Source organism: Hyphomicrobium sp., from assembly GCF_051860585.1.
Lineage (GTDB): Bacteria > Pseudomonadota > Alphaproteobacteria > Rhizobiales > Hyphomicrobiaceae > Hyphomicrobium_C.
Window position 1 is genome coordinate 113,138 of sequence record NZ_JBHYDS010000004.1, and the last position, 115,343, is coordinate 228,480.

At 61.1% G+C, this 115,343-nt stretch carries 78 protein-coding genes and 3 pseudogenes (1 of these 81 cut by a window edge); 37 read left to right on the forward strand and 44 right to left on the reverse strand.

Annotation, left to right across the window (positions count from 1 at the left end; translation table 11 throughout):
- Positions 1-352 carry the final stretch of a LysR substrate-binding domain-containing protein gene (locus tag ACTIFK_RS08120; protein WP_439542556.1) on the forward strand. It extends 533 nt beyond the left edge of the window, so 352 of the gene's 885 nt are visible here — the last part of the coding sequence; the start codon falls outside the window, past its left edge; the stop codon is at positions 350-352.
- Positions 353-439: 87 nt separating this feature from the next.
- Positions 440-2,935, forward strand: a complete 2,496-nt coding sequence (locus tag ACTIFK_RS08125; RefSeq protein WP_439542557.1) for an EAL domain-containing protein — start codon at positions 440-442, stop codon at positions 2,933-2,935.
- Positions 2,936-3,008: 73 nt separating this feature from the next.
- Here ACTIFK_RS08125 and ACTIFK_RS08130 read toward each other — a convergent pair whose 3' ends face one another.
- Complete coding sequence (locus tag ACTIFK_RS08130) at positions 3,009-3,791, reverse strand: NAD kinase (RefSeq protein ID WP_439542558.1); 783 nt, start codon at positions 3,789-3,791, stop codon at positions 3,009-3,011.
- Positions 3,792-3,966: 175 nt separating this feature from the next.
- Between ACTIFK_RS08130 and cutA the strand changes: the two genes are divergently transcribed.
- Positions 3,967-4,344, forward strand: a complete 378-nt coding sequence (cutA, locus tag ACTIFK_RS08135) for a divalent-cation tolerance protein CutA (RefSeq protein ID WP_439542559.1) — start codon at positions 3,967-3,969, stop codon at positions 4,342-4,344.
- A gap of 62 nt (positions 4,345-4,406) precedes the next feature.
- On the opposite strand, the gene ACTIFK_RS08140 is transcribed toward cutA, so the two are convergent.
- The gene (locus ACTIFK_RS08140; RefSeq protein ID WP_439542560.1) at positions 4,407-5,606 is read right to left on the reverse strand and encodes a hypothetical protein; all 1,200 of its coding nucleotides are present in this window, start codon (positions 5,604-5,606) and stop codon (positions 4,407-4,409) included.
- A 414-nt stretch (positions 5,607-6,020) separates the two neighbouring features.
- Positions 6,021-6,179, reverse strand: a complete 159-nt coding sequence (locus ACTIFK_RS08145) for a hypothetical protein (protein WP_439542561.1) — start codon at positions 6,177-6,179, stop codon at positions 6,021-6,023.
- Between the two features lie 45 nt (positions 6,180-6,224).
- Here ACTIFK_RS08145 and ACTIFK_RS08150 point away from each other — a divergent pair, with 45 nt between their 5' ends.
- The 5 genes from ACTIFK_RS08150 to ACTIFK_RS08170 all read left to right on the forward strand — a co-directional run bounded on the left by ACTIFK_RS08150 (position 6,225) and on the right by ACTIFK_RS08170 (position 11,685).
- Positions 6,225-7,514, forward strand: a complete 1,290-nt coding sequence (locus ACTIFK_RS08150) for a primase-like DNA-binding domain-containing protein (RefSeq protein ID WP_439542562.1) — start codon at positions 6,225-6,227, stop codon at positions 7,512-7,514.
- Between the two features lie 178 nt (positions 7,515-7,692).
- Entirely contained in the window at positions 7,693-8,949 is a 1,257-nt protein-coding gene (locus tag ACTIFK_RS08155; RefSeq protein ID WP_439542563.1) for a patatin-like phospholipase family protein, read from the forward strand.
- Between the two features lie 139 nt (positions 8,950-9,088).
- Positions 9,089-10,066 carry a catalase family peroxidase gene (locus ACTIFK_RS08160; protein WP_439542564.1) on the forward strand — a complete coding sequence of 326 codons (978 nt, stop codon included), beginning with the start codon at positions 9,089-9,091 and terminating at the stop codon, positions 10,064-10,066.
- 269 nt (positions 10,067-10,335) lie between these two features.
- Positions 10,336-10,842, forward strand: a complete 507-nt coding sequence (locus tag ACTIFK_RS08165) for a hypothetical protein (protein ID WP_439542565.1) — start codon at positions 10,336-10,338, stop codon at positions 10,840-10,842.
- A gap of 135 nt (positions 10,843-10,977) precedes the next feature.
- A complete protein-coding gene (locus ACTIFK_RS08170) occupies positions 10,978-11,685 on the forward strand; it encodes an NAD-dependent deacylase (protein ID WP_439542566.1) in 708 nt (235 codons plus the stop codon).
- Here the strand turns inward: ACTIFK_RS08170 and ACTIFK_RS08175 are convergent.
- The gene (locus ACTIFK_RS08175; protein ID WP_439542567.1) at positions 11,682-12,962 is read right to left on the reverse strand and encodes a pentapeptide repeat-containing protein; all 1,281 of its coding nucleotides are present in this window, start codon (positions 12,960-12,962) and stop codon (positions 11,682-11,684) included. The genes ACTIFK_RS08170 and ACTIFK_RS08175 overlap by 4 nt on opposite strands.
- A 54-nt stretch (positions 12,963-13,016) precedes the next feature.
- Positions 13,017-15,146, reverse strand: a complete 2,130-nt coding sequence (locus ACTIFK_RS08180) for a S9 family peptidase (RefSeq protein ID WP_439542568.1) — start codon at positions 15,144-15,146, stop codon at positions 13,017-13,019.
- A 566-nt stretch (positions 15,147-15,712) separates the two neighbouring features.
- Here ACTIFK_RS08180 and ACTIFK_RS08185 point away from each other — a divergent pair.
- Entirely contained in the window at positions 15,713-16,120 is a 408-nt protein-coding gene (locus ACTIFK_RS08185; RefSeq protein WP_439542761.1) for a MucR family transcriptional regulator, read from the forward strand.
- Between the two features lie 34 nt (positions 16,121-16,154).
- On the opposite strand, the gene ACTIFK_RS08190 is transcribed toward ACTIFK_RS08185, so the two are convergent.
- A complete protein-coding gene (locus ACTIFK_RS08190) occupies positions 16,155-16,505 on the reverse strand; it encodes a hypothetical protein (RefSeq protein ID WP_439542569.1) in 351 nt (116 codons plus the stop codon).
- A 283-nt stretch (positions 16,506-16,788) separates the two neighbouring features.
- Between ACTIFK_RS08190 and ACTIFK_RS08195 the strand changes: the two genes are divergently transcribed.
- Both ACTIFK_RS08195 and ACTIFK_RS08200 read left to right on the forward strand, forming a co-directional pair.
- A complete protein-coding gene (locus tag ACTIFK_RS08195) occupies positions 16,789-17,202 on the forward strand; it encodes a helix-turn-helix domain-containing protein (RefSeq protein WP_439542570.1) in 414 nt (137 codons plus the stop codon).
- Between the two features lie 18 nt (positions 17,203-17,220).
- Complete coding sequence (locus ACTIFK_RS08200) at positions 17,221-17,856, forward strand: DUF6456 domain-containing protein (RefSeq protein ID WP_439542571.1); 636 nt, start codon at positions 17,221-17,223, stop codon at positions 17,854-17,856.
- Positions 17,857-17,865: 9 nt separating this feature from the next.
- On the opposite strand, the gene ACTIFK_RS08205 is transcribed toward ACTIFK_RS08200, so the two are convergent.
- Both ACTIFK_RS08205 and ACTIFK_RS08210 read right to left on the reverse strand, forming a co-directional pair.
- Positions 17,866-18,306, reverse strand: a complete 441-nt coding sequence (locus tag ACTIFK_RS08205; protein WP_439542572.1) for a SufE family protein — start codon at positions 18,304-18,306, stop codon at positions 17,866-17,868.
- Between the two features lie 164 nt (positions 18,307-18,470).
- Positions 18,471-18,821: a DUF5330 domain-containing protein gene (locus ACTIFK_RS08210; RefSeq protein ID WP_439542573.1), complete on the reverse strand. Its 351-nt coding sequence runs from the start codon at positions 18,819-18,821 to the stop codon at positions 18,471-18,473.
- Positions 18,822-19,404: 583 nt separating this feature from the next.
- On the opposite strand from ACTIFK_RS08210, the gene ACTIFK_RS08215 reads away from it, so the two are divergent.
- The 4 genes from ACTIFK_RS08215 to ACTIFK_RS08230 all read left to right on the forward strand — a co-directional run bounded on the left by ACTIFK_RS08215 (position 19,405) and on the right by ACTIFK_RS08230 (position 31,768).
- Entirely contained in the window at positions 19,405-27,054 is a 7,650-nt protein-coding gene (locus ACTIFK_RS08215; RefSeq protein ID WP_439542574.1) for a beta strand repeat-containing protein, read from the forward strand.
- A gap of 259 nt (positions 27,055-27,313) precedes the next feature.
- Complete coding sequence (locus tag ACTIFK_RS08220; RefSeq protein WP_439542575.1) at positions 27,314-28,333, forward strand: hypothetical protein; 1,020 nt, start codon at positions 27,314-27,316, stop codon at positions 28,331-28,333.
- Positions 28,334-28,598: 265 nt separating this feature from the next.
- Entirely contained in the window at positions 28,599-30,398 is a 1,800-nt protein-coding gene (locus ACTIFK_RS08225) for a type I secretion system permease/ATPase (protein WP_439542576.1), read from the forward strand.
- Positions 30,399-30,409: 11 nt separating this feature from the next.
- Positions 30,410-31,768, forward strand: coding sequence for an HlyD family type I secretion periplasmic adaptor subunit (locus ACTIFK_RS08230; protein WP_439542577.1), 1,359 nt, complete (start codon positions 30,410-30,412; stop codon positions 31,766-31,768).
- 210 nt (positions 31,769-31,978) lie between these two features.
- Here ACTIFK_RS08230 and ACTIFK_RS08235 read toward each other — a convergent pair whose 3' ends face one another.
- Complete coding sequence (locus ACTIFK_RS08235; protein WP_439542578.1) at positions 31,979-34,000, reverse strand: O-linked N-acetylglucosamine transferase family protein; 2,022 nt, start codon at positions 33,998-34,000, stop codon at positions 31,979-31,981.
- A gap of 46 nt (positions 34,001-34,046) precedes the next feature.
- A complete protein-coding gene (locus tag ACTIFK_RS08240; protein WP_439542579.1) occupies positions 34,047-39,740 on the reverse strand; it encodes a beta strand repeat-containing protein in 5,694 nt (1,897 codons plus the stop codon).
- A gap of 582 nt (positions 39,741-40,322) precedes the next feature.
- Between ACTIFK_RS08240 and ACTIFK_RS08245 the strand changes: the two genes are divergently transcribed.
- Positions 40,323-41,195 carry a hypothetical protein gene (locus tag ACTIFK_RS08245; protein WP_439542580.1) on the forward strand — a complete coding sequence of 291 codons (873 nt, stop codon included), beginning with the start codon at positions 40,323-40,325 and terminating at the stop codon, positions 41,193-41,195.
- Positions 41,196-41,484: 289 nt separating this feature from the next.
- On the opposite strand, the gene ACTIFK_RS08250 is transcribed toward ACTIFK_RS08245, so the two are convergent.
- From ACTIFK_RS08250 to ACTIFK_RS08270, 5 genes are all read right to left on the reverse strand, one after another.
- Positions 41,485-44,640 (reverse strand): efflux RND transporter permease subunit, encoded by a 3,156-nt coding sequence (locus ACTIFK_RS08250; protein WP_439542581.1) that lies wholly within the window; start codon positions 44,638-44,640, stop codon positions 41,485-41,487.
- Positions 44,637-46,091 carry an efflux RND transporter periplasmic adaptor subunit gene (locus ACTIFK_RS08255; RefSeq protein WP_439542582.1) on the reverse strand — a complete coding sequence of 485 codons (1,455 nt, stop codon included), beginning with the start codon at positions 46,089-46,091 and terminating at the stop codon, positions 44,637-44,639. Before ACTIFK_RS08255 ends, ACTIFK_RS08250 begins: the two co-directional genes overlap by 4 nt.
- Complete coding sequence (locus ACTIFK_RS08260) at positions 46,088-46,483, reverse strand: FixH family protein (protein ID WP_439542583.1); 396 nt, start codon at positions 46,481-46,483, stop codon at positions 46,088-46,090. The genes ACTIFK_RS08255 and ACTIFK_RS08260 overlap by 4 nt, the downstream gene beginning before the upstream one ends.
- Before the next feature lie 106 nt (positions 46,484-46,589).
- A complete protein-coding gene (locus ACTIFK_RS08265) occupies positions 46,590-46,955 on the reverse strand; it encodes a hypothetical protein (RefSeq protein ID WP_439542584.1) in 366 nt (121 codons plus the stop codon).
- A 252-nt stretch (positions 46,956-47,207) separates the two neighbouring features.
- On the reverse strand, positions 47,208-47,360 hold the full coding sequence (locus ACTIFK_RS08270) for a hypothetical protein (protein ID WP_439542585.1): 153 nt from the start codon (positions 47,358-47,360) through the stop codon (positions 47,208-47,210).
- Positions 47,361-47,938: 578 nt separating this feature from the next.
- On the opposite strand from ACTIFK_RS08270, the gene ACTIFK_RS08275 reads away from it, so the two are divergent.
- Complete coding sequence (locus ACTIFK_RS08275) at positions 47,939-49,258, forward strand: tyrosine-type recombinase/integrase (RefSeq protein WP_439542586.1); 1,320 nt, start codon at positions 47,939-47,941, stop codon at positions 49,256-49,258.
- Here ACTIFK_RS08275 and ACTIFK_RS08280 read toward each other — a convergent pair.
- The 9 genes from ACTIFK_RS08280 to ACTIFK_RS08320 all read right to left on the reverse strand — a co-directional run bounded on the left by ACTIFK_RS08280 (position 49,210) and on the right by ACTIFK_RS08320 (position 63,803).
- The gene (locus tag ACTIFK_RS08280; RefSeq protein ID WP_439542587.1) at positions 49,210-49,419 is read right to left on the reverse strand and encodes a hypothetical protein; all 210 of its coding nucleotides are present in this window, start codon (positions 49,417-49,419) and stop codon (positions 49,210-49,212) included. The two genes, ACTIFK_RS08275 and ACTIFK_RS08280, sit on opposite strands and share 49 nt — an antisense overlap.
- Positions 49,406-49,885 (reverse strand): hypothetical protein, encoded by a 480-nt coding sequence (locus ACTIFK_RS08285; RefSeq protein ID WP_439542588.1) that lies wholly within the window; start codon positions 49,883-49,885, stop codon positions 49,406-49,408. The genes ACTIFK_RS08280 and ACTIFK_RS08285 overlap by 14 nt, the downstream gene beginning before the upstream one ends.
- Positions 49,886-50,031: 146 nt before the next feature.
- Positions 50,032-50,223 carry a hypothetical protein gene (locus ACTIFK_RS08290; protein ID WP_439542589.1) on the reverse strand — a complete coding sequence of 64 codons (192 nt, stop codon included), beginning with the start codon at positions 50,221-50,223 and terminating at the stop codon, positions 50,032-50,034.
- Positions 50,224-50,945: 722 nt separating this feature from the next.
- Positions 50,946-51,632, reverse strand: coding sequence for a helix-turn-helix domain-containing protein (locus tag ACTIFK_RS08295; RefSeq protein ID WP_439542590.1), 687 nt, complete (start codon positions 51,630-51,632; stop codon positions 50,946-50,948).
- Positions 51,633-52,371: 739 nt separating this feature from the next.
- Positions 52,372-53,232: a phospholipase D-like domain-containing protein gene (locus ACTIFK_RS08300; protein WP_439542591.1), complete on the reverse strand. Its 861-nt coding sequence runs from the start codon at positions 53,230-53,232 to the stop codon at positions 52,372-52,374.
- 4 nt (positions 53,233-53,236) lie between these two features.
- On the reverse strand, positions 53,237-55,282 hold the full coding sequence (locus tag ACTIFK_RS08305) for a hypothetical protein (RefSeq protein WP_439542592.1): 2,046 nt from the start codon (positions 55,280-55,282) through the stop codon (positions 53,237-53,239).
- Between the two features lie 72 nt (positions 55,283-55,354).
- Positions 55,355-59,572, reverse strand: a complete 4,218-nt coding sequence (locus tag ACTIFK_RS08310) for a DEAD/DEAH box helicase family protein (protein ID WP_439542593.1) — start codon at positions 59,570-59,572, stop codon at positions 55,355-55,357.
- Positions 59,569-62,205 (reverse strand): hypothetical protein, encoded by a 2,637-nt coding sequence (locus ACTIFK_RS08315; protein WP_439542594.1) that lies wholly within the window; start codon positions 62,203-62,205, stop codon positions 59,569-59,571. The genes ACTIFK_RS08310 and ACTIFK_RS08315 overlap by 4 nt, the downstream gene beginning before the upstream one ends.
- Positions 62,202-63,803 carry an Eco57I restriction-modification methylase domain-containing protein gene (locus ACTIFK_RS08320; protein WP_439542595.1) on the reverse strand — a complete coding sequence of 534 codons (1,602 nt, stop codon included), beginning with the start codon at positions 63,801-63,803 and terminating at the stop codon, positions 62,202-62,204. Before ACTIFK_RS08320 ends, ACTIFK_RS08315 begins: the two co-directional genes overlap by 4 nt.
- Positions 63,804-65,157: 1,354 nt before the next feature.
- Between ACTIFK_RS08320 and ACTIFK_RS08325 the strand changes: the two genes are divergently transcribed.
- Together ACTIFK_RS08325 and ACTIFK_RS08330 are read left to right on the forward strand one after the other, a co-directional pair.
- Positions 65,158-70,143 carry a hypothetical protein gene (locus tag ACTIFK_RS08325; RefSeq protein ID WP_439542596.1) on the forward strand — a complete coding sequence of 1,662 codons (4,986 nt, stop codon included), beginning with the start codon at positions 65,158-65,160 and terminating at the stop codon, positions 70,141-70,143.
- 37 nt (positions 70,144-70,180) lie between these two features.
- Positions 70,181-71,554, forward strand: a complete 1,374-nt coding sequence (locus tag ACTIFK_RS08330) for a hypothetical protein (RefSeq protein WP_439542597.1) — start codon at positions 70,181-70,183, stop codon at positions 71,552-71,554.
- On the opposite strand, the gene ACTIFK_RS08335 is transcribed toward ACTIFK_RS08330, so the two are convergent.
- Positions 71,551-72,540: a hypothetical protein gene (locus ACTIFK_RS08335; RefSeq protein WP_439542598.1), complete on the reverse strand. Its 990-nt coding sequence runs from the start codon at positions 72,538-72,540 to the stop codon at positions 71,551-71,553. The two genes, ACTIFK_RS08330 and ACTIFK_RS08335, sit on opposite strands and share 4 nt — an antisense overlap.
- Positions 72,527-72,769, reverse strand: a complete 243-nt coding sequence (locus ACTIFK_RS08340; protein WP_439542599.1) for an HNH endonuclease — start codon at positions 72,767-72,769, stop codon at positions 72,527-72,529. The genes ACTIFK_RS08335 and ACTIFK_RS08340 overlap by 14 nt, the downstream gene beginning before the upstream one ends.
- Before the next feature lie 466 nt (positions 72,770-73,235).
- Here ACTIFK_RS08340 and ACTIFK_RS08345 point away from each other — a divergent pair, with 466 nt between their 5' ends.
- The 5 genes from ACTIFK_RS08345 (at position 73,236) to ACTIFK_RS08365 (ending at position 77,239) form a co-directional block, all read left to right on the forward strand.
- A complete protein-coding gene (locus ACTIFK_RS08345) occupies positions 73,236-73,376 on the forward strand; it encodes a hypothetical protein (protein WP_439542600.1) in 141 nt (46 codons plus the stop codon).
- A 14-nt stretch (positions 73,377-73,390) separates the two neighbouring features.
- Entirely contained in the window at positions 73,391-73,534 is a 144-nt protein-coding gene (locus tag ACTIFK_RS08350) for a hypothetical protein (RefSeq protein WP_439542601.1), read from the forward strand.
- Between the two features lie 444 nt (positions 73,535-73,978).
- On the forward strand, positions 73,979-74,119 hold the full coding sequence (locus ACTIFK_RS08355; protein ID WP_439542602.1) for a hypothetical protein: 141 nt from the start codon (positions 73,979-73,981) through the stop codon (positions 74,117-74,119).
- A 196-nt stretch (positions 74,120-74,315) separates the two neighbouring features.
- Entirely contained in the window at positions 74,316-74,588 is a 273-nt protein-coding gene (locus ACTIFK_RS08360; RefSeq protein ID WP_439542603.1) for a hypothetical protein, read from the forward strand.
- Positions 74,589-75,565: 977 nt separating this feature from the next.
- Positions 75,566-77,239, forward strand: a complete 1,674-nt coding sequence (locus ACTIFK_RS08365; RefSeq protein WP_439542604.1) for a hypothetical protein — start codon at positions 75,566-75,568, stop codon at positions 77,237-77,239.
- A 374-nt stretch (positions 77,240-77,613) separates the two neighbouring features.
- On the opposite strand, the gene ACTIFK_RS08370 is transcribed toward ACTIFK_RS08365, so the two are convergent.
- The gene (locus ACTIFK_RS08370; protein ID WP_439542605.1) at positions 77,614-78,018 is read right to left on the reverse strand and encodes a hypothetical protein; all 405 of its coding nucleotides are present in this window, start codon (positions 78,016-78,018) and stop codon (positions 77,614-77,616) included.
- A 158-nt stretch (positions 78,019-78,176) separates the two neighbouring features.
- Positions 78,177-78,392 (reverse strand): hypothetical protein, encoded by a 216-nt coding sequence (locus ACTIFK_RS08375; protein WP_439542606.1) that lies wholly within the window; start codon positions 78,390-78,392, stop codon positions 78,177-78,179.
- A gap of 227 nt (positions 78,393-78,619) precedes the next feature.
- Here ACTIFK_RS08375 and ACTIFK_RS08380 point away from each other — a divergent pair, with 227 nt between their 5' ends.
- Positions 78,620-79,237, forward strand: coding sequence for a recombinase family protein (locus tag ACTIFK_RS08380; RefSeq protein WP_439542607.1), 618 nt, complete (start codon positions 78,620-78,622; stop codon positions 79,235-79,237).
- Between the two features lie 1,308 nt (positions 79,238-80,545).
- Here ACTIFK_RS08380 and ACTIFK_RS08385 read toward each other — a convergent pair.
- The 6 genes from ACTIFK_RS08385 to ACTIFK_RS08410 all read right to left on the reverse strand — a co-directional run bounded on the left by ACTIFK_RS08385 (position 80,546) and on the right by ACTIFK_RS08410 (position 86,925).
- Positions 80,546-81,370, reverse strand: a complete 825-nt coding sequence (locus ACTIFK_RS08385; RefSeq protein ID WP_439542608.1) for a general secretion pathway protein GspK — start codon at positions 81,368-81,370, stop codon at positions 80,546-80,548.
- A gap of 48 nt (positions 81,371-81,418) precedes the next feature.
- Positions 81,419-82,090 carry a prepilin-type N-terminal cleavage/methylation domain-containing protein gene (locus ACTIFK_RS08390; protein ID WP_439542609.1) on the reverse strand — a complete coding sequence of 224 codons (672 nt, stop codon included), beginning with the start codon at positions 82,088-82,090 and terminating at the stop codon, positions 81,419-81,421.
- On the reverse strand, positions 82,087-82,593 hold the full coding sequence (locus ACTIFK_RS08395; RefSeq protein WP_439542610.1) for a PulJ/GspJ family protein: 507 nt from the start codon (positions 82,591-82,593) through the stop codon (positions 82,087-82,089). The genes ACTIFK_RS08390 and ACTIFK_RS08395 overlap by 4 nt, the downstream gene beginning before the upstream one ends.
- Positions 82,556-84,469, reverse strand: coding sequence for a type II secretion system secretin GspD (gspD, locus tag ACTIFK_RS08400; protein ID WP_439542762.1), 1,914 nt, complete (start codon positions 84,467-84,469; stop codon positions 82,556-82,558). Before gspD ends, ACTIFK_RS08395 begins: the two co-directional genes overlap by 38 nt.
- 880 nt (positions 84,470-85,349) lie before the next feature.
- Entirely contained in the window at positions 85,350-86,012 is a 663-nt protein-coding gene (gene gspM, locus ACTIFK_RS08405; RefSeq protein ID WP_439542611.1) for a type II secretion system protein GspM, read from the reverse strand.
- Positions 86,002-86,925: a PilN domain-containing protein gene (locus ACTIFK_RS08410; RefSeq protein ID WP_439542612.1), complete on the reverse strand. Its 924-nt coding sequence runs from the start codon at positions 86,923-86,925 to the stop codon at positions 86,002-86,004. The genes gspM and ACTIFK_RS08410 overlap by 11 nt, the downstream gene beginning before the upstream one ends.
- 355 nt (positions 86,926-87,280) lie before the next feature.
- Here ACTIFK_RS08410 and ACTIFK_RS08415 point away from each other — a divergent pair, with 355 nt between their 5' ends.
- From ACTIFK_RS08415 to ACTIFK_RS08425, 3 genes are read left to right on the forward strand one after another with little or no spacing between them, the layout of a single operon-like run.
- The gene (locus ACTIFK_RS08415) at positions 87,281-89,044 is read left to right on the forward strand and encodes a GspE/PulE family protein (RefSeq protein WP_439542613.1); all 1,764 of its coding nucleotides are present in this window, start codon (positions 87,281-87,283) and stop codon (positions 89,042-89,044) included.
- A 3-nt stretch (positions 89,045-89,047) separates the two neighbouring features.
- Entirely contained in the window at positions 89,048-90,265 is a 1,218-nt protein-coding gene (locus tag ACTIFK_RS08420) for a type II secretion system F family protein (RefSeq protein WP_439542614.1), read from the forward strand.
- Positions 90,266-90,742, forward strand: coding sequence for a GspH/FimT family pseudopilin (locus ACTIFK_RS08425; RefSeq protein WP_439542615.1), 477 nt, complete (start codon positions 90,266-90,268; stop codon positions 90,740-90,742). It begins immediately after the preceding gene.
- 22 nt (positions 90,743-90,764) lie between these two features.
- Here the strand turns inward: ACTIFK_RS08425 and gspG are convergent, their stop codons facing one another.
- Positions 90,765-91,271 (reverse strand): type II secretion system major pseudopilin GspG, encoded by a 507-nt coding sequence (gene gspG, locus ACTIFK_RS08430; RefSeq protein ID WP_439542616.1) that lies wholly within the window; start codon positions 91,269-91,271, stop codon positions 90,765-90,767.
- Between the two features lie 143 nt (positions 91,272-91,414).
- Between gspG and ACTIFK_RS08435 the strand changes: the two genes are divergently transcribed.
- The 3 genes from ACTIFK_RS08435 to ACTIFK_RS08445 all read left to right on the forward strand — a co-directional run bounded on the left by ACTIFK_RS08435 (position 91,415) and on the right by ACTIFK_RS08445 (position 98,610).
- Positions 91,415-91,891 (forward strand): prepilin peptidase, encoded by a 477-nt coding sequence (locus tag ACTIFK_RS08435; RefSeq protein WP_439542617.1) that lies wholly within the window; start codon positions 91,415-91,417, stop codon positions 91,889-91,891.
- 264 nt (positions 91,892-92,155) lie between these two features.
- Positions 92,156-98,314: a toxin TcdB middle/N-terminal domain-containing protein gene (locus ACTIFK_RS08440; RefSeq protein WP_439542618.1), complete on the forward strand. Its 6,159-nt coding sequence runs from the start codon at positions 92,156-92,158 to the stop codon at positions 98,312-98,314.
- Positions 98,314-98,610 carry a hypothetical protein gene (locus ACTIFK_RS08445; RefSeq protein ID WP_439542619.1) on the forward strand — a complete coding sequence of 99 codons (297 nt, stop codon included), beginning with the start codon at positions 98,314-98,316 and terminating at the stop codon, positions 98,608-98,610. Before ACTIFK_RS08440 ends, ACTIFK_RS08445 begins: the two co-directional genes overlap by 1 nt.
- 353 nt (positions 98,611-98,963) lie before the next feature.
- Here the strand turns inward: ACTIFK_RS08445 and ACTIFK_RS08450 are convergent, their stop codons facing one another.
- Both ACTIFK_RS08450 and ACTIFK_RS08455 read right to left on the reverse strand, forming a co-directional pair.
- Positions 98,964-99,239 (reverse strand): hypothetical protein, encoded by a 276-nt coding sequence (locus tag ACTIFK_RS08450; RefSeq protein ID WP_439542620.1) that lies wholly within the window; start codon positions 99,237-99,239, stop codon positions 98,964-98,966.
- Positions 99,240-99,243: 4 nt separating this feature from the next.
- Positions 99,244-99,534 carry a transposase gene (locus ACTIFK_RS08455; RefSeq protein ID WP_439542621.1) on the reverse strand — a complete coding sequence of 97 codons (291 nt, stop codon included), beginning with the start codon at positions 99,532-99,534 and terminating at the stop codon, positions 99,244-99,246.
- Between the two features lie 504 nt (positions 99,535-100,038).
- Between ACTIFK_RS08455 and ACTIFK_RS08460 the strand changes: the two are divergent.
- Positions 100,039-102,351 (forward strand): annotated as a pseudogene (locus ACTIFK_RS08460) (SpvB/TcaC N-terminal domain-containing protein); the annotation flags it as partial.
- A 980-nt stretch (positions 102,352-103,331) separates the two neighbouring features.
- Here the strand turns inward: ACTIFK_RS08460 and ACTIFK_RS08465 are convergent.
- Positions 103,332-103,502, reverse strand: coding sequence for a hypothetical protein (locus ACTIFK_RS08465; protein ID WP_439542767.1), 171 nt, complete (start codon positions 103,500-103,502; stop codon positions 103,332-103,334).
- Between the two features lie 249 nt (positions 103,503-103,751).
- Between ACTIFK_RS08465 and ACTIFK_RS08470 the strand changes: the two genes are divergently transcribed.
- Both ACTIFK_RS08470 and ACTIFK_RS08475 read left to right on the forward strand, forming a co-directional pair.
- A complete protein-coding gene (locus tag ACTIFK_RS08470) occupies positions 103,752-107,057 on the forward strand; it encodes an HYD1 signature containing ADP-ribosyltransferase family protein (RefSeq protein WP_439542622.1) in 3,306 nt (1,101 codons plus the stop codon).
- Entirely contained in the window at positions 107,057-107,353 is a 297-nt protein-coding gene (locus ACTIFK_RS08475; RefSeq protein WP_439542623.1) for a DUF6881 domain-containing protein, read from the forward strand. The genes ACTIFK_RS08470 and ACTIFK_RS08475 overlap by 1 nt, the downstream gene beginning before the upstream one ends.
- A 204-nt stretch (positions 107,354-107,557) precedes the next feature.
- Here the strand turns inward: ACTIFK_RS08475 and ACTIFK_RS08480 are convergent.
- The 3 genes and pseudogenes from ACTIFK_RS08480 to ACTIFK_RS08490 all read right to left on the reverse strand — a co-directional run bounded on the left by ACTIFK_RS08480 (position 107,558) and on the right by ACTIFK_RS08490 (position 109,577).
- Positions 107,558-108,686: pseudogene (locus ACTIFK_RS08480) on the reverse strand (IS3 family transposase).
- A gap of 332 nt (positions 108,687-109,018) precedes the next feature.
- Positions 109,019-109,318, reverse strand: a complete 300-nt coding sequence (locus ACTIFK_RS08485) for a HigA family addiction module antitoxin (RefSeq protein WP_439542624.1) — start codon at positions 109,316-109,318, stop codon at positions 109,019-109,021.
- An 11-nt stretch (positions 109,319-109,329) separates the two neighbouring features.
- Positions 109,330-109,577, reverse strand: a pseudogene (locus tag ACTIFK_RS08490) (type II toxin-antitoxin system RelE/ParE family toxin).
- Positions 109,578-109,911: 334 nt separating this feature from the next.
- On the opposite strand from ACTIFK_RS08490, the gene ACTIFK_RS08495 reads away from it, so the two are divergent.
- The 3 genes from ACTIFK_RS08495 to ACTIFK_RS08505 all read left to right on the forward strand — a co-directional run bounded on the left by ACTIFK_RS08495 (position 109,912) and on the right by ACTIFK_RS08505 (position 111,475).
- Positions 109,912-110,610 carry a peptidoglycan-binding domain-containing protein gene (locus ACTIFK_RS08495; RefSeq protein ID WP_439542625.1) on the forward strand — a complete coding sequence of 233 codons (699 nt, stop codon included), beginning with the start codon at positions 109,912-109,914 and terminating at the stop codon, positions 110,608-110,610.
- 112 nt (positions 110,611-110,722) lie between these two features.
- A complete protein-coding gene (locus ACTIFK_RS08500; protein WP_439542626.1) occupies positions 110,723-111,070 on the forward strand; it encodes a DUF1491 family protein in 348 nt (115 codons plus the stop codon).
- 219 nt (positions 111,071-111,289) lie between these two features.
- Positions 111,290-111,475 (forward strand): hypothetical protein, encoded by a 186-nt coding sequence (locus ACTIFK_RS08505; RefSeq protein WP_439542627.1) that lies wholly within the window; start codon positions 111,290-111,292, stop codon positions 111,473-111,475.
- Here ACTIFK_RS08505 and ACTIFK_RS08510 read toward each other — a convergent pair whose 3' ends face one another.
- The 3 genes from ACTIFK_RS08510 to ACTIFK_RS08520 all read right to left on the reverse strand — a co-directional run bounded on the left by ACTIFK_RS08510 (position 111,476) and on the right by ACTIFK_RS08520 (position 115,183).
- A complete protein-coding gene (locus ACTIFK_RS08510; protein ID WP_439542628.1) occupies positions 111,476-112,057 on the reverse strand; it encodes a hypothetical protein in 582 nt (193 codons plus the stop codon).
- Positions 112,058-112,222: 165 nt separating this feature from the next.
- A complete protein-coding gene (locus tag ACTIFK_RS08515; protein ID WP_439542629.1) occupies positions 112,223-112,888 on the reverse strand; it encodes a DUF1214 domain-containing protein in 666 nt (221 codons plus the stop codon).
- Between the two features lie 3 nt (positions 112,889-112,891).
- A complete protein-coding gene (locus tag ACTIFK_RS08520; protein WP_439542630.1) occupies positions 112,892-115,183 on the reverse strand; it encodes a transglycosylase domain-containing protein in 2,292 nt (763 codons plus the stop codon).
- Positions 115,184-115,343 lie beyond the last annotated feature (160 nt).

Below are 115,343 nucleotides of genomic sequence, written 5' to 3' on the forward strand. Positions count from 1 at the left end.
AAAGCTTTCGGACATCGACGCGCATTCCTGCCTCACGCTGCACGCCATGGACGGATGGACATTTCGCACCGGCGAGCGGGTCGTCACGAAGCGCATTAGTGGTCGCCTGGCCGCCAACAGTGTCGATGCCGTCCGGGCGGCCTGCCTCGCGGGCGCCGGCATCGCGATGCTGACCTACTGGGATGTGGCGGAGGATCTCGCTGACAAGACCCTCATGAGCATCGCGTTATCTGACGCTGAGCCGGAAGCCCTCGCCATCTGGGCGATCCTACCGACACGGCTTTACATGCCGCCGCGTGCCCGCGCCTTCATCGACGCCATGAAAGCCGCGCTGGTCGCATCAGGCCCGTGAGGGCGAAAGGTCTGCCGCCTGAGCACTTAATGGTTCTTTGGGAAAATACGCGTACTTTTATCTTTGTCCGGTATAGGAACGAGAGAAATGTATCGCGTTTTCTCCTGCCTCGCGACGGAACACGACTATTGGCTCGTCGCTCTCGCTGCGGTGGTCTGCGTTAGCACTACGCTAACCACGTTCATGACGCATTCGTTCGCGGTCGACAGCCGCGACTTTCGGCAGTTTGGCTGGTCAATCCTTACCGGCGTGTGCGCGGGAACGGGTATCTGGGCGACACATTTTGTAGCCATGCTGGCTTATGACGGCGGCTTTCCCACGGCCTACGATCCCGTCCGCACCCTTGCTTCGCTTCTGATCGCCGTTCTGCTGTCTACGGCGGGATTTGCGCTGGCTGCGCGCGGGAGCCGGTGGCTGGTTGGACTCGGCGGAGCCGTGATTGGCGCCGCTATCGGCTGCATGCACTACGTCGGCATGACGGCCCTGATGGTTCCCGGGGCGCTCGAATGGGATGCGTCACTCGTCGGCGCGTCATGGGTGTTTGGAGTGGCCGTTGCATACGCAGCGCTCCACACATTCCATCGCAAACAAGACCGGGGCGTCACGGCGGTAATTTATGCCTCCGCAGTGCTGACCCTGGCCATCTGCGGCCTGCATTTCACGTCCATGGGTGCGGTCAGCATCTTGCCCGATCCAACAGTGGCTTTTCAGGCCTCCGAATTGAACCGGCCGCTGCTCGCTATGGCGACGGCGGGCATCACGTCTATCGTCTTGCTGTCCGCAATCGCGGCGGGCGTGATCCACCGGGTGAACGTTCGCTGCGAAAGCGCCCTGCGTGAACAGAACAGCCGTTTTGACGCCGCTGTACGGTATCTGCCCGTGGGTCTCTCCATGTTCGACGCCGAGCACCGCCTCATCATGTGCAACGCCTCCTACAGGGACATGTACGGCTTGACGGCCGAGGCCACGCAGCCGGGCACCGCGTTCGACGATATCATGCGCTCTCATGCGGCGAACGACCCCAGCAAGATCGCTGAGGACGCCCAGGAAGACGCCGGCAATTGGATCGCCGGGCTCAGGGAGCGCCTGAGCAGTGGCAAGGCATTTACCGATCCGATTCAGCTGAGTGACGGGCGGACTATTTTCGTGCGCGTCGGCCCGATCGCAGGCGGCGGCTGGGTCGACGTCCATGAAGACATCACCGAGCGCAGCCGGCAGGATGCGAAGATCGCGCATATGGCGCGGCACGACATGCTGACCGGCTTGCCCAACCGAACGCTTCTCCAAGAGCGTCTCGGGCAGGCTCTTCAAAGCCAGAGCGAGACGGAAAAAACCGCACTTCTGTTCCTGGATCTCGACCGCTTCAAGGAAGTGAACGACACGCTCGGGCACAGCGTCGGCGACGCATTGCTCAAAGAGGTCGCGCAGCGGTTGCGTGACGCCGTCCGGAAATCGGATACCGTCGCGCGTGTCGGCGGCGACGAATTCGTCGTGATGCTGAGCACGACCGATCCGAACACGGAGCCGGCAAACTTTGCAGCGCGCATCATCGACGTCGTGAGCGAGCCCTATGAAATCGAAGGGCAGGAGTGTTCCATCGGCACGAGCGTCGGGATCGCAATTTCCAACGGTGACATCGACCAGGACGCGCTCGTCGTGCAGGCGGATCTGGCATTGTATCGCTCGAAGAGCGACGGACGTGGAACATACCGCTTCTTCGAAGAGGAAATGAACACAAGCGCCCGGCTCCGGCGCGGGATCGAGCATGACTTGCGATCGGCACTGGCCAACGGCGAGTTCGAACTCAACTATCAGCCGCTCGTGAATCTCGAACGGAATGAAATATCGGGCTTCGAAGCGCTCCTGCGTTGGCGCCACCGTGAGCGCGGCTTGGTCTCTCCGGCGGATTTCATCCCGATCGCAGAAGAGAGCGGCCTCATCATCCCAATCGGCGAGTGGGTGTTGAGACAAGCCTGTTCCGATGCTGCGACCTGGCCGGATCACGTCAAGGTGGCCGTCAACCTTTCGCCGGTGCAGTTCAAAGGCCGGGCCCTCGTGCAAACCGTTTTCAGTGCGGTTGCGGCGGCGGCAATCGCGCCCAGTCGGCTGGAGCTGGAAATCACCGAGTCCGCGCTGTTGAGCGATAGCGAGGAGACGCTTGCGATCTTGCGCAAGCTCAGCGCCTTCGGCGTCAAGATCGCCATGGACGATTTCGGTACGGGTTATTCCTCGCTGCGCTATCTCCGCAGCTTCCCGTTCGATAAAATCAAGATCGACAAGAGCTTCATCTCGGGCTTGTTTGACGGCGAGAGCAGCTTGGCCATTGTGCGTGCCATCAGCGGCCTGGGCCGCGCGCTCGATCTCTCGATCACTGCGGAAGGCGTTGAAACTCAGGAACAGCTCGACGTCGTCCGCAAAGAGGGGTGCACCGAGATGCAGGGCTTCCTTTTCAGCAAACCCAAACCGGCTTCCGAATTGCAGCAATATTTTTCGAGCTACTCGGTGCAAGCGCCGGGAGACGTGCCAGCGCCGGCAGAAGAGCGGGTCGAGATCGCGACGCCGGCTCAGGCCATGTCTGCTTAGGCCAAGTCGGCTTAGGCTCCAATCCGGTGAACGGACAACCGCGCCGATATCGCATCAGCTCCTGTCGCCCGCCTCAAAACCGGAACTGCTCCGCCAAAATCCGCTCGTCGAGATTGTGGCCGGGATCGAACATCATGAAGAGATCGATCGTGCGCGCCTGCTCGATCTCGACCTTGACGATATTGCGCATTTCCGCCGCGTCCGCGACCGCGCTCACCGGGCGCTTCTCGACCTCGAGCGCCGAGACCGTGATGCGCGCCTTGTTGGGCAGCAGCGCGCCACGCCAGCGGCGCGGGCGAAACGGGCTGATCGGCGTCAGCGCGAGCAGCGGCGCATTGATCGGCAGAATGGGCCCGTGCGCCGAAAGATTATAGGCCGTCGAGCCCGCCGGGGTGGCGACGAGCACGCCGTCGCAGATCAACTCCTCCATGCGCACCGTGCCGTCGATGGAGATCTTGAGCTTCGCCGCCTGGAACGTCTCGCGGAACAGCGACACCTCATTGATGGCGAGCGCCTTGCTCGCCTTGCCCTGCGAGTCGTAGGCCACCATCGACAGCGGATGTACGCGGCTGATCTCGGCCTCCTGCAGCCGCTCCAGCAGCCCGTCCTCGCGGTATTCGTTCATCAGGAAGCCGACCGACCCGCGGTTCATGCCGTAGATCGGGATGCGATCGTTCATGAACCGGTGCAGCGTCTGCAGCATCAGGCCGTCGCCACCAAGCGCGACGATGGCTTCCGCGCGCCCCGGCTCGACGGACCCGTAGCGCGCCGTGAGGCGCTGAAGCGCGTCCTGCGCCTCCGCCACGTCACTCGCCACGAACGCGATATTGTCGAATTTGTTTTTTGATTTGGCCATGATGCCCGAAGTGAAGGGTATGCTGAGAGTGCAGGGAAGCCGTGAGGCGCCAGGTTGTGATCGGGAATTCCGACGGCCGCAGACCGGCGAGCGCCGCACGGAACCCCGATCTTCAGGAGCGGCCCCGAGGCCGGCCCTGAGACTCGTGAGGCCCAGAACCGGGAGGCTCGCCTACTTGCAACAAAACGACAAGGCCGTTCTCGTTTACGTTACTTACCCCAACGTCGAGGCCGCCGAGCGGAGCGGCGCCGCGCTGGTCGATTGCGGCCTCGCGGCGTGCGTCAACATCCTGCCGGGTATGGTGTCGATCTATGTTTGGGATGGCGCGCGCCAGCGGGACGCCGAGGCCGTCATGATCGTCAAGACGCGCCGAAGCTTGGCGGATCGCGTCGTTGCAGAAACGCTGCGAGGGCACCCCTACGAGACGCCCGCCGTCCTGATCCTGCCGGTCGAGGGCGGCTCGCAACGCTATCTCGACTGGATCCTCGGCCAGACTGCCGATCCAGTGACGGCCAATCCAACGGCTCCGCCCACAGACGGCGCGTCGTCATAACCGTCCAGATGCGACGGGCAATCATCCCATCCCGACGGATCTCAGCGTCTAGAACCCAAGCGTCACAAACTGCCGAGCGGATGCTGGAACAGCCGCTGCACGTGACGATAGGTGCTGGTGCCGCGGCGCTGCTGCACGGCGCGCGCAGGGGCCTTGGGTCGCGCCCCCGTCACCCGCGCCGGGCGATCGACGACGGCACTGCTGTCGAACGACGTCGGGCGAACCGCGGCAGTCGGCGCCTCAGGCGGAAGATCGACGAGTGGTGAATCCTGCGGCGGCGTATCCTGCGGCTCAAGCGCTGCCGTTCGTTGCAGCGAGCCGGTCTGAATTGCGGCTGCGGCGTCGGTCGGTGGCACCGGCCCGCCGATGGCCATACGCCCTTCGAGCGGGACGCGCCGTGCGGAGCCAGCCTTCACGGCCGATGCCTTCACGGACGGCGCCTTGGCGGCCGCAGGCTTCACCACCGGATCCCACGTCGCGCTCGTCGGCTCGAATGAGCGATCCGGCTCTTCGTCGGCGGTGGCTGGGGCAAGAGCGGCATGCGCGACGCGCTGCAGCCGTTGGCCGCCGCGCTCGTTTTGCACCATCAGCGTGCTCGGCACGCAGCGGCCGCTGCCGGTCAGGCTCTGTCCCGAGGGGCAGGACGTGCCGCAGACGGCGGTGTTTTCGGCGCGCAGCAGCGACAGCATGAACACGTCCGGCTCTTGCGTCGGCAGCGAGGCGTTGACGCGGTCCATGAACAGAACGATGGCTTGCTTGGAGCCGCCACCCCACACGCCGTCGATGTCGCCCACATAGCAGCCGACACGCTTCAACTCGCGCTGGATGTCGCGCGTGAGCGAGACGCGCGGCGAGAGGACCGTTCGTGGCTGCGTCGGCGCGATTGTTTCGTCGTCACGCACGTCGAGAACCACCGCGCTCTTCCATTCCGGCGCGGTGACGGGCTGCTGGGGAGCCGTGGGCGTGAACACCGCGGGCGCGAACGAACCCGTGGATAGGGTGCGGGCGAGATAATCGAGAACGGAGGTCGCCGGGGCGTCATCGGTGCTCTCGGCAACGGCGAACAGCCGCGCATCGGGCGCAAACGAGGCAAGGCGGGAAGGGTCTGCGATCTCGACGGAGGCGAGGTCGATGGCTTCTACAGGCGGCGGCGCGGGAACCGCCTCGACGCGCCGAACGCGGGCGTGGTCCTGCGGAAGATAGGTGTGCACCCCGAACGCGAGACCGGCGGCGAGAACGGGATAGCTGAAATACCACCGCATGAAAGAGCACTCCTGGAACACGTCGTAGAAAAAGGCCAGTCCCCGCAATGTCCCGACCATACCAAATTCTGGTGTCCGCGGCCATGTGGAACGCAGGTCGATCAACGCAAAAAGTGGTCCATGAGATCCACGCCCCGGCCGGCGGCGAAGCTGCGCCGCGACGGGAAAGTTTGGTGAAGGACAGGCCGCGCGGAGAGCCTGTGGATAGACACATCGGCCTGAGGACAACGGGTGCATAACCTGGGCACGCCGTGTGGATGACCGGTGCGTGCAAATCGGCAACAGATGATGCAATTTGGCGCGTTATCGCAGCTCGGAAAGCCTACCAAACTGATTCTCTTTAACAAACGGTAGCGGGCTTTCACTCGAATCGCATTAGCTTTGGACCCGAGGGATGTGTTCCGCGTACTTCGCTCACGACATCGACTTGTTGTGCACATCGGGATCGAGCGGCGATGCCGCCTGTGCAAAACCAGCATCGATCGTGAGCGGGTTCAGCTCTGTGTGACCGCCGGGGGGCGGCGCCAATTGTCCGATGATCCGCCTTGGGGGGCGGGTCTGCTCAACGGCCATTCGGGTGCGCTTCCAATCGGAAACAAGTGTCGGAGCTGACCGGTCTTGACCTCCAAGACCCAAAAGGAACGGGCCTGTTTCGGCTGCCAATCGGGCAGTGCGCGCGGGCCGACAATGGAGAGGGCAATGAAGATACGACATGCTCTAGGCGTGTTCGGGATCCTGGCAGCCGGCGTCTTGATCGCCGTTTCGGCGGCCATGAACTGGCGTTTCGGGTACAGCTTGGGAAGAACCGAATTCGATGGCTTCATCTACGGTTCCGCAAGCGTTGCAGCGGACTGTTTGAAGGCGCTGATCCCGTTTTTCTTTTTCGCCGCGATTAAAAGCAGAATGTGGTCGCAGGCAGCGGCATCCGCCGTCGTCGGCATTGTTGTCACCGCTTACTCGCTGACTTCGGCACTCGGCCATGCAGCGCTCAATCGGTATGACACCACCGGCCACCGCGCCGTCGAAGCCCAGGTCTACAAGGATCTGCGCGGCGACCTCAAGCGGGCACAGGATCAACTGTCCTGGATCCCGCAGCACCGTCCTGCCGCAACCGTGCAGGGCGAAATCGAAGGCCTGAAGAACCAGAAGGCTTGGTCGTACACGAGCGCATGCTCGAGCGTGACCGGCAAGCAGGGCCGCGATTTCTGTCAGAAGTATCATGGACTGACCGCCGAGATGGCCTCTGGCCAGCAGGCGGAAACGCTCGAAGCCCGTATCGCTGAGATTCAGGGCAAGCTGGGCAAGACCGACGCCATGACGGTCATGGGTGAGGCAGATCCGCAGGCAGCGGTACTGTCGAAGCTTTCGGGACTCGATATCGACAAGGTCCAGATGGCGATGACGATTTTCATCGCTCTTCTCCTTGAGGTCGGCTCCGGCTTCGGCATGTACGTCGCGTTCAGCCAGTGGCGCCTTTACGAACGTGATGCCCCTGCCGCACCGAAAATGGTGTCGGTCCAGAGCACCGCTGCGGCAGCGGTGGCGGCCCCTCAACAGGCCGTGGCAGTCAAGAAGCCGCGTTTCGGAGCCAACGACAATCGTTCGGTGGCACCGACCAAACTGCTGGTCCCGGAAACGGACGTACAGCGGTTCTATAAGGAGAGCGTCGACAGCCAGGATGGCCACACCGTCTCCGCAACATCACTCTACGAAGCCTATTGTGTCTGGTGTGAAGAACGACAGAAGGAGCCTCTTGCACTACCGACCTTTGGTCGGGAAATCGCAGAATTTGGCATCCAGAAAGTCAAAAAGAAGGATGGTGTTCGGTACGTAGGAATTGCACTCAAGTCCGATCTCGACGTCGAGGAGGATAAGAAGTTGCCGGCCTTCCACGCCGAAGCCGCATAGGCAAACAAATTTGAGGGGCCCCCTAGCGGGGCCCTTCGCTTTTTTGAGGCCGCCCGGAAACGGGCGGCCTTTTTTTGTGCGTCGGAGCACACACGCCTGGGTTTCGCCAGCGCATCCGAAGCCGGGATGCGATAGGCTGACGGCGGAGCATTGCGTGGGGCAAGCGTCGGGGGCAGGGATGTCGACAAAGCGTTTCGGACCGGCTTCGTCTGTCTTGTGGCTCCTCACAAAGCTGTTTTCGGTGCTTCTGGTCTTGTTTGTGAGTGGCACGGCGTTGTGGCTCATCGCCCTCGGCCAAGCCCCGCCAGCGCCGCCGAACGTGCCGCAAGCCGAGCTACCGCACAAAACGGAGCTGGGTGTGGCCTGGGTTCCAAGGCTCGGTCCGAGAACCTATGGCGACTGCACCCGCATCCTGTCGATCGACGGCGGGGGCGTGCGGGGTTTGGTGCCGGCACTCATTCTCGCGGAGATCGAGCGGCGGACGGGGCGTCCCATCTACCAGCACTTCGACCTCATCGTCGGCACGTCGACCGGCTCAATTCTTGCGCTCGGCTTGACGAGGCCGAGCAATGCGGATGCGCGCAAGCCTGCCTATTCCGCCCAGGACCTCGTGCAACTGTACCGCGATCACGCGCAGCGTATTTTTCCGAGTTCATTTGGACCACTGAGATACTTGAGACGCATTTTTCGCCCCAAGTTCAGTCCGCACGAGGTGGAATCCATCTACGAGACGTATTTCGAGGATGTACGCCTCATAGAGGCCCTCACGAACGTCGCCGTACCGGCGTATGATATCGAGAACAGCCGGCGTCTCTGGTTCCTGAGCTACACCTCATCGCAAAACAACCTGCTCATGCGCGACCTGGTGCGCGGGGCCACGGCGGCGCCCACCTACTTCGCGCCCGCACGTCTTTCGCTTCGCAGTCCCATGTCGCCCGCCGGCAGCGTTGCCCTCGTCGATGGAGCGCTTTTCGCCAACAATCCGTCGCAGGACGCGCTCCTGCTCGGCCAGAAGCTTCGCGACGAGGAAGGCAACAGCGTGTTGCTGCTCTCCATCGGCACCGGTCGGTCCGCGCGCAAGCATACATTTGAGCAGGCCTGGGGCTGGGGCGTCTTGGGCTGGATGGACCCGCTGCTTGAGATCGCATTTTCGGATCCCGCCATCGACGAGATCATGAGCCGTGCCCTGGAGGGGACCGGCAGTTATTTTCGCCTTCAGGTCGACCTTGGAGCGACCTCCGTCGAACTCGACGATTCCTCGCCCGAGGCGGCGCAGCGGCTCGTTACGAGCACCGATCTTTATATGAAGTCGCACGAGGACGAGATCGCCCGGGTCGTGGCCGAACTGGCGCTGCCGCGCGCTCCGCAATGCGGTCTGCCGCGGGGAGCCGACTATGAGCGCCCCGAAGGCCCGCGGCTCCGGCAATCCCAATGAGGGACCACGCCCGATGTTGGGGGCGTCATCATGCGCCGCGCGGGAACATCGCCCCGCAGACTGGCCATTCATTGTCATCGGAAGGGATGTATGATCCGGACACGTTGAATGGAGTTGGCGCGAGCTTGGGGAACGTTTCATGACAGCCAGACGGTACCGGTCGATCGCAATACTTTCTGTCCTGCTGGGTCTCGCGGCCCAGTCATCCGCCCGCGCAGACACCGACCCGGAAGCGCTCGTCGATGCTCTGACGGCCGTCTTCGGAAAACACGAAGGGAAGCGGGTCGGTCATGCGAACGGCTTCTGCGTCAAAGGCTCGTTTGCCCCGACGGCCGAGGCGGCCGGGCTTTCGAAGGCGCCGCATCTTTCAGGCAAAGGCCCCTGGCCGGTCATCGGGCGCTTCTCGATGGGCGGCGGCAATCCGGCGGCACCGAACACCGATAAGGGCAACGCCCGCGGCCTCGCGCTCCACTTCGATCTCGGCGGCGGCAACGTGACCGACATGGTGATGATCTCGAGCCCGGTCTTCGTCGCCAAGACCCCAGAAAAGTTCCTCGATTTCCTGCAGCGCGTGGCCAGCAAGGACCAGGCGAAGATCGATGGCTTCTTCGAGGAGAACCCGGAATCGAAGACCCAGGGCGCCTGGCTCAAGGCGCGTCCCGTCCCCGCGAGCTACGCGACCGTGAGCTACTTCGGCGTGCACACCTTCACGCTGACGAACGCCGCCGGCAAACGCCAGATCGTCAAGTGGCGGTTCGTGCCCAAGGGCGGCGAGGTGGGCTTGACGGATGACGAAGCCAAGGCGAAGGACCCGGACTTCTACAGGCCCGAGCTGGCCGAGCGGCTGGCCAAGGGACCGGCGGAGTTCGAGCTGACGGCGATCCTGGGTGAGCCCGGCGACGCCACCGATGACCCGACGGCCTTGTGGCCGGAGGAACGCAAGTCCGTCAAAGTCGGCGACCTCTCCATTGCGGCGCTCGAAAACGACGCCACGTGCGACGCGGGCATCTTCGACCCGACCAATGTCGTGGACGGAATCGCGGGCCCCGAGAAGGACGGCATCTTCCAGTTGCGCTCACCGGCCTACGCCATCTCATTCTCGCGCCGCGCCCAATAGGCGCCTGAACGCCGCCGGAAGCGGCTTGATTTCATGACGATAAGCGCTGCGGCGGAGGTATTCGGTTCGTCGCCGCAGCCATGTCACAGTTCGGCAACGCCCTCACAATGATCACTTTCCGCCGGAAGACCCTCCGACGACACGCGGCCCTCTTTGCTGCTAGCATCCCGCGACTGACGCTGCCGAAGGGCCTTTACCGATGGCGCGCGGCTCAGAATTTCAAAGCCTGCGGCAATTCTTAGGGGAGTGACATCATGTTTGGAGTGGGATTGAAGACAGCGGTCCGGGGGCTTTCGATGGCCGGCACTGGTCTCGCCGTCATCGGCGCCGTGCTGACGTGGGCGCCAAGCGAGGCTGCCGCGCAGAAGACGCACGAGGTTACGGTAACCGTCACTCGGTTCAAGGCGCTCGACCGTGCCGACGAGCTCTCGCAAGGCGATTACTTTGCTCGCGTCACCATCAACGGCAAATCCAAGTCGACCGACGTCATCAGCGACAAGAAAGAAGTGTCCCCGAAGAACTGGGAGCTTTCGACCTCGGTGCCGCCCGGCGTGCACAACGTCAAGCTCGAGTTGATCGACAAGGATTTGTCGGTCGACGACCCGATCGACATCAACCGCGTTGCCAAGAAGCGCGACATCGATTTCACCATCGACACCAACAGCTGCCGCATCGAAGGCTTCTCGCAGGAATACAAGTGCGGCGCCACGATCACGCGCAGCGGCACCGAGAACAAGAAGGCCGATATTTCGTTCAAGGTGACCGTGAAGAAATAACGGGAAGGGCCCGGATGGCGAAACGGCCATTCAGAAATGGCTCGGGAGATGAGCGGCCGCCGTCATGGGCGGCCGCTCGTTTTTTGGCGGGACCGCGCGAGCCCCCGGAGTACGCTAGCGTGAGAGGGCGCGGTCATGAGCAAGAGACGGATCGTCGTTCTGACGGGCGCCGGGCTTTCAGCCGAAAGCGGCGTGCCGACCTTTCGCGACAAGACCGGCATCTGGGCGCAGTACGACTATCGCGAGGTCGCGACCCCGGAAGGCTTCGCCCGCAATCCCGCACGCGTGCATGAGTTCTACAACATGCGCCGCCGCGCGCACGCGTCCGTCCATCCCAATGCCGCCCACGCGGCGCTCGCGAAACTCGAGCGGGAGCACGCCGGCGACGTGTGGATCGTGACGCAGAATGTCGACGCGCTGCAGGAGCAGGCCGGCAGCCGCCATCTCATTCATATGCACGGCGAGATCTTCAGCGCGCTCTGCGCCGGTTGCGGCGCGCGCCGCGCCTGGGATCGGGACCTCTCGCTCGAAACCGTCTGTGACGCCTGCGGCGAGGCCGGTGGCATGCGCCCGGACGTCGTCTGGTTCGGCGAGATGCCCTATCAGATGGACCGCATTCGCGACCTCTTGAGCACGGCCGATCTCTTCCTGTCGATCGGCACCAGCGGAAACGTCTATCCGGCGGCCGGTTTTGTGGAGGAGGCGCGCAGCCACGGCGCGCACACCGTCGAACTCAACCTTGAGCCGTCGGAGGGCCGGCCGATGTTCTCTGAGGCGATCCACGGGCCCGCGACTGTCGTCGTCCCGGCTTACGTCGAACGCTTGCTCGCGAGCGGGCGCTAGCGACGACCGGCGCACGGGATGCGCTCGATCCCCGAACTGGTGTCGAGCGGCAGTGGCGTATCGCCCGCACACAGCCGCGCCCCGTCCAGAAGCACGGCCTGCGCAATAACGCCCGCGAGGCGCGCGAGCGAGAGGTCCGCCCCCTGCATGCGTACGCGCACGAGCTTGCTGTTCTCGAGATTGGTCTCGACCAGGCTCGCTCCCTTGAGCGACGTGTCGGTCAGGTCCGCGCGATGCATGTCCGAGCGGTCGAACGTCGCGAAGTTGAGATCGCGTCCGCGCAAGGAGAAGCTTGTCTCGCCACTTTCTTCGCGGTCGGGCACGAGATCCTCGTCCATGACGATCAGGTTGCGCGAAAAAAGGCTGGTCGGACGCTGCGTCCAGTCGTCGACCTCGCCCTCGAACAGGAAGCCGGTCGGCGCGAACGCCGTTCGTCCGCGTGCGCCTGGCGGCAGGCTTCGCGTCACGTTGCCGAGCCCTTGATAGGGCACCGGCGCGGCCACCGCCTCGACCGATCCGAGCAGGCGGTCGATCCATTCGCCTGGAATGGTCGCGATCGCAACCGAGAAGACCATCACGGCCGTGGCCGCGAACCCGGCCACGAACTTGCGGAGAATGGAGTCTCGCGTCAGCGTCTCGTTCCCCGGATAGACCTTTTCGAGGCCGGAAAGGTATGATGACGCGCCGGCGACGATCAAGAGGTCGATCAGCACGTAGACGCGGTGCCACCCGGTGATTTCAAGGTCGTGCGACGGCAGGTAGGTGATCTGGAACGCGAGCAGCAGGCCCACCGGCAGCAGCCGCAGGAACAGCCAGTCCATGGCGCGGAAGCACGCGCGCAACACCCAGTTCGACTCAGGCCCAGCCTCATATTGCGAGAAGTAGTAGCTGTTAACGCGCAGGCGGCCCGGGTGCGAAAGGGGCGGATACTCGCCCGCCGCAAACAGGGCGTCGAGCGCCTTGAGCTTGCGCGCCAGGATGATGTGCTGCTGTAGCACGCCGGCATGCATCGCCAGCAGCACCACCGGCCCGAACAGGATGAACGAGCGGAGAGGGATCGAGACCTGAAGGATCGGCTGGGCGACCGGCGTGTTGAGAAGCAGATCGCGGTGGCTGATGCCGGCCAGCGCGATGAGGAAATAGGCCTCCAGCGCGATCAGCAGGATCCAGGCGCTGCGGGTCGACGCGCTCGCCGAATTGACCTCGCCGAGCAGCAGCTCGATGTCGAGTTCGCGCTTCTGGATCGCGGCTTCCGTCAGCGACTTGCTTCCGAACATCTTAGCTCCTGTATGCGACCAGCCCGTCACTGTGTCACCGAATGCCGGTTCGCCTCAAGCCTTGGGTGGCGCAACAGCTGTGCCCGCCAGCCCCGCGACCTCGAGCGCAAACGCATAATCCAGCGCCACCTCGCGCAGGCGCTCGAACCGGCCCGAGGCGCCCCCGTGTCCGGCTTCCATATTGGTCTTCAGCAGCACGAGGTTGTCGCTGGTGTTGAGCGCGCGCATCTTGGCGATCCACTTCGCGGGCTCCCAATAGGTGACCCGCGGATCGGTCAGCCCGCCGTACGCGAAGATGTGCGGATAGCGTTTCGCCTCAACATTGTCGTAGGGGCTGTAGGACCGGATGATCGCAAAATCGCGCTCGCTCTCGATCGGGTTTCCCCACTCCGGCCATTCCGGCGGCGTGAGGGGAAGGTCCTTGTCGAGCATCGTGTTCAGAACGTCCACGAATGGCACGTCCGCGATGATGCCGAGAAACAGCTCGGGCGCGAGGTTGGCGACCACGCCCATCAGCATGCCGCCCGCCGAGCCGCCATTGGCGACGATGCGGCCGCGCTGCGTGAGGCCCTGTTGCGCGAGGTGCTCACCCGCCGCAATGAAGTCGGTGAACGTGTTGAGCTTTTTCTCGTGCTTGCCGTCCTTGTACCAGCGGTAGCCCTTGTCCTTGCCGCCGCGGATGTGCGCGATCGCGAAAATGAACCCGCGATCGACCAGCGACAGCCGCGCAGACGAGAACGATGCGGGGATGGAAATGCCGTACGACCCGTAGCCGTAGAGGAACAGCGGCGCGGACCCGTCGAGCGGCGTATCGCGGCGATAGAGAAGAGAGACGGGAACCGTCTCTCCGTCGGCGGCCGGCGCGAACAGCCGTCGCGTGACGTAGTCGCCGGGAGAATGGCCGGAGGGGATCTCCTGGCGCTTCCGCAGCACGCGCTCGCGTGTCACGAGATTGTAGTCGAACGTCTCGGCCGGCGTCGTCATCGACGAGTAGGTGAAGCGCAGCGTCGTCGTATCGAACTCGTAGCCGTCGGTCATGCCGAGCGCATAGGCGTCCTCGTCGAACGCGATGGCATGTTCGGCGCCGTCGGCAAACGTGCGCACGATGATGCGCGGCAGGCTGTCCTCGCGCTCGAGGCGCACGAGATGATTGGCGAACACGGCTGTGTCGATGATCAGGCGGCCGGGCTTGTGCGCCACGAGCTCCGTCCAGTGGCTGACGCCGCGCTGCTTCACCGGCGTCGTGCAGATGCGGAAATCCTCCGCCCCGCCGGAGTTCGTGGTGAGGATCAGCCGGTCGCCGTGGTGGCTCACCTGGTATTCGTGGCCGGTGGTGCGCGCCGCGACGAGCAAGGCGTCGTCGAGCGGCGCATCGGCGTCGATCAGGCGGACCTCGCTCGTCTGGTGATCGTGCACGTCGATCAGGATGAACTTCGACGACAGCGTCTTGTTGAGCGAAACGTAAAACCCGGTGTCGTCTTCCGCATAGACGAGCGCGTCGTCCGCGGCGGGCGAGCCGAGCCGGTGGCGATGGACGAACAGGGGACGGTGGTTGTCGTCGAGGCGGATATAGAAAAGCGTCTGGCTGTCGTTGGCCCACACGACCTCGCCGCGCGTGTCCGCAATAGCGTCCGGAAGGTCTTGACCGGTCGCGAGGTCGCGAACGCGGATCGTGTAGAGCTCCGACCCCTTCTCGTCGACGGAATAGGCCAGCAGCCGGTGGTCCGGGCTGTGCGCCTTCGCACCGAGATCCCAGTAGGCTTTCCCGCTCGCTTCCACGTTGCCGTCGAGCAGGACTTCGATCTCGCCGCCGCCGCGCGGCTGGCGGCAGAGCCGCGGGTATTGCCCGCCAGCGACGAAATCCGAGAAATAGTCGAACGGGCCGTCGGGCGTGGGCACGCCACTGTCATCCGGCTTGAGCCGCGCTTTCATCTCGGCGAACAGCGCCTCCTGCAGCGGCTTCGTGGGCGCAAGCGCCGCCTCCGTGTAGGCGTTCTCCGCCTCGAGATAGCCTCGGATCTCCGGATCGAGCAGGGACGGATCGCGCATCACGTCCTGCCAGTTTTCCGCCCTCAGCCACCCATAATTGTCGACCAGTTTGACGTGGTGGTGCGTGGAGACAACCGGCCGGCGGGCCGCGATTGGCGGCGCGGAGAGCGGCGCACGCGGAGTGGTGTCATCCATGTCGGAACCTTCCAAGTGCGAGGGGCGGCAAAACGGGCGCCTTGTTTCCGCAAACGCCGAGAACTTTGTCAAATGCTCCCGCAGCTTAACGCCGGCCGCGTGAGGGCCGCACCGGTGAATCGCCCGCCACTCGGACGCCTCCGCCGCCGGCGGAAGCGTCGCAGCACTACTGTAAATCTTAACTGCGGAATCCTCGTCCACGGATGAACTGACGCACCCCACTACTCGGGTGAACAAATCGAGCTAAGAATTAAACGTAGTTCTGTTTTGTGCGCGTGTAACAGCTCAGTTCTGAGGTGCCGTGGTTGGTGCGCAAACCCATCAATTGCAATTAGGCATTAGCAGAAGAACTGAAGGACCGCCGTTGACATCTAGAGTGTTATGCTGTCCAAAGACCTCGACGGAGTAGTTTCCGGCAACGGGATCACGTCTTGGTGTCTTGGCCTGGGCGATATTGATCTCAGCTTGCCGCACGGCAGTAGAAACTCGTGTAGCCTTGGGTTTGACTTGCCCAATGGATCGCACTGTTTGGGAGCGCTTCAGAGGTGTCTGAAAGGGTTGCAATGATGGACGACGGTTCCCAGCCGGAACTGGTCGAGCTCACCGCGAGGATCGTGTCTGCGTTCGTAAGCAACAACACGATCGGCGCTGAAAACCTTCCGCAGCTGATTAACGAGACCCACGCCGCGCTGAGCCGCGCCACGGGATCGGCTCCACTGCCTGAGCGCGAGGAGCTGAAGCCGAAAGTTCCGGTCAAGAAATCCGTGATGCCGGATCACATCGTTTGCCTGGAAGACGGCAAGAAGTTCAAGTCGCTCAAGCGCCATTTGCGCACGCACTACAATCTCTCGCCGGAAGAATACCGCGAGAAGTGGGGCCTCCCGCACGACTACCCGATGGTCGCGCCGAACTACGCCCGCGCGCGTTCGGATCTGGCCAAGAAGATGGGCCTCGGCACGCGCCGGGAAAAGTAAGAGGCACGCGCCGCGATTGAGGTTGCGGTTGAGATCATTGAGGGTGCTGGCCGTGCGGCCGGCACCCTTTTTCGTGCGAGGCAGGCGATCCCGCGCGCTTGAGGTCTTCGAGTGCCGCGCTCTCCCGCCGCCATGTTGCGAGCAGCGCGCCGTGCCGCGCGAGATCGTAGGCCCAATGCCCCGCCCGCCCGCGCCGCCGCTCGGCCATCAGCGCCCGTTCGAGCAGGCTGACGAGGCGTTGGCGGCCTTGTAGGGAAACGTCATCGATCTCGGCGGGCCACAAGGGCACGAGGCGCACGAGTGCCCGCCGGCGCTCGTCCGCGGGGTGGGCCGGCAGCTCGGCGACGGACGGCTGACACGCGGACTTGCGCGGCGCATGCGGCATGGATCGAGACCCCTCGCTGTGAAGGATCCAGTGTCCTGCAGCTCCACGCCGCGGGGATTGGCGCGCGCCAAGCAGCGGCCGCCGGCGATCCACCAAGTCACGACCCGCCATTCGACTTATCCTCGCCGTTCACTGCTCCGGTAGTTTCGAAGCGAGCTTCACCGCATCTCGGCCTATCCTCCCTGGCGAGCAGATGACGTGGTCATGATCGAGGGGCAGTTCGATGAGGATGACGAGGGATCTTGAGCGCAGCCCGCTGCCCGGCCCTGGCGGCCACGTCGCCATGCTGTTCGATCTGTCGTTCGCGGGCGCCGATCAGGCGGACGAAGGGACCGCCGGGAAGCGGCACCGCGTGCTGCCGGACCGCGAGGCGCGGCGGATCCGGATCGTCATCGAAGCCGCCGTTGCCGAAGTCTTCGGCGTGCCGCGCAACGATCTCGGCCGCCCCTCCCGCGGCAAAGCCCCCATCGCGCTGGCGCGGCAGGCGGCGATGTATCTCGCGCATGTGTCGTGCCGTTTGAACCTGACCGATGTGGGACAGATCTTCGCGCGCGACCGCACCACCGTCGCCCACGCCTGCGCCGTGATCGAGGATCGCCGCGACGACGCCGTCTTCGACCGCGCGCTCGAACTGATGGAATGGATCGTCCCGTCACTCGTCGCCTGGAACGGCATCCACGCGGCCTCGGCCGACTGAAAACCGGAGAGCACCGACATGACCAAAGCGTCCTCCTCGCGAGGCGGCGCGCCGTCGCGCGCGCCGGCCCGCAGCGCGCGCACGGTGAAGCAGCGCAGAGCCCGCGCCACGCCCGGACAGCCGACGCGAAATCCCGCTGAAAGTCCGATCGCCTGGCTGTACAGCCGTCGCGATAGCGCAGGAAATCCGTTGATCACCGAAGCGCAATTCAACGCCGGAGAACGGCTGCGGCAAGACTTCTCGTTCGCGCAGATGTCGCCGAGCATTACGCAGAGTTGGAGCGTGGCCGGCGGCGGCGGAACCGGGCGGCGCGGCGCGCCGGGCGCGGGCGTCGAGCTGGCGGACCGTGTGATCGCGGCGGGAGACCGCGTCCGCCGCGCGCTCGACGCCGTCGGTCCCGAGCTGTCGGGCATCCTGCTCGACGTCTGCTGCTTCCTGAAGGGCCTTGAAGACGCGGAGCGGAAAGCCCGTTGGCCGCAGCGCTCCGGCAAGATCGTGCTCGGCATGGCGCTCTCCGCCCTGGCCCGCCATTACGGGTTCTCGCGCCCCCCCGATACGCCGGGACGCGCCGCGCGTGTCCGCCATTGGGGTGCAGACGGCTACCGCCCCGGCATCGACGCCGACGATGCGAACGAGGAAACAAACAACGATTGAGGAGCGCGTCTAGGTGGCGAGCGCGGCGCGCGCGTCAGCGCGGATCCGTTCGACCATCGACGCGAGCCCGTTCGAGCGTTGCGGCGAGAGATGATCCTTGAGGCCGAGCGCCGAAAAGACGGTCTCGGGCTCGATTGCCAGGATCTCCCTGGCGGTCTTGCCGTCGTAGAGCGCGAAGATGATGGCGACCAGGCCGCGCACGATATGTGCGTCGCTGTCGCCTTGGAAATGCAACACCGGCCCGTTGCCGTTGGAGACCACGCCGTCGGAGCCCGCGCCAACCTCGCTGGCGAGCCAGACCTGGCTGGTGCAGCCGCGCACTTTCGTCGCCTCGGTCCGAAGGGCGTCCGGGAGCGGCTTCAGCGTCCGGCCAAGCTCGATGATGTAACGATACCGGTCTTCCCAGTCGTCCAGGAGCTCGAAATCGGACTGAAGACTAGCGATCGTCATAAGGTGTCCTCACACCGTGGCGGCCGGAACGGCGCCCACGTCGGACATATAGGTTGGCGGAACGGGATTGTCGCGCCGCGATGCAACGCGAAGGGCGGCGAAACCGCGCGTTTCGCCGCCAGGTCGGGTCGAAAGGGGTGCCGAATAGGGCGGCGCGCAGAGGCTCAGATGCCGTTTTCGCGCTCGAGCCCGCGCCAGCCCGGCGCGAGATCGGTCGGCTGCAGCGTTCCACGCGCCTTGTCCGAGATCGTCAGCGCGCGCGGTTCCTGGCCGTTTTCCAGGGTCGAGCGCAGCGCCACGTCATAGGCGAGCTTCCCGGCGAACTGGGCCTTGCGCATGAACGCATCCCACAGCCCGCCCGCGGTCTCGCACTGTTGTGCGTTGCGATCGCAGTAGGTGATGGTCCAGTGCGCGGCGGTTGCCGCGCGCTCGTAGAGGGCATCCTGCTGCTCCTGATCGGATGGCATCACGGCGACGCCAAGCGATAGAACGACAGCGATCCTGAACAAGGACATGATGGTGCAACTCCAGTCGAAGCGAAATGGCCGAAAAGGGCCTCGATAGGTCCGACGCTACTGGAGAAGTTTTGAGGAAGGGCGGCCCGCCGCGTGACAATTTAAGACATGATTGAAGTGAGTTAGCCGAAAAAACGCGTAAAATTTTACGCAATCGAACACCGCGTTTTCGCCGTATCTGGCCGCGTTCGGCCCGCGCTTAGCGCGGCCTCCGGATCCGAGTTCGGCACCCGGTTCGAGCGCGGACCTCTGGGCAGCCAATCGCACGCGCAAAAAATTGCCGCCACGTAGATCTATAAAAATGAATTCAATTTGTAAGCTTGGCTTTTACTGGTCCGTTTGGCGCCGGACATTGAATTGCGAATACGCGGGAAATCAAAGCGCTAGGCTAGCGGCCCGGTCGGAAGACGCGGCGTCATCGAATAGTCGCGTTTAATAGTAAATCCGCCGAAAAGTTTCCCACCCTGTTGATCAGTGTAAATCAGTTCCAATAAGGAGCGACGTTTTACGTGTCGTTAAGATCCTGCGTTGCTTGGGCTCCGCTCCAGACCCGAGGCACGCAGATCTAAGGGTGGAGTTCAGCGTGTCTAAGAAAAAAGTCGTTGGCGTAAAGATTCTGACGTTTGCTCAGATGTGCGCGAAAATCGTTCCGCAGTTTGTGACAAAGCCGCAATGCGCGTCGGTCACCGAACTCAAGGACAAGGACGTCAACGAGCTCAAATTCGAGCACACGAGAAGCGGAACGCTGAAATTCTCGGACACCACCGGCGATACGCACACGGCCACCGTCATTCCGAAGGCGGGAAGCTATCTCGGAACCTTCAACGCGACCGTGAATCAAAACACGGATGCCGTGACCTGGACGTTCAAGGTCAAGGACGGCGCCATCGATCATCTCGCGGTCGGCCAGACGCTCACGCAGACCTACACGATCAAGCTCAAGGATTTCGCGGGCAACACGACGACCACGACGGTCACGATCAAGATCGTCGGCACCAACGATGCGCCTGAAATTACGTCGAAGGCGCAGGTCGGCACCGTCACCGAAGTCGCCGATGGCGCGCCGGGCGAGAACGCGATCAACCACTCCCAGTCGGGCACCATCACGTTCAAGGACGTCGACAAGATCGATACGCATAAGGCGACGGTCGCGCCGCTCGGCAACAATTACCTCGGCACGCTGACCCTTGGCACGCTCAACCAGACGACGGATTCGATCGGCTGGAATTTCACGGTCAACGACTCGGTCCTGGATTCACTCGGTCCGAACGACACGCTGACCCAGAAGTACCTGGTGACGATCGACGACAAGAATGGCGGCACGACAACCACGATCATCACGATAACGATCAAGGGCACCGACGACGGCGTCACGATCACCGATCTCACGCCTGCCATCAACGGCGGCGATGTCGTCCTCAATGAGGATGACCTTCCGGCGGGCACCGACACATCGAAGGAATCCCTGACGGCAACCGGAACCTTCAAGATCGCAGCGCCTGATGGTCTCGACGACCTGAAGGTCGACGGCGTCTTTGTGATCAAGGACGGCGTGTTCACGCCGGTGACGATCACATCGCCGCTTGGAAACACGTTGAATTTTGTCAGCTTCAATTCAGCCACCGGCGTCGTGACGTATACCTACACGCTGAATGGAGCCGAACAACACGCCGTTGGTTCCAATGAGCTCTTCGAAAAATTCCCGGTCGTGCTCACGGACACCGATGGAAGCACGGCGACCTCGTCGCTCGATGTCAAGATTATCGACGACGCGCCGCTTGCCGTTAAGGGCGTCTCGGCCGGAACGGTCGACGAAGATGCGCTGGCAAACGGCATCGAAGGTGGCATCGGCGATGTCGCCGGCATCGGCGCGTCCGCGTTCGGTTCGGTCGCGGGCCTGTTCCAGTCTGGCGCGGATGCGCCGCTGACCTATCAGCTTCTCACCAACACGGGCGCACTTCCCGCACTCACCGCGGGCGGCGTCCCGATCACGTACGTGGTGTTCGGCAATACTCTCACGGCATCGGCTGGCGCGACGATCTTTACGTTCTTTCTCAATCCCACCACGGGTACGTGGACGTTCTCACTTATCAACCCTCTTGATCACGCGGCGGGCGGCGACGAGAACGATCTCTCGATCGACTTCGGCTCGCTGATCCAGGCGACCGACAACGACGGCGACAGCGTAACCGCGACCGGCTCGGTCACGGTCACGATCGACGACGACACGCCGATCGCCAACAACGACACCGACTCCGTAACCGCGGCGGCAATCCAGGTCCTGAGCTTCGACGATGTTGTCCTCGCCAATGGCGGTGAACAGCCGATTCCGGCCAATTACGGCGGGTTCGTCTGGACGCAAACCGGCATCCACAATCCGCAGCCCGGCTCGAACTACGTCCCGACGACCGGCGACAACCTGGCCTTCTTCGCGGAAGCGCTTCCGCCGGAGCATCCGGATTATCCGGGCCCCCAGGGCTCGCCGATCAGCGTTTCCGGCGGCGTGTTCAGCTTCCTTGGCGCCTCGTTCGTTGCGCGCAATGGCGTGACCAACGTCACAGCCACCGGCTATCCCGCCAACGGTGGAGTACCAACCGCGTACACGTTCGCCGTCCTCCAGGGCGTCGCGCAATTTGTCGACTTCTCGACAATGTTCGGTTTCTCCAATCTCGCGAAAATCGAATTCCACGCAACGGACTATTTCGGCTTCGACGACTTCACGACGCGGGGCGTCAGTCCTGCAGCAACCGGCAACGTCGTCACCGCTGTTGACGGCGGACTGGGCACCGATACGAACGGCACCGATGGCGTCGCAGACACGCTCGGCGCGGACGGCTTCGGATCGATCGCCTGGGCTAGTCAGGTCGGCAGCCAGGTTGCGGGCGCATACGGCGTTCTCACCGTCGATGCTAATGGCAACTACTCCTACGTGCTCAACAGCAACAACGCAGCCGTCGCGGCGCTCAACAAGAACCAGTCGCTGACCGAGACGTTCACCTACACGATTTACGACAAGGACGGCGATCCGGCGACCGCAACCCTTGAGATTAAAGTCAACGGCGCCGACGATCCGGTCGTGATCTCCTATCTCAACGTCGAGCGCGGGGAACTGAGCTTCGATGAAAGCAACCTCGCGGACGGGTCCAACCCGAATGCCGGCCTGCTGGAGAAGTCGGGCGAATTCCACATCGATGCCGCCGATGGCGTCGCCACCCTCACGGTCGGCGGCACGCCCGTTCCGTTGAACGGAACCGTTGTCACCATCGCGACGCCGCTGGGCAACACCTTGAAGGTGAGCTACGACGCGGTGACGGGTAAAGTGTCTTACACCTACACCCTGCTCGACAACGAAGCGCACGGACCGGCAGGCGGAAAGAACAGCCTTCCGGAGCAGTTCGCAGTCGTCGTCGTCGACACCGACGGCACGACCGCAAACGGCTCGCTCGACATCACCATCGTCGACGACATCCCTGCGGCGAGCGACGAAGCATCCCAGAACGTCGCCGAAGGCGCGACCGTCACCGGCACGCTCGATTTCGTGCAAGGTGCAGACGGCGCAACCGTGACGCACATCAATGGCATCGCATTGGTCTTCAACCCTGTCGACGCCAACTACTCGCAGCCGATCGATATCGGTGCCGGCAGCATCAAGGTGAAGGCGGACGGCAGCTACTCCTTTACCGCCGATAATCCCACCATCAGCCCGGTTGCTCCGATCCAGGCGACCTACACGGTCACCGACGGCGACGGCGACGCGGCGACGGCGAATATCAGCTTCCAGGTGACGGACGCCAACGTGCCGGACAGCGGAGCAGCTTGGGCGTATATGGATGACGACGGTCTCGCAGGCGGCAACCCGGCGAGCACGATCGGCGATTTCGTTGATATTAATCTCGATGGCGACAACAACGAAGCGACGTTCTCGTACTTCCTCGGCGGCGGCGTCGGCCAAGATCAGCCCGGCACGTACAGCTTTGCGGCCTTGGATGGAACGTCGGGTACTGTTGGCACGGAGACCGTCAACTACACCTGGAACGCCGGCAACAATACTCTGACGGCGACAGGCCCGCGCGGCCCGCTGTTCTCGGTCCAGATCACCAATGCCGCGACCGGCGCCTACACTGTCACGCTGCTCGACAACGTTCTCCATACTGCAGGGGCGAACGAGAACGATGCAACGGTCAACCTCGGCTATGTCATCACGGACTCGGACGGCTCGACCGCGCCCGGCACGCTCATCATCAACTTCGACGACGATGCGCCGACAGCGAATGCCGGTCCCGCACTGACTGTTTCGGAAAACGATGGCGCGACGGCAGGCACCAACCTCCTTGCCAATGACGCTCAAGGCGCCGACGGCGCGACGGTTACGCACGTCATTTTCGGTGTAACGACCTATGTCGTCGACCCGGTGAATGGCGTCACAGTTCCGACTGTTAATGGCAGCTACACATTTGCCGCCAACGGCACCTGGACCTTCGATCCGACCCCGAACGCCAGCAACGCAAACCAAAACGAGAGCTTCACCTACCGCATCACGGACGGCGACGGCGACACGTCTGAGGCCGTTCAGAACATCGTCATCACCAACGCCAACACTCTTCCAACGGCAGGATCTGCCTCTGCCACGGTCGACGATGAAGGTCTCGCAAACGGCATCGCTGGAGGAACCGGCGACGTCGCTGGTCAGGCGACGACGGCAATCGGACTACTGCCACATGACTTTGGCGGCGACGGCAAAGCGACTGTCGATCCGATCAGCTTCTCCACCATGCACGGGACGAATGGCACTGTTGGGACTGAAACGGTCACCTACGGCTGGAACGCGGCGAACAACACCCTGACCGCCACCTCGGCGCGCGGCCCTGTCTTCACCGTCCAGGTAGATACCGGCGCCGATACCGGCGTGGGCAACTACGTCTTCACGTTGCTTAAGCCGGTTCTGCACGCAACGGGCAACGCCGAGAACGATGCCGTCGTCGATCTCACCTACACGGTCAAGGATTCCAACGGCGATCCTGCAAATGGATCGCTGTCCATCACAATCGACGACGATACCCCGGTCGCCCAGAACGACACGGCCTCTGTTGACGAAGGCTCGAAGCCGACCCTCAATGCCGTGCTGGTCATCGATCTCTCGACCAGCATGAACGGCGCGTCGGGCGTGCCTGGGCTCAGCCGCCTGCAGCTGTTGCAGCAATCCGTCACGAACTACCTCAACAGCTCCGACGTGACGTTCAAGGATATCGTGATCTACACGTTCAACGACGGGGCGATCCTTCGCGGCACGTTCACCGACGTTGCCTCCGCCATTGCAAACGTCAACAGCTACAACAACGGCAGTCTCGTTTCCGCCACCGAGTACGACTCCGCGCTTGCAACGATCCAGAGCACGCTGCCGGCGCTTCAGAGCGCCGATCAGACGCATGTGCTCTTCCTGTCCGATGGCGATCCGCAGGGCGGCTCGGACGTAAACAATGCGGAGCAAACCGCGTGGTCGAACTTCCTCAATGTGCGGAACGTCGACAAAGTGATCGCCGTCGGCTTCGGCGGTATCGTCAACACCGGCTTCCTTGACCCGGTCGCGCCGCGTGCCGAGGATGATGCGATCGCCGTGACCGACGCCAGCCAGCTCGAGGCTGTGCTGGCGGGTACGCTTCCCGGCCAGGTTTCCGGCAATGTGCTCGACAACGACGGCTTTGGCGCCGATGGCGGCCACATCAATTCCATCCAGGTCGATGGAATGACCTATGGCTTCAACGGCACGAGCGTTGCCCTTCCGGGCGGAAACCCGGCCGGAGCAACGGTAGTTGGTACCCAGCTTACCGTCGAGACGACGCTCGGCGGAACGTTCACGTTCAACTTCGCGACCGGCGCGTGGTCATACAATGCCCCGTCCGCTGGCGTGCCCGCGACCACCAACGAGACGTTCAGCTATGTGCTGATCGACAATGACGGCGATACGTCGCCCGCGACCTTGACGGTCACGGTCGTGGACAAGCCGAACGTGGCGCCGAGCATCTCGGGCCTGAATGCGCTGTCCTACACCGAGAACCAGGCGGCAACGATCATCGATACCGCGGTGATCGTGGCGGATCCGGATTCGGCGAACTTCGCCGGCGGCAGCCTGACGGTCTCCTTCACGGCCAACGGCACCGCGGCAGACCAGCTGGCGATCAGCTCCCAGGGGACAAGTGACGGCCAGATCGGCGTCAGCGGATCCAATATCACCTTCAATCCGCCCGGCGCCGCCGCCAACGCCGTGATCGGGACGTTCTCCGGCGGCACGAACGGCACGCCCCTCATCATCACGCTCAACGCCAACGCCACGCCCGCGGCCGTCGATGCACTCATCGAGCGCATCACGTTCGCGAACACATCGGACGATCCGAGCACGTCGCCGCGCACCGTGACCTTCTCCATCAACGACGGTGACGGAGGAGTGGGGACGGCCTCGACAACCATCAACGTGACCAGCGTCAATGACGCGCCCGTGCTGCTCACCGCGGCCACGCCGGTCCTCAACACGATTGCCGAAGATGCCGGAAATCCGGTGGGAGCGGTCGGAACGCTCGTATCGGGGCTCGTGGATCTCAGCGGCGGCGGCGGACTGGACAACGTCACGGATCCGGACGGAAGCGGCCTCGGCATTGCGCTTACAGGCGTGAACGTGACCAACGGCACCTGGTTCTATTCGCTCGACGACGGTGCGAACTGGATCGCTGTCGGTACGATCTCGAACACGAGCGCCCTGTTGCTCACGGAAACAGCACGTCTCTACTTCCGGCCCAACGCCGATTTCAACGGGACCGTGACGGGCGCCATCACGTTCCGCGCCTATGACCAGACCACCGGCACCGCTGGAACCAAGGTCAACACGAACTCGAACGGTGGCAGCACGGCGTTCTCGTCGGCGACGGATACGGCGAATATCGTCGTCTCGGCCGTCAACGATCCGCCGACCATCACCGGCCTCAACAACCTCAATTACACCGAGAACGCGGGCGCCGTCATCATCGACAGCAGCGTCGTGGTGGCTGATATCGACTCCGCCGATTTCGCGGGCGGCTCGTTGACGGTGTCGTTCGCGGCCAACGGCACCGTGGCGGATCAACTCGCCATCAGCTCGCAAGGCATCGGCAACGGCCAGATCAGCGTCAGCGGCTCAAACGTGAGTTTCAACCCGAACGGCGGTGCGCCAAACGCAGTGATCGGCACCTTTTCGGGTGGCACGAACGGAGCGCCGTTGGTCATCACCTTTAACGCCAACGCGACGAGCGAGGCGGTGGATGAGCTGATCCAGCGCATTACCTTCGCGAACACCTCCGAGAATCCCAGCACTTTGCCCCGGACGGTCACGTTTATACTGGTAGACGGCGACGGGGGCGCGGACACGGGATCCGCCACCGCCACGATCAACGTCGCCGCAGTCAACGACGCGCCGGACGCCGTGAACGACAGTGTCATCGTCAACCTGCAGGCCGCCAACGGCACGACGTTCCTGATCCCGCACTGGGCATTGACCTACAACGACAGCGATGTGGACAGCTCGACGCTCACGATCACGAATACCGGCTCGTTGAGCGATCTTGCCTCTGCGAGCCTGACGACGAATCCGGGCTCGGTCACCGTCGTCAACAACTCGTCGGGCGGCGGTGGCGATACGGACTGGGGCTCGTTCCAGTATACGCTGTCCGACGGCGCGGCGACCGACAACGCTACGGTCACCATCGGTTTCGACAGCGGCAATATCACCGGTACGGGCAACGCCGACATCCTGTTGGATCTGGATGCGGGCGCAACCACCCTCGACGGCGGCGCCGGCAATGACGTTCTGATTGGCGGCGCCGGCAATGACAGGCTCATCGGCGGTACCGGCAACGATCTCCTGCACGGCGGTGCCGGCTTCGACACGTTCGTCTTCAACACCGCACTCAACGCGGCGACGAACGTCGACATCATCAGGGACTTCGATGCCGGCGGCCAGGACAAGATCGAACTCAGCGCGGCGATCTTCACGGGCATCGGCGCGACGTTGGATGTGGCGGAGTTCGCAATCACCGCGGACGGGTTGGCTACCCTTGCCTCTCAGCGCATCATCTTCAACAGCACCACCGGCGCGCTGTCGTACGACGCGGACGGATCGGGCGCAGGGGCCAGCGTGCAGTTTGCCGTCGTGACGCTGTCGAGCGGCCCTGGCACGTTCGATGCCGGCGACTTCGTGATGAACTGACGAACCCGCAAGAATAGCGGACCAACGCGTGGGGCCTTCGGGCCCCACGTTCGTTTCGGCCTGGCTCACGCGTCAATAGCGTGCGCACGCGAACCATCTTTTCCTTGCCTGTGGCGAATCGGCCGTAGGCCATTCGCGAAATTTTACCGAATCACGCATTGCTGGGGATGAATGGTGATCCGGGTGCGCCGTATCGGGGGATAGAGCGTATAAAACGCATGCGCTCGGCGCACCGGCTGGGTCGGGTTTAGGGGGCTACATGACGACGTTCCGCGCGGCTACGGCGATCATCGCGGCAGCAGGGCTTTCCCTGTTTCCCCAGGCTTCGCACGCCGATATGGGCAAGTCACCCGCTGGCCCCCAGGGAATTGTTCTTTCTTTTGAGGGCGGTTATCTCTACCAGGACGGCCCATCCGTGACGGGCCACGGCATCAGCAACGTCGTCGTCACGGGGCCTGGCGATCCCGTAACCGACATCCTGGTGTCTCCGGATAGCGGCTATTTCGTGGGTGGCCTCATCGGCTACGACGCCGGCAAGCCCTTCATCTTCGGCTTCCATCGCGTCGAGCTCAATCTGCTGTACGGCAGGACGGACGACAGCGCGCACAACGTCTTATCGCCGGGCGGCGACATCGTTTTGAGCACCGTTGACGGCAGCGTGCTCGGCACGGGCGGTGCGACCGGCACAACGAACATCGAGCGGAAGACGTGGGAAGGCGCCCTCCGGTTCGAGGATGACGACGTGATCAACGCCACGACCACGGTAACGTGGGTCCTTGCGCCGTTCATCCGCGGCTTTGACGAAGACACGCGCACGGCCATTACAACCTCGGTGCCGTGCTGCGAGTTCGGCCGGACCGCGAGTGTGGACGCGACGTTGTACGGCATTTTCTTCGCCGCTGAGCCCGAGACGTGGCTCACGTCCAACCTGGCCCTCGTAGGGCGCGTCGGCGCTGGCGTGTACGGCTACGACGCCGACGGTAGCTTCAGGTCGGGCGGCACGGCCGTCACCACTGGCGATTTCGACGCCTCCGTTTCCGACGGAGATTCGGGCGCTGGTTTCCGCGGCTTGCTCGGGATCGGTCTCAAGCTGAAGGTCGCGCCGTCGACGCTGCTGGAAGGTTTCGCAGAAGCCGACTACTTCTCCAAGGTGCCGACCGCGCATCTGACGAGCAACGACCCGTCAGGCGGCTTTGTCTCCCACGTGCAGGATGACGATTTGTGGGAGCTTCGCACGGGCGTCCGTCTTACCATCGGCTTCGGGCCCGGCGCGAACTGACGCCACTCCTCTAGAGGACTTGCGCCACAATAGCCTCGTGCCGGACGGCGCGGGGCGATAGCTGCATGCGGCTCCGCTCGCGGGTAACAACGTGCTCCGCACGCGGGTAACCACCTTTCTTTACACATCCTTTACGCTGTTCTTGCTCCGCAAGCGGAGCGACCGAAAGTGAAGGGGCATGGCCCGGGTCGTGCAAGCGACCCCTCAGCGCGAGCTTCGATCGACGAAGCCGCAATGATGATGTCACCGGTGGCGAGGAACGAGCGTGTCTGTCTCCAGCGTTAAAGCAGCGATTGGCAAATCGCGTCTCGCATTTCTTGGGGTGGGGCTTTTCTCCGGCATCATCAACGTTCTGGTTTTGACCGGCTCCATGTACATGCTGCAGGTCTACGACCGGGTGCTGCCGTCGCGGAGCGTGGCGACGCTGATCGGCATCACCATCGTGCTGGTGTTGCTCTATGCGGCCTTTGGCGCGCTCGATTTCGCCCGCACCCGCACCCTCAGCCGCATCGGCATTGGCATCGACCGCCAGTTGCGCGCGCGCGTCATGGAGGCTGTCCTGCTTGTGCCAATTCGGGGCAAGCAAAGCATGGATGCCCTGCAGCCGGTTCGCGATCTCGACCAGATCCGCTCGTTCCTATCCGGGCTCGGGCCGACCGCCCTGTTCGATATGCCCTGGCTCCCGGTTTACATCGCCCTGATCTATCTCCTTCACCCTGTGCTGGGTCTGTTTGCGATCGCCGCCGCAATCCTCCTCGTGGCGCTGACGATCCTCACCGAAATGAAGACGAAAGCTCCCGCAAAGGAGGCGACCAAGAGCATCTCGCAGCGTCACGCGTTTACGGAAGCGGCCCGGCGCAATGCCGAGGTCGTCCAGGCGATGGGCCTGGGCAACCGCCTGATCGGGCGCTGGGAGAAGGTCAACGAACGTTATCTCATCGACCAGGTCGCGATGGCGGATGCGGCCGGCGGGATCGGCGCGATCTCGAAAGTTTTGCGCCTGCTGTTTCAGTCCGGAATTCTGGGCCTCGGCGCCTATCTCGCCATCAAGGGCGAACTGTCGTCCGGCTCCCTCATCGCCGGCTCCATCATCCTGTCGCGCGCGCTCGCGCCCATCGAGATTGCGATTGCCAACTGGAAGGGCTTCGTCGGCATGCGCCAGAGCATCGGCCGGCTCGATGCCTTGCTTTCGGCGCTGCCGAACCGCGAAATTACGACGGTGCTTCCTCGGCCGTCCCGCACGCTCGAGGTTAAGGATCTCTCGGTGGCGCCTCCCGGCGAAACCCTTCCCGTCGTCACCAACGTCTCGTTCGCGCTCGAGGCCGGCGAGGGTGTCGGCGTCATCGGTCCGAGCGCTGCTGGAAAATCGACTTTGATCCGGGCACTCGTCGGCGCCTGGACACCGCTCCCGCGCGGCGGCAGCGTGCGCCTCGATGGCGCGACGCTCGACCAGTGGGCGCCGGAAGCCATCGGGCGCGACATCGGCTATCTGCCCCAGGCCGTCGATTTGTTCGACGGCACGGTGGCCGAGAATATCTCGCGCCTTGATCCGCAGGCATCGAGCGATATGGTCGTTGCGGCCGCCAAGCTTGCCGGCATCCATGACATGATCGTCCACCTGCCGCAGGGCTACGAGACCCGTATCGGCGATGCCGGCGCCAAGCTTTCGGCCGGACAAAGGCAGCGTGTGGGTCTGGCGCGGGCGCTCTATGGCGAGCCGTTCCTGGTCGTGCTGGACGAGCCGAATTCCAACCTCGACACGCAGGGCGACCTCGCACTGACCGCCGCAATCCGCTCCGTGCGGGACCGCGGTGGCATCGTCGTGGTGGTTGCGCATCGGCCATCGGCGCTCGCCGGGCTCGACAAGGTGTTGGCGCTTGGCAAGGGACAAGTCCAGGCATTCGGTCCACGCGATGACGTTCTGAAAGCCGTCTTGCAAGGCGTGCCGGGCGCTCCCCCACTCGCCGTGCCGCCACCCCCTGCGGCCGCCCCGGCGGCAGCGGCCATTCGGGCGTTGACGTCCGGATTCAAGGTTGTGGGCGACAACAACGTTTCGGCGGTCTGAGGAACACCACAATGCAAATGAGCCTTCCGCCTCCCTCCGTGCCGGCCAAACAGTCGTCGCCGTTTACGGAGGCACGCGCCTACATCATGTTCGGCATCGTCGTCATCGTGACCCTGCTCGGAGGCCTCGGCGTCTGGGCGGCGACCGTCGATCTCGCGGGCGCCGTCATGGCGGCCGGCAGTGTCGTCGTCGACAGCAGCGTCAAGAAGGTCCAGCACCCGACGGGCGGTGTTGTCGGCGCGATCTATGTCAAGGAGGGCCAGCATGTCGAAGCCGGCGACGTCGTGGTCCGCCTCGACGAGACCGTGACGCGCGCCAACCTGCAGATGGTATCGAAGCAGCTCGACGAGATCGCCGTGCGCCAGGCGCGCCTGACGGCAGAGCAGGAAGATCGTTCGGAGATCGCATTTCCCGCCGACATTCTCGCCCGCCACGGCGACCCGGTCCTGGCGCAGATCATGGCCAGCGAAACGGCTTTGTTCAAAAACCGCCGCACGGCCCGGCAGGGTCTGAGGTCTCAGCTTCGCGAACGGATTTCCCAGTTGCGCGAGGAAATCGACGGGCTGACGGCCCAGCACGCGGCGCGCGCGCAGGAAATCGTTTATGCGAAAGCCGAACTCAAAGGGCTCGAAGAGCTGGAGGGCAAGAGCCTCGTCAGCACGCCGCGCATGACGGCCGCGCGGCGCACAGTTTCTCAGCTCGAAGGTGACTTGGCTCAGGTGTCCTCGGCAATTGCCCAGGCGAAGGGCAAGATCTCGGAAACCGATCTGCAAATCCTGCAGCTGGACCAGGACCTCAAGACGGAAGTCGGCAAGGAGCTGCGCGACCAGCAGGGCCGCGAAGCGGAGTTGACCGAGCGCCGTGTTGCCGCTGACGATCAGTTGAAGCGCATCGAGCTGCGGGCGCCGCAGAGCGGCACCGTCCATCAGCTGAATGTCCACACCGTGGGAGGCGTCATCACGCCGAGCGAACCGGTGATGATGATCGTGCCCGATCAAGATCTCCTGATGATCGACGCGAAGGTGGCGCCGCAGGATATCGACCAGGTTCGCGTGGGGCAGCTAGCCCACATCCGCTTCTCGGCCTTCAACCAGCGCACCACGCCCGACATGACGGCGACGGTCACGCGAGTGTCGGCCGATCTGATGATGGAGCAGCCGCGCGCGGGCGACCCGGCAACGGCGGGCGGTGTTCCGTACTACAGCATCCGCCTCGCGCTGACTGAGGACGGACGGGCCAAGCTTGGGGTGCTGAGGCTCGTGGCTGGCATGCCGGCGGAGGTCCACGTCACGACCGGCGAGCGCACCGCGTTCACCTACTTCACCAAGCCGCTCACCGACCAATTCGCCCGCTCTTTCCGCGAACGCTAGGCGGCGCGCGGACCGAAGGCACCCGTGGTCGGAATTTGAATCCGAGCTTTGCGCTGCCAGCGTGGCTGGTCGTATCCTCGCCGAAGCCGCCCTCCTAGACGAAGCGCGTCTCCATGACGCAATGAGCGCAATTGGGATTTGCGGACCGGGCACGTCGCCGTGTCCGCACCGAGCGGGACCTCGCGGGACCGTATTCGACAGACAACCTTCTTATGCTTGCCAAAGGCGGTTGTCGGGCGGGATGTGCTCCGATGCGGCCCATTCCTCGAGCCGTTCGCGATAGGCGCGGCAGATCGTTTCGCGCGTCGCGGGAACGCGGTCTGTCGCGGCGAGATCGAGGCCGATCTCGAAATAGGCGTTCATGTTCGTAAAATTCGGCTTGGGCAGGCGCCCTTCGATCGCGTCCGTCCACATGTGACGGAAGAGATCTTCGAGCCCACGCACGAGGCCGGGCGTATCGAATAACGTCGACGTCGTGCGGTTTTCCTCGAGGCGTGCCTTGAGGCGCTCGGTCTCGGCGCGGCTCCGCCCGAGGTCGATCGCGCGCGCCGTGTAGCTCTCGATAGTATCGCAGACCGCATCCCCGAGCCCCGCGGCCGTCACAACGCTGGCGCACACGCGCGCGGCGAATGTCGCGCCAGGAAAGGTCAGGACCGGAACGCCCATCCACATGGCGTCCGATGCGGTCGTGTGTGCCCCATACGGAGTGTTGTCGAGGAAGAGGTCGGCCAGCCGGTAGCGCGCCAGATGCTGCGGGTTGGCTTGCCGGTCGGCGAAGACGAGGCGCTCCGGCGCAAGTCCCGCGTTGGCCGCAATCTGCCGCAGGCGCTCATCCGCGGCGTTGCCCCCGCTCAAAAGCCAGAGCACGCTGTCCGGAACCTCGCGAAGAATCGAAAGCCATGCGTTGAGCACGTCCGGCGTCAGCTTCTGCAATCCGTTGAAGCAGCAGTAGACGTAGGCGTCGGCCGGTAGCCCAGCCTCCTCGCGCGACGGCGGCTCGTCCGCAACCACCCGCTTGCGATCGTTGGGCTGATAGCATGGCAGGCGCAGAACCTTCTCCGAAAAGAAGATCTCGTCGGCCTCGGGGATCACAACCGGATCGGCGATGATGTAGTGATGATGCGTGCTGCCCATCGTGCCCGGAAATCCGAACCAATTCACGGCGACCGGCGCTGGGCGATAGGCGAAGATGCGCGATCGCGCGTCCTTGGTGTAGCCGTTGAGGTCGATCAGGATGTCGATGCCGTCGGCGTGGATACGTTGCGCCGCGTCGACATCGGAGAGGCGCGTGATGTCGACCCAATGATCCACGGCCCGCTCCGCCCGTTGCCGCGTCGGATCTTGCCGGTCGATGCCGCAATAGTAGGCCGTCAGTTCGAACGCGTCCTTGTCGTGGGTTTCCAGCACGTCCGCCATCGCGAAGCCGACTGCGTGCTCGCGCAGATCCGATGAAACATACCCGATGCGGAGTTTGCGGCCCTTGCCCGTGCGCTCTTTAGCGGCGCTCTCGCGCACCAGCGGCGCGCGCGGTGGTCCGGTGAGCTCGCGGCTGTATTTAAAGGCGCGGGCGAGGCCGAACATCGGATCGTGGCTGAGCGCCGCCAGGGACAGCGGCGAGATCGCGGAATAGAGGGTGCGAAGATCGACATGCTCGCTGCCGGCGATAGCGGGCCACTTGCATTGCCGCTGACGCAGCGCGATCCAATGCTGCACCACTTCGGGCTGATGCGCGTTGATGTCGAGCGATTGCCGAAGGGCGTCCTCGGCCGGCTCGTCCTGCTGGAACGCCTCGAGCACGCGCCCGAGCTGCTGAAGCGCGATGAGCTTGTGCTTCACCGCGTTGCCGTCGATCTGCGCCGTCTGCGTGACGAGCTGAAGCCATTGCGTCACCGCGGCTCCCGCCTGTCCATCGTCCTCGAGCAGGCGGCCGAGATTGATGTGGGATGGCAAGAAGTCGGGCTTGATGCCGAGGCCTGCCCTGAGCGCGTTCATGGCGCCATAGCGGTCGCCGGATTTGTTGAGTGCGACGCCGTAGTTGAAGTAGACGGCGTGCAGCAGGGGATGGGCGGGATTGCGTGCAATCCAATTGCGATAGGTGACGACGGTTTGGCCCATGTCGCCCTGCGCCTCGTGCGCCTCGGCAAGCGTGAACAGGTCGCCCACGCTCAGATCGATCGGAGAGGTGTGCGGCGCGCCGGTTGCAGGCGTGGGGATCGGGGAGACGTAGGTCATGCTTGAAAGTCCCTGGAGATAGAAAAAATCATCATCAGGTGCGCGCTTACGAGACCGCGGCCTCGAGCGCCGCGATCTGCGCGGGCGTCATGCTGGCGATCTGCGTTTCCGTGAAGGCGGAGGCCTGCACGCCGTTGAGGGCCTCGATCGTCGTGGTGGTCAAGCCGCTGATGGCCGTTGCCGTGAGCGCAGAGATCTGCGTGGTCGTAAAGCCGGCCACCTGGTTGGTGGAAAGCGAGGCGATGACGCTCGGCGCCATGCTGTTGAGCTGCTGCGTCGACAGCGCGCCGATTTGGGCGGACGACAGTGCGCCGAGCTGAGATGCGCTCAGCGTAGCCAGCATCGAGGTCGTCATGTTGACGATCTGCGAGGCATCGAATGAGGCGATTTGCGTCTGAGTGAGCGCGGCGATCTGCGTCGGTGTCAGCGCGCGGATTTGGACGCGCAGGAGCCCTTCGAGCTGAGCAGGGCTTAGCGAGGAGATCTCGGTCGCGGTCATGGCGCGGATCTGGGTCGAATCCATTGCCGCGATCTGCGTGGCTCTCAGCCCGGCGAACTGCGTTTCGGTCAAGGCGCCGAGTCGCGTCTCGTTCAGCCCCGCAAGTGCCGACGTTGCGATCGCGCCGATTTGCGTCGAAGAGAACGCGCCAAGCTGCGTGGTGGTCAGGCTGGCGAGCTGCGTCGCCGTCAGGCCGCCAATTCCGGTCCTGGACAAAAGGCCGACCTGGGTGGTCGTCAGGCTCTCGATCTGGACTGGCGTGAGTGCGGCGATCCCCGTCGCGGAGAGACCTGAGAACTGCGTGGTCGTGAGCGCAGCCAATTGCGCGCTGGTGAGACCTGCGATCGCCGTGCTGGAGAGCGCGGCGATCTGCGTCGCGCGCACGCTTGCCATTTGATCGCTGGTGAGCGCCGAGATCTGTGCGTTGCTGAGACCGGCGATGGCGCTGGTCGAGAGCGCGCCGATCTGCGCCATGCTAAGCGCGCGCAGTTGTACGGTGCCGAGGGAGGAGATGGCGGTCGCGGTGAGCCCGTAGAGCGATTCCGGCGCAAGCGCCTGAAGTTGCCGCGTCGTGAGTGCGCCGATCTGGGGCGAGCTGAGCGCGCCGATTTGTGCCGCGCTGAGGCCGCTGAGCTGCGTGGTTGTCAGCGCGGTAAAGCGCGCGCTGGAGAGAGCGTTGATCGTCGTCGTGGACAGGCCGCCGATCTGAGCCGGATCGAGAGCGGCGAACTGGGACGTCGTGAGCGCTTCGACCTGCGCGGCGCTGAGGCCGGCAAGCCCCGAGGGAGAGAGCGCCTTGACCTGGCTCGTCGCCAATGCGCCGAGCTGCGTCGTCGTCAAGCTCGCGAGCTGCGTTGAGGTCAGTCGGTTGAGGGCGGCTGGCGTCAGAACGCGGATCTGGTCCGTGGTTAGGCTGGCGAGCTGACTGATGGAGAGCGCGCCGATGCCTGTCGTCGAAATTGCGCTGAATTGCGTGGTCGTGAGCGCGGCGAGCTCGCTCGCCGAAAGGCCGGCGAGCGCGGTCGGCGAGAGCGCGCCGATTTGCGACGGCGTCAGGCTTGTGAGTTGGGCCGTCGAAAGTGCGCCGATCTGCGTTGCGCTCAAGCCTCCGATCGCGGCCATCGAGAGAGAACGGAGGCCGGTCGTCGACAGGGCCGCGAGTTGGTCCGCGGTCAGGTCTGCCGCATGCTCGGCGGTCAGGCCCGCGAGTTGCGAAATGGTGAGCTGGGCGATCTGCGCCGGCGTGAGGCTCTTCACCTGGTCCACGGTGAGACCCTGGATCTGCGCGGCGGTGAGCGCACCGAACTGGGCCGTGCTCAGGCCCGACAATTGCTCGGTCGAAAGGCCGGCGATGGCGCTCGGCTTCAAGGCCGCGAGTTGCGTCGGTGTGAGCGCGGCGAGCTGCGTCGACGTCAGGGTGCCGCTTTGCACGTCCGTGAGGCCGCCAAGCGCGGCGGCCGAGAGCGAAGCCAGACGATCCGGCGACTGGCTTGCGAGCTGCGCCGTGGTGAGAGCCGCAACCTGCCGCGCGGTCAGGCCGCGCAATTGCCCGGTGGACAAGGCTGACAGTTGATCGGTGGTGAGTGCCGACACAGCGGCGGAAGACAGGCCGGCAATCTGCGTCGATGAAAGCGTTGCGAGTTGACCGGTCGTGACGGCGGCGATCTGCAGTTCGCCGAGGCTGCCGAGCTGCGCAGCCGTCAGACCGCGAAGCTGGTTGGTGGTCAAAGCGGCGAGGGTCGTGGTCGAAAGGCCGGCGATGGCGGAGGTCGATAGGCCGCCGATCTGCCGTGAGCTCAAGGCCGCGAGTTCGTTTGAGGTGAAGTTCGAAACCTGGGCGGCGGTCAGTCCCGCCAACTGCTCCGTCGAGAGCAGCGTCAGCCGGTCCGGGCCGAAGGCGCTGAGCTGCGCGTTGGACAGTGCCCCAAGTTGCGTCGCGGTCAGGCCGCGAAAATGCTTGTCGTCGAGCACGGCGAGGCTGGCCGTGTCGAGGGCTGCCAACGCGCTCGGGGTGATGCCGGCGAGCTGTGTCGACGTGAGGCTTGCGAGCAGCGTGGTGGAGAGCCGGGAGATCCGTGTCTCGTCGAGTGCGCCAAGCTGGACGGCCGTGAGCCCGTCCGCCTGACGGGTGGTGAGCATATCCAGCTGCGACTCGGTCAGACCGGCGATTGCGGACGTCGATAGCGCGCCGATCTGGACGGGTTCGAGTGCAGAGAAATGGCTGGCCGGGAGGCTTGCGATTTGCGTCGCGGTGAGGCCGCGCAACTGCGTCGTCGTGAGGCTGGCGAACTGCGAGGTCGAGAGCGCCTCGATCTGCGTCGGATCGAGCGCCGCCACCTGCGCGGCCCTCAGCGCGCGCAACTGGACGCTCGTAAGCGAGGTGATCTGTTCGGAGCCGAGCGCCCCGATGACGCTGGGCGAGATGCCCACGATCTGCAGCGTCGTCCAGCGCGCCATCTGCTCGGGCGAGAACGCGCCGATCTGCGCGGCATCGAGCGCGCCGAGCTGGGCGGCGGTGAGGCCGGCGAGTTGTGTCGACGAGAGCGACTGCAGCGCCGTGGCGGAAAGCCCGGCGACGGCGACCGAGGAAAGCGCGGAGATCTGCGTTGCCGACAGCGCCGCAAGCTGCCCGGCGCTGAGCGAGACGACCTGATACTCGGAAAGCACGCGGATCTGGGTCGTCGTCAGGCCGGAGAAGAAGTTCTGCGAGAGCTGCATCATCTCGTCGATACCGAGGCCGCTGAGCCCGTCGGCCGAGAGCGCGCCGATCTGGGTCACGGACATGGCCGCGAGCTGGGTCGGCGTCAGCGCTGAGATTTGCGTATTGCCGAGCCCGGCAATGGCGCGCGTGGACAGGGCCGCGATCTGCGTTTCGGAAAGGGCCTCGATCTGAGTGTCGTGCAGCGCTGCGGCATGAACGGCGGAGAGGCCCGCGATCTGGGTCGTCGTGAGTTGCGCGATGTTCTGGACGGAAAGTCCCGCGATGGCGGTTCTCGACAGCGCGCCGAGCTGGGTCGCCGACAAAGCGTTGACTTGCGACGCCGCCAGCGCCTCCACATGCTCCTCGGTCAGCACGCGCATCTGCGTCACGGTCAGCGCGCCGATCTGCTCAGGCGAAAGCGAGGCGACGGTTTCGGGCGAGAGGCCGAGTATGCCGTTGGCGGACAACGCCGCGATCTGGCTCGGGGACAGGCTGGCGACCTGCGTTTGTGAAAGCGCCGCCACTTGGGTGGCGTTGAGCCCCGCCAAGCCGCTGGTCGACAGCGCGGCGATCTGCGTTGCGTCGAGCGCCTGGATCTGCGTCTCGCTGAGACCGCGCACCTGGGCCGCCTTGAGGGCGTTGATTTGGCTGGCCGACAGCGCAGCGATATTATTGGCTTCGAGCCCGGCGACGGCCGTACCCGAAAGGCTCGCCAGCTGCGCCTCCGTCAGGGCGCCGAGCTGGCTTGCCGAAAGAGCTGCGAGCTGCGTGTCGCGCAGGCCCACAAGCGTCTTGGCGCCAAGCGCGCCGATCTGCGCGGTCGTGAGCGCCGCGATCTGGCCTGTCGAGAGCAGTCCGATCTTCGCCGCGGTGAAACCGCTGATCTGCGTTGGCGTCAGCGCCGAGATCTCGGCCGGCGACAGGGCGTTGATAAGCGTCGCGCTCAGGCTTGCGATTTGGGCGGGTGACAGTGCCCCGATCTGCGACGCGCCGAGATTTTGGAACGTCGTGACCGTCAAGCGCCCGATCTGCGCGACCGAAAGGTCCTGCGCCCTGAGCCCGGCATTTCCATTGGCAACGAGCGCCTCGACCTGGGTCGCCGTCAGCGATCTCACCTGCAGCGTGCTGAAGCTCTCGAGCTGCGCGGGCGTAAGCGCTGTGATCAGGCTCGTCGTTACGGCGGCGATCTGGCCCGGCTTCAATCCGCGGAGCTGCGCCGTCGTAAGGGCCGTGATCTCGGATTGCGACAGGCGGTTGAGCGATGTCGACGTCAGGGAGCCGAGCTGCGTGGCGCTCAAGCCCAGGAGCTGCGCCGTGCTGAGGTTGTCGAATGCCGTGGTCGTGAGCCCGGCGAGCTGCGAGGCCGAGAAGCTCGACGGCGACAAGGCCTGGAGCGCCGTGGTCGTCATGGCCGAGAGCTGGGGCGCCTTGAGCCCCGAGATCTGCGTCGCCGTGAGGGAGGCGAGCTGCGATGGGTTGAAGTTGGCGAGCGTCGTCTCAGTCGCGCCGGAGATCTGGCGCCCGGTGAGCCCGCCCATCTGCGTCGTGGTGAGCGCGCGCAGAACGGAGGCCGGCAGATTGTTGATCGTCGTCGTCGAGAGCGCGGAGATCTGCGTCGGCTGCAACTGCGCGAATTGCGTCGCGGTCAGGGTGTCGATGGCGGTGGCGGAGAGGCGGGCAAGCTGCGTTGTCGTAAAGTTGGAAGCCTGCAACGCGCGGATGGACGCCGCCGGCAGAGCATCGATCTGGGTTGCGGTCAGCCCGCGCATCTGCGTGCCCGTGAGGGCTCCGAGTTGGGTCGCGGTGAGGTTGCCCAGCAACACGGGCGAGACGCCTGAGAGCTGCCGCGCGCTGAGGCCGCCGATCTGGGTGACCGTCAAACCTCTCACCTCGTCCGGAGACAGAAGGTTGAGCGCGGTCACGGACAGGGCTGCAATCTGCGCCGGCGACAGCGACGAGATTTGCGTCGAGGTAAGGGTGTCGAACGCTGTCGTGGTGAGGCGCGAGATCTGCGTGGACGTAAAATCCGATGCGTCCAGCGCCTGCAGCAGACTGGGCGGCATGGCGTTGAGGCGCGCAGGCGTGAAGCTTTGCACTTGCGTCGACGTCAGGCTCGCGATCTGGGTCGCCGTGAACTTCTCGATCGTCTCGCTTGAAAGCCCTGCGATCTGCGTCGCGGAAATGGCGCGAAGCTGCTCAGGCGAAAGCCGCTGGATGTCCGCGGCGGAGAGGGAATTGAGCTGCGTAATGGAGAGCGCCAGCATTTGGCGCGCTGTGATCGCGTCGAGGTCGTCGGCGACGAGCACTTCGAACAGGGCGAGACTGAGCTTGTTGAGGCTGACCGGCGAAATTGCCGACACGGAGGTCGCGGTCAAGGCTTCGATGTTGGTCGTGGAGAGGCTGTTGAGCTGTGTCGCCTTGATCGCCCCGGCTTGCGTGGACGTCAGCGCCTCCATGTCGGAGGTGTTCGCGTCGCGGAATGCAGACTGCGAAAGGCGCGCAATGAGCGCAGCCGGAAGGCCCGAGAAAATTGATGTCATAGCCTCGCTACCACCGGTCTCGTCTCAGAAGCGAACGATGCGCCAAAGCCGCCCCAGGCGGGTCCAGATCGCCACAGCCAGTCCTTTGAACCTCAAGTGGAATCAGGCGCAGTGTCAAACCCGAGCGGCCTGCGGCGTTCTCAGGCCAAGAGATAGCTGGGGATAAGGCGCAGATGCCGCGTTCGGCGCGCCTTCGATATCGGCAGTGTAAATACCATTTGGCGCGTCACGCGCGACGCGGAAGCGCGTGACGCATTCGCTGCAGCCGGCAACGGAAGCTGCGGCTCGATCTTCGCCGAGAATGTACGATCAGCCGCGAACAGCGCAAATCGCTCTCGCGCCGCCGCGTCCGCTAAGAGCCAGAAACTGACATTGATCCGGTAAACATCCGACCAGACGCGATGACGGGTCCGTCACAGAAGCGGCCATTTAAAGGTGCTCGAATTGAAGTTCTCGATGTGCTGTTGTGTGACGGTCGGTATCGCAGGTTGAGCGGTCGTCGGTCGTCGGTCGACGAGGAGCACGCGGACAAACTTCGGTCTTCACCTAAGCTGTAACCACACCGCCCGAGGAGCCGATCAGATGCCGTTGCACAGGCTGTCCGAGGACGAGCTGCGCTCACACTGCAAGCGCATCGTCGAGGCGCTCGAGCTCTGGCTGCGACGGCTGATCCACGTAAACCTGTCAGAAACGTACGGCAGCGACTACTTGCACGCCATCAAGTCGAACGGCGTAGACCGCGTCATCCGAACCGACATCGCGAAAAGACTGGAGGACGCCGTTGCCCGCGAGCCCGCGCGCTACTCACGGCCGATAGATGCTGCCCTGCTCGACGATGAGATCGATATCGTCTGCAACCCCGAACTCTACAGGGCGCATTTCGCGCAGGCTCTCGGCGTCACCTACCCGTCCAGCCAGGAGTTGCGCGCTGTACTCTCTCGCCTCGTCACGCCAAGGAACTCGCTCTACCACGCAAACCCGATTTCCCACCACGACGCTTACCGTATCTTCTGCTACGCCCACGACGTAATCGGCGAGGTCCAGAAGTACTTTGCGAGGAGAAACATGGACCGTCAGTTCAACGCGCCGTCCATCATCCGCATCTCCGATTCCCGCGGCGACGCGCGGCACTTTCCGGTCGACGACAAGATGGGTTCAGCGATGATGGACCTCTCTCAGGACCCTGCCGCGATCCTGTATAGTGGCGACACGATCTCCGTCGAGGTCGAGGTCGACGCCGCCTTCGACCCGGAGGAGTACAGCATCCGTTGGATGCTTTCTAACATTGGCGGCGAGATCGGCACGGGATCGAAATTCACGCTCGAGTTGACGGACCGCCACGTATCGACCCGGCTATGCATCGTCTGTCGGATCGACTCCAAGTCGCCCTGGCACCGGTTTGGGACGCACGACGACCAGGGGGAGATCGCGTATCGAGTTCTCCCGCGGCCTTAACACGCGCCGACGCGAGAGGCTGCCGAATCTTTAATCGAGCGTCCCCAAGTGGAAATGTCCGCTTCCTTGGCTAACAGAAGAAGCCATTGATCTGATCGCTGCGCTGAGTCCGCCCAACGTGACGTCGCCTTTACTCGGAAATGCGGATGCTGATAGCCGTCGCCACGAGATTTCAAAGAGGTCTGCGTTGGGTAGTTTCGGACCGCGCGGGCTCGACTTCGTCTGCTAAGGGTCACAAGCGGACGGGATCCCCGCCTGGCCGAGCTTCGTTATCGGCAACCTGCAGACATTAAGACGCCGCCGGAACCGTCTGGTTCGCCTGCGCCGCCTCCTTTCGATCGAGCTGCCACCCCTTCGCCACGGCATAGATCGCCGGGATGACCACCAGTGTCAGCAGCGTCGAAGAGACCATGCCGCCGATCATCGGCACGGCGATCCGCTGCATGACTTCCGATCCCGTGCCCGTGCTCCACAGGATGGGAAGCAGGCCGGCCATGATCGCGACCACCGTCATCATCTTGGGCCGCACGCGCTCGACAGCGCCGAACATGATCGCGTCGTAGAGATCGTCACGCGTGTAGGCCCGGCCGTCGCGCCTGCACTTGGCCTTGGCGTCTTCCACCGCGTGATCGAGGTAGATGAGCATCACCACACCGGTCTCGGCGGCTACGCCTGCGAGCGCGATGAACCCGACCGCCACGGCAACCGACAGGTTGAACCCCAGCCACCAGACCATCCACATGCCGCCGACGAGCGCGAACGGCAGGGAGAGCATGACGATCAGGGTTTCCGTGAGCCGGCCGAAGTTGAGGTAGAGCAGCAGGAAGATGATCATCAGCGTGACCGGCACCACCAGTTTCAGCCGCGCTTCCGCCCGTTCCAGGTACTCGAACTGCCCGCTCCAGACGAGATAGGTGCCGGTCGGCAATTTGACGTTCTCAGTCACCGCCTTCCGGGCAGCGGCGATATAGCCGCCGAGATCGCGATCACGGATGTCGACGAAGACGTAGGTCGCGAGCTTGGCATTTTCGGTTCTGATGCTGGTGGCGCCCTGCGTGCGCCGGATGTCGGCCACTTCGCCAAGGGGCACAGTGCCGCCGCCGGGCAGCGACACCAGCACATCCTTGGCAATGGATTGCGGATCCGAACGCAAGTCGCGCGGATAGCGGATGGCGACGGTGTACCGCTCGCGGCCTTCAACCGTGGTCGTGATCGGTTCCGCGCCGAGCGCCATCGCGACAACGTCCTGGACGTCCGAAACCATCAGGCCATAACGTGCCAGGCGCTCGCGGTTGGGCACGATCTCCAGATAGTAGCCGCCGACCACGCGCTCGGCGTAGGCACTCGAAGTCCCTGGAACCGACTTAAGGACCGTTTCGACCTCGCGCGCGACTTTCTCCATGGCAGAGAGGTCCGTGCCGATCACCTTCACGCCGACCGGCGTGCGGATGCCGGTCGAGAGCATGTCGATACGTGCCTTGATGGGCATGGTCCAGGCATTGGACACGCCGGGGAACTGCAGCGCCTTGTCCATTTCCTGGATCAGGCTGTCCGTCGTGACGCCGGGACGCCACTCCACTTTGGGCTTGAGGTTGATGACGGTCTCGAACATCTCGATCGGCGCCGGATCGGTTGCGGTCTGTGCCCGGCCGGCCTTGCCGTAGACGGAAGCGACCTCCGGAAACGACTTGATGATGCGGTCCTGTGTCTGCAGCAACTCCGCCGATTTGGTGACCGACAACCCCGGCAGGGTTGTCGGCATGTACATCAGCGTTCCCTCATCGAGGTTTGGCATGAATTCGCTGCCGACCTGCGTCGCGGGCCAGACGGAAATGCCCAGCACGGCAATGGCAATCGCAATCGTGAGCGTCTTGGCCTTCAGCACGCCGCGGATCACCGGGCGGTAGATCGCGATCAGCGCCCGGTTGAGCGGGTTTTTGGCCTCGGGAATGATGTGGCCGCGCACGAACAGGATCATCAGGGCCGGCACGAGCGTCACCGACAGCAGCGCCGCCGCTGCCATCGCGAACGTCTTGGTGAACGCGAGCGGAGCAAACAGGCGACCCTCCTGAGCCTCCAAAGTAAAGATCGGCAGGAAGGAGACCGTGATGACAAGCAGCGAGAAAAACAGCGCTGGACCAACCTCCGCCGCCGCTTCGATCAGAATTTCGGTTCTGGGTTTGTCGGGTGGAGCGCGTTCCAGATGCTTGTGAGCGTTCTCGATCATGACGATGGCCGCGTCGATCATGGCGCCGATGGCGATCGCGATGCCGCCGAGACTCATGATGTTGGAGCCGATCCCCAGCATCCGCATGGCGAGGAACGCAAGCAGGATGCCGACCGGCAGCATAAGGATGGCGACCAGCGCGCTGCGCACGTGCAACAGGAACACGATGCAGACCAGCGCAACGATGATGCTTTCCTCGATCAGCGTGGTCTTGAGCGTGGCGATGGCGCGATGGATCAGTTCGGATCGGTCATAAACCGGCACGATCTCCGTGCCCTCGGGAAGTGCCGGCGCAATCTCCTTCAGCTTCTCCTTGATGTTCTCGATGACAGTCAGCGCATTGGCGCCGGAGCGTTGCAAGGCAATGCCGCTCACCACCTCGCCGTCGCCGTTCAATTCCGTGATGCCGCGCCGTTCGTCGCCGGCCAGTTCCACCCGGGCGACGTCCTTCAGAAGCACCGGCGTGCCCCCGTCGGCCTTCACCACGATGCGTTCGAGATCGGGAATGCCGTTGAGGTAACCCCGCCCGCGCACCATGAACTCGTGCTCGGCAAGCTCCAGTGTTCTTCCGCCGACATCCATGTTGTTGCCGCGGATGACCTCGCGGATCTTGCCCAGCGGGATGCCGAGACTGCGCAGGCGGCCAGGATCGACGACGACGGTATACTGCTTGACGAAACCTCCCACGCTGGCGACCTCGGCGACGCCTTCGGCTTTGGAGAGACCGAAGCGGATCTCCCAGTCTTGCAGCGAGCGCAGAGCCGCGAGGGATTTGTCTTTGCCGAGCACGGCGTACTGGTAGACCCAGCCAATGCCGCTCGCATCTGGTCCGAGGGTCGGCGTGACGCCGGACGGCAGCCGCTTTGCCGCCGCGTTGAGGTATTCGAGCACGCGCGAGCGGGCCCAATAGATGTCGGTGCCGTCCTCGAAGATCACATAGACGAACGACACGCCGAAGAATGAGAATCCGCGCACGACTTTCGATCGCGGTACGGTCAGCATCGACGTGGTCAGCGGATAAGTGACCTGGTCCTCGACGACCTGCGGTGCCTGCCCCGGAAACTCGGTGTAGACGATGACCTGGGTGTCCGAGAGGTCGGGGATGGCATCGAGCGGAAGCGTCCGGACGGCCCACACCCCTGCAACGACCGCGAACGCTGTGGCAAGAAGCACCAGAACGAGATTTCGCGCCGACCACGCGATCAGCCTGGCGATCATGGCGTGACCTCCGGGCCAACAGGCTCGGAGAACGCCTTCAACGCGGCCTGCAGATTGCTTTCCGCATCGATGAGGAAGTTCCCGTTGACGACGACGCGGTCGCCGTCGACGACACCGTCAACGATTTCCGCATAGCCATCTCCGCGCCTTGCAATTTTCACGACGCGAGGCTCGAACCGGCCTTCGCCGCGTTCGATGAGAACGACCTGACGGGACCCGCTGTCGATCACCGCGCTGACCGGAACCGCAAGAACATCTCTGTTTGCACCCGTTTCGATCGCCACCTCGCCGTACATGTCGGGCAAGAGCGCAAGGTCGGCGTTGGCAAGCTCGATGCGCACACGTGCGGTTCGGGTCTCTTTCATCAGGTGCGGATAGATGACGGTGACCGTGCCGGTGAAGGTGCGGCCAGGTCTCGCACGCATCGTGACGGTCACGTCCTGTCCAGGCGCCACCGCGTCGATGTCGCCCTCCGCCACGTCGGCCATCATCCAAACCGACGTATGGTCGGCGATGCGGAAGAGCACGTCGCCAGCCTTGAATGCCTGACCGTCCACGACGTTGCGCTCCAGCACGATGCCGGTCATCGGGGCTCGAAACACCACGTTGTCCGGTACGCGCTTCGTGCGCAGGATTTCGTCGATGAACTCCTGCGGCGCGTCGAGATTGGCAAGCCGCCGGCTGGCGCCGATAACGCGCTCGCCGTCGTATCGCGCGCCCTGAGCCGTGAAGGGCTCGTCATCCTTCTGCCGCGAAAAGCTCTGCTCCACCACGAGACGCGCGCCCTGATTGAGCAACTCCTGGCCAAACACGGTGGCAAGCTCGTCGCCTTGCTTGAGGTGGGTGCCCGTCGTCGGAGGACCAACCTTGATGACATAGCCGTCGAAACGCGGTGCGACGACCATGATGCGCCGTTCATCGAGCTGAACCACGCCGGGTGCTTTGATCGTGCGCGTGATGGCGCGCTTGCCGACCAGCGCGGTTTCGACGCCGGTGCGCTGCAGCTTTCCGGGCGAGACATTCACGGACCCGTCGTCGGTGTCCTCGCCCTCGTAAACAGGGATGTAATCCATCCCCATCGAGTCCTTCTTCGGCGCCCGCGACGTGTCAGGCAGCCCCATCGGATTGCGGTAGTATTTGATCTTGCGTTCGGCCGGGCTCGCGTCAGCCGCTGGTTTCGTATCGAAGCTCACATCTTCGCTTGCGAGCACGGCGACATAGTCGCGGCCGGCATCGGTTTTGCGTGGCGCACTCGCATAAAACGGCCGCCCGTCCGGATCGCGGTAATAGATGACGGGGCCGGACGGTTTGCTCTTGCTGGCCGTTTCCATCGCCGCGGGCGTGCCGCCCCACGGAACACCGACCAGTCCCAGCTGTCCGGCCCACACGCCGGCTCCTGCCGCGGCGGCGATGGCCGCGACGGTTGCTATACCCTTGATGATCGAGGTCATGGCAGCGCCTTGAGGATGAGTTTGCTCTCGACGGTCCCGTCTTCGCCCTGCACCTTCGCGCCGAGCGACAAGGCCCAGTGTCCGGCCATCGTCAGGTCGGTCTTGAAGCGATAGATGCTGGTCTCCGTGGATGCGACCGGCTCAAGTGGGGCGGTCATCGCCGCCATCTTGTCGGGGCCCATGTCGAGACGCTTGGCGAAGATCACCGCGTCGGGAATGGCTCGGCCCGAAGGCTTGTGCACGAGCTTGACCGCGATGACGGCCTCGCCCTGTTTCAGCTCCTTGTCGACGAGCTGGAATTCATAGTCCGTGATGTCCGCCAGAGCCGAAGTAAAGCTGGCGACGAGCAGCGCGGCGCTCATGGCAGCCGCCCGCAACGATGTGCGTGTCATTGATCCGATCTCCTATGCCGTGAACCACCGCGACGTCCTCAAGGACCGACGCGAGTGCGAGCCGCGGCACATGCCGCAGCCGTTTCAGACGCCCGAAGGGCGCGGTTCAGGCGCTGGGAGGTCGGAGAAGAGGCGGGACGAGCGTGCCCGCGGCCACCGGCGACAATGCCGGCATGATGCGGGATGCTGAGGTGGCCACGCCGATGTGTCCGCCGGTGAGCGGCGGCACGAGCTGTTGGAAGCACTTCACCATGCACGTGCTCATGTCCGGGCAACCCTTCTGCGGGCAGTCCGGACAGGGCTTGGGAGCTGACGGATTGTGGCAAGGCATGTCTTGAGCCGCGGATGGGGTGTGGGATTTCCCCGCCATCGCCAAGGCATAGGTATTGCTCAGCGGCATAGCCACCAGAGCCCCGAGCATGGCGACCATGCCGAGGAGCACAAACCAGCGATGGTACAAGCGCGTCTTCACGCCGGAACCCTGCCATAGCCGCGGCGCCTGAGCAATGTTAACCCCGTCGGCGCGCCGCGGCAGAGTGAATTCCTGGTTATGACGCTCACGCCGTTCCCGCCAGGTTTGGCGCGCGTCCGCTCGGTACCGTGGACTCGGGCGAGGTCGCCTGCGGATGAGTTAACAGGCTGGACCAGCGCACGAGCTCCGGCAGCAGCGTCAGGTTCAGCACGGTTGGCGTGAGCAGTCCGCCGAGCACGGCGATGACAGCGCTTAAACTTCGGCCAGCTTGAGGAGGACGGCCAAAAGCAAATTGAAGGCCACTATGACCCAGTAGCCGCTGACGGGCTCCGCATTGCTCCGCTGCTGCGTGGGCGCGTCCAACGCGTCCTCGCGGACAACGTAGAGGATGGCACTGAGCAGCACGTAGACGTCTCCCCATACGCACGCAAAACCGCGCAGAGCGCAGATTGCGCGATCGACCTGAAAGCAGCCTGACAAGGAGAGATGGGCCGCCTCAGGGATGAGAAGGCGAGCGTGTGACGTCCGCACTCTGAGCCGGACAGACGTCGCGAAATGGCCAGAGCAATCGCCCGTCCTACCCGCCGCTGCACGTCCGCTTCCTCGTCGACGCGCCCTTGCAAGAATAGGACTTGAGTGCATCGAACTGCGTGCGCCTCAGAGCGGCACCGCCCATCGGCTGAACCGACCAATTCGCTCGCGCGTCCGCGAACGCGAGGCAGCGTGCGGACCGAAGGCAGGTCAAGCTTGGCGAAGTCCGGTGTCCGGCATGATTTGCAGCGCCTAAAAATCTCAACATGCCGTAATGAAATCAATGACGTATCGCGTGACGAAGGACGCGGGTCGATGCCCGTAGTGTTAACGCGATCTTAGACCTCTCGTAAACTTCAAGCTATTGAATTAATTAAGAAACGCCGCGATCGTTGCTAGTGACTGTACACTCTTGTATTCCAAATTGGGGTACAAATCGGGGTACAGATCGAATGGCAAAGCGGAAATTTGAGCCTCAGAACAGGGGCGGCGTCTGGTATCTCGTCCGCCGCGTTCCGAAGGAATACGCCGCCTTCGATCAGCGGCGCTTCGTCAAGCTCACGACCGGAATTCGCGTCATGGACGATCCGCGAGGAGCGCGAGCGTCGCGCGCCGTCGATCATCTCAACAACGTGCTCGAACGGGAATGGCTCGATCTGAGCGAAGGCCGCGACCCTAAGCGCCGAGGCTTCAGCAGCGCTCGCGCGACCGCTTCCAGCCTTGGGCTTGCTTACGCCACAGAGGCCGAACTTGCGGCTGGACCACTGGAGGAAATCCTGCGCCGGATCGAGCTTCTGGAGCGCGTCAAGGGCGTGGAGAACGAGACGCTTCAGCATGCCGTCTTGGGCTTCGCGGATCGTCCCCAGATGCGGCTGTCGGACCTGCTCGAAGCCTTCGAGGAAGCGCAGGCGGCAATCCTAACCACAATGTCGGAGGGCCAGCGCAAGCGGTGGCGCATGAACAAGGCGCGCGCGATCAAAGTTGCCATTTCCGTGCTCGGCGACAAGTCACTGCTTCAGCTCACGCGAGACGACGGCATCGCGTTTCGGCGTTTCTTCCAGAAGCGAATTGTGAACCGTGAGATAGCAATCAACTCGGCGAACATCGAGATGGGGCATTTCACCAAGATGCTGCGGACGGTCGAGATCGAAAGCCAGCTCGGCATTCCGGTCGAAGCGTTTGCTAGCCTCTATATCGAAGGCGGCGAACGGCAGCAACGATCGCCGTTCGAGAGGGGGTTCATTCAGGGCAAGATTTTGGCAGAAAGCGCCCTTGATGGGCTGAAGCCCGAAGCGCGCTGTATCGTCTACATGATGGTGGACACCGGGATGCGTCCGAGCGAGATCATCAACCTACTGCCGCAGCACATCCATCTCGATGCGCCCGTTCCCTACGTCTCGATCCTGCCGGAAGGGCGGCGACTGAAGACGAAGCATTCGGAGCGAGACATGCCTCTCGTCGGTTGCTCGCTGGCGGCCATGCGAGCCCAGCCGAACGGCTTCCCGAGTTACCTAGGGCAAGAGGATCAGGCGTCCGAAGAGATCAACGATTACCTCGCGGCGGCGAAGCTCCGGCCGACGCCGAAGCATTCGCTCTATAGCCTACGGCATTCCTTCGAGGATCGGCTGACGACGCTCGATCCGCCGGACAAGATCATCGGCCGCTTCATGGGCCATAAGCAATCTCGCGAGCGCTACGGCGACGGCCCGACGCTTGAGCACCTTCACGGCTGGATCAGCCGGATCGCCTTGGTGCCGCCTGCGCGGCTGTAGTTTTCCAAGACGCGCCGGGCCAGCGCCACCGGGCTTTCCCGGCGGGCGTTCTCTGCCTCTGTGTTGAGGCGTTGGAGGAGTAGCGCGCCGCGCCCCTCTTGTCGCAAGGTGATATAGGCCGCGATGGCAAGGGCGCGCTCGATACGATCAGACTGGTGCATCGGACGCCTCGATCGCTGAAGCCGGGACGCCATGCACGAGCTCCAGCTCGACTATCCGAGCCCGAAGCCCGCGCGAGATCGCGAGCAGATCGATGATCGCGCTTTGATACGCCCGCGTGGCCGCCGTTTCCCTTTCCAGCCGGGCCTTGCCCGATTCCAGCTCCGTCATGAGCCACACGCGCGCGTCAGCGTCCTTGCTCTCGCGCGTCTCAAGCGCTTCCTTGGCCGCGCGAAGTCCGTCGATCGTCCCGGCCGCCGCCTTGCGGACTTCGGTCTGGAACGACGCCCGGACGGCAACCGCGTCGCGCTTATACTTGTCCGCCTTCGCGGCTCGATTCTTCAGGCGTTCGTTTTCCAACCAGCAACGGAAGGGCTCGTCGTCGCATCCGAATTGCTTCGCGAGCGCCGTCAGCTCGTGCCGGTACGGCAGCAGCCTCCGCGTAACCCGGCGGAGGTGCCGGATCATCGATGCGGACCGCCGCGTAAATGTGTTGGATACTACGTCGGCCACAATACTCACATTGGTGCTCGTGTCAGAAATTGTCGCGCGAACTTTGTTCGCCCCTCCTTTGGCGGCGCGCGGCCACGGCCGCGCGCCGTATTGTTGCGGCCTTACTCCCAAGGTAACGTCGCCGCGTTTTCGCGCGCCTGGATGCGCGCCTCTAGGACTTTAGAGCGCTTCTCCAGGCGCTCCACTCGTTTTTTCAGTTTCGCGACTTCTCTGCTGATGGCGCGGCCTTTGGGCTCGACCTCGTCGGCATCGCGGCCCATTTTCGCGTTCTCCCGGATCGTGAGCTGAGCCATTTCGGTTTGGTCGAGCTTTGTGGTTGGCGGCTGGCCCGTTGCATGGCACCGATCCGCGTCATTCGGGTTGTGCGAAAGAATTGCTGTCATCGTCGTCTCTCCGTGACTGAAATCATGCGTGCCGGTCTTTCAGCTTGTTCGGCCTCAGCTCGGCGTTAAGCGAGCGGACCCGCACGCCGTGGGTCGCGACGCCAAGCGTGCGAGGGACGGGACCGTCGACGATTTCGAGGATCGTCTTGGCGCTGGTTGAGGGCGCTGTCCGCCTACGACGCGTCCCGCGCGAGCACCTCGACAGCGGCGACCGATTTCAACGCGCAGCGGGGGCGCGGATGGTTCAAAGCGGTAGTCGGTCTTCAGGTAGTGATCGACGATCTTGGTTGCAAACGCAACGAGCGAAGGTCCGCTCTGCATCGTAGTTCCCTCCCTTTGTCCGCATCATTGCGTCCACGTTGCAAGAAATACAATCGCAGTAGTATAAAACGCAATCAAAAAAACTTGTCGATCTTTAAATTGTACGCCTTGACCTTTCGCAAGGTCACGGGTACGCGCGCACGTACACGCGCAGGCGCGGTTTAGATTTATTTCTATTAGATAGATAATAAGGGGATTTAGTCCCTTGACGGATATCTAATCAGGGCGGCTACCGCCGCCTGAGACCGTCAGAGATGATACAATTGGACTAATCTGAGTTAGTTGGAACAGCGCGCGCGAGAGGAGGCGGCCTAAACTCTCAGCCTGATCAAGCTCGTGACGACAGCCAAGACTTTCACGTCATTGGGCCAGCCCGTAGAATTACCCTTGATGACCTCTCCGGCCGGATCATTGTCGAGCGGACGAAGTTCTCTCTGTGGGAGGTGCACAATTCGAAGCGACGTTTCCGTCAGGTCGCTCCGCTCCCGTTGGACCACAACCACAGTCCCGTCGTCGATCGGCATGACGCCCTTTTCAAAAACCGGGAGATCAATCGCCAAGACGAGCGAAATTGTTCGGGTTTCTTCTGGGCGGATCAAATACGCCTGCTGAGGCAGGTTCGCGTATCGGGCATCGGGAGCGATCGGGAGCGTCGCCGGGTAGTCGGGCGGGGTTGAGCGCCCGCGCCATATCCCGCTCTGGCAAACGCCTCGAACCGCCAGGCCGTTCGGTTGCACCGTTGCCCTAGGCGCGGCGATCTTGCGGTTGGCCCTGGCGTCGCTCGCCCGGGCAAACTCCTGGTGGCCCAGCAGATATTCCGGGTCGCAGTCGAGAGCCTTCGCGACCTGATCAAGCTTGCCTTCGCGGATCGTTTTCTTTCGTCCGATCAGGATGTCGTTGATGTAACCACGCTCTAGGCCAACCTCTTTTGCCAAGGTGATCGGGCTTTTTCCTAGTAGCCCAACCCGCTGGTTCACGCGGTCGCGAAGCATCTTCATGATCCGGCCCTATGTTTCCGTTGTATATAGTGAGACTTACGAAGATGTTCTCGTCGCATGCGTAATTGTATCAATCCGCGCACGAATTGTAAATTGGCAATCCCATTTACGGTATTGACTTTAGCTGCTGTCGCGAAATACCAACTTGTGGCGAGGGATCGTTGTGCGATAGTTGGAAATTGATCAATGCCGATGGAGCCGACGCTACGGCGTAACTTTTTAAAATTGTTCGCCGAATATCACCGTCGTTCCGGTGGGGCCCGACCTACTTTATCGAGCAAAGTGTCAGGGGACGCCCGTTTTTACGCCAAGTTAGCTGATGGGGTGTGCCTGTTCACGGCTCAACGCTACGACCTCTGCCGAGAAAGCGGACACGGCGTGAACAACCATGGAAGAGTGCAGTTCTCGTTGGTCATCGTCTGCTCATCGCCCGAGAACAGACTACGACGTGTTAAATTCAGGAACGGCTGTTGCTGGCAGGTGGGGCGGCGCTACTAGATCCAAAGATCGCCGATGAGCTCTGACCCCGGCTTGATACCCCATGCAGGCGGTCGCATGTGCGGGTGCAGGCACCGCAGAACAACTGCCGCTCCGTGGCGTACACATCATCGACTCCACTTCGTCGGCAACGGCCCCTATGCGCTCTTGAAGCGGCAGATATCTCTCGTCGCACTCATCAATCACGGCAGCCGCCTTGAACTCAAGGCCCTTGGCCAGATTCAATTCTCCAGAATATTGGCTAAACCCACGGCTTGCAAATACCGATAATCGCTTCAACGAGTGCAGCGACAGGCTTAGCGCCCGGCCCTCGGACGACGACTCCGCATTCCATTGAATAGTCTCGGGAAGCGCGCGTCATGTTTGATGAACCGACGTAAGCTTTGTCGTCGTCGGCAAGCATTATTTTGGCGTGGAAAGATTCATATCCAAGCTGCCGGACGGCACGGTCGTGCTCGATGTCGTATCTCAGGACCGTAACGCTTCTACTATAGAGCGATGCATTATGCCTCCGCAACAAAAGCTCATCCTCTGCGTCGCGGCCACGAATGATCAGAATGCGCTGGATCGGATGCTTCGCCGTGGCATCGAACAAGCTCTCCACCCAATCCATACCCTCCTTATCGATGAAAGGACTCGCAATCACGAAACGCCGGCGTGCTTGGCTGGCAAGCTCGGCGAGGCTGTCCGTCGTGTGATAAAGACCGGCCCACGAGAAGCCGCCCTTGGGCAAGCGTTCCATCAAGCGGGAGGGATGGGCGGGCGGGCTGAGGGTGATCTCCACCGAATTCGAGTCTCTATGCCGGTACTTCGCGTAGGAAGCGCCTCTAAGCACCGCAGCGTGACGCAACGCGTCTTCCCGTGAGATCGCGAGGCTAACGCCGTCCTGCGATCGACTTATAGCGCCCGCGCCTATGAGCGCTTCCAACAGGTCTCGGAATCGCTGAGGCGAGAGGTTTGCAACTCCCCGCATGTCGTCCAGGAGGCCGGCGCGCACAATGGAAACCTGCGCGGTGGCAAGCTGTTGCAATAGCAATGCGGCCCCGCGCGTATCGAAGGAAACGGCATCAAGCAACGCCTCTTCGGGCAAATCGATCTTCATGCAATCACGGAATTCTGAAAAAGCCTGTCAGTCGGGAACGATCGATGTCCCAGCTCGGCGGTTCGCCGCCGTTCAGGGCAGCGCGGCTAAGCAGGTTGTTGGATGCAATACAAGAGACGTCCGGCGCCATAATGCACGCCGGACAGGCGCCGCCGCGTTGATCGCAGAGTGACCCGCCGTCGCACTTCAGCGCGCGATCCCACAGTAAGCGATCGAGGACTGTCTGGCCGTGGTTGCGCCACATCGCCGATAGATTTCCGAGATCGGGCGTCATGCCCTTCCGATAGACAAGGAAGGACAGGTCAGCCGGGAAAACATACTCGCCGATAGATCCGTGATCGAGGCCCGAGAACTCCACAACGGCATGGGCGAAGTGATGAGCCATCGTATGGAGCAGCATGTACACATAGCTCGGAATTGTTCTTAGCGCGCGACTGTCCGCTGTCCTTTCGCGGTACTGCTCAAGGAAGCGACCGAAATCCTCGTACTGCTCGATCAGCAATCCTCCTAGCTGCATACCGTCCCGGGGAGGCAATTGGTCGTTTATCCCGTTCGCCTGCAGCCAACGGATAACGCGCGCCTCATTGAGCTTCAAATAGAACCCTTCGTTCTTCTGCTGGAGGAGGTAGATCGGCCGCTTGTTCCTTTCTGCGTGAGTGAACGCCCGAAGTCTTACGGGCATCTGGCGTTCCTTGACTTCCGTTACCGGTGTTGAGCTCACCCGCGTATAGCCGAAGCTGAATTCGCATATCTCAAGGCCGCGAAGGAGCACCAATTCATCAAGCCCGGTCTGCAAGAGTCTCTGGTCGACGGCAGCGCTGTAGGCGCTTCGCGCGGCCGCATCGTTCTTGTCGATGTCGCATACGTCGGGGTTCGTGACGGATATTGCGGGGAGAGTGGGATCAGAGCCCTGTCTTTCGACCTGTTCGCTGCGAAGCGATGCGTGCTCTATGCCGAGCCGTATTGGATTATACCGGCGCGCCCAATCCTGATTGGCCTCCACTTGCGCCCGCAGAGCGGTCGACTCCCGATGCTGTCTTGCGACCAAGCCCGCGACCTCATATTTCGCGCGCTTTTCAGCGAGCGAACTCTCCTGATCGGGTTTCAACGCGTCGGGAATGAGATTGAGAATTTGCACAAGCGCCTCGTATTCGCGGCACTCGGCTTGTCGGCCGTTCTTTCTTAGCTGCCTGATCACTTCTTGATGGTCGAGTGCTGTCCCTGGAAAATTGTAGATCTTCATCAGTCGGGCAATGAGGTCTTCGCGCCGCGCGGCAGCCAGCAAGGCGATGACGTCCGCATCGCGGAACAGGATGAAGCTGTCTTTCTGGGCGTAGAACACGGAAGACGCGCGGTACGAGACCGGCAACATGTTCCATTCTTTAGGGAGGTTGCCTTCGCCCCGGTCCATGCGCGGCTTCAGAAGCTCGAGCGTTTCACGGTCCGCCTGTACGAGTTCCTTTGCCGACAGGCACTTCGCGCACTGGAAGCGCCAGTCGCTAAAGAACGGCGACCCTTTGGTGATGAGCTTGTATTCGTCGTGATTGCAGTTCTGGCATTTCCGCAGCTTGTCCACGCGGCCGTCCGGGGCCATCACGTAGCGGTAAGGGCTCAGGCCGCTGTAATTACCGGACCAGTGGGCAAAGATGACATCGACCTGCCGCCAGTTGTGCCGTTTGGGCGAAGTGGACGGACAGTCCTCACGCTTTTCGGTTTTTGCCCAGTTTTGCTTGAGATCCTGCGTCCCGTCAAATTCCTGCAAAAGCCCGCAGTCGCTGCAGACGAATACAAGGGGATCGGGGACGAATCCGATTCGGCTTGGCTGGCAAAGAACGAACTGACCGGGATCGGCCACGGGTTCGTTCTTGTGATTGAGGAAGGCGCCATCGACGCACTGTTGGGGGAGTACGGCAGGCGCCGCGCGCGAGCGCATGGCCCGGTCGAACCAGCTTTCGACAAAGTCCTGCAAATGGTCGAACAGCTGCTTTTGCACGGCTGCGGACGGCAAAACGGCGGGTGCGGACAGCGGAACGGAGACGCAGCAGCCCATTCCTCCTTCATAAGTAAACAGTGCCCCCGGCGCGTAGGCAGTTGCAATCTGTGTTCTGGACCTGTGCACGGCTCAGCCTTCCCCTTCTTCGTCGTCCAATTCGCTGACCCGTCCTGATTGGCGCCTCACGACCTTCAGTGCGTGCTTTACAAGTTCCCTGTCGTCCGCGCCGCGCGGCCCCCGTCCGAATCCAAGCGCGGGAATAAAACGGCCCGCCTCGTCGATATCCCGCAGTGACGTCATGGGCTTCTGCCCGACCGGAGAATTCTCCCAAAAGTCGCTGAGCCGCGTTGTGCCGTACTGCGTCCGGAATTCGTCCGTCAACCTCTTGGCCAGATCGCGAATGCTGCCGCCGTAGTATTCCGCATGAGGTGCGGCGCCGAGATGTGCGGAACCGCGCCCATCAACGCCGATAGCCGCTACTGCAAAATCCATAAAGTCCTTCGCTGCCCCGGGAAGGAGCGAAGTGACCAGTTTGCTAACATCGCTCACAGTCTCAAAAACCGGCGCGCGCGACTTCTGATCGGCGGGTTCGTCGATGAAAAGCTTTTGCTCCGCCCAGCCGCTAAGCCATGCCTGGAACAGGCTCGTTAACACGCGATCGTGCGCGCTCGCCGCCCATCGCGTAATTGCAGGGGGGGCGATCATTCGTTCGAGGAAGCGATTGAATACGTCGTGTGTCTCAACGATGTACCTGTCGCGGCGGGCGTGTGGCGTCGGTATCAACAAGCAAAAGCCCACATGCGTACGGCCCACGCGCGATGAGGCCTGGATGAATTCCGCGATGTCGCTGGGCATGCCTGCAAAGAACATGGCGTTGAACTTGTCGACGTCCACGCCATGAGAGATCGCTGACGTCGCGACGATGTTTCGAAGGCTTTGATCGAGCTCCGGCAGGTCGTCGCCGGCACCATATCCGCCCTCCGCCTTGCGCATGATGGACTGAATCTGCGCAACATCGACGCCGCCGGAAATAAGGTCGTCGTGGAACTGGGAAAGCGGCTGGCCGTATCGCTTGTGGAATTTCGCGACCTCTTCGCGGAAGGCGTCGATGACCTGATCACCGCCCTTCTTGTTGGTCACGTATGTCAACGATATGCGGAATAAATCGAGCAAGCTGGCAAGGGCGTCGGGATCCTTCGCGCACTCGGACAGGGCGCGGGTATGCATGCCAAGTAGGGGCGTCGCCTGCGTCAGTGAAGCTATGAGTTTGTCGACGGCGGATTGTCTCGTGGCGGGGTCCTGAATGGCCGACCAAAGTTCGCTGATAGCCAGGTGGTACGCGGACAAAACGTTGACCGTCGTGACGGTGTGGTTTTTGCCGTTCGTCATTATGGACGCATAGACGCGCATCCAGGGCGCCTCGATTTCCGGCGCCTTGGCGGTATTCCCGCCGAGGTTCGCCCTGCCGGGGTTAACTGCGGTCGCGGGCACGGCGTAAAACGATCGGTAAATCGATGGCCCCGGGTAGGGGAAGTGCATGTGCCGGCGCTGGTAGAGCGCGCCAAACTGCTGCTGAGGCACACTGACCGTCGCCGTCGCTGCCACGACTTTGGCCAGCCTTGGCGGCTTCTGACCGAAGGGGCTGCGGGCTACCCTCGTACCCAGAAGGTCGGCAGCTCTCTTGAATAGCTGCTCCAGCATCGTCTCGAAGAGGCCGGCAAATGTCCCGAGGCTTTCCTCAAGCAAGTGCGCTTCGTCCTGGATGATCAAAGACGGGAACGGGTCGTGGAATATCTCTGCGCCGTTCTTGTACGCCGGCGCCAGCTCTTCACAGCTGTTTGCGGCCGCTCCTTCCTTCAACATCTTGCGGGACGGAACAACCAACCGGCCCGTCGCGCGCTCTCTCCAACGCGCAAACCCGAACATGGCCATGACGCGATTGATCGTTGCAGGATGCTGCCCGATCAACGCGAGCTTGTCGATAACGCCCAGCAGGATCGAGGGTGCGTGCCGGTAGATGTCGCGGTCGATGATAAGAAGCGGGAGCTGGCTGGAGTCGGTCTTGGTGTTCCATTCGCACTTTTCGTTAAAACAGAAAATGCCGATCTCCGGCTCGCCGCCGGTCGTGATGCGGCGCAGACCTGTTGCCTGATCGCAAACCGGACATTTAGGAATCTTGTTGAAGCTCTCGTTGACCGACTCATAGTCAAGCCCAAGTCTGTCATCGTTCTTGTGCTTTCCGTCAGCCCTGTCAGGGACGGGCTCCAGTCTGTCATCATCCGGTCTGTTCGGCGTATTTCCGCTTCCGACCCAAAACCCGATCTCGAACGGCGATCCTGCGAGCTTTGCGGCGCGGCGCACGAATTCCGCGCGCACCACGATGGATAGAAGTCGCTGAGCCTGCTGGAGCGTAAGGAGCCGCAGCGGATAACGAACCAGAGCTGTTACGCCCAGATTCTTGCCCCGCAACCTGTCAAGGAACAGATTGAAGACGAGCAGCCCGAAGAAGGCCTCCGATTTGCCGCCGCCTGTGGGAAAATAAAGTAGCGTGGCCGTCTCCTCGTCGAAGTCCGGATCAAACCAGGGCGCTTTCGCGTACTCATGCATGCGCGAGCTGATGGTGGGGACGTGCGCAAGCACAAAGGTCAGCTGGAAAAGACGCCATCCCTTGATTCCGCGCCGCGCCCCCTCATCGCCGAAGGTCCTGTTGAGGAAGCGCCACGCTTTATAGGGGGCGGCTTCGTTTGAATCGGGGTCTGACGTAAAACTTTTGAATGAGTGCTCCAGCAAGCCGATGCCCAGTTCGATACGGTTGGCCTCGCGCCCGTAGCTTGCCAGATCGTCGCGAAATTTCTCGGTCTCTCGGTCGGCTTCTTCCGCGCTCTCCGACCCGCGTGCCGGATCGAGTGTCACCTTTTCGTTCGCTATCCAGTCCCTGTATGACTTGACGATCTTGCGAAGAACCGAAGGATCAAAGTGCTCGGCCGCCAGCGCGTCAAACTCCATTGACACGCCGGCAATCGAAGAAGGAACCAGTCGCGGCTGATTGTACCTTGGCATCCACGTGGTCATCAATTTCGTGCGGTTTCCCGACTGGGATTCGCTTACGCCGCAATTGATACCGATCGCGGGATAGGTCAGGAAATCGCGGAACCGGTAGGAGGGCTCTACGCGGTCAAGCTTCAGCCGGCGATGGATTGCGGTCGGTAGATCAAGCTCCAGCGCGACCTGGTGAATGGCATGCTCGTAGCGATGCCGCTGCCTTTTACCGACCGCCTCGTTGTTGTTTTCGACCATCAAACGAAGGTTGCGCCGCGTTTGATCCCGAAGGTCAGGCTCAACCTGCACAAGCAATGATAAGCCGTTCATGTTCGGAGCAAGCTCGTCGACGGGCGGTTTGGTTTTGCGCTGCTCGGTTAGGAAGGCGTTCCACGCCGCCTCATTGCGAAAGTCGCTCGGCTTGATGGTTGCTCGCCGGTAAGCCCAATCTGCTCCTTCCTGCGAGTCGATCCATGCCGCGACGGTTTTCCGGACGGAGGCTCTAAGCTTGGCCACCCATTCGCCGACTGCCGCCGCGAATTTCTCCTTGCTCGACACATCGATCTGCAACGGCTCGGCGACGATCGGCAATCGCCACCATTTCTGCGGGACGTCGATCTCCTGAGCGGCTGAATCGGTCTTGTATTTATACCGGCCGCGATTGGCGATCAGGCGTTCTTCCGTGGGCTCTTCCGAGGCTGCGGGGCTTTCCTCAACGGCGTCCTTTTCCTCGCCTTCCTGCTCTTCATCTGCGACCCAGGCATCCGTGGAGATCTCGACCCCGTACTGTGCCAGGAGTTCGCGGTAGATCAGTTGTTGAACATCCCTTCGGTGCTTGCGTTCATTCTCCGGCTTCGTCCCTTCGGCATCCATCGCGCTCTTGAGGCGCGGCTTCATCTCGTCGCGTATATGGGATTCGACATCCTTTTTTAGAGGCGGATTAGGGAACAGCTCGTTGGAGGCGGCAGTGATCTCCGCCCAGCTTGGCAGCGCGCGCACATATATCGAAAAGCTCAGCGTCACGACCGAAGGAGCCGCGCCCGTTGCGCCGATCTGGCAGTCGATGCCGTGAGTGCAGATGTGGATATCGGACGTTTCATCGATGCCGGCCTCGGAATATCTAGGCAGCAAGAATCCCGATACAAAACGCAGCGACGGTTTGGCGCCGTAGACAAACCTACCCTCTTCACCGGTTCCGCTGATCCGCTGACGGACCAGATTGAGGAGCGCATCCGTGAACGCTTCCTTTGTGTCGTCAAAATACGGCCGCAGGGCAGGAGGCGGCGACCTGTAATCGATCACCTTCATGTTCTGCCTACCTCCCGCTCGTTCGCCGTTACCGTTAGGACGTGGTTTTCGGCTGTCTCGTAAATCTGCCAGATCTCTTTTTTTCGGTCCGCAGGGAGACAACTTGCAGTCCCATGAGGGTCGATCAGGATTCCCATAAACACTTGATGGAATGCTGCGCCGTTGCGAATGCGCATCGACCGCGTCCAGAAAATCCCGAGATCCCAATAGTGCCTTGCGACGTCATCGCTGATCCCAAGAGCCTTCATCATGCAGACAAAGTGCCGCCTCACGCGGGGTGCCTGGGGCCTGACCGTCTCTCGCGCAACTTTGAGCAGGTCCGTAACTTCTATCCAGCTCCGTATCGATTGCAGCCCCGGCAACTGAAGGGCCGGGTCGATCGCGAGTATCCGGTCTCTTAGGGCTTGCGCCTTCCCGGCCAAGTCCACCCCCGGCAGCCGGGAAGCCGCGTCGGCGACGTCGCGGTGATAAAGAAGCAGGATATCGGACGCTTTCGCTGCCAGATGCAGCTTTTCTCGCGCCGACTCGACGAAGTCGGGTGTGAACACGCAGATCTGGTCGCCCTGCCTGAGATCGGACGCAGCGCAGCGGGAAAATACCTGAAGCGCATCCGGGTCGTAACGCGCAAACTCCGACCCGTCGAAAGCGCGGATCTTGAACCCTCCCGACGTCGACAGGATACGTGTGCGACCTGATCCGGGCGCTCCGATCGCTGTAAGATCCAGAGTTCCGAGGCGGGGCAATGGCGGCGCTGCATCAAGGTCCGGCAGGTCTATTTTCTTCCCCGCAAGCACCCGTTCAAGCTCGGACGCGGCAGCCTCTAATCTTGAGCGCACCTTTTCAATTCCATCCAGCTGCAGCAGAACACGCGTTCGGCGCAACGTGCTCTCGACCCGCGCCAGGTGAGCCAATACCAAAAGCGCCTTGGGGAGCCTGGACAGGGTGAGCATACTGAGCAAGTCGTCGGCGCCGGGCTCCATGAAAACGATGCGATCGATTTCCTTGTCCCCCGCCGTTTCAAGAACCTCGACAGCCTCACGCCGGTCGACGAGCAGAATTTTGGAATCAAGATGATTTTGTATCTCAGCCAGCGAGGAATCTTCCTCGATGCGCCACTCGGCGAACCCCCTGAGAAGTTCGCTAGAGAAGACGATGAGCGTTCGTTCTTCGGAGCGGGCTGCCCGCAGCAGGCATTTGTCGAACAATTCGCACCCAGGGTTGTTCGACTCGGCCGCCGCGAACAGCTTATCGAGTGCGGCCAGGAATTCCGCCAAAGCGTTCTGGTTCGCGCCGGCAAGGCCTTGCTGCAGCGCCGCCTTAATCTTGCCCCGCGGCGCCAGACGATCATAGCGCGCAAGGATGGCCTGACATTCAAAACGCTCGTAATTCGCTTCTGCGAAATCCATGAGCTGTCGCGGATAGCCGGGCAGGCCGATGAGGTTCTGCACTGCATGCATGCCGTCCGTGACAGCGCTTGCGAGCTCATCGTCTCCGGCATCCATTAAGCGACGACGCAGCTTGAGGCCGAAGTCCGAAAAGCTCAGGATCTCTCCGCCATAAGCCTCCACGACAATCTCGGGAACGGTTCCCGGCTCAATCGCAGCTGTTGAGAGAAGATCTGTGCTTGGCGTAAGAACCACCAGCGCCCCTGCTGGCGATTTGTTATCCGGGCTCGCGCCCCGGCGAACGTCGTAACGCTTGAGCGTTTCCCACCGCAGCGTCTGGAGCACGAAAGCGTCGTCAGTCAGAGCCAGTATGGGAGGAGCGATATCGCCATAAAGGTCTCCCGCCGTGGCGCAGAACTTAGCGACGCGCTGCCGCCATCCATCGCTGCCCAGCCTGTTGCGGGCCCGGCGCGTCAGGTCCAGAAGAATGACATCGGGCCGCCTTCCACCTTGCTTCGGATCGAGGCCCGCCTGGCGCCACAATGCTATTCGCACGGCGTCGGAATGTACGCCGAACATGAAGAACGGGGCTTTCAGGGGATCTGAGACCGCCTCGAGATGATCAGAACACTCCCCGATCCAAGTATGACGCCGGAGCCGCCGCAGGAACTGTTCCTGATAGCCCTTCGGCTCTTCCGCGATGATGCCTAGCTGCGGGGTAATCTCAAAAAGCGAGGGATGAATGAGGAGCGGATCGCGCTCGAGCGCCCGCTTCGTTCGTTTGTCGCTCTTTCCACCGGTCCCGATATGCTTGAGGCTGTGAAGCGCCATCAGATAGGGATACGAGCGATCGTTTCTGTTCAAATAGACCCGCTGCAAAGGAAGCATGCCGCTCCGCACGAGGACATCCCGATCGGTCAGCATTGTTCGCTGCGTCGCTCCGACGTTCTGGCTCCACGGGAAATACAGCGAGGCAAACCCCCTTGCGTCGGCGTTCTCGAGTCGATTCAAAGCTGCCAGAGCGTGGAAGATGGCCACGCCGTCAAGACGGTTCGGCCAAAGCAAGACACCTTCGCTCTTTCCGGTCGAGATGACGCGTTCGAGCACGGAGATGACCTCTCGCGCCCCGGCCGCAAGCAACTCCGGTCCGTCCGAACCCACTTTGCGGCGCAGCGCGGGAGTTCGCTCGAGGAGGGCGGCCGCTCCGGTGCTAAGAGCGGCATTCTCCGATCTGGCGGCAAGGGTCATTTGGCCCGACCCTTCTTGCCGATTTCCGATCGTTCATAAGCAAGTTCGGCATTGCGTTCGTCATCCGTAGTTTTCTGGAACAGCTCCCGCACCTGCTCTGCGGTGGGCAGCGGCAAATCTCGTAGCGCCTTTGTGGAAACACTCACCGTGCCGGATATGCGCCGGAAACGCGCGTCAACAGCGGCGGTATTGAGCAATCGGCATAGTATGGCGATCGGCACGGATTGCTTCGCCTTCGGGTCGGGCAGGATGAGCACGGTGTGGTTCTCGGAGACGAACCCGCGCCCGCCGGGAACGCGTGACTTGCGTACGAGCCCGCCGATGAGTCTTCGCTTCTGGCGGCGATTGGTGGTGCGCTGGAGTATGATCGCATCGCTTCCGACCACGGCGGTCTTGGTGCCTGCGACGTTTACAAATCCGACCTTGCCGTTCGAGGGTTGCTCGTGTCCGGGTTCACACACTGCGTTGGCTCGAACGTTGTGAGCCCAGTAAAGGGGAACCTCGTGCCGCTTTGGCTTATTTCCGACGCGATAACGGTCTTGCTCCCGGTTCCAGACGAAGTACCCCGTCTTTGTGATGTAGCCATAGTCGCTCAAAGTCGCGAAGCCGTCGCGGAAAAAATCGCCCGTGTCCGTTCCGTCAGGCAAAGCCCAGATGCGATTGCTCGGGTTCGCGGGGAGGTCAAGGACGCCCATGTCGACTGATTTTTGATCCACCGTCAGAAGCGAACAGCGGGCCGGCTCGACCGCTTGCGGTGAGCCCTTCTTGTGGAGAAGCAGGATTCCGACGTCGTACAGGACGTCCAGAAACACATCGCTTCGCTTGTCGATCAGATCCAGCCGCAAGACATGCGTCGTCTTGAGGATGTGCTCGCGCAGAGCCGCGAAATATGAGCCCCCGACAAAGGAGATCGGGATGATCAGACAGATCAGGCCGCCGGGGCGGGTGTTGCGGATGGCAAGTTCAATAAAGAGGGAATAGAGATTGACGTAGCTCTCGCTGATAACCGCGGCGAACTGCGACAGCGTCTTCTTCGAGGGCCTGAATACGCGGCCGTACGGCGGGTTGGCGACCACCGCGTCGTACAGATCGGCAGGCGCGGGCTGCTTGAGCGCGTTTCCTCTTGAAATCGAGACCGACAGCGGCTGAGCCCGTGCTCCCAACTCGGACTTGAGCGCGTCTGCCATGAGAAGCTCCGACAGGCGCGCGAGCCGAGGCTCGATCTCCACGCCCGACAGCGTCGTTTCGATGGCAGCTATCGTTTGCTTTGCGCTCGCGCCCTTCGTCCTTGATGCGTTGGCGATCCGCGCCGCCAGCGGCACAAGAAACGCCGCGCCGCCGGAGGCGGGGTCATGGATATGGTGAGTGCCAGGTCGAAGGCCCGCCTCGACCATGATGTCGATCACGTATTGCGCCAGATACGGGGGGGTGAAGTACGTAGCCAGACGGCGCCGACGCTCCTTGGGCATGAGAAGAGCGTAGAGGCTGGATATCCAGTAGTGCTTTTCCTCAGAGGGAAGACCGGAAAAGAAGCTCCGGACAACTGGATCCGTGCTGCGTCCGGCGATAATCGCTTCGCATGCCTGCAAGGGTGTCATCGCTGACTTTTTGACGGCAGAGACGACCTTCCTGAGCTCCCGCAGCCGCCTGCAGAGCTGATGGTCAGTGTCTACGATCTCCTCAACGACCCCCGCGCGCATAAATTACCTTCAGTATTCTGTCCTTTCGAACACCATCAAACAAAAAAAATTTATGATCAAGCTGTTGCGGATTTCTTCCGCTGTCTGCCGGTTTTTTCCGGCCGTCCCCTGCGCCTCAATATACCGACGCATGAACTCGCGTAATACCTGCGCCGCAGGTCTATCGGCAGCGCGACACGCCTCGGCGAACTGCTCGCGGAGCACTCGATCAACCCGAATGCGCAGCCCGGAATCCTTGGCGTGTTTTTTTGCGAAAGCGTATCCATTGGATGCACAAATGCACAGAACTTTCTGTGATGCCCCCATCTAGGAGCGGTTGCTGTCCACAGGTCGTTTTACATAGTCTTTGCCCCTTCTGACCGAACAGCTATCGGTGGAACGATCGGCGTGAAGGTCACGGCCGGAAGTACGGCCGCGCCATCGCCCGGCGGATAGCCTGGGGGTTCGCGGATGCGTCGCTCAGCTCCTGGAGCCTTCCCGCAGTCTGGGCAGCTTGCACACGATCGTGTGCAGCTGGATCGCAAGTTCAGGCCCTGCCATACGGCTCAGTTTGGTTTGGGACAGCGCGCACTCATGGAACATCGTCCGCTAGAGGCCACAGGTTGCCGACGGCGATCACTAGGAACAACGGACCTCGCCAACAAGCGGACATGACCGAGCGTAAGCGCTGGATCTCGGGTGACTGATTGCAAATGTCTGCAATTGGGACGAAGCAGACGGGGCTACGACCGCGCGCGCAACGGTGAATGTCTGCTACTGGCCCGTCGCAGACGTTGCCGCCTAGGCGGGTTCGTCCCAAAAGCCGACATCCGAAACGCTAGACGCACCGCCCCCGACGAGTACCTATCGACGTCCGCTGCCGAAGGATGAGCGTCCACACTCGAGCACCACAAGAATATCGCTGTACAATCTGTGGACACCTAGACTGCGTCTTTCGTAGACGCGCGCAATGGATGGCGAATTCTCAGGTGGACAAGTTACGCTGCGAAATTTCTACAGGCATAAAGGCTCTTGACCAGACCATACGCTCTAGTGGATGGCGTTTTCTGACCCAATGCAATACGGAATTGGGCGCTCACGCACAGTGACGCTTTGGGGGCGGGAAATGACACCGAGCGAGCCTGCAGCATCCTCGATAGGCGCCAGTCCGTCATCGACGGGCCCGGCTGGCGCCCTCTTCGAGGGCCAGGTTGGTGCGCACTACCTGCTGACCCTGCTTGCGGAAGCCGAACCGCGGGGGCTTCCCGGCGCCATGATCGAGCGGGTCGAGCTGCAGCGCGCAGGCGAAGGGCATCCGCTCGATGATGTTATCATCCGCGGCGCGACCCGCGCCGGCGAGCCGGTCGTGCTTGAGGTGCAGGTCAAGCGAACGATAACATTCGCGCCTGGCGACGCTGTGTTCAAGAGCGTCGTCGAGCAGCTCGCAAAGGCATTCCCAACGCTCGACCTCTCCAATGAACGTCACCAGTTTGCCGTAGCGACCGAACGGACCTCCTTCAAGATCACCGGTCCCTATCAGGATGTCTTGCGGTGGGCGCGCCAGATCGACTCGCCCTCCATCTTCTTCGCGAGGATCAACCGCAAGAATGTCGGCAACGTGGACATGCGGACCTTCGTCGAGACCGTCCGGACGCACCTTGAGGCCGCGGGATGCCCGCACGACGACGAAACGGTATGGCAGCTGCTGCGCCGCTTCCACATCCTCACGTTCGACTACGATGTGCCAGGCTCGCAATCCGTCGAATTGGCGCTTGAGCGTGCCCGAAACCTGCTCGATCCGGCCGATGGGCCACGCGCCAGCGCCTTCTGGAAAGTGCTGACCGAGACGGCGATCCGAGTTGCCGCCGCGGGCGGCGATCTCGATCGGGTGCGCCTCCTCGACGAGATCACCGTCGTCGACAGCTTCCGACTGCTCGGCTTACTCGAGAATCGGGCTGTGCTTGATACCCTCGCCGAAGCCGCAACGCTGGCCGCGGCCGACCTTCGAGGCAGCATCGCTGGAGCGACTTTGGCCCGCACGGCTCAGCTCGATGCCGTGCGAGAAGCACGCGACCGGGCTCGCTATATTGAGATTCGCGGCGGCTCAGGAGTCGGTAAATCAGGCCTCCTGGGCCTCCTTGTCGACCAGGTGCTGAGCGAAGGTCGCGCCATCGTACTTTCGCCGGAACGTACGATCCCAGGGGGATGGGTTGCCTTCAAAACTGCATTGGAGATCGCGGTCGGACCCGAAGCGTTTCTTTCCGAACTTGCCAGTGACGGTGGCGCCGTTCTGTTCATCGACAGCCTCGATTTCTTTGCCAATGCCGACAAGCGCGCAACGGTGATCGACTTAGTACGGGCCGCGGTCTCCGTCCCGAATTTCCAGGTCATCGTTACGGCACGAACCGACTTCGACAAGGACGAGCCGAACTGGCTCCCAGGCGACGTCCTGGCCAAGCTTGGACGCACGCCCCCCATCCTCGTCGATGAGCTTGGCGTTGAGGAGGTTGAAGAGCTCAAGGCGGCCGCACCAGGCTTGCGCGCCCTGCTGGCCGATGATCATCCTGCTCGCGCGATGGCACGCAACCTGTTTCGCTTGTCGCGGCTTGTCGAGATTGAAGGGTCTGCTCGTCAGCTTCGATCTGAGGTCGACCTGCTCGAACGGTGGTGGACGACCGCCGACGGACCTCCTGACGGACGTCGCGAGCGGGCGCGCCTCATCGCGTCTCTCACCGACGCGATTCTTGCCGGCAGCGACCACCTCACCACCACATCCTCGGCTATCGATGCACTCATCGCCAGCGGTACGCTCCGCGAGCTCGGCCTCGATCACATAGCATTTCGCCACGACGTGTTGCGGGATTGGGGCGTTGCGGCGCGCCTCCATGACGATCCGAGCAAGATCGTTCAGCTTCCTCTGAACTGTCCGGTGCCGCCATCACTAGCGCGGGGCATTGAGCTCGGCGCCCGTTTCGCGCTTGAGCGGTCTGAGGATGGTCGAGCATGGATTGACTATGTGAGCCGACTGAGCCCCTCCGGTGCACATGCCTCATGGAGACGCTGGCCTCTCTTGGCTATCCTGCGTTCCGAGCTTGCACTCGCGCTGCTAGATCGCGCGGCCGAAGCGCTATTTGAGAATAACGGCACTCTTCTCCGCGAGCTAATCCGCACAGCGATTGCGGTCGAATCCCGGCCCCTTGCTGAGATGCTAGCCAGCTTGGGCGCCCACACCGCATCAATTCCAGCAGGGATGTTCGGCCCGGCAAACGGCTCCTGGGCCAACCTGGTCCAATGGCTGGTCGCGCGGCGCGCCGATCTCCCCCTGCGCGCATTGCCAGATGTCGTGGAGCTGTTCCAGAGCTTCTCCGCCTCGACGTTCGTTCTGGCTCCGATCTCGCCGCATATCGCAGGCGCCCTTGCTGACTGGCTCGAGGAGATCGAGGACGCCCAGGAGCATTCTCCGCTGGCGGCCGATCGACTGAGATTTCAAGACGCCTTCAGATATCACGAACTTCATCGGTTGGGCACAGACGCCCGCCAGGCGTTTCTGCTGACGGCCTCCCGTGTGCCTGAGCGGGCCAAAGGCTATCTGCGCAAACTGCTCTCGCGCCGAAATCCCGATCAAACGATCCGCGAGATCATGCGATTTCGCGGCACGCTCGCGCAGGCGGCACCGGCCGAGCTTGTGGAGCTGACGCTTGCCGGTCTGATCCCGAGAAACGATAAGCGCCGTCGACGCGTGACGGGAAACCGTGATGAAACATTTTCGTACGCCGACAGCAACTTCCTGCCGAGTTCGCCCGGACAAGGACCGTTTCTCGACCTGCTCAATGCTGCGCCCGAGCAGGGGCTCACTCTGATCCGGCGCCTCGTCGGGCATGCCATCACTGCGCGTACGAACGGACGCGACCCGAATGACGACAGCTTCACGCTCGCACTTCCCACAGGAACGCGCAGCTTCCCGTGGCAGCGCTCCTACTTCTGGTCGCGTCAAGCTGACGGCGCTTACGCGGTCGAGTGTGCGCTGCTTGCGCTGGAGGCATGGTCCCATGTGCGCATCGAACGCGGTGATGCCCCCGAGCAGGTCATCACCGACATACTTGGCCTGGAGGGCTCGTCGGCTGCCTTTCTCCTTGTCGCGGTCGATGTCATGATCTCCCATTGGCCGAAGACTAAGACCGAAGCGCTGCCGTTTCTCGGCTCGCCTGACCTCTTGTCGCTCGATCGCAGCCGTCAGGTCCATGATGCCATGCCGGCAGTGGACCTCGGCGTATGGGGCCTAACCGGACCGAAGGAGCCAACAGGGCCGGTCCAGCTTGCCGACCTCAAGAAACGGGCGTCGCGCAGGTTTGCGCTGGAATCCCTTCTGGGACTGCTTGCCTTTGACACGAGCGCGGACCGAATCACGCTTCACACTTTGCTTGCCGAAGCGACGACACGTCTCGGACCGCCATTGCAGACCGATACCTTTGCCGAACCGAGGCTCATGGCACGTTACGCGCTCAACCTAATCGATCCGGCGAATTGGCATCCGCGAGAAGGTGGTTACGCCTATGTCTCGCCGCCAGACGAGGCGCAACACATCACCGCGCTGCAAGCCAAACAGGCTCCGCGAACGTTGGACTTCGGAATCGATGCGGCCATTCAGAACGCTCTTGAGGAAAGTGCGCGATCGAACCCAGGGCTTGCCGAGCAGGCAGTCGCCTATGCGCAGCGGCAGGAGACAGCCACTGATACCTCGGAGGATGTCCTCCACTCCCGCACAAATGCGATCGTATCGGCGGCAATGATCTTGATTCGCGATGGCCCCGATGCCACGTTCGACCAGCACGAGACATGGGCCCGCGCCGTATTCACGCAGGCCCTTACTGACAGGCATGACGCATTCGGCGCCTATCTGAGCGACGGCATTCGCTTCAATCCGGTTGCAATCGCCACGCTAGGCCTTGTTCATCTTTTGCGACGACGCCGTCGCGACACCGATCGCGACACGCTCTTCGAGCTGGCGGGTCGCGACGGGCCGGAGGCCGCCCAGGGCTTCGGGGCGGGCTTCGCAGTCATTCGCGACATCGATCCGCGCCTCTTGCCCTCGCTCCTGCGCTGCGCCCTTGCTGCTCAGATTCAACCAACACACGACTGGGACGATACGGATGAGAAGAAGGAAGCCAAACGCGCCGAGCACCGGACGCGGGTGGCACGTGCAATCGCCGCCGAGCTCGCTTGGCTGAACGGTAGCGCGCCAGAGCCAAGCTGGCCCGCGTTTCCTGCTCCGATGATTGCCATCCGCCACGGCGTGCGCATTGGTGGTGGCGATGAGCATGATGAGCTGCCGACTCCGCCGCCGCGGCCCGTTGAGCAACTCCGGTCTCAGGCCGCCGCCTTGTGGGTTCGCCAGCTGTCACGCGGCGACGATCCCGTCGACCTGAAGCGGATTCTCAGTTTCGTCGACGCTTATGCGCAGTGGACGGCGGCGGCGAATGGCGCCGGCCTTGACCTGCACGTTGAACTCGATGGCCGGACCGACGAGTGGAACACAGTCTTTTTCCGGCTCTTGGGCCGCGCGCTCCCACACATGGAGCCAGTGAAAGCGGTCGAGTATGTGACGCAGGCGATCACTGTTCCCGATGAAGCGTTCTTTGATCTTAGTGATGAACTCATACGCGCCATCGATACGGCTCACTTCAACGATGCCGGTCTCGACCTAGATGTCGCCCTCAGCCTGCGCACCTTGGTGGCCGATCGGCTGGTGAAGACTTCTGGCTGGCGACGCGAGCGCGACCGGACCGAGCTTTCCGTCGAATCCCACATTGGTCCGGCCATCGCCGCACTTTTCTTCAATGAGTACGCGGCGTTTAATGGTGCGTCTTGCTACTTGCTGCCCAAAGGAACCGATCGGGTCGCTCCGTTTCTTCCCGGTCTTACACGCCTGATCGAGGAGGGTTCGGTGCCGTTCACTGCGCTTCTGACCATGAACCTGCTCGACGTATCGCCGCGGCAAGAGCACGCATCGTTCCTGATATCAAGCGCCTCGACCTGGCTGCGGCGACAGCCGACCAACACAGCACTTTGGGTCGATGGTGGGCTTGGCGCTCGGCTGGCAAAATGGTTGGAGGAAATCTTCAACGCTGACGTAGAACTTTGCTCCTCCTTCCATCCCTTGCGGAGCCAAATGGACGAAGTGCTCGCCCGTCTGGTGCAGGCCGGTGTTGCTGAGGCACACAGAGTTGAGAATCGAGTCGCCACTACCGTTGGGCCTTAACGAATCGCCGCCGTTGTTGGCGATGTGAACAATGCACATGAAGCCAATTAAGACCATCGTCGCCGACATCGTCGTCGAACTGACTAGGCTGCAGGCCGTGCCCGTCGCGCGCCGCAGCGACGACCACGAATTCGGCCTTCCGCGCATGATCGCCGCCGGAGATGGCGGCAGCCTCGTAGTATCGAAGAAGATCGACGACGCCATCGCCGAAGTGGCGCGGCGGCTGATGGACAACGATCCAAAGCTTAAATCCCGCTACACGCTCGCGGAGTGGCGCGCGGCCGTTCGCCGTGCGTTCGGGCCTGCCCTGGCCACCATCGATCTGGATGACAAGCCGGCCGAGAATGCTCAGGTCGTACTGCAGGCAGTGAGAGAAACCCTCTCAAAGGATCAATCGCGCCAGGTTTCCAGAGAGCACGCTTTCGGCTGCACGCTATTCAGCGACAAGAACATCGCTGCGTTTGCCGTGGGTCCTGTCCGTTTCGAGACACGTGTCGTGTGGCTCGCGCGACAGGCTGAGGCCAGTTATATCTCGAAAGTCACGGCCCGGCGCATCGGCCGCGTCTGGCAGGGCGAGCGCATCGCCAAGCGCAAGGTATCGAGAGAAAGCCTGCGAGAGAAGGACATCCTTGGTGCCATTGGCTCAAGTCCTTTCGTGTGCAGCGTCGTCACGACCGGATTTGGCGATGAGGCGGCCAAGGAAAAGGCCCGGACCGCCGCGCGCCTTTCCCTCGCCGCCATCGCCTTGCTTTGGCAGACGCCGTCGAAGGCGCTGAGCGGATTCAATCTCTTATTCGATCGCTCCGTGCGTAGTCTGAAGACGTTGACGTTCGTTCCCAAAAATCACGTGCTCTCCGGCTCATACCTCTCGCACATGCCGGATGGACCGTGGCTCAAACCCGGCGAATGGGAAAAGCTGCTGGAGGACCACCGCGATCATTTCGCCGTTGCCGGCGAAATGATCGACTATCTCCTCAGTCCGACAGGCCAGGTTTCCCGCCCCAAGCTGATGAACACATTGGCGCAGTCGCTGCTATGGTTTCACGAGGGGTGCCGCGAGACGGTCAGCCTCATGGGCATCGTCAAGTTCTCCGCTTCTATGGATGCCCTAGCCCTTGGCGGCAAATCGACAGGCATTAGAAAATTAATCACCGCTCGCATCGGCCTCACTGACGAGAAGCCGATCCGCCGCGACGGACCGACCATGAAAGCGGCCATCGAGACAATCTACGGGGACGGGCGCAGCCGCACGCTTCACGGTTCCAACGAAGAACTCGGCCATGACTGGAGCGGAGCGATGGGCCTCGCCGAGCAGTTCGCGAGGCTTTGTCTTATCAGCTGCATGGACTGGGCATCGGAAGACCCGACTCTCGACGATCCCCGCCTGTTTCTGAAATCCTCTGCCGCTTAGGCTGCTCCCGGCATCGGCGGCTCGTTCTGCGGCACATGCCAGCGCGCGACCTCTGCTTCCAGTTGATCGATTGTCCTGCGCTTCGATTCCAGTTCCACGAGCTCAGCGAGCTGCGGCCCGCCATGTTTGTGGAGGACATAGGGCGTAAGATGGATCGGACCGAAATGCGTATGCAGGCCCGGAACAAGCAAAACGACAAATCCGTCACCGAATTGCTCGAGGAGGCGGCTTGCAAGGCCTCCGGCCTTGGGGGCCACAACGGTCGGAAACGAGCGTGTGCTCGGCGAATAGACCATCACGATGGCCACGTCACCCGATCGCACAAACGCGAAAGTATACGCGCCCGGATATCCGAGCAGTTGTTCGTCGCCGGCACGGATCCCTGGCACGACCGGCGTGCCGAGGATCGGAATATCTGCCCTCTTTCTCGGGTCGCGTTCCCACAGCGCTTTGCGCAGGAGCGGCTCATAGTCTGTTTCCTGAAACGCCGCGCCAAACAAGGCGCTGCCGAACCCGAGCGCCAGCTTGCATTGGAACCGCGCCCCGTGATCGAGCAGCATCGTCTGGCGCACGTGATTGGTCTTCGCGCGCCAGTGGGCGTCGAGAAAGGCTCTGTCCTTCGCGGATTGATCACTCTCCGGCGAACACAGGGCAAGAAGCACGGGATCGTTGACGACTGTTAGCAGCCGGAACTCCGCGCGCCGGAACTTCTCGCGCGCGGACGCGACCGCGGTGTGAATCCAGTACGCGTTGGGCTTTGAAAAGCTCATGTAGACGCGTCCGCCGTCGGCTGTGTTGCGCTTGATCGGATCGCCGCCGGCATAGGAAGCAAAGTCGGAGCGATCTTTTTCGTGGAGGAAATAGACGCGCTCGCCGCGCGGGCCAAGCCAACTCTCGCAAACCTCGCCGCCGGGCGGCTCGTCCGCCAGCGTCCCAACGTACACGAGCGGCAACGCAATCGCCTTGGTCGTATCAAGGAACGCCAACGCAGCGCCGCTTTCCTCGACTGACGTGAACAAAGCTCCGCTGAAACTCGCCGTCCACGAACTGCCCCAGGAGGTTGTTGCACGTGCCGCACGCCTTCCGGGTCTTGAAGAAATCCGGTGTGAACTGCCCCGCCAGCCCTTCCGGCCAGATGTGCTCGAGCGACCGCTCCGCCTCGGGCTTTTGCCGTCCGCAATAAATGCACGTGAATGTCAAAGTGTCGGTGTTCATTGACTATCTCGGAGGCTCTGCCTTCCCGTGCAGACCTTATCACCTCTCTTGAAAATCAATCTTTGCGGCCCCAGAAAAAACCGCTCAGGAATGGTGAGCGGACAATACGATCGCCCTCTGCCATCGCATTCGAGGCGGTGAGCTTGTCCGCTTTCTCGGCGAAGCGGATATTGGAGAATGCCCATTTGGTTCAGAAGCAGACCTTGTCTGCCTGAGCGGCGTTCGCCGCAAGCAATACGCTTGGCTCAAATTTCGAAACGCGGTTCATGCCGCCAGCAATGGGCGGGGCCTATGAAACCGCGATCGTTGGCACCGGCAAGCCTCTATTGCTGAACGCCTTCTGCGCGAAACAGATCGCGCAGGGCGTCGCCGCCACGGTCGGGGGCGCGCAACCAACACGACCGAGGCCCGGCGCGATCTCTGCCAAGCGCAAGGGGCACGCTTTCCATCGGACCGGAAAAAGCGGATGCCGATCAGAAAGAAGTTCGGCCCCGGCATCGCGAACGAGCTGGTGAAGGACGAGAGCGCCACCGCCTTCTACGCCTCGCAGGCGCTAATTATCGCCCGCGTCGGGAAAGAGATCGCCGCCGTCCTGCGCGGCTACTAACCGGAGCTGCCGTCATGAAAGATTTTTTGCGCGACCGTCTTCGGCCGCTGATCGAGTGCGCGCGCCTTCGTTGGCGCCGGGCGCTGGGTCGATCCATCCCGTTTGTCGGCCGCGTGATTGCAGAATTCGCGGCGCAGATGAAGCAGCCGCAAGACTAATCGAATTGGCGAGCCCTCCTGTTGTTACGGGAGGGCAGCCGTTCATCCAGATCGCCAGGGTCCGGCAAGCGCTCTCTAAACGAAACCGTAGAGCGAACGCCCGGCTGACTTTCTGGATGGATGACGAAATTTACAACGGCAGTAAGAGGTGCCTCATGCGAGTGATCGTGACCGGCGGTCGTGCCTATGACGAACGGGACGTGGTTGAGCTTGCCCTGTCCTACCTGCATCTCGTTTGCGGCGGGCACCTTACATTGGGGGCGCGAGCGGCGCCGACGCCTTGGCGCGAGCCTGGAGCTATACGCAGGAGAACGTCAGCCTCGTCACCGTGCCGGCCGATTGGAACAAGCACGGACGAAGCGCTGGGCCGATCCGCAACAATCTCATGCTGGATCAGTGCAACCCGCAGCTCGTCGTCGCCTTCCCTGGCGGCAGAGGGACGGAATGGTTCGAACAGCTCGCAAGGCGGGCGTCCCGGTGATCACGGTCAACGGGATGATGCACGGGCCGGTGATCGAGGAGCGCCTGAACTATGGCGTGGAGACTGCCAAGGGCCGCGCGTCAGGCCGGGCAATCCCCTCATGATGCAGCATGGCGTCTCAACCGTCTCGATGGGCTGCCCCTGCTGCGGCGCTTCGGTAGAGGCGTCTCGCCATTCCAGCGATCCGAAAGGAACGCGGGTGGTCGAGTATCCTTGCGCGCTCTGCCCGACGGCGCCGAACGAGGTGCCTCGATACTTCGACCCCGACGGACTTGAGATCGCAACGGACTGGAAGCGCAAATGATCATGTGCGTGGGCAACTCGATGGGCAAGACGACGGACGCGCCCGACCTGCAAGAGGTGATCGAGGTCGCTGGCGTGGTCGAGGCGTTCGACTTTCCGAACGGCTACGGTTGGAGAGCCGACGACGGACGCCGCGTCCTGCTTCACGTCTCCGCTTTGCGGGCCGGTGGATACCAGACGGCCACGATCGGGGCTCGGGTCAAGTGCCAAGCCTTGGGACGGGCAACCTCATTGCAGGCGTTCCGCGTCCTTGAGCTGGCGCGGTACTGAGCCGGGAAGCCCCCCCTTTTGTATTCGCGAAAGATCCTGGCGATTTGAGCCGGGGCTGAACAATCCACAGCACAGCAGCGATCCGCCCAAGCGGCCGCAGATCGAGGATGATCGTGCCTCACGTCGCCATAGAACAATACCCACCCCTTGCCCTTGCCCCTGAAGGGAAGGCAACGCTGCTCGGTCAGGCGGGCGGAACCCCGCCAGCGGCACGTCACCCATACAACCGGGGGCGGATGCCATACAATACAACCCGTTGGAATTTGATCGGAGACGCCCGCTATACCAAGGCGTCCCCACCCACCCCCTTGCCCAAGCTAGGACCATGCCTCCCGCCTCGCCCTAGCTCGTTCTACGCCCTGTCTACGGTCCGACGCCCCCCGCACGTCTGGGTCCTTCCGGGGACGTCTGCGTACTGCGGCGCGCGGCCCCCCAAAATATGAGTGTTTTTCACGTCGCTGATTTCTTGGTTTAGTTTCGAGACGCTGGCGAACACATGCTCCGTGCGGAGCCTGCCGAGGCGAGGCAGCCCTTCAAGCGTTAGGCTACTTGCGGCCGCAGCGGATCATTTGTTATAGGCGGCCGACCGCTTCGCGGCGGCGCCGAACCCAGCATCCATGCCTTCACCGAAAGTTCAAGTCTGGCACCCATGCCGGGCCGTCAGGCCCCGGCATTCTGGATCGGTTCTGCAGCGGCCGGCTAATCGCCGCCGCTCGAAAGAAAAGCCAATGAAAGTCAGCAATGGTGCACGCCTCAAACGCGCGAACAAGACGACGCGGCAACCGTCACAAACAAAAAAGGGGGGAAGCTCCGTATAATAACTCTAAGGGTTCTACCCCCCTTTCTTGGTGTGGAGCCGCAGGTTGATCGTCGACCGAACCCTAGGTGACTTACGAGAGTGCTTTGCTCAACAGGGACATGAACCCAGCCCGCAGACGTGGCGGGCACTCAGGGCAATAGCCAAAATAATGGCTGAGATGAGCGACGGCGTTTGCTCGAAGGCGATCTATCTATCGAGTCTCGATCCCGGGATGGGGAAGACTTCAACGGTCATTTACTTTCTGAAGGCCTTGTTGGCCTCAACGAAGCACGAGGATATCGGCGTACTGATATGCATTGAGCGCAAAGAGCAGATACTCGCCTTTCTTCAGCATGCTGGTCTGGCTGTCGCCGATTTCGGGATCTTGACGGCCGACGAGGGTCTCAATGGGCTTGGTCGTCAGCCAGCCAGAGATGCGCGCGTGCTCTTCACGACGCACGCCATGATCGAGACGCGCTCCAGTCGCAGGCGATTCCCGACTGTTAGCGATTTCTGGTTCAACGGTGAGCCACGACAAGTTCGTGTATGGGACGAGGCGTTGTTGCCCGGGAGACCGTTGACTATTTCGCGTGATGGGTTTGCAGCCCTGCTCAAACCGCTTCGCGGCGATTTTCCCGACCTTGCCGAAGACCTCGAGGAGCTATTTCTCCGGTTAAGAGACGTGAAGGACGGAGAGGTGGTCAAGCTTCAGCTAGCGACCGAGCGTGACATTGAGCAAAACGAAGTTCTCAGGCTGGTAACCAATCAACCCGACTTGAGACAGGCCGTGGAAACGCTCTTCGACCTGTTCGGCAAGGAGGTCACGGTCCGCCGTGAAGGACGGTGGGGCAACGCGATACTAGATTTCAAGCGCACGCTGCCGCGCGACATAGCACCAGTCCTTGTTCTTGATGCGTCTGGCCGTGTCCGCACCGCCTATGAGCTTTGGGAAGCGCGTGGCGGCGTACGGAGGCTCCCTCCTGCGCCAAAGAGATATAGCAAGCTGACGATCCATCATTGGGCTGTTAGCGGAGGGAAGACCGCGTTTCGAGAACGCGGGCGTGCGCTGCTAGAGGGTATAGCCGCTGCCATCAGATCGAAGTCAGATCAGAGGTGGCTAATTGTGCATCACCGCACTGGCATCAATATGGATTTTGAAGATGAATTGCGCGCGTTGATCGCTGATTGCAGCGGGATGGTGGACTTCATCCATTGGGGTGCGCATGACGCAACGAACCAGTACGTCGAGGTAACAAACGTCATTTTGGCCGGCACTTTATTTCGTAGGCCCTCTTTTAACGAGGCTCTTGCAAGGCTCGCTAGCGATCGCCCGTCTTCGACCGGGTCAATTTCTAAGGCTGTTGTGAATGACGTCATGAGGGGTGAACATCGTCATCTCATCCTACAGGCTCTATGCCGGGCCGCCGTCCGCAAGAGCGTCGGCGGCGAGTGTGCACCAACGTCTGCTTACATCATAGCAAGCCCTCAATCGGGAATCCGCGGCGAGCTCCCGATAATATTCCCAGGTGCGCGCATTGTAGATTGGCAGCCATTCAAACAAGCCTTGGGAGGTAAGGCCGGTGAGGCGTTTCGCTATATTGAGACGCAGCTTTGTGAGAACGCTCACGAACATGTCAGCTTTCGCGACGTGATGGCGCACATCGGGTGGAAATCAACCAAAGACTTCCTGCGGGACATCCGTAAGAAGCCTCAATTCGTTGCTGCTCTACTCGAACGATCAATTGAAGAATTGGGACCCGGTAAGCGCGCGACGTGCTTCCGGCTTCAGTCTGTGGTCCAGCCTGCGGAAAACGCGCCGGCTGGCAAGCGTGCGAACGATGGTAAAGCCTGATGCGCTCCCGTTCGTGTTAGGCTGCGACGCGCCGATCCCCGAGATCGTCTATGCGCCAGAGCCCGGCTGCAAACCCGCAGCTTGGCGTCGCGCGGAACGTGCGTGATCACCCGCCCGACGTTATGGTGCACAAGGTCGTGGCGCGCTCTAATCCCGTCCAAGGGCGGGAAAGCCCTGAAGCCCGGTTCGTGACGTAGCCTAGGCCGTCGCGAAGCACCATCATCGACTCGGAGGATGGACGCTGGACGACCAGGGCCGGCCGGATTTGCGCGCCCTGTGGGCGGACAGAAGGACACGCAACCTATTCTTCCGATCTCTTGGAGATTGACGGCAGGAACATGGGACCCTCCCCGCTGGTCACGAGGAGCGTTCGGCTAGGCGCTGCCCCGCAAAGCTGCTCGCAAGCCGGGCACCGCGGCATCCGCGCAGCGCGTTACCCGCGGGCGGCGCGAGGCGCACTGGTCGAGCCCTGACGTGATGGGAGCGTGCCTGTTCCTGTTCTCGGGCCCGATCATGCTCGGGCTCGAACTGCCGTCGATTGCGCTCACGCGCAGCCGCGCGAGCCGGAGCAAGTGATCGTCGCCCTCAAAGTCGATCTGATGGAAACCGCCGAGCTTTGCGACGATCTCGTCGACGGGCTGGAACGCGTTATCGACTTGCTCGTGCGCGGGCTTGCGCGTGATGCGCGGCACGAATGCGAACGCCGGGACGCGCTGCACAACCAGGAAGGCGTTCGCGTCCCGGCGTTCGCAACGGGCGAGAGCACCGTGCGCATGCACCGCGAAGTCGGTCAGGCGGAGGAGGGGCGGACTTCCCCGGTCCAGCGACCCGCGCCGGTCGCCCGGCCAGTCCTGCGCGTCACCCGCTTGAGAAGCAAACGGAGGAATCAGGGCGGGGGTTCCCGGCTGACGGGATGCTGTGAGGTGACGGGCCTTTCTTACAGTTTTTCCGACTGCTCAATCGTCAGCTCGGGAGTGTTGTTTTCTCTGAGCCGAATTTCAATGCGGTCGAGCGTGTGCCAATCGGGACCTCGCTCGACAAGTTCCTTTAGCTCGCCCAGTTCTTCAAAGCCGTGGTCAACATCAATCACACCCTTTTCGGTACGATAGAAGCACGTCGCCACCCAGCGAACGGGATTGTTGGCGTTTCTCATGGTCGGGCGTGTCCTTTACAGCTTTTCGGCAGCGCTCGCCGCCTGATTTCGTGCACGATGCTCATGGCGCAATGCTTTCTCGATGGTCGTGCGGAGAATGGTCGCCACGTCTAGAGCATGCACCAGCAGCTCCTGGTCGATGTGGTGTCCCGATGCATTGACTTTGTCAAGCAACCTGTCAAGAAATTATCTGTGCTCGAGGTCGGTGTGCGGAAGGGCGTGCCAAAGTGGCGACCAGGAAGCCGAAGGCAAATGACGACAATACAAGGCTGATTGGATACGCGAGGGTTTCCACACACGAGCAGAGCTTAGACTTGCAGCTAGACGCGCTCAGGGCGGAGGGTGTCCACGCAGACAATTTGCATTCCGAACACGTCTCCGCGGTGTCCGCTCGCCGCCCCAAGTTGGAACTCGCGCTGAAGGATGCCCGCTCCGGCGACACGTTCGTTGTTTGGAAGCTAGACCGGCTAGGCCGCACCGTTTTTGACCTGCTCAAGAAGGTCGAAGACATGGAACGACGCGGTGTAAAGTTTCGCTCCATCACGGACGTAATCGACACGAGCACCGCAGCCGGTAAGGCGATGTTCGGTATGCTGGCCGTCATGGCTCAGTTTGAGCGCGACCAGATTGTTGAGCGTACCCTTGCGGGAATGAAAGCGGCGCGCGAACGCGGCAGGCTTCCCGGCAAACCGTCGAAGCTGTCTAAAACACAATGGGCGCAAGCCGAGCGGATGCTGGCGAAGAAGACTGTGGCTGAAGTCGCCGCACATTTTAAGGTAACAACCGCCACGGTTTACAATCGCTTCGACGCTGCGGCGTTGGAGAAGCTCAGGGATAAGCGATAGGCCAAGGCAAAATGGCCAACACCATGCCGAAATGGAGGCGCACGGAGGCCGTTTAGCCGCTACAGATCAAGGCCGATCGTGCCTCTTCCCGCTATAGACAAACAACCCTCTCTGTCCTTGCCCTAGTAGGGAATACAACGCGCCGTGCCGGGCGGGCGGGAGCCCCGCCAGTGGCAGGCCAAGCCCTCGACCCCCGTCGGATCGTGCGAAATAGAATGCTGACGTATCAGGTCAAGGACGCCCGCCCCCTCCCAGGGTCGCCGACCCCTTGCCCTACCTCCGCACGCCAGTGCACGGGCTCGCGCTTCAGTCCTACAGCGTGTCGCGCCCCATAGCCCCCCCGCCGGTTAGGTTCTTCCCGGCCTTCCGGCATCCTGCGGCGCGCGGCCCCCCAAACTTTGAGTGTTTGTGCAGTTTTGAGTTTGCGGTTTCGTTTCGCTTTTTTAGGCGCCAATTTAGGTTCACGAGCGCACTCTACGAGGGCGACCGTCACCGTTGTCGGCTCTAAAGTCGATGCTGCGTGCTGCACTTCGCGACCGCGAGTGCGTAGCGGCCGGATGGTAATCCTACCCAGCTACGATCAAACAATTCCAACGACCGCCTCGCCCGGGGCTTAGGCCGCCACGTATGCGATCTGGTCAGCGACACTCAGTCATTGGCAGACATCCGCCGCCCGAGCAGTATGAGGAGTGTCACCATGCGAGGGCCCTCATGCATTACGCCCCATTCAACTGAACGCGCCGATCGGTCGGATTGGCAATCCCTGGGCGATCATTTGCGAGCCGTTTCCCAACTTGCTCAAACATCGGAGCAGCGCGGGTCGCTGCCATGACGGGATGGTTGCGCGACCTCGGAAAAATACGCAAAAGCCTTCCAGCTCAAAATCAAGGGACGCGGAACGAGCGTCGACCACTCTACGGCAGGAGCGAGAGTTGCTCCGAAACTTGCAAAATCGGGCGGTGACAAATTTATCTCGGAGTAGCTCGCCAAGCGTCAGACATGCTGCCGCGATCCTTTGCATTTGTAAGGGATGGCGCGTTGGAGGTAGCGGCGACCGCCGAAATAAGGTGTTATCAACTTTCATTACTTGGGCAGATGATCTTCTCGTGCCTTGTGGATGCAGACTGATGCCAAAAGGCTAAAGGCTCGACGACCTGAGACCAAGATCCGCTTGGCTAGAGAGAATTGGGCCGCGCCCGTCGTCGTCACCACAAACGTGCAGCTCTTCGAAAGCCTCGTTTCCCATCAATTCTTGATGAGGCCCTGATTAGGGTGGCACTGCGTCCTGCCCACGCAGCAGATCGTTTTCTACCTCTCTGAGGAATTTAGCATCCAGAAGGGGTTGTTTGGGTCATCCGTTAGCCGGATGACCGCGTGTTTCTTCAAAACGTTGTCTGTCGATATAAGTATCTCGGAACGGATGCTGAAGGCTCGGCCAGCGAGAGCAGCGGACATTGGCAGCGTTCCCAGATCGCTTTTCGTGCGAGCGGAGATAATCGCCATTGTTTCCTGCGGGTTCATATTCGGAAGAGCAATAAGCGCTTCGTGAGGCGCGAATGTTGGATCGATGAATTGGCTGCCCGAATAGATAGTCAGCGCCGGCTCTATGCGGTCGAAAATTTCGTCCGTCATATCCATAACAAGCCGCAACTCACTAACGCTTTGAAATGGTCCGTTCCGCGGTCTTTGAACTAGTGCGGCGATTTCGTAATCGGCAGCCTTCGCGCCATTTAGGCGCTTCGCAGGTGCGGGTTCTCTCCAATCCAAGATCTTGTCTGCGAGCTTATTTGCTGAAGGAATGGGCATGCCGGCCGATTGAAGGAGTCGAACTAGTGTAGGTTGCTCGATGTGGTTGAGGTTAAAGCGGCCGAGTTCGTCCTGAACTGCGATCCTGATGTCGGTATCATTGAATCGAAACGTTTGCTCGATGCCGTCAACGCGCCAACGATGGTCCGGTCGCCGTTCAATCAGTCCGACTATAGCGCGGGCGACGGCAGCTTCATAAGTAGCCTCAAGTCCAGCGCGCTGTGCTGCGTTTCGGGCTAAGCTATAGCTGTTGTTCCCGATTGTTAGCAACGTTGTCGCAAGAACTGTGAGGAGGCCTATTCCCCAAATTACTTGTGCTAAAGCCATCGGTCCATTCCTATTGTGCGACGCATAGCGAGCGATTGGCTCTTCGCTCTAACGCCCTCTACAGCGTTTGGTGAGGGGGTCGTAAGTGCAAGACGCGTCCACCGAGATATCAGGAGACACAACGAACTCCGGCCAAAATCTTGCGTCACCGGGTGGAAATCGCACTCCCACCTTGATCAACAACGGAAGAGCCTGTTGCGGCGGCCAGACATCGGTCCATGTACCGGCAGCATTGGCTGGTCCAACCTGGTAATATGTGAATTCGATGGAAGCGGCACCATTCATCAACTCTCTCTTTTCCGAAGGGTGATTTGGAGCAGCGTGTTCTGGTCGGGAGGTCAACACTAGATCTGCCTGCCCATTGTGGTGTTCGATGTCCACTTGATATCGTGTGCGACCAGCTCCGCCGAGCGCTAACAGGGTTGGCGCCAAAAAGGACATAGAGGTGCTTGTGCCGCGAAAATCCACATAACCCCGCCCCGTTGGATGCACCGAATAAGCTGGGTCTGCACTACGAAGCAGATTGCGGAGTTGGGTTCGAGTGGCAGCGCCGGTGTCGAGCCACTCGGACCGTGTTGTGTTCCTGCCCAGCGTTGACGATCCAACGCGCAACCCGGCGACAAGCAGAATGGTGAGTATAGCCAGTAAGGCTGTCGCAACGAGAAGCTCTACCAAGCTGAAGCCGCTGTCTCGGCGAGTGCGAGGAGCAGTGTACGTCATTGCTTGGTCTTAGGTCCGAGGCGAAGCGTTCGAAGCGCGATCAATTGCTTCCGCGAGTGAACCTCTGCCGACACTGCATAAGCGGCTATTGACCATGCTTTGCGATCGGCTTCGTCACCGAATGACTCAATTTTCATCCGCCAAGTTAGTTCATTTTCTGCTTTACCAGTCACTTCTCCCAGCTTGAGCGGTATCTCTCGTCCCACTTTGTCTAGCAGCGATTGAGCGACGGCTACGGCTTCTACAAGCTCCTCTGCCCGACCAAGAGTTCGCGTAACGCTTGACATCACTTCGAACATAATGCCCAGGGACAGCGTGAGGATCGCTAGTGCAACTAGGAGCTCAACGAGAGCGAAACCTGCGTCGCCCATCCTACAGGCGGGGCGTTGGCCATAGTTCCCTTTGTGCGTCGTTTGCTCAGTGAGCATTTCGGCATTCCCGTTCCCGGTCTTCGCTGTCGCCATTTCAACGCAGAATTCGCCTCGCATCGCGATCGTATTCATTCAGGCCGCGCTTGCTCGTGGGAGCCTGGAGGTTGATCCTCTGTCGATACTCCTCTGTTACGGCGCGCGCTTCGGCGCCGTCCCTAACGACGAGTGGCCGGATGAATATAAGGAGTTCGGTTCGGTCAATCCTGTCGGTCTTGGTGCCAAATGCTGCGCCAATGACCGGAAGATTGCCAAGGATTGGAACCTGCGTTTTGGTGACATTGTCGCGTTCCTGGATCAAACCGCCGAGCGTGAGCACCTCGCCATCGGAGACGACTACAGTCGTCTTGACGCGACGCTGCTGAATTGTCGGAGAGTCGATTCCAGAGCTTGTCGTTCGCGCGACATTGCTCACCTCCTGTTCGATCTCAAGCACCACTCGTCCGGCGTCATTGACACGAGGAGTCACGGCGAGAATGACGCCGGTGTCGCGGAATGAGATTGAATTGACGATGGGGCTGTCTGATTGCCCAACGCCTTGGGCGGTTTGCGTCACGATTGGAACTTGGTCACCAACCTGCAGAATCGCTTTGCGGTTGTCGAGAACCATGAGAGATGGTGCAGAAACCACATTGACTTTCGTGATGCCGGAGACGGCATCGAGCGCCAGGCGCACGTTCGATGCCGAGAAGAAGTAGGAGAAGCCGGGGAATGCGGAAGCTACTGCCCCGCTGACCGCTTCCGAAAGCGTGAACTTGCTTCGATTGGTTTCGAAGAACCACTTCAGGCCGAATTTAAGTTCATCATTGAGTGTGACCTCCGCGATCATGGCCTCGAGCATGACCTGTGTCGGCAGCAGGTCAAGCCTCTGGAGGAACAAGAGGATGCGTTGATACTCCTTAGGCGTGGCCATGATCAGAAGCGAATTGTTTGATTCATCAGCGACCACTTTATTGCCGCTTGCAGTCGTATCTTGGACGACGCTCAGTTGTGTATCTGTGGCGGCTGGTTCTGTGAGCGACCCATGGTCTTTGCTTGTCGGAGAGGCCTCAGTACGAAACGTTCCGGCGATCTCTGTCCTAGCCACGCTTGCAGCTTCTGTTGTGACCATGGCTGGCTCGTGTCCGGGTGCCACGTTGCTCGACATGGGATCTTGAGGCACGCCGCGCGTTAGCATGCGCGACAAGAGATTTGCGAGTTCGGTAGCGGAGCGGTTCTGGATTTTGTAAACGTAGAGCTGCTCCTCACCGTTCTCAGCGAGGCGATCGAGTTTGTCGATCCAAGAACGAGCGGTTTCAAGTTTTTGTTGGTTGGACGAAATGACGAGCACGGTGCTCAAGCGCTTGTTGGGAACGAAGCGGATCACCCCCTGCATCGGCCCTTTTTGGTCGAGGCCGAAGACCGTTTCTAGCTCTTTCACGATCGCGTCCGGATCTGATGTCTTGACTGGGAACATGGCGAAAGACATGCCTTTCAGCCAATCGACATCGAACACTGATACCAAATCGGCGATGTCATCGAGTTCGCGATCTGTGCCTACGGCGACAATGATGTTGCGAGCATCGTCGAGATGGGCGATGGCTCTCTGCGGCCCGATGGGATCAATTAATTTTTTAGCTTCTGTGGCCGATATATTCCGTAGCGGGATGATGCGGGTTTGCACGCCAAGACCTGATTTTCTTTCGCCTCGAGCGAGCGATGAGCCTGATTTATTGACGTTGGCAAGCGGCTCAACGCGGTAATAGCCATCGCTTTTGACGATCGTGGCGTCATTGACCTTCAGCACGCTCTCAAAAACGTCGATCAAAGCTTCCTTCGATACCGCTGCGGTGGTTTGGACCGTGATGTTGCCGACAACCTTGTCGCTAAGCGTGTAGTTCACCTTCAGAATGTCACCGAGGATTGTTCGGGCTGCTTGTGCGATTGGCGCGTTCTGGAGGTTAAGCGTAATGCCGTCATCTCCGGTAGGTGTTGCCGCAACGGAGAAGGGTGGCGAGACCGTTGCAACGAACTCTCCCGTGCCGCGCGAAACGAAGGGCTCGACCGGGGCCGATGCCTCGTGACGTTGCCAGGGAATTGGATTACTGGAAGCGCCCTCCCATAAGTCATTTTGCGCGCGTGAAGCCTGATTTGGCGCGCGGACGGCGGTCGGACCAAGTGGTCCGGAGGGTGCCTCAGGCAACAGGGAGGCAGATTCGCATGCCACCAATAACGTGGCTAGCCACGCAACGGTAACGGCACGGAGACAGGACGCAAGACGCACGAAACACCCCCCCGGGTCTAGAACAGCACTTACGGTTTTCAAATTCAGGATTCATCGACATGTCAGATCTATTGAGCGTCGCGAAATAGCTCCAACTTGGCATGATCGATGCCGAATCTTAATTGGATACTGTCGGGCTCAATGCGATGGAGCGTCCATCCTTGTAAATCGGCACCTTCTGTATACCAATCAAGCGGCGCAGATGGTCCCTCTATTAATGCGCGCCTTTGGGTGCCGTGGGACACGATCCCAAGCAGTCGAAACTGATCCGCGGAAACAATGGGCATGGGCTGAGGTGGAGGTGGCGGCGGCTCGGGCAAGGGGGCGTCGGGAACGGGATAAGCTCGACCCTCAAAGAATATCGGTTCCGCGACAGTGCGCGAGAACGCAATGAGCGATGGGTGTTGGACTAGGACCGCCTTATTATTGGTTGCCGAGACAGGCGGTGAAGTAACTAACGGGATCTCGGGAACGGTTGGTATTTCCAGCAGCCCGTATGCTTGAACGATCAACATCACGGTCGCTACCAAGAGCGCGACAAGCAGCCCAACCTGTCCTACCAAGCGGATCATTTGACCCCCATCGCAGGAGCGTCGCCTGCGCTAGGCCATTTCGCGCCGAAAATGTCCAATTCAACGGCCAATTGTGGAATAACCGACTGGGAGGATTGCTCGACGATCTTGAGTTGATCGCTGAGGTGGAAATGCGCTTTGTCAATGAAAAGGAACGGCTCGGCTGTTTCAATTTCATAAACAATATGATGGATGTCTTCTAGCTGCCCACGAAGCTCAATCTTCAGCCCTAGGTACGTCAGCCCTCCACTTGATTTTTGAGGAAGCGTACGCGCGCTGTTGAGCTGGGAATTGTGCCTGACGACCAGCTCTCGCAACTTTGTTTGCAGCTCCGCAATGATCAGGGCGTCTTCCGTCCCGGCGAGAAAGTTCTTTGCAAACACAGCTATGCGTGTGTCATCGGTCATTTGCCCCATGGAGGGTTCGAGCGCGACGATCCCTTTAAGCCGGGCGATGACGTTGATGGATTCTGCGATGTGGTCCGCGCCGTTGACGTGGATGTTGAGCCAGGGAGCCATTAGCAGCGTCCACGCCATGACGGCGGCCGCGAACAAGCTTAGGATTGCGCCGGCCCGTAAAAGTATCGGCTTAAGGTCTGTATTCCGCAGCGCTGCCAAAACTTCTGTCCTCGTTCGGCTTGGCAACACCTTATGGCGCATAGCTTGGCGTTGCCGACACCGATTGCACCTGCATGCGGATCTGGAAGCGCTCCAAGCCACGTTGTGGATCACGTGTCACGGGCGAAGCAAATGTTAGATCTTTGAAGTGAGGCGATTTGGCGAGAGCACTGATCAATGCACTTGCTGAATGTCCAAACCCATCGACGGTTACGATCCCATCTTCCAGCTCCAATTCGGTTATCCAAGCCGTATTCGGGAGTTTTCTGGTGAGTTCTTCCCACACGTCGACAAGGCGGAATGCATGGGCTTTGCGGAGGTGAACCCGCAAGAGTTGGGCTTCAGTGTTTTCAACGTTGGCGAGCTTCTTGCGTATGGCCGTGGCTTTGTCCGCCAAGCTCGTTCTTTCGGTCTCCAATAGCTCAATCAGCTGCTGTCGACGATAACTTGAAAGACCCGTAACAAGAACGGCAAGAAGAACGAAGACTGCCATACCTACGGAAATGCTTTGGTAAAGGAGGGTTTGAAATGGCGATCTGCGTTCGGCTCGGGGCCACAGGTTGACCGGCAGAATGCCGCCGCTTTCCTCTTGCACCTCAATGGCGACCGGGCGGAGGTGATGTAAGGCGAGGCGGTCAACGACCGGGTCGATATAACTACGTTTTATGATGAGCTGCCGGAAAGATGTGTGCCCCACCAACGGAGAAGGCGAAGCGCACCATCCCCAATATACGTCTTCGCGTCGAAACGGCGTGCTGCGTTCAATGTCGAGAAGGAGCAGTTCGTCCGCATGAGCAAGTGCGGGTGACGGAAAATCATTGGTTCGATCGAGGCAGGCCGAGCTCGGTATGCGTATCGCCGTTGTCAGCAGTGGTCCCCACCGACGCAACTCGTTCCTTAGAACGGAATCGACCGCTTCCCATGGGCCACAGGACAACGGCTTCCCGTGTAGCATTGGATTCTCACTGCCGGATCCCCCGGTGTAGACTTCGTAACTCGTTCCGTGCGCTACAATGGACAAGCGCCTAGGATCGGCTGCCATCCGTATGCGAAGCCGTGTAGGGACAACAGCAAGCAGCTCCGCGCACCACCACCTGAATAAATCACGGCCTGACGCGAGAACGGCCGCGGAGGCGAAGGCCGTGCCTTTGAGCGCTTGCAGGTCGATCACTGTCACAATCCATTTGTACGCGGAACAATAATAGCCGATGCAGGCTCGCGTTGCGAGTTTGATGTCAGGCTGGCATATAACGAATAGTCATAGTACGAATAGTAGAGAGCAACGTACTCTTTTCGTCGAGACCGTTCTGATGCAGCCTGACGCACTTGACGGTCAAGGCCATAGAGAAGAGCCCCTGCCGTGGCGCAATGCGCGCGACCCTCGAATGGCGAGGGCGTTCGTCGACTATCTCCAAGATAAAGGGGATTTAGACGAAATGGCATCTGAACGCGCTGTTGCAGTTCAGACACAGAGTGGGGAACGTATCGATCTGGTCCTCAGTCAGCTGGGCCTGATCTCTGATCAGGCGCTACTCGAAGCATTGGCTGACTTTTGTCGCATCCCCCTCGTAACTCTCGACACAACTCGGGTGCATCCCCAAGCATCCACGCTTACCAATACCGAATTCCTCAGACGCAACCGCGTTGTTCTTTTCGCTGGTAATGAAGATCAGGTGGTAGTCGCCGTTTCGGACCCGTTCGCTAAGGAATTGGCTGACGCTGTCGCATACTCCATCGAACGGCCCGTGAGTATGGTTTTGATGTCGGTTCGGGATATGGATTTGGCGCTGGCGCGTCTCTACGGTACCGACGAACTCGATGAAGTGCCTTCGGCAGGCGAAGAATCTCGGGCGGGCTCATACGAAGATGATATCCAGAGTCTTCGAGACATGGCGAGCGAGGCGCCAATCATTCGCTTGGTCCACCGTCTGATTATTTCTGCGGTGGATGAGCGCGCGTCTGATATTCACATCGAGCCAGGTATCGATTGCGTGCGGGTTCGGTTCCGTGTCGATGGCGTGATGCATGAAGTCGAGCGTTTGTCGCCAGATACGCAGGCGGGGGTTGCGACGCGCATCAAGATCCTCGGCAAGCTCAACATTGCGGAGCGACGTCTGCCACAGGACGGACGGGCGACCTTCGTTGTCGGCGGACGCGAGTTAGATCTTCGCATTTCTACAGCGCCGGTCTTGCATGGCGAGAGCGTGGTTCTCCGAATACTGGATCCAGACATCGAAAATCTTGATTTCCCCGCCCTTGGATTTGATCGAAGCACCGAAGACGGGTTGTCTCAGCTTCTTCGGCAGCCCAACGGCACTATCCTGGTCACCGGTCCCACCGGCAGCGGAAAGACGACAACGCTCTACTCTGCGCTGGCGAGACTTAACTCCGTGGAACGAAAAATATTCACGGTCGAGGATCCAATCGAGTATCAGCTCCCTGGCATCAATCAGATGCAGGTCAAGCCTCAGATTGGTCTCGACTTTGTCGGCTGCCTGCGTTCCATCCTCCGCCAGGATCCCGATATCATCATGATTGGCGAGATGCGTGACTCGGAGACCGCTCGTACGGCGATAAGGGCGGCGTTGACCGGGCACCTCGTGCTTTCGACGTTGCATACGAATAATGCGGCCGCCTCGGTTATACGTCTCCTGGATATGGGTGTTGAAGATTTCCTGCTCGCTTCAAGTCTTTCGGGAGTTCTTGCTCAGCGGCTTGTGCGACGGCTCTGCCAGGACTGTGCCATGCCGCTCGCGCGAGGTGATGCGGAGAACTTGTACAATCGTTTGATCGGCGAAATTGGAGCTGCTCATGATCTTCCTCCGCTTCGGCTCAAGCGGCCTGTCGGATGTTCGGCGTGCAAGGGATCTGGTTTCCGCGGTCGAACCACAATTTCCGAGTTGCTCGTCATTGACGATGAGCTGCGCGCAGCCATAAAGCGTGTCGCGACCGACCGCGAGATTGAAGACCTTGCCAAGCGTAGGGGGATGCAAACCCTTTACCAGAACGGCCTCGACAAAGTGTTCGGGGGAGAGACCACGATCGAAGAAGTGCTGAGGGCCACGCGCGTATAGGCCATGCCACCATTTCATTATCAAGCCTACACCAAATCCGGGCATGTCGAATCTGGATTGATTGAGGCCCGATCGCAGGCCGATGCGACAAAGGTATTGTATGACCGGGGGCTCCTTCCTTTCAGGACAGAAGCCGCTGAAGCAGGTCCGCGGCGGACTTCGCTGCGGCTCACTCTAACTCGAAGGTTGTCACTTTCGGACTATGGTCATTTTGCTCGAGAACTTTCCGTATTGACGAATGCGGGTCTTCCACTCGATCACGCTCTGCGTCTCATGACGGAACAGGCATCTAGTTCGCAACTAAGGGATCTATTTCAAAAGTTGCTCGACGGCGTTGTTGCCGGCGCATCGCTTTCATTGGCCTTCGAGCGACATGCGACCGCTGCACCGCGTTATATTGCAAGTCTGATCCGTGCGGGCGAGGCACGAGGACATCTCGGCTTGGCACTGGCCGATCTGGGCAGCTTTCTCCATAAGCGCGCCGACTTCGAAGCGCGTGTGCGATCGGCGTTGACCTATCCGTTTGTACTCGCCGTCACCGCGCTTGTCGCGTTGGCCTTGATGATCTCCTTTCTAATTCCAGCGATTCTTCCACTGTTCGACGATGCTAATGTCGAACCGCCCTTGGCTCTCACAATCGGTCACGTGGTGGGTATCTACTTTTCCGAGTCGTGGCCGGTCCTTCTCGCGGCGATCATATTCGTCATGTTTGTCGTTTCGCGGATCTTGCGCGGCGAGCGCGCGCAATTAGCCCTGGATCGGCTTTTGCTCCGCATTCCGCTCATTGGGGACATCTTACGCAAGATCAATGTTGCTATTCTCTCGCGAACGCTTGGCACACTTCTCCGAAACGGAGTTGCGCTTGTGCCCGCGCTCACCATGACGGCAGCCGTTGTTCCGTCCCGTCCATTTTCGCTTGCACTCCGAGCCGCAGCGGTCAAAGTAAGAGAAGGGCGGCGCTTGGCCTCCATTGTCTCGCACGCGCCAGAATTACCTCGGTTGTTGACGCGGTTCATTGCTATCGGAGAGGAATCGAGCAAGCTCGATGAAATGCTGCTTCATCTTGCCGCCATTTCCGACGGCGAAGTAGAGCGGCAATTTGATGGTCTCATGAAGGTGTTACCAGCCTTACTTACAATCGTCATTGGCACTGTTGTGGGTGGGCTCATCTTATCGGTGCTGCAGGCGCTACTGAGTGTCAATCAACTTGCGGTGCAGTGATTGCGAGACAAGCATGCAAATTCCAAAGTGGGTGAGCGTGGGTTTTCACTGGTCGAACTCCTCGTTGCGATGGGTATTCTGGCTTTGATCCTGGCGGCCATCGAGACCGATACGCGACGTGCAACGACGTCGTTTGAATTTCGCGCGTTGACGATTCAAATGGCGGTTGATCTGCGTAAAGCCCGTACCACGGCGATCGCAAACTCGCGCGATGTCGGGTTCGCGTTCAACGCGAGCGAGCGATGGTACCAAGTGGACGGTCGTGACCGAATTCCAATACCAGCGTCTGCGCAGATGACCTTAGTCACGGCGAAATCTTACGTGCGCAGCATCGACGATGCGCGCCTCGTATTTTTCCGTGACGGCAGCTCGACAGGTGGAACCATCACGTTGCTGATGGACAAAGTTCGTCAGTCCATTAGCATTGATTGGCTGACGGGCCGGGTGCAGTTGGAACCACCATTGCCGAGCGGTTAGCAATTCGGATCCGTCACTGAACTTACTTAAGGCTGGAGATGTCGGTGTCCTCGCCTCCTCCTCCTGGCACTCCATCGCGTCCCAGGCTGAAAATCTCGAAATCTCCCTTTAGGGCGGAGTACTTATAACCGTATGGGCGGCCCCATGGGTCCACCAGCGCGGCTTCTTTTTTGATATAGGGCCCATTCCAGCGCGCGTTCTGTGGCGGGGTCTCGATGAGAGCCTTGAGGCCGATTTCCTGCGGAGGGTAAGCGTTGCTATCCAGGAAGTAGAGCTCGACTGCATTCGTCAGGCTATTGAGCTGAGTGCGAGCCGTCGTTGCTTTGGCCGTGCCCAGATAGCCGAGGACCTGTGGACCGGCGATGCTTGCGACCAACGCCAAGATGCCCAGAACGACGAGGAGCTCTATCAGGGTCAAGCCAGCGTCTGCAGACGTGATGGCGGACCTCTCAGAGGTATGGCGCGCGCTCAGGTGACGGCAGGTTTGCCACTGAATGAAAGCCGAGACCGCTTGATTGATAGTTCGCATCTACTCGCTCCGACCGCAATCATTCCGCTTGCAGAGAAGGTAGCTATCACGGATCAATCCGCCTTGCTACGACGCAGCCAGCACGGTTTTCCGCTCTCGAGATGCGGGCTCTGGCAGGGCAAGATCGTGAGGGGGCGGTCCAAATGGTCGTGACATCCGCACTTGATCCTTCGGCCATAGCGTTGTCCGTGGCACTTGCCGCCATTCTTATCGTCGTCGTTCTCGTAGACGTCCGCGAAATGCGGATTCCGGACGCCTGCAATGCAGCTATCTTGGCGCTTGGCTTGCTGGCATGTGCGGTGCTTCACCATCAAACAGTGGCATGGGGCGCGCTTTCCGCCGGTGCCGGGTTTCTAGCTATGGACACAATACGAGTTGTCTATTGGAAGGTTCGTAACGTTGAAGGGTTGGGGCGGGGCGACATCAAATTCGTCGCGGCCGGGGCATCCTGGATTGGGCTTGAAGCTCTACCGCACATGATCCTCGTGGCGGCCGTGATCGCGCTCTTTTGGCAATTTGCCGCTGCGGCTCGAGGCCGATCTATATCGATGACGACGGCTGTTCCTTTTGGTCCCTTTCTTGCCTGTGCTCTTTGGGCGGTGTGGCTCACGAAGGCATAGCTGTGCGTCACCATTGCTGGGGCGACATCTCTCCAGTTTTTGCGGGTGTTACAGTTCACTTGTAGCGTGTCGGATTTGCCGCGTGGGAACTTTGAACATTGTGCCGTACCAATTTCAATGTAAGTTGTCGCCGTATACGGAACGTCGTAGGGCGGAGTTTGACCCAAGATAAAGTCGTTTCGGGGGCGCAACAGGTACGGCTCGTCGAGTGTGGCAAGCGTGGGAGTTGCTGCGGAGCTGTGTGAGGGACACGGGGGGCTGCTTTTGCTATTCAAGGCAGGGCCGGAGTCTGAGCCATCGGCGGTCGAACGCAATTTTGTAATCGATCCCGCTCTCAGCTTCGATACGTCGGGGCGTCGACGCGCCTCGGTCGGTCAACAGCGTTTTCAAAATGTCCATTGGGGAAATGCGATGCGCGCAACTGGAAGCCGCACGGCGATGACGTTTGACTGGAGCAGCGCGAAAAGAGCGGCCGTCTTTGTAGCGCAACTTGCGACGTTGGCCATCGTCCTCGGCACGGGCGGGCGGCAAGCTAAGGCTCAGGCTTCCGCGGCAGAACCTCCTCGAGCTGCTTTGCCAGTCAGCGCGGCCAAATCCACGCCCGCCAGCTTTAACGGCAGCTTCAGCAAGGACGTTGCAATTGAGGTTCCCGTATTCCGTGGCATGGAACCGAAAATATCTCTTGATTATAGTTCAGGGAGTGGTCTCAGCTCGGGTGGCTTGAATGCGGGGTGGATCGGAGTTGGCTGGTCTCTCAAAGGGATCCCCGATATCGTGCGGTCATCGCGACCGGACGGTACGCCGAAGTTCAACACAAGCGACGTGTATCAGCTCGACGGTCAAGAGCTTGTGGCCTGTGCAGTGCTTGTCAGTAGTCCAAGTTGCTCCAACGGAGGAACGCACGCTGGTCGTACAGAGACTTACCGGCGGATCAATTTTACGTCGAACATTTGGACGGTAACGTCTGAGGACGGCACGCGGTCGATCTTCAAAGCTGTGTCGACATGGGGATCAACGGTTGATTCGTCCGATTCCAACCCGACGCTGATCCGAGACAGCTACCGGTGGCTGCTGGCCGAGGTGATCGATACTAGCGGTAACATCGTGACGTATAGCTACGGGTGCCGCACGCTGCCGGTCTGCTATCCGAGCACGATCATTTACAATGGCACCGAGGTTCGTTTTATTTCGGTTGATTTGGCTGGATACCAAACCAAGGCAACCGGCCGTGGACTAGCCAAACTTGACCGTCAATTGGCGCGTGTCGAGATCCGTACGAGCGGCACCCAAGTCGGGGCATACGCGCTCGTGCGAGAGGCTAGTCCATCGACAGGGCGAGTTCGGCTGAAGTCCGTCCAGCAGTTCGGCTCGGGCTGGACCGTCGACGCAGCGGGAGTTGTTTCTGGCACCTCATTGCCGCCGACGACGTTCTTATATGCAAACAGCACCGTCGGATTCACTCTTGGTTCCCAGACACTCAATGGTGCGAGCGCTCTCACCTTTAATCACGTCGGTGATTTCAATGGCGATGGAATTCATGACGTTCTTGTTGCTACTGAGACAACAGCGGGCCAATGCGCCATCACGATAAAGCTCTCTACGGCTGCGTCGTTCACTCAGCCGACTATCGTCCACCCGGTTTCCGGCGGTCTCTATCAATGTACTCCCAGACATAATCTGTATGACCAGGACGAGTATACATCCGGGCCGCAATCCGAAGTGGACGTGCTTCCAGGCTTTGGAATTCGAGTCGCTGATTTTGATGGAGACGGGCGTTCTGATTTCGCTATTGCGCTAAAGCAGTCGTACATAAAAGTATACCTCAGCAGCTTTAATGCCGGAAGCAATACTCTAACGATATCTGCGCCACATTCGATCGCGACGGGATGGCCTGCTTCAAGCTATGCATTTTACCCATTTTATGGCCCGGGCGTAATTCAAGATTTCGATGGCGATGACAAAACGGATATTCTCACCATATATGTTCAAACCGGCGCAAAATTACATAAATACAATGGGAGCGTGTTTGTCGGAAATGCCGTTACTTATCCGTCTGGTTTTTCGTACACTACCTCTCAGCAATTCGCCGGTGATTACGATGGAGACGGATCAACGGGGGTGTTTTCAGATCATGCAGCAACACCTAATTACACCTATAAATGGTACAATTTATCAAGTTCTCAATTGGCTCTCGCGCACTCCGCAGTCGTGCCAATGGTTAATATACCGCCATTAAACTACAAAGGACTTCAACGAACGGCTGCCGGAGATTTTAATGGCGACGGATTAACGGATCTCGTAATAGTCACCAATCATGGTGAATCTTCGGATGTGTACGCCGTCCGTGTGTTGTATTCCACCGGCTCGGGCTTTCGCGCCGGGGAGCTCGTGACAGCCGGGGTAGGTTCGCGCGGCACCGTAAACGTGCAGGACATTGATGGTGACGGTCTGGCTGACGTGTTGCTATCGACCGCGTCTCACCCTGACCCAAGCGTAACGACGATCTATCCGATGTTAGCTTTCTTGAGCCGCGGAGGCGAGACTTGGGAGAGGCGAGAACTCAACGCATTACCCGTTCATGGCGTAGCGGACCTCAATGGTGATGGCAGAGCTGATATCATTGAAAGCACATTTAATTGGGCACGCCTGTCGGGGTCCTCTGTCGGACGGGTATATTACTCCAACAGTGGCATTCCCGATCTTCTGATTGGGATTGTCGGTCCACTCGGTGCGACGTCGACGATCACATACACACCTTCGACGACGTGGGGTTCGACGCCCGGGACGAAGCTTCCGTTTGTGATGCAGACGGTGTCGTCGATCACGGTCAACGACGGCCGCGGTGGTGTCGCGACGACGAACTACACGTACGCGGGGGGCGTGTATCACCATGCGGAGCGGCAGTTCCTCGGCTTCCGGACGGTGACGGAGACACAGCCTTGCAATGCTGGCGAAACGGTGTGCCCTGTGAAGGAGTACACGTTCCGCCAGGACCTGGCGTCGTACGGCCAGCTCGAGAGGCTGGTCGAGAAGACCACGGCGGGCACCGTTCACCGCGAGCAGGTTGAGACCTATGCGGTTAACGCGACGACGCCACCGTACTGGGCGAAGAACACTGTATCCGAAGAACGGTTGGTGTTCGGCTCGACGATAAAACGCAAGTCCGTCACGCGGACGTTCGATGCGTATCTCAATGTCACGCAGGAGGTGCAGTCCGGCGATCTGGCGGTAACTGGTGACGAGCGCAAGACGGTGCGAGTGTATTACCCCAACACGTCAGCGTATATCGTCAATAAGCCCGCCCGTGAGCTTTCGTACGGGGTGGATGGCACGACGATCCTGTCCGATATCCGCCACTACTACGATGGCTCTGCGGTCCTATCGACTCCGCCCACGAAGGGCGATGTAACGCGGACCGATCGGTGGCTCAATATCGGCAACGCACTGGTATCGTCGAGTGCGACCTACGACAGCTACGGCAACAAGCTGACGGAGACCGACGAGGTCGGCAACCAGACCGCATACACCTACGATCCGACCTACCACCTGTATGTCACGGAGACCCGCAACCCGCTGTTCTTCGCTGGCGACACGCGCCAGAAGACCACTGCGACGTGGAACTTCGTGTGCGGCAAGGAGGCCACCACCACCGACATCGACGGTCAGGTGACGAACTACACGTACGATGCTCTGTGTCGGCCGCTGACGGTGACGAAGCCGGGCGGCGACTTCACTACCTATGCCTACGCTAACATCGGCAACCCGCAGACCCAGTCGGTGACGATCTCGACGCCGGCCGCGGACGGCAGCGGGCCGCTTTGGACGCGGACGCATCACGATGGCTTCGGCCGGGTTTATCGTAAGACCACGAAGGGCCCGCAGGTTGGCAAGGATATCATCGTCGATGAGGCCTGGGGCCGGCGCGACACCGTCGTCAGTCGGTCGGAGCCGTACTATACGGGCGAGACGATCTACACGGGGCAGCTGGCCTACGATGCGCTCGACCGTCTGATCAAGACGACGCGTCCAGACACCACGACGGTCCTGACGGCCTACGGCGCCAGCTCTCAGGCGTTCCTATCGGAGACGACGACAGACGAGCTGAATCGCCAGAGCATCGCGCACAAGGATGCCTACGGCAACACCGTCCGCGCCGAGCGGGCTAATGGGGCGTCGCTCATTCGCGTCACCAAGACTTATGATGCGCTCGATCAGCTGGTGGGTGTCGCTGATCATCCGGGCAATCAGTGGACCTATACCTACGATACCCTGTCGCGCCGTACTCGGGTGGTCGATCCCGATCTCGGCACGTGGACGTACAGCTACGATGCGGCGGGTCAGCTGCTCGAGCAAACCGATGCCAAAGGGCAGAAGACAGCCGTCACCTACGATGGTCTGGGTCGCGTCCTGACCAAGACGGTGCTGGCTGGGACTGCCGGGGCCGAGACGACGACCAGCACCTACGACGAGGTCCGCTCGGGCTTCTTCAACGGTGGCAAGCTGACGACGGTGGCAGGGCCGGCAGCGACGATCCGCTACGACCATAATGCCAGCGGCCGTCGCGTGCGAGACACTTATGTCGTCGATGGCCAAAGCTATGTGACGACAACCACCCTCGACGCCGGAGAGCGAATAAAGGGGCGCAGCTACCCGGATGGCGATGCGGTTGGAACCACCGCTACGCCCTGGACCTATGATGGCGCGGGGCGGCTATCTACAATCCCCGGCTTGATCACATCGGCCACATACGATGCTCGCGGACAGACAAAAAGCATTGCTTACGCCAATGGCGTCAGCACGACCTTCACCTATAACGCCTCGCGTGGATGGCTGGCGTCTCTCCAGACGGCAGGAGGCAGCGGCACGCTGCTGTCCTATACCTATGTCCGGGATGCTTCCGGCCGCATCCTCTCAGTGACGAGCCCGATGGCGGGCGAGGGGTGGAGCTATGAGTACGATGCGCTCGATCAGCTGTTGGTGGCGACCAACACCGCCAATGCGGCCCTGAGCCAGACCTTCAGCTACGACACCGCCTTCAACATGACGTCGAACTCGGGGTTGGGAGCCTATATTTATCCGGCCGCAGGAACGGCGCGCCCGCATGCGCCGACCTCTGTCAATGGATTGCCGTACATCTATGACGACAACGGCAACCTCCTGAGCGGCGGCGAGCGGAGCTACGAATGGGACGGAGAGAACCTACCGAAGACGATCGCGTTGGGCAGCAGCACCTCGACGGTCTTTACGTATGGTCCGGATGGGGCGCGCCTCAAGAAGACGACGAGCACCGGTGCGGGTGGCCGGACGACGCTGTACCTTGGGGCCGACCTCGAGCTCTCGCCCGATGAGACGTCGGGGACGTTGGTGTGGAGCAAGTACCCACACAGCGATGCCAAGAAGCAAGGAACGGCGATCACCTTCCTGCATCGTGACCATCTGAAGACGGTGCGCGCCATCACCGACGCGACGGGCTCCGAGAAGCAGCGGACGGTCTATCGTCCGTTCGGCGACAAGGCCTCGCAGGCGAGCACCTACAAGGAGGAGAAGGGCTTCATCGGCGAGCGCCACGACGCTGAGACGGGTCTGATGTACCTCAACGCGCGTTACTACGACCCAGGCCTCGGCCGCTTCGTGTCGCCGGACTGGTGGGATCCGGACAAGGAGGGCGTCGGCACCAACCGCTACGCTTACGCCGGCAACGATCCCGTCAACAAGAGCGATCCCAACGGGCACTACTGGCAGTACATGGCCGGCGGTATCGTCGGCGGCATGTTCGGTGGCGGTATGGAGATCGCCAACCAGTATGCTCAGGGTAAGGGCTACAACGCGGCTCGTATCGGAGCAGCGGCTGTTGGCGGTGCTGTCGCTGGCGTCACCGGCGTGCACAGCGTCGGTGCCAACCTGGTGAAACAAGGAGCGAGCTACATCGGAAGTTCCATCGCCGGCGGTACCGCAACACGCGCCGTGCTCGGTGAGAAGACCACAGCAGGCAACATCTTCATGGACGGCCTCGGCGGCGTCGGAGGAGGCATTCTCGGGCAAGGGATTGGGAAAGCTGCAAAGTGGTTGGGACGGGAGACCGCAAACGGAGCAATTGATACAATCGGAGCAAAAAGCGCAAAACAGGGCGCGGATTTATCTCGCCACCTTGGATATTCCGAAAGGTATGGACAGGGCGGTGTGAAGGATCTCCAGAATGGGCGCCTACGATATTATGGCACAATAGACTCTGCGAGATCGGCTGGAGATATGTCCGGCAGACGTTACGTTCATGAATTCAATCCAGCCAATGGTACATCTCGAGGATGGCATGAAACGCTAGATCATGCTGGAAATGTGCGGCAAGTGCGGCCACAGCTCAGTGGTGACGGAAAAACACACTACATTTTCGATAGCGCTGGGCGGTATATCGGAGCGCGATAATGGAACTGAATATCGAGGCTGTGCGCAGAGTTTTTGAGGACCTCCTTGATGGTCGCATATCTCGCGAAGAAGCAGATAAGTGGGCAAGATTCGTGGTTCAGGAGGAGGAAAGTGGTAGAACTATATATGTACCGGCTCAGGAAAAGGCTCGCATTTGGCGAGCAGTAATGTACCTCAACGGTGTCGATCTGAAGAATTTCTTGCAAGGAGAAATCTTGACTGAAGTTGGAACCTATCTCCACTCGGACGAGGATATCCGCGAAACGATGCAAAAATTGTTCGATGGCGAATCCTAGCTTGTGTGCCGCCTAATGGCGCGACGACACACATCGCCGATGCCACAGGCGCTGGAGGCGCCCACAAGGGGGCGAAGGGCTTCGTCGGCGAGAGCCACGATGCCGAGGCAGGGCTGATGTACCTCAACGCCCGTGTCGGCAATCGCCTCGGTCGCGCCGCTAGACATCATGTCCCGAGCCGCACGCGTCTTCGTCGCCAAGGCATCGCGGTCATAGCCGAGATTCGTCACCTGCGCGCGACGATCAGGTAATGCTTCGTCTCTACGGCACATTGCACGTTGTAGCCGACGACACGGGGCTTTCTGCTTGTCGTCGCCATGGCACGGGCATCGGATCGGTCAGAGAGACTTGCGTTAGGTCGCTCCTGTCCATGCGCCGCTCGACAGCTTTGAAGGTATCGGCCTCTCGTTTGTAGTCTTCTTCATCGCACGCGAAAGTCGCTCCTCGGGAAACGACATGCCGGTCGTGCTCAACACTTCGTCGGCTCGGTCGAGATCGGCCAGATACTTCGCGATGGCGGAATCGATCTCGCCCAATCGCCGCTGCAGCTTTTCGCGCGTGAAGCTCTTCGTCTTGGCATTGACGGCTTTGAACTTGCAGCCGTCGATCGCGACGATGCCGACGTCCAAGAGATCAAGGTCGCGGCAAAGCGCGACGAACTACTGGCACACCTTGCGGATGGCCAAGCCGTTGTCGCGGCGGGAAGTCGGCATGGTCTTGAAGTCGTGCGCCAGGCGCCCCGTGAGCCAAATCAGTCTCCAGGTTCCGCCGGCACTCGCGCTCAAGACCGCGCGATGACTGAACTTGGTTGAGATAGCCGTAGATGTAGATCTTGAGGATCGTTGCGGGATGGTAGCTCGGACGTGCGGTCTCCTTAGGGATGACGTCGTCGAAGCCGAGCGCCGCGACGAAGGCGTCGAACACGCACGGGGTTATCCTCGCCGACGCAGTCGCCATTCGACTCCGGCGGCTGCGTCACCTCTGTCCGATCCGCGCCAACGCACGGTGCGTCAAACTCACAGACCCCAGCCAAGAACGAACCAACGGCCGCCCCCAACGGGTAGGGTGTGGTTCTCGAAAATCGTTGTCCCCGGGAGCTGGTGTGGGTACCAGAAATGTCTGGGATTATTTCCCGCTCAACCATAGCTCGCTCCCTCGTCGACCCACTTAGCCGCCACCGAAATCGTCGGCGCAAGCGCAACTACGTTGCATCAACGCAGCATCGGCCTCGCCAACTGTGCGAGTACAGAATTTCTAACTTGACTCGGCAGTGCTAATTGGCAACGTTTTGCCGTGCTACTTTATGACTAATGGGGGTTTGGTTTGCAGATTGCGCAGCGGTTTTGCTTGTCACTTCTTCACGCCATAAGTCCACTGATCTCATTTGGCTTGGTATTGGGATCGGCCTCCCCGATCGTAGCTCAAGGTATGGCGCTCACCGGAGCGCTGGATGTCAGCGCGAATGGAGCTGCGACTTATTCGGTTGCGATCAACGTGCCGCCAGGCACAGCTGGCATAGCTCCGAAGCTGAGCCTCGAATACGACAGCCATGACGGTAATGGCTTGCTGGGAGTCGGATGGTCGCTCGTTGGGCTGCCGTCAATTGGGCGCTGTGCCCAAACAATAGCTCAAGACGGCACGCGAGGAAGTGTCAAGTATGATGCCAATGATCGGTTCTGTCTCGACGGGGAGCGCCTGGTTGCCATCAGCGGAGCATACGGTGCAGACGGCACCGAGTATCGCACCGAAGTCGAGAGCCTGACGCGCGTAATCTCGCGCAGCGCAGCAGGTACCGGCCCAGCCTGGTTCGAGGTTCGCACGAAATCCGGACACAGAATGGAGTTCGGCAATACACCAGACTCGCGCATTCTCGCACAGGGAAAGACGTCTGCGGGCCTCTGGGCCGTAAACAAAGTCTCGGACACCAAGGGAAACGCCTACATCGTCTCCTACGTCAATGACCTTGCCAATGGGCAAGCTTATCCAACCCGCATTGACTACTCCGCAAATTCTGCATCGGGCGTCGCGCCATACAATTCGGTGCGGTTCGCTTACGATACGACCCGACCGGATAAGACACCGACGTACCGTGCCGGCTCACTCCAAAAAAGGACAGTGCGGCTCGCTAGTGTGCAGACATATGCCGGTAGCGCACTCGTATCGGACTATCGCCTTGCCTATCAGGTGAGCACCTCCACCGGGCGCAGTCAGCTTGCAAGCGTCGAGTTGTGCAATGGCACGGGCGCCTGCCTGCCGGCGACAACCTTCACTTGGCAGCAAGGCACCGATGCTTATTCCGTTGTAAGCAATGTCTCCGGTCTGAACGGCCAACAGACGAATACTATTCCCTATGTTGCTGACTTTGACGGCGACGGGCTTTCCGACATCATGTGGGATTCAGTGTCATCAGCGACCGACACCAAGTCTTCCGGCACGCGGGTATTGTGGAAGAATACCGGCAACGGAAACTTCTCTGCTACTAGCAACATGGATGGCGCAAACGGGACCCTAGTTGACCATATCCCTATCATTGCCGATTACAATGGCGATGGGCGTGCGGATATCTGGTGGTACAAATTCGGAGTGGCCCCGTTTGGAGTTCCCGTAGCCCTCGCAGGACCGACCAGCAAGTGGATAAGTACGGCCTCAGGAACGCGGACAATTAGCGTGGGAACTTCTGTTGTGCCGTCGAATGCCTCCCCCTACGGCGGGACACCGTACGGCGGCATCAACTTTAATGGAGATCACCGGGCAGATCTCGTCTGGTCCGACGGTCCAGTTTGGAGTCTGCAGCCCGACGGAACAACCACCACAACGACTACATCCGGCCCAGCTAGTTTTCTAATCCTCAAGGGGGATTTTGACGGGAACGGCTTTACGGACTTTGTAACTTCACTAAGTCCTCTCATAGCAAACGCCCCGATGTTTTACTACGCGACCCCAGGAGGCGTCTATGAGCTCGGTGCGCCGATAGCTAACGCCCCCACTTTCCAAAGGTTTGCCCTAGACACAAATGGCGACGGAAACTCGGATCTTCTCTTTTATAGCCCCGCGTCTTTAAGCGATCTAAGATCGGCCGGCATTAGGGTCGCGTGGATGAGTAAAGGAGATCGAACGTACAGTGCGATCTCCAATCCCGGCGCAACAGACGGAAGCGTGGTTGGATATCTGCCTTACGTCGGTGATTTCAACTTCGATGGTCTTCATGATGTCCTTTGGGACAAGGCTGATCCAAGTGGTCGATCTTTAGGTGACCGAATAGTTTGGTACAGCAAGGGCGACGGCACTTTTAACGTCGTGCAAAATTTTGCCGGGCAGAACGGGACTCTTTCCGGATACGCGCCGGTGCTGGGGGATTTCAACGGGGACGGAAGAACGGATATCCTGTGGGACAGCCGGTCTGCCGACGACGCCAGGTCGAAGGGCACACGTGTTTTGTGGCTAAGCAGTCCATCCTTCCACGATTTGCTAAAGACGGTCACGAACGGGCTCGAGGTAGCGAAGACCTTCACTTATGCGGCGCTAACCAATCCGGCCGTCTATCTAAAGGAGAATACTGCATCAGATCCTATGGTCGACGTGCAATTTCCATTGCGAGTTGTTTCCAGGATTGATGAGGCAGACGGGATCGGGGGGGTAAGCGGTCGTACTTTCAGTTACGAGGGCGCTAAGATCGATGGTCACGGTCGCGGCTTCCTAGGCTTCCACAAGCTAATAGGGACGGATATCAAAAGGGGCACGGTTGAAACCACCACCTACCTCCAGAACTTCCCGTTTGGGGGAATGACGGCCTCGCACGTGCGAAAACGCGGTACTGTAACTTTACGTTCATCGGTGAATTCCTTTATTGAGAGAAATCTCGGTGGAACGCGACGGTTCGCTCTCCTTCAACAACAGGTAGAGAGTGGATCCGACCTGGACGGTTCGTTGCTGCCGACCGTCACTACTAGCTATGACTACGACAGCCTGGGAAATGCTACACAGATCATCACTTCGGCTTCGGATGGTCACGGCAAAAAAATTACCAACACCTACCTCAATAATACAACCGAATGGCTGTTGGGCCGGATTACAAGCGTCAGCGTAGAGAGTACGAGTCCCGATGAACTACCTCCTCAACCCCCATGCAGCCTTCCGTGGGGAGGAACGCTGAGTAGCGGTCAAGGTGTCACGGCGTACTCCGCCAGCGCACCGCCTTTAGGCCAATCGTGCTCGACCATCGCACAGACGCGAACGTGCACGAGCGGAACGCTAAGTGGCAGCAACACGCACCAAAGCTGCGCGGAACAGGCCTGCAGCCTTCCGTGGGGCGAAACGCTCGGCAGCGGCGTGAGCGTGACCGCGTATTCCGCAGCCACGCCACCTTCGGGTCAGCCATGCACGGCCATAGATGAGACTCGAACTTGTACCAACGGCGTCCTGAGCGGAAGCTATGCTCAACGAACATGCACCGCACAGGCTTGCAGCCTACCCTGGGGCGGGACCATTAATAGTGGTCAAAGCGCAACTGCCTACTCTGCAAGTGCCGCTCCTGTGGGTCAATTGTGCTCGGCAATTCAGCAGACCCGCACCTGTTCTAACGGAGTTTTGAGTGGGAGCTATGTTCACAATAGTTGCACTGCTTCCCAAGCTTGCGCGCTGCCATGGGGTGGGAGTATTGCGCACGGAGGAACAGCTACGGCTTATCAGTCGTCCGGAGGTTGCGGGGGGACCTGCACGTCTCAGGTCCGCACTTGCACCAACGGAAGCTTGTCGGGCGCATACGGCGTCCAATCGTGCTCGACAGCATGCTCTTCGTGTACGGCAAACCAGAACGTCAATTGGAGCGTTGCAAGCGCTAGCTGCTCGCAAAGCTCGGGCACGTTGCTCGGGCACGGATCAACGCGGTCCATCACCGACTCCACCGCTCCCGCCACGGGCAGCGTCACCATCGCTTGCAGCAATGGCACGCTCAATAAGTCGGCTGCCACATGTACGACACAAGGCACGTGGGTTGAACAGGAAAACAAGTGTACCACCTACTCTCTCTCACTTTGCACAACTCTCACAACCCCATGCACGATAGGAGCAATGTGCCAGACGAATTCCCGCGACACGACATGTGGGTCTATATTTACGGGCACCAGATATAAGAAATACGTGTGTCAATAGAGTTTCAACAAGGCGCGACGACGCGAATCCGCGGCGTAGTTTTACAAAAATATGTCGGGGGCGACATGGCGAAGCATCGGTGGGGATTCTGGATCGTTTTTGCTCTTGTTATTCCATTCGGACTGTCATGCCCGAGTGCCGCGCAGACGACAGCAATACGCAAGGCATTATTTTATTATGACGCGGATTCGGGGTTGCTGACGCGGGAAGTCGTCGAGCCGGACCAGACCTCGCTGCGTCAGCAGACAGATTATGTCTACGACGCGTTCGGCAATCGAGTAGTGACAACGATAAGCGGAGCGGGGATCACCCCTCGCAGCTCCACGACAAGCTACGATACACGCGGTCAGTTTGCGACGGGCGCGGCTAACGCACTGGGACATAGCGAGAGCTGGCAGTATGATGCGCGGACCGGCTTGCCATTGAGCCACACCGGCCCCAACGGCTTAACGACAACTTGGAGCTACGACGGGTTTGGCCGCAAAGTGCTTGAGGTGCGCTTCGACGGCACCCGTACGACTTGGATCTATCAATACTGCAACGGGACGGGAGACGGTACTGCGAGCTGCCCGACAGGCGCGGCCTACTTGGTGCGAACCACGCTACTTGCTGCGAACGGGAGTACGCAGATCGGCCCGGTCGCGACGACGTATTTTGATCAGTTGGAACGCGTGATCGCGTCGGATACCCAGGGTTTCGACGGTAGTCTCACGCGTCAAGCTACCCAGTACGACGCACTCGGGCGTGTGGCCAAGGTGAGCCAGCCGTACTTTGTGTCCGGCGGAACACCGCGGTGGACAACATCGACTTATGATGTGTTGGATCGTCCGCTTGTGCAGACCGCACCCGACAGCGGTACGACTACTCGCGTTTACCAGGGGCTCACCTCCTCTGTAACGAACGCTCTAGGGCAGACGCAAACTCTAGTGCGGAACAGCCTAGGCCAATCGGTTTCGGTTAAGGATGCTGGGAATCAGACGACGACCTACGCGTACGATCCGTTCGGGAACGTCACGCAAGTAAGGGACCAGGCCGGCAATTCATCGAGATTCAGCTACGATCAGCGCGGGCGCAAAATCGCCGACACCGATCCTGACATGGGCCTCTGGACGTTTACATACGATGCTCTTGGTCAACTGAAAACTCAGACCGACGCCAAGGGGCAGGTGACGAGCTACACCTTCGATCTGCTTGGCCGCCTGACGCAACATGTTTCACCGGATTTAGTTTCGACATGGACTTACGACACCGCGTCAAAAGGCGTCGGAAAACTCGCCACCGCCAGTACAAACAGTGGCTACCAACGTGCTCATAGCTATGATGCGCTCGGCCGGCCCAGCCAGGCTTTGGTAACGATTGATGGTGTCGCGCACACGTTCACTACCGGCTACGACGGCGCCAGCCGTGTCAACGCAGTAGGTTATCCGTCCGGCCTTGCAATTGCCTATGCCTATAACATCTACGGTTATCAGACGCAGCTCTCAAACAGCGCCTCTGGTCAGGTTTATTGGACGGCGAATGCCTGGGATGCATCGGGGCAGCTAAAGGAACAGACGGCGGGCAACGGCATTGCCACATGGCGAAGTTTTGACCCCTATACGGAGCGCCTGACCAAGATCGAGACAGGCACTTCCGGATCAGTGCAGAATTTCAATTATTCCTACGATATGCTCGGCCAGCTACTCACACGTAGCGACGCCAACAGCGCAATGGCCGAGAGCTTCACCTACGATGCGCTCAACCGCCTGGTGCAATCGACGGTGAACCTCAGTCCGTCGCCGTTAGTGAAGACATTCCTCTATAGTGTCACTGGCAATCTCTTGTCCAAGTCCGATGTCGGAACCTATTACTATCCGACGCCCGGCTCTCCGCGTTCTCACGCAGTGACGAGCATCAGCGGTAGCAACCTCAATACAACCTTCACCTACGATGCGAACGGCAACCAAACATCAGGGGCTGGTCGCACGATCTCGTTTACTTCATACAACGCGGCTGAAAGCATCACTCGCGGTACGACGACGCTCAATTTCAAGCATGATCCTGACTATCAGCGCTATGAGCAGACGGGACCAGGTGGCACAACGCTCTATCTCTCCGATATGGGCGGCAGCGGTGTGCGGGCGGAGCGCTTCCTCGGCACTGGTGGAACGGTCCAGTGGAGCAACTATCTGCGTGCGGGCGGCGAATTGATAGGAGTCGTAATTGAGCGCACTGACGAGCCAACGCTTACGCGATACTTCCATGCTGACCATTTGGGCTCAATCACTGCCATCACCGACGAGAACGGAGCAGTGGCCGAGAGGATCGCTTACGACAGCTGGGGCAAGCGACGGCTTATCGACGGTAGCGACGATCCTGCAGGCAGCCTAACGAGCCAGGTAACGCGCGGTTATACCGGTCATGAGATGCTTGCCGACGTTGCGCTCGTTCACATGAATGGGCGCATCTATGATCCATATGTCGGCCGCTTTACAAGCGCGGACATCTTCGTCGCCAACTCCACGGACAGCCAGTCATGGAACCGGTACAGCTACGTCCGCAATACACCCCTCAACGGGATAGATCCAACTGGGTGGTTCAACAACTGCCTACCAAACCAGAATTGTACTATTGAGCTGCCCGCGCTTGAGGTAACTGCGTCGGCAGCTCCGAACGCAACGTCGAATCCTCGCCGCGGTCGCAACAATGGTTCAGTTGGCTTCTACGGCGTCCCAGGTGCGGGCGGCCCTGGTGCCGGAAATGTCTTGGGGAGCCCGGGCTCTAGCTGGAGCGCTCCGTTCGCCTATTCTGGGGCAAGCTTCGCAGGAAGCACTCCTGGTAGTCTGGCCGGTGGGGCAAATCTATCAAATCGATTGGCTTATTGTATCCCATGCGCGCCGCCCCTGGGCCAGCTCGCCGTTGACGCGTTTGCGGTTGCATTGGGGTTGGGCTTGTTCGGAAGTCCAGATGATGAACTTCAGAAGCCGCTGACATTATTCCATTACACTACGGAGCGCTCAATGCGCCTAATTGTAGAAACTGGCTATTTAAACCCCTCACTCAAAGCTAATAACCCAAATGATGTTAGATACGGTGACGGGCAATACCTCACGGATATCCCGCCGGGAACGAAAACACCGGCCCAACTATCTCGATTATTTATCGATAACCCATTTCAAGGCCGTAGATTCACTCACTACGTCGCCATAAATGTTGATGGGCTCCCCGTTGTTCTTGGTCGGCCGCACGTGTATGTTTTGCCTAACGTAATGCCTCTCTTCGTGGGCGACAGGCTAGTCGGGTATGGGGCAAACTGATGCGGTATATTAGGGTCAAGTGGATTCACAATAGCGCTGAAGATCCCATTGAACTTTGGAGCGAACTTAACGACGCTCGCTGGGAAACGCGAAAAGTAGATGTGTTTCGCAATGATGTGCTGGGCTATGCGGATGCTGAATCATCAGTCGGATCCACACAACTTAGCATTGAACCCCTTCCGGAAATCGATGAAATAAATGAGGACTCGCAATTTCAGGCGGCGTGCACGACGAGGGATGAATTCGAGCGAATTTGGCGTGCGGCTATTCAAGGATCTAGCTCATCCTTCCGCTGATTGCGCGCCGAATACTTCGCCGACCTCCGGCAAGCGATCTACTGGTTGATTAACTTTATCGCGGATGAAACTATGTTGCCGAGAGCGGTTGAGATACTTCCCGCCCGTCGCCAGTCTTTGCATCAATGATAGTGACCTGAGCCCCTTCTATCCTCCACTCAGAGGGAGAGTCCTGGGTTAGTTGAACCGCTCCCCAACGTGGGCTCAGCCAGAACTAGATTTTCCGGCATGTTCCGGTCTGCGTGCGTGCGCCGCTGACCGTGCGACGAGCGTTGCCGGCGCTTTGTTGCCGATCGCGCTGTGAGGGCGAACCTCATTGTAGTCTCTACGCCAAGCCTCGCACTTCTCCTGTGCATCGGCAAGGCACATGAACCAGTGTGCGTTGAGGCACTCGGATCTGAACTTCCCATTGAACGACTCGATGAACGCGTAGTCCGTTGGCTTGCCGGGCCGCGACAAGTCAAGTGTCACGCCCCGCTGGTAGGCCCAGAGATCCAGATCGCGAGACACGAACTCACTGCCCCGATCGACGCGGATGACCTTCGGCAAACGTATCATTTGCCGACACGCTCCAGCGTCTCAACCACGTCGCTGCCCCGGAACCTGAACCTTGGTTCGACCGCCGGCGAGAACCGCGTGAACGTGTCCACGATGGTCAAGATGCGGATCTTGCTCCCCATCGCGGTCTGGTCGTGTACGAAGTCCATCGCCCACACCTCATTGCTTCCCGTCGCTGCCTGCCGGTCGTCCCGAAGCTTGGCCTTCACGCGCCGCTTCGGCGATTTGTTGCGTAGTTGCAGGCCCATTTAGCGATACAGGCGGTGCACGCGCTTCTCATTGATGAGTCAACCTTCTCGTCGCAACAGAACGTGTATGCGCCGGTGGCCATAGCGAACCCGCGTCTCCGCAATGCCCTTGATCCGCTTCTTCAACGCGGCCTGATCGCCCCGACGGCTCTTGTACCGGTACATCTTCGGATCGGATTCAAGAACTCCGCACGCGCGGCGGATGCTCACGCGCCAGGTGCCCCGAAGATGATCAATGAGCAGGCGGCGGCGAACAGGCCTTAGAGCTTTCGGCGGATGACGTCCTGAAGCATCTCCTTGTCCAAGGACAAGTCAGCGACGATCCGTTTCAGCCGATTGTTCTCTTCCTCGAGCTGGCGAAGCCGCTTCACCTCGCTCGGCAATAGACCGCCGAACTTCTTCTTCCAGTTGAAGTACGTCGCCTGGCTGATCCCGGCCTTCCGGCAGATCTCGGCAAGCGCCGTGCCTTCCTCGCCCTGCTTCAGGACGAACGCGATCTGGCTCTCGGTGAACTTCGATGCCTTCATTGAAAACTCCTGCTCCTCGGCCAAGCCTCAGATCACGGAATTCTCTAAATCAAACTGGGCCGTTTTTCGGGAGCAGGTCATAATGTTTTGCCCGTAGCCGGTCGCTGCGCCAAGGACTAGGTGGTTGCAGAACTCCTCCGGCGAGCGCCTAATGCGGTCGCACGCGATTGTAATCGTCTCGCCACGCGGCGAGCACTGCGCGGTTCGCCTCCTCCACTTCTTGGCCGTATCCGGCGCGAACATCCTCGCGCGTCAATCGCTGGAATTCCCTCCGGCTTTCTGCGCCGCCGCAATGATCTCGCGAACGTAGTCCTCGTCATGGACGGTCATGGTTAGGCCGCCTCCCGCGCCTTGATCCGGGCAATCTCCTGCTTCTTCGCCTTCGCCTCAATCTTGAGATCGTATGATGTCTGCATGTTCATCCAGAACGCGGGGGACGTTTCGAAGAATTTCGCCAGTCGGAGCGCCGTGTCCGGCGTGACTGGCGTCTTCTCGGCAACTAGGCGCTCGATCCGCGTGCGCGGAACATTGAGCCGCTTGGCTAGTGCGCCAGGGCTCATCTTGAGCGGGACAAGATATTCCTCGCGGAGTATTTCGCCGGGATGGACCGGCGGCAGGACGGGAAGTGCCATGTCTTTTCTCCTCAGTGGTAGTCGGCGATTTCAACTTGTTCCGGACCGGCGGCGGTCCAGATGAAACAGACGCGCCATTGATCGTTGATCCGGATCGAATGTTGGCCCGATCCCGGTAAAGGGCCTCCACGCGGTTGCCCGGAGGCGACCTGAGATCGTCTAGTGATGTCGCGTTGTCGAGCTGGGTCAACTTGCGAACCGCAGCCTTGACGAGATCGGGCGGGAAGCCTTTCCCTGGGGACTTGCCGCTTGCGACGATGCGGGCCGTTTCGTGCGCCCCCTTTTTTTGTATCGTTACGCGATACAAAGGGGTGGCGTCAACAAGAATGTATCACGCGGAGATACGTTTCGGAGGTGGCTGACGGAGGCGGCGGAATACTGGAAGGGTACAATTCGGGGTACAAAAGCGGGGTACAATTCGGGCGCGGAAAAGCCGTCACCTCCGTAGGTCGTCAATTAATCGAAGTAAAAACAATAGCTTGACCGGGACGACGCACCCCGCATTTTGCGCAACTATTAACGCGATCTTAACAGCCGCGCCACGATACTCGTGCCTTCCCGGGGGTAAGACGAAGAGCAGGCCGGACCAGCACATGACACCGCTGACAGTGAGGTTCTCGTTCCTGCTTTTCGCAGTCCTCACCGGGGCGATGCTGACGAACCTGTTCGTGCTGCAGCCGCCGGGCCGCATGGCGGGTCTCGAGCAGAGCCGTGCCCGCACCCAGCAGCAATCCGGACCAGGCGTCGCCGCGGCCGATCCGGCGCTCACGCGCTCCGCCATCGTGCCGCCGATCGAGACCGGCGCGGTCAAGCCGCTGCCCGAGGCGGCCGACAAGACCGATCTGACGCGCGCCATCCAGCGTGAACTCAAGGAAAAAGGTTACGAGGCCGGCGCCGTCGACGGCGTGGCAGGCCTTGTGACGCGCGGCGCGATCATGGCCTATGAGGCCGACGCGGGATTGCCGCTGACGGGCGAGCCGCGCCCGGCTCTGTTGCAGCACCTCGTGCTCGGCTCGGCCGATGCGGGCGCGTCCGGCGGTGGCGACAAGCAGGCTCCCGGCCCCGAGGCCGAGCAGGTGATCCGTGCCGTGCAAAGTGCCTTCCGCCAGCTCGGGTACCTGACCACGCTTCCCGACGGACGCTTGAACGACGCGACGAGACGTGCGATCCGGAAGTTCGAGCTGGACCGGAAATTGAAAGACACGGGGCGGATCTCGGGCGAACTGCTGGCCAAACTGGCGAGCCTTGCCGGGGATGCCCTGCGCGCTGCAGAGCGTACTGCGCAGCACTAAACAAGCGCCCCGCGCAGCATTTAGGACGCGCGCCGCTCTAAAAGCCTATACAGCGTCGTCCGGCGACGCGCTGTCGGCGACCCCCACTGTCAGCTGAACATGAATGGGTAGAATGCGGCTCAAGTCCGAAATCTGGGTCAAGGCTTACGTGCGCCGGATGTCGGCCAGCGGCCAGCCGGCCTATATCGTGCGTCATGGCGATGACGACGCGGGCGCGATCTACATTCGCATCAATCGTCTCGACGGCACGTCAACGCTCTTCGGGCCTGCGCCGACGGGGCTCTCCGGCACCGAGACCGACCGGCGCTGGGTGCCATTCCTGAAAGGCGAGCGCCGCGCTGACGTCGAAGTCGACACCTATCTCGAGCGCGAGCACCGCACCGACCCGGATCTTTGGATCATCGAGGTCGAGGGACGCGATGGGTCGCATGGCCTCGAAGGCTGGCTGTCTGAAGAGTAGCAGCCCGCACCAAACCTGCGCACGCCTCCAAAGCCTACGCGCGCCAGAAGCGTGTTCTGCCGGACACGCTGCGCCGCGCCTGAGCGCGCAGACCGCGGACAATTAACCTTTCATTAACCAAAGCAGCAGCGAAGTGATGGCACTGCAAGGCGTGCATGTTCCCGTCGTTCGCCGGGCGTGAACCGCGAACGGAAGGCAGGCTTGAGGGAGCCGCAAGCGATGGCGAGTGTCGTGGAATTCAAACGGGTCGGGCTGCACGCTCGGCCGACGAGTGCGGCCCCGCAGGGGTCTGCGGAAATCGTGCTGTTTCCGGGAGTGCGTTACGAGCGATCGATCGAGGAGACGTCGCGCGGCAGAACACGCCGCCGGTCGCGTCAGCGCGATCACCTCGATTTCGAAGACTGATTACCGCGAAGCGGTCCGTCGATACTGACATTTCGCGCGCTTGAGCTGAGCGATGGCGCGTGTGCTGTAGGCCTCTCCGCGATCCGGCGCGCGGATCACGGCGAGCCCCTCATTGGCATGCAGTGTGAGTGCTGAGCCGTCGACGCTCGCATCGGGCTGAACTCCGGCGCGCCACGCGTCCTGCCCCGGCACGATCTGCAGCGCGACCTCGGGCCTGCGGCCCGGTCCCGCCACCGACGTGAAGAAGTTGGCTCCCGACGGCGAATAGAGAGCGAGCACCCAACCTGGTTCGGGAAGCACGGCAGTGATGCTGACGGCGCCGTCCGTGCTGTCGAAACGGCACATCGCATAGCGCGCATCGGACGACATGAATGGCAACGGCTGCGAGTCCGGCATGATGTCGGGCAGAAGCTGCATGGAGTTTTGGGGCAACTCACCCGCCATCCGCCCGTAAGCCGAGGTCGGCGTCAGCATCGGCGTCGCGAGCGTCGCCAGGATGTGCAGGATGCCGCTCGCGAACACCGCGGCGGCGGCCAGCGGCACATTGATCGACGTGATCCGGGTCCAGAGGCGCTTCAGCATCGCTAGTGTCCTGATTCCGAAGTTCGCCGGTGCTGACAGCGAACGCGGGAGCGAACTTCGGAATCTAAAAGGACAGTAGAAATCATGGACTCGCTAGTGTGATTCAGATCGAGAAATTCGCTCGGAACCTGGCTGCATGATGGGGCGAATTTCTCGATCATCACACTAGCACGCCTTCCGCACGATGGCCGGAGCAAGTTGGTCCATGTCGTCATCCTGCGAAATGGTGCGCGTGTCGAGGTCGATGACCGTAAGGACCAGCACGAGCTTGCCCGCGCCGCCGACGGGAAGCCAGTTGCCCGGATTGGCGTCGCGTGAAAGCTTCACGACGTAGCTGCCGTCGGAATTGACGGCGACCGTATCGCTGGTGAAAGCGAAACGGTCGAGCGTGTTCGGGATCAATTGGCCCTGCGCGTCGAACACGGCGAGGCTCCACCAGAAGCCGGCGGCTTCCTGGCCTTCGACTTCATAGTGGCAGGAGGAATGCAGCGCGCGCCCTTCATCGTCCACGCGCGCGACGTAGGTCTGCGACACGGCGGTGCTGAGCGGCATGATGCCGAGACGCGCGGCGTTGGCGCGCGTGTAGGGATCGGCGTCCGGCCGTCCCGCCGACACCCAGGACACCCAGGGCCCCACGGTGACGGTCGTGAGCGAAGAGCCGCGCTCGACCATGTACCAGCTCGAGCCGAGACCGAGGATCAGCACGACCCCGATGAAGAGGGCCCAATCCGTCGTATAGGCGACCATCATCGCGACGCGCTTGCGCAGCCGGTGCAGCGCGAAGGAGAGGGCGTTGAGCGTGATGCGGGAGCGCAAGGTGGAGGTTGTCATGGATCAGGGGATGCCGGCGGGTGAGGGCGGAAACGGCGCGCCGGATTGAGAGGCGAGAGCCGAAGAGGAGCCGAGCGGCGGCGCGCGTTCGGCGCGGTTGCCGCGCGGAGTCACGCCGGGGGCCGCCGGCCGGCCATCGATCGGCGTCGGCTGCGGGGTGGTGGTGGGCTCGGCGACGCCGGCGGCTTTGCGCAAAGCGGTGGTGATCCGCTTCAACGCATCCCGCGCTTGGGCGGTCATCGTCGGCGAAACGGTCTTCGAGCCGTCCGCATCGGCGGCCGCGGTTGGGTTCGCCCGCTTGAATTCGGCGATCCGCTGCGCCTCGGCGGCTTGCACCGGATGCGGTTCGAGGCCGGGGATGTTGGGGATGTTCATATCGCGATGCGCGACGGACATGAACGAATGCCAGAGCGGCGCGGCGAGGTGGCCGCCCGTATTGCCGCCGGCCATCGGCCGGTTGTCATCGTTGCCGAGCCAGACCGACCCGACGTATTTGCCGGTCGCGCCGACGAACCAGACGTCCTTCGGACCGGAGCTCGTTCCGGTTTTGCCGATGACGTTGGTGAAGTCGAGTGAGGCTTGCTGTGCGGTGCCGTCGGTAACCACGCGCCGCATCATCTGGTTCATGCCCTCAGCCACGTTCAACGGCACGATCTGCGCAGGCTCGGGCTCGTCCCGCTCGCGGCTGTAGACCATTTCGCCGCGCGAGTTGACGACGTCGAGGATCCCGAACGGACGCGCACTCTTGCCGCCGTTGACGAACGTCGCCAAGCCGCCCGTATGTTCGAGCGGCGTGATGCCGTAGTCGCCGAGTGCCATCGAGCAGGACTTGCGGATGCCGGTGATCCCGAGCCGTTGCGTGAGTTCGATCACCTTCTCGCGTCCGACGGCGAACGAGAGTTCGGCGGCAACGGTGTTGAGCGATTTGGCGAGCGCCATCCAGAGCGGCATGCGTCCGCCGCCGCCATGACTGCCGCCATAGTTCTGGGGGTGCCACCGGCCGCACGAGCGCGAGGCGTCGCGCACGACCGTGTCCGGCTTGTAGCCGTTCTCGAGCGCGGCGGCATAGACGTAAATCTTGAACGACGAGCCCGGCTGGCGGCGCGCATGCGTGGCGCGGTTGAACTGGCTTTCACCGTAGTCCGGCCCGCCGACAAGCGCGCGTACCGCTCCGTCCGGTTCCATGGCGACGAGAGCGCCGGAGTTGATGCGGAGGCTGCGGCCGCGCTGCTTGAGGAATGTGACGAGCGCTTCGTCGGCCTGCTTCTGCATCGCAAGGTCAACGGTGGTGCGCGCGGTCAGAACGTACTGGTTCTTGCCTTCCGTGAGCCGCTGCACTTCCTCGAAAGCCCAATCGAGGAACCAGTCCGGGCTGGTGGTCGCGCGCGTCTCGACGATCTGCGCGGGATGCAGGCGTGCTTCGTGGACCTGCGCCGTCGTGTAGAAGCCGGCTTCGATCAGGTTCTGCAGCACCTCGTTGGTGCGCGCGCGCGAGGCCGGCAGATTGATGTGCGGCGCATACTTCGTGGGCGCTTTGTAGAGGCCGGCCATCAGCGCCGCCTCGGCGAGGTTCACTTCGCGCACCGATTTGCCGAAGTAGAATTGAGAGGCCGCCTCGACGCCGAACGCGCCGCCGCCGAGATAGGCGCGGTCCAGATAAAGCTTCAGGATCTCCCGCTTGGTGAAGCGGGTTTCGAGCAGGAGCGCGAGGAACGCCTCCTTGATCTTGCGGTCGAGCGAGCGCTCGGACGAGAGGAAGAGGTTCTTGGCGAGCTGCTGGGAAAGCGACGAGCCGCCCTGCACCACGTCGTTGGCGCGCAGGTTCTCTACGAGCGCGCGCGCCGTGCCGAGCACGTCGATACCGAAATGTTCGAAGAAGCGGCGGTCTTCCGTCGCGAGCGTGGCCTTGATGACAGAGTCGGGAATCTCCTCGAGCGGCACCGCGTCGTTATGCAGGATGCCGCGCTGGCCGATCTCGTTGCCGCCCGCATCGAGAAACTTCACGCTGTACTGGCCCGTCAGGAAGCGCCCCTCGTCGAAATCGAGGAAAGCCGGCAGCGCGAGCGCGTAGAGAACGAAAAAGCCGCCGACCGCGAGCGTGAAGCCTTCCGACGCCGCTTCGGTCACGAGGCGCTTTCCGCCGGTGAGCTTGAAACGCGCGAAGAAGCTGGAGCCCGCGTCCCAGATATCCTTGGCGCGCGACCAGAACTCGGAGACCGAGGAATCGAGGCGCGAGTCGAGCGCCATCCAGTCGATGCCGTCGCGCCGTCCGCGTTTGAAGAACCAGTCGCTCAAACCTGCCGCCCCATCTCGCGCATCCGACGTCTCGGCGATCCATCACACCGGACCAAACACGCCGGACCAAACACCATGAGCGCCGCAGGCCTTGGCACAGCGGCGGACTCAAATCTTCGCCAGGGCATTATGGTTATTTATGCGTCCACCGGAAGGCGGA

What these genes read in the sequence shown, in the direction of transcription:
- ACTIFK_RS08125 (WP_439542557.1), top strand. Translation starts at nt 440, where the DNA reads ATGTATCGCGTTTTCTCCTGCCTCGCGACGGAACACGACTATTGGCTC.
- ACTIFK_RS08130 (WP_439542558.1), bottom strand. Translation starts at nt 3,791, where the DNA reads ATGGCCAAATCAAAAAACAAATTCGACAATATCGCGTTCGTGGCGAGT.
- ACTIFK_RS08140 (WP_439542560.1), bottom strand. Translation starts at nt 5,606, where the DNA reads ATGCGGTGGTATTTCAGCTATCCCGTTCTCGCCGCCGGTCTCGCGTTC.
- ACTIFK_RS08145 (WP_439542561.1), bottom strand. Translation starts at nt 6,179, where the DNA reads ATGGCCGTTGAGCAGACCCGCCCCCCAAGGCGGATCATCGGACAATTG.
- ACTIFK_RS08155 (WP_439542563.1), top strand. Translation starts at nt 7,693, where the DNA reads ATGTCGACAAAGCGTTTCGGACCGGCTTCGTCTGTCTTGTGGCTCCTC.
- ACTIFK_RS08160 (WP_439542564.1), top strand. Translation starts at nt 9,089, where the DNA reads ATGACAGCCAGACGGTACCGGTCGATCGCAATACTTTCTGTCCTGCTG.
- ACTIFK_RS08170 (WP_439542566.1), top strand. Translation starts at nt 10,978, where the DNA reads ATGAGCAAGAGACGGATCGTCGTTCTGACGGGCGCCGGGCTTTCAGCC.
- ACTIFK_RS08175 (WP_439542567.1), bottom strand. Translation starts at nt 12,962, where the DNA reads ATGTTCGGAAGCAAGTCGCTGACGGAAGCCGCGATCCAGAAGCGCGAA.
- ACTIFK_RS08180 (WP_439542568.1), bottom strand. Translation starts at nt 15,146, where the DNA reads ATGGATGACACCACTCCGCGTGCGCCGCTCTCCGCGCCGCCAATCGCG.
- ACTIFK_RS08185 (WP_439542761.1), top strand. Translation starts at nt 15,713, where the DNA reads ATGGACGACGGTTCCCAGCCGGAACTGGTCGAGCTCACCGCGAGGATC.
- ACTIFK_RS08190 (WP_439542569.1), bottom strand. Translation starts at nt 16,505, where the DNA reads ATGCCGCATGCGCCGCGCAAGTCCGCGTGTCAGCCGTCCGTCGCCGAG.
- ACTIFK_RS08195 (WP_439542570.1), top strand. Translation starts at nt 16,789, where the DNA reads ATGCTGTTCGATCTGTCGTTCGCGGGCGCCGATCAGGCGGACGAAGGG.
- ACTIFK_RS08200 (WP_439542571.1), top strand. Translation starts at nt 17,221, where the DNA reads ATGACCAAAGCGTCCTCCTCGCGAGGCGGCGCGCCGTCGCGCGCGCCG.
- ACTIFK_RS08205 (WP_439542572.1), bottom strand. Translation starts at nt 18,306, where the DNA reads ATGACGATCGCTAGTCTTCAGTCCGATTTCGAGCTCCTGGACGACTGG.
- ACTIFK_RS08210 (WP_439542573.1), bottom strand. Translation starts at nt 18,821, where the DNA reads ATGTCCTTGTTCAGGATCGCTGTCGTTCTATCGCTTGGCGTCGCCGTG.
- ACTIFK_RS08220 (WP_439542575.1), top strand. Translation starts at nt 27,314, where the DNA reads ATGACGACGTTCCGCGCGGCTACGGCGATCATCGCGGCAGCAGGGCTT.
- ACTIFK_RS08230 (WP_439542577.1), top strand. Translation starts at nt 30,410, where the DNA reads ATGCAAATGAGCCTTCCGCCTCCCTCCGTGCCGGCCAAACAGTCGTCG.
- ACTIFK_RS08235 (WP_439542578.1), bottom strand. Translation starts at nt 34,000, where the DNA reads ATGACCTACGTCTCCCCGATCCCCACGCCTGCAACCGGCGCGCCGCAC.
- ACTIFK_RS08240 (WP_439542579.1), bottom strand. Translation starts at nt 39,740, where the DNA reads ATGACATCAATTTTCTCGGGCCTTCCGGCTGCGCTCATTGCGCGCCTT.
- ACTIFK_RS08245 (WP_439542580.1), top strand. Translation starts at nt 40,323, where the DNA reads ATGCCGTTGCACAGGCTGTCCGAGGACGAGCTGCGCTCACACTGCAAG.
- ACTIFK_RS08250 (WP_439542581.1), bottom strand. Translation starts at nt 44,640, where the DNA reads ATGATCGCCAGGCTGATCGCGTGGTCGGCGCGAAATCTCGTTCTGGTG.
- ACTIFK_RS08255 (WP_439542582.1), bottom strand. Translation starts at nt 46,091, where the DNA reads ATGACCTCGATCATCAAGGGTATAGCAACCGTCGCGGCCATCGCCGCC.
- ACTIFK_RS08260 (WP_439542583.1), bottom strand. Translation starts at nt 46,483, where the DNA reads ATGACACGCACATCGTTGCGGGCGGCTGCCATGAGCGCCGCGCTGCTC.
- ACTIFK_RS08275 (WP_439542586.1), top strand. Translation starts at nt 47,939, where the DNA reads ATGGCAAAGCGGAAATTTGAGCCTCAGAACAGGGGCGGCGTCTGGTAT.
- ACTIFK_RS08280 (WP_439542587.1), bottom strand. Translation starts at nt 49,419, where the DNA reads ATGCACCAGTCTGATCGTATCGAGCGCGCCCTTGCCATCGCGGCCTAT.
- ACTIFK_RS08285 (WP_439542588.1), bottom strand. Translation starts at nt 49,885, where the DNA reads ATGATCCGGCACCTCCGCCGGGTTACGCGGAGGCTGCTGCCGTACCGG.
- ACTIFK_RS08290 (WP_439542589.1), bottom strand. Translation starts at nt 50,223, where the DNA reads ATGGCTCAGCTCACGATCCGGGAGAACGCGAAAATGGGCCGCGATGCC.
- ACTIFK_RS08295 (WP_439542590.1), bottom strand. Translation starts at nt 51,632, where the DNA reads ATGAAGATGCTTCGCGACCGCGTGAACCAGCGGGTTGGGCTACTAGGA.
- ACTIFK_RS08300 (WP_439542591.1), bottom strand. Translation starts at nt 53,232, where the DNA reads ATGAAGATCGATTTGCCCGAAGAGGCGTTGCTTGATGCCGTTTCCTTC.
- ACTIFK_RS08305 (WP_439542592.1), bottom strand. Translation starts at nt 55,282, where the DNA reads ATGGGCTGCTGCGTCTCCGTTCCGCTGTCCGCACCCGCCGTTTTGCCG.
- ACTIFK_RS08310 (WP_439542593.1), bottom strand. Translation starts at nt 59,572, where the DNA reads ATGAAGGTGATCGATTACAGGTCGCCGCCTCCTGCCCTGCGGCCGTAT.
- ACTIFK_RS08315 (WP_439542594.1), bottom strand. Translation starts at nt 62,205, where the DNA reads ATGACCCTTGCCGCCAGATCGGAGAATGCCGCTCTTAGCACCGGAGCG.
- ACTIFK_RS08320 (WP_439542595.1), bottom strand. Translation starts at nt 63,803, where the DNA reads ATGACACCCTTGCAGGCATGCGAAGCGATTATCGCCGGACGCAGCACG.
- ACTIFK_RS08325 (WP_439542596.1), top strand. Translation starts at nt 65,158, where the DNA reads ATGATCGAGCGGGTCGAGCTGCAGCGCGCAGGCGAAGGGCATCCGCTC.
- ACTIFK_RS08330 (WP_439542597.1), top strand. Translation starts at nt 70,181, where the DNA reads ATGAAGCCAATTAAGACCATCGTCGCCGACATCGTCGTCGAACTGACT.
- ACTIFK_RS08340 (WP_439542599.1), bottom strand. Translation starts at nt 72,769, where the DNA reads ATGAACACCGACACTTTGACATTCACGTGCATTTATTGCGGACGGCAA.
- ACTIFK_RS08345 (WP_439542600.1), top strand. Translation starts at nt 73,236, where the DNA reads ATGCCGATCAGAAAGAAGTTCGGCCCCGGCATCGCGAACGAGCTGGTG.
- ACTIFK_RS08350 (WP_439542601.1), top strand. Translation starts at nt 73,391, where the DNA reads ATGAAAGATTTTTTGCGCGACCGTCTTCGGCCGCTGATCGAGTGCGCG.
- ACTIFK_RS08355 (WP_439542602.1), top strand. Translation starts at nt 73,979, where the DNA reads ATGGTTCGAACAGCTCGCAAGGCGGGCGTCCCGGTGATCACGGTCAAC.
- ACTIFK_RS08360 (WP_439542603.1), top strand. Translation starts at nt 74,316, where the DNA reads ATGATCATGTGCGTGGGCAACTCGATGGGCAAGACGACGGACGCGCCC.
- ACTIFK_RS08365 (WP_439542604.1), top strand. Translation starts at nt 75,566, where the DNA reads ATGAGCGACGGCGTTTGCTCGAAGGCGATCTATCTATCGAGTCTCGAT.
- ACTIFK_RS08375 (WP_439542606.1), bottom strand. Translation starts at nt 78,392, where the DNA reads ATGAGAAACGCCAACAATCCCGTTCGCTGGGTGGCGACGTGCTTCTAT.
- ACTIFK_RS08385 (WP_439542608.1), bottom strand. Translation starts at nt 81,370, where the DNA reads ATGGCTTTAGCACAAGTAATTTGGGGAATAGGCCTCCTCACAGTTCTT.
- ACTIFK_RS08390 (WP_439542609.1), bottom strand. Translation starts at nt 82,090, where the DNA reads ATGACGTACACTGCTCCTCGCACTCGCCGAGACAGCGGCTTCAGCTTG.
- ACTIFK_RS08395 (WP_439542610.1), bottom strand. Translation starts at nt 82,593, where the DNA reads ATGAATACGATCGCGATGCGAGGCGAATTCTGCGTTGAAATGGCGACA.
- gspM (WP_439542611.1), bottom strand. Translation starts at nt 86,012, where the DNA reads ATGCGCCATAAGGTGTTGCCAAGCCGAACGAGGACAGAAGTTTTGGCA.
- ACTIFK_RS08410 (WP_439542612.1), bottom strand. Translation starts at nt 86,925, where the DNA reads ATGCTACACGGGAAGCCGTTGTCCTGTGGCCCATGGGAAGCGGTCGAT.
- ACTIFK_RS08415 (WP_439542613.1), top strand. Translation starts at nt 87,281, where the DNA reads ATGCAGCCTGACGCACTTGACGGTCAAGGCCATAGAGAAGAGCCCCTG.
- ACTIFK_RS08420 (WP_439542614.1), top strand. Translation starts at nt 89,048, where the DNA reads ATGCCACCATTTCATTATCAAGCCTACACCAAATCCGGGCATGTCGAA.
- gspG (WP_439542616.1), bottom strand. Translation starts at nt 91,271, where the DNA reads ATGCGAACTATCAATCAAGCGGTCTCGGCTTTCATTCAGTGGCAAACC.
- ACTIFK_RS08435 (WP_439542617.1), top strand. Translation starts at nt 91,415, where the DNA reads ATGGTCGTGACATCCGCACTTGATCCTTCGGCCATAGCGTTGTCCGTG.
- ACTIFK_RS08445 (WP_439542619.1), top strand. Translation starts at nt 98,314, where the DNA reads ATGGAACTGAATATCGAGGCTGTGCGCAGAGTTTTTGAGGACCTCCTT.
- ACTIFK_RS08465 (WP_439542767.1), bottom strand. Translation starts at nt 103,502, where the DNA reads ATGGACCGCGTTGATCCGTGCCCGAGCAACGTGCCCGAGCTTTGCGAG.
- ACTIFK_RS08475 (WP_439542623.1), top strand. Translation starts at nt 107,057, where the DNA reads ATGCGGTATATTAGGGTCAAGTGGATTCACAATAGCGCTGAAGATCCC.
- ACTIFK_RS08485 (WP_439542624.1), bottom strand. Translation starts at nt 109,318, where the DNA reads ATGGCACTTCCCGTCCTGCCGCCGGTCCATCCCGGCGAAATACTCCGC.
- ACTIFK_RS08495 (WP_439542625.1), top strand. Translation starts at nt 109,912, where the DNA reads ATGACACCGCTGACAGTGAGGTTCTCGTTCCTGCTTTTCGCAGTCCTC.
- ACTIFK_RS08500 (WP_439542626.1), top strand. Translation starts at nt 110,723, where the DNA reads ATGCGGCTCAAGTCCGAAATCTGGGTCAAGGCTTACGTGCGCCGGATG.
- ACTIFK_RS08505 (WP_439542627.1), top strand. Translation starts at nt 111,290, where the DNA reads ATGGCGAGTGTCGTGGAATTCAAACGGGTCGGGCTGCACGCTCGGCCG.
- ACTIFK_RS08510 (WP_439542628.1), bottom strand. Translation starts at nt 112,057, where the DNA reads ATGCTGAAGCGCCTCTGGACCCGGATCACGTCGATCAATGTGCCGCTG.
- ACTIFK_RS08515 (WP_439542629.1), bottom strand. Translation starts at nt 112,888, where the DNA reads ATGACAACCTCCACCTTGCGCTCCCGCATCACGCTCAACGCCCTCTCC.